General features: G+C 63.6%; 109 protein-coding genes, 2 tRNA genes and 1 pseudogene (2 of these 112 running past the window's edge). 46 read left to right on the forward strand and 66 right to left on the reverse strand.

The window, feature by feature from the left end; translation table 11 throughout:
• On the forward strand, window positions 1-482 hold the 3' portion of the coding sequence (malQ, locus tag ACLI1P_RS09895) for a 4-alpha-glucanotransferase (protein ID WP_411708753.1). The gene continues 1,612 nt to the left of window position 1, outside the view; the window shows 482 of its 2,094 coding nt (coding positions 1,613-2,094); its start codon lies beyond the left edge, outside the window; its stop codon occupies window positions 480-482.
• Here malQ and ACLI1P_RS09900 read toward each other — a convergent pair.
• Window positions 463-609, reverse strand: a complete 147-nt coding sequence (locus ACLI1P_RS09900; RefSeq protein ID WP_306507437.1) for a hypothetical protein — start codon at window positions 607-609, stop codon at window positions 463-465. The two genes, malQ and ACLI1P_RS09900, sit on opposite strands and share 20 nt — an antisense overlap.
• A gap of 11 nt (window positions 610-620) precedes the next feature.
• Complete coding sequence (locus ACLI1P_RS09905) at window positions 621-803, reverse strand: hypothetical protein (protein ID WP_411708754.1); 183 nt, start codon at window positions 801-803, stop codon at window positions 621-623.
• 23 nt (window positions 804-826) lie between these two features.
• Here ACLI1P_RS09905 and ACLI1P_RS09910 point away from each other — a divergent pair, with 23 nt between their 5' ends.
• Complete coding sequence (locus ACLI1P_RS09910; protein WP_411708755.1) at window positions 827-2,086, forward strand: carboxylesterase family protein; 1,260 nt, start codon at window positions 827-829, stop codon at window positions 2,084-2,086.
• On the opposite strand, the gene idi is transcribed toward ACLI1P_RS09910, so the two are convergent.
• Window positions 2,078-2,602 (reverse strand): isopentenyl-diphosphate Delta-isomerase, encoded by a 525-nt coding sequence (gene idi / locus ACLI1P_RS09915; RefSeq protein WP_411708756.1) that lies wholly within the window; start codon window positions 2,600-2,602, stop codon window positions 2,078-2,080. The genes ACLI1P_RS09910 and idi overlap by 9 nt on opposite strands.
• On the reverse strand, window positions 2,599-3,135 hold the full coding sequence (locus ACLI1P_RS09920) for a hypothetical protein (RefSeq protein ID WP_306507441.1): 537 nt from the start codon (window positions 3,133-3,135) through the stop codon (window positions 2,599-2,601). The genes idi and ACLI1P_RS09920 overlap by 4 nt, the downstream gene beginning before the upstream one ends.
• A gap of 112 nt (window positions 3,136-3,247) precedes the next feature.
• Here ACLI1P_RS09920 and ACLI1P_RS09925 point away from each other — a divergent pair, with 112 nt between their 5' ends.
• The 10 genes from ACLI1P_RS09925 to ACLI1P_RS09970 all read left to right on the forward strand — a co-directional run bounded on the left by ACLI1P_RS09925 (window position 3,248) and on the right by ACLI1P_RS09970 (window position 15,246).
• Window positions 3,248-5,080: an ABC transporter ATP-binding protein gene (locus ACLI1P_RS09925; RefSeq protein ID WP_411708757.1), complete on the forward strand. Its 1,833-nt coding sequence runs from the start codon at window positions 3,248-3,250 to the stop codon at window positions 5,078-5,080.
• 10 nt (window positions 5,081-5,090) lie between these two features.
• Window positions 5,091-6,188, forward strand: coding sequence for a MalY/PatB family protein (locus ACLI1P_RS09930; RefSeq protein WP_411708758.1), 1,098 nt, complete (start codon window positions 5,091-5,093; stop codon window positions 6,186-6,188).
• A 39-nt stretch (window positions 6,189-6,227) separates the two neighbouring features.
• Entirely contained in the window at window positions 6,228-7,544 is a 1,317-nt protein-coding gene (gene brnQ / locus ACLI1P_RS09935; protein ID WP_411708759.1) for a branched-chain amino acid transport system II carrier protein, read from the forward strand.
• Complete coding sequence (locus ACLI1P_RS09940; RefSeq protein WP_411708760.1) at window positions 7,545-8,525, forward strand: LLM class flavin-dependent oxidoreductase; 981 nt, start codon at window positions 7,545-7,547, stop codon at window positions 8,523-8,525.
• A gap of 86 nt (window positions 8,526-8,611) precedes the next feature.
• The gene (locus ACLI1P_RS09945; protein ID WP_411708761.1) at window positions 8,612-9,367 is read left to right on the forward strand and encodes a GntR family transcriptional regulator; all 756 of its coding nucleotides are present in this window, start codon (window positions 8,612-8,614) and stop codon (window positions 9,365-9,367) included.
• Window positions 9,364-10,785 (forward strand): ABC transporter substrate-binding protein, encoded by a 1,422-nt coding sequence (locus ACLI1P_RS09950; protein WP_411708762.1) that lies wholly within the window; start codon window positions 9,364-9,366, stop codon window positions 10,783-10,785. The genes ACLI1P_RS09945 and ACLI1P_RS09950 overlap by 4 nt, the downstream gene beginning before the upstream one ends.
• A complete protein-coding gene (locus ACLI1P_RS09955) occupies window positions 10,782-11,687 on the forward strand; it encodes an ABC transporter permease (protein WP_411708763.1) in 906 nt (301 codons plus the stop codon). The genes ACLI1P_RS09950 and ACLI1P_RS09955 overlap by 4 nt, the downstream gene beginning before the upstream one ends.
• A complete protein-coding gene (locus ACLI1P_RS09960; protein WP_411708764.1) occupies window positions 11,684-12,439 on the forward strand; it encodes an ABC transporter permease in 756 nt (251 codons plus the stop codon). The genes ACLI1P_RS09955 and ACLI1P_RS09960 overlap by 4 nt, the downstream gene beginning before the upstream one ends.
• Window positions 12,426-13,643, forward strand: a complete 1,218-nt coding sequence (locus ACLI1P_RS09965; RefSeq protein WP_411708765.1) for an ABC transporter ATP-binding protein — start codon at window positions 12,426-12,428, stop codon at window positions 13,641-13,643. Before ACLI1P_RS09960 ends, ACLI1P_RS09965 begins: the two co-directional genes overlap by 14 nt.
• A complete protein-coding gene (locus ACLI1P_RS09970) occupies window positions 13,615-15,246 on the forward strand; it encodes an FUSC family protein (RefSeq protein WP_411708766.1) in 1,632 nt (543 codons plus the stop codon). The genes ACLI1P_RS09965 and ACLI1P_RS09970 overlap by 29 nt, the downstream gene beginning before the upstream one ends.
• Here the strand turns inward: ACLI1P_RS09970 and thpR are convergent.
• On the reverse strand, window positions 15,221-15,712 hold the full coding sequence (gene thpR / locus ACLI1P_RS09975) for an RNA 2',3'-cyclic phosphodiesterase (RefSeq protein ID WP_411708767.1): 492 nt from the start codon (window positions 15,710-15,712) through the stop codon (window positions 15,221-15,223). The genes ACLI1P_RS09970 and thpR overlap by 26 nt on opposite strands.
• A gap of 184 nt (window positions 15,713-15,896) precedes the next feature.
• Here thpR and ACLI1P_RS09980 point away from each other — a divergent pair.
• Both ACLI1P_RS09980 and ACLI1P_RS09985 read left to right on the forward strand, forming a co-directional pair.
• Window positions 15,897-16,322: pseudogene (locus tag ACLI1P_RS09980) on the forward strand (BCCT family transporter); the annotation flags it as partial.
• 132 nt (window positions 16,323-16,454) lie between these two features.
• Complete coding sequence (locus tag ACLI1P_RS09985; RefSeq protein WP_296132862.1) at window positions 16,455-16,835, forward strand: hypothetical protein; 381 nt, start codon at window positions 16,455-16,457, stop codon at window positions 16,833-16,835.
• Here ACLI1P_RS09985 and ACLI1P_RS09990 read toward each other — a convergent pair.
• Together ACLI1P_RS09990 and ACLI1P_RS09995 are read right to left on the reverse strand one after the other, a co-directional pair.
• Complete coding sequence (locus tag ACLI1P_RS09990; RefSeq protein WP_296132861.1) at window positions 16,832-17,479, reverse strand: response regulator; 648 nt, start codon at window positions 17,477-17,479, stop codon at window positions 16,832-16,834. The two genes, ACLI1P_RS09985 and ACLI1P_RS09990, sit on opposite strands and share 4 nt — an antisense overlap.
• Complete coding sequence (locus tag ACLI1P_RS09995; protein WP_296132860.1) at window positions 17,479-18,648, reverse strand: sensor histidine kinase; 1,170 nt, start codon at window positions 18,646-18,648, stop codon at window positions 17,479-17,481. Before ACLI1P_RS09995 ends, ACLI1P_RS09990 begins: the two co-directional genes overlap by 1 nt.
• 88 nt (window positions 18,649-18,736) lie before the next feature.
• Between ACLI1P_RS09995 and ACLI1P_RS10000 the strand changes: the two genes are divergently transcribed.
• From ACLI1P_RS10000 to ACLI1P_RS10010, 3 genes are read left to right on the forward strand one after another with little or no spacing between them, the layout of a single operon-like run.
• Entirely contained in the window at window positions 18,737-19,525 is a 789-nt protein-coding gene (locus ACLI1P_RS10000) for a PrsW family glutamic-type intramembrane protease (RefSeq protein WP_296132859.1), read from the forward strand.
• Window positions 19,522-19,941, forward strand: coding sequence for a hypothetical protein (locus tag ACLI1P_RS10005; RefSeq protein ID WP_411708768.1), 420 nt, complete (start codon window positions 19,522-19,524; stop codon window positions 19,939-19,941). The genes ACLI1P_RS10000 and ACLI1P_RS10005 overlap by 4 nt, the downstream gene beginning before the upstream one ends.
• Window positions 19,938-20,708: a PrsW family glutamic-type intramembrane protease gene (locus ACLI1P_RS10010; RefSeq protein ID WP_411708769.1), complete on the forward strand. Its 771-nt coding sequence runs from the start codon at window positions 19,938-19,940 to the stop codon at window positions 20,706-20,708. The genes ACLI1P_RS10005 and ACLI1P_RS10010 overlap by 4 nt, the downstream gene beginning before the upstream one ends.
• Here ACLI1P_RS10010 and ACLI1P_RS10015 read toward each other — a convergent pair.
• Window positions 20,647-22,011, reverse strand: coding sequence for a M20 metallopeptidase family protein (locus ACLI1P_RS10015; RefSeq protein ID WP_411708770.1), 1,365 nt, complete (start codon window positions 22,009-22,011; stop codon window positions 20,647-20,649). The two genes, ACLI1P_RS10010 and ACLI1P_RS10015, sit on opposite strands and share 62 nt — an antisense overlap.
• A gap of 110 nt (window positions 22,012-22,121) precedes the next feature.
• Between ACLI1P_RS10015 and ACLI1P_RS10020 the strand changes: the two genes are divergently transcribed.
• Together ACLI1P_RS10020 and ACLI1P_RS10025 are read left to right on the forward strand one after the other, a co-directional pair.
• Window positions 22,122-22,331 (forward strand): hypothetical protein, encoded by a 210-nt coding sequence (locus tag ACLI1P_RS10020; protein ID WP_408932665.1) that lies wholly within the window; start codon window positions 22,122-22,124, stop codon window positions 22,329-22,331.
• Window positions 22,332-22,371: 40 nt separating this feature from the next.
• A complete protein-coding gene (locus ACLI1P_RS10025; RefSeq protein WP_411708771.1) occupies window positions 22,372-23,460 on the forward strand; it encodes an HNH endonuclease signature motif containing protein in 1,089 nt (362 codons plus the stop codon).
• Window positions 23,461-23,839: 379 nt separating this feature from the next.
• Here ACLI1P_RS10025 and efeB read toward each other — a convergent pair whose 3' ends face one another.
• From efeB to lepA, 4 genes are all read right to left on the reverse strand, one after another.
• Complete coding sequence (gene efeB / locus ACLI1P_RS10030) at window positions 23,840-25,084, reverse strand: iron uptake transporter deferrochelatase/peroxidase subunit (RefSeq protein WP_411708772.1); 1,245 nt, start codon at window positions 25,082-25,084, stop codon at window positions 23,840-23,842.
• Complete coding sequence (locus ACLI1P_RS10035; protein WP_411708773.1) at window positions 25,084-26,217, reverse strand: EfeM/EfeO family lipoprotein; 1,134 nt, start codon at window positions 26,215-26,217, stop codon at window positions 25,084-25,086. Before ACLI1P_RS10035 ends, efeB begins: the two co-directional genes overlap by 1 nt.
• Window positions 26,218-26,229: 12 nt before the next feature.
• Entirely contained in the window at window positions 26,230-28,158 is a 1,929-nt protein-coding gene (locus tag ACLI1P_RS10040) for an alkaline phosphatase family protein (protein ID WP_411708774.1), read from the reverse strand.
• A 240-nt stretch (window positions 28,159-28,398) separates the two neighbouring features.
• Window positions 28,399-30,246 carry a translation elongation factor 4 gene (lepA, locus tag ACLI1P_RS10045; protein WP_411708775.1) on the reverse strand — a complete coding sequence of 616 codons (1,848 nt, stop codon included), beginning with the start codon at window positions 30,244-30,246 and terminating at the stop codon, window positions 28,399-28,401.
• 18 nt (window positions 30,247-30,264) lie between these two features.
• Here lepA and ACLI1P_RS10050 point away from each other — a divergent pair, with 18 nt between their 5' ends.
• The 4 genes from ACLI1P_RS10050 to ACLI1P_RS10065 all read left to right on the forward strand — a co-directional run bounded on the left by ACLI1P_RS10050 (window position 30,265) and on the right by ACLI1P_RS10065 (window position 33,146).
• Window positions 30,265-30,786, forward strand: a complete 522-nt coding sequence (locus ACLI1P_RS10050) for a type II toxin-antitoxin system PemK/MazF family toxin (RefSeq protein ID WP_411708776.1) — start codon at window positions 30,265-30,267, stop codon at window positions 30,784-30,786.
• A gap of 121 nt (window positions 30,787-30,907) precedes the next feature.
• On the forward strand, window positions 30,908-31,171 hold the full coding sequence (gene rpsT, locus ACLI1P_RS10055) for a 30S ribosomal protein S20 (protein ID WP_296133907.1): 264 nt from the start codon (window positions 30,908-30,910) through the stop codon (window positions 31,169-31,171).
• Window positions 31,172-31,981, forward strand: a complete 810-nt coding sequence (locus ACLI1P_RS10060) for a DNA adenine methylase (protein WP_411708777.1) — start codon at window positions 31,172-31,174, stop codon at window positions 31,979-31,981. It begins immediately after the preceding gene.
• Complete coding sequence (locus ACLI1P_RS10065) at window positions 31,974-33,146, forward strand: type II restriction enzyme (RefSeq protein ID WP_411708778.1); 1,173 nt, start codon at window positions 31,974-31,976, stop codon at window positions 33,144-33,146. The genes ACLI1P_RS10060 and ACLI1P_RS10065 overlap by 8 nt, the downstream gene beginning before the upstream one ends.
• On the opposite strand, the gene ACLI1P_RS10070 is transcribed toward ACLI1P_RS10065, so the two are convergent.
• From ACLI1P_RS10070 to ACLI1P_RS10175, 22 genes are all read right to left on the reverse strand, one after another.
• Window positions 33,143-33,775, reverse strand: a complete 633-nt coding sequence (locus ACLI1P_RS10070; protein ID WP_411708779.1) for a LysE family translocator — start codon at window positions 33,773-33,775, stop codon at window positions 33,143-33,145. The genes ACLI1P_RS10065 and ACLI1P_RS10070 overlap by 4 nt on opposite strands.
• Window positions 33,772-34,140 carry an ankyrin repeat domain-containing protein gene (locus ACLI1P_RS10075; RefSeq protein WP_306507604.1) on the reverse strand — a complete coding sequence of 123 codons (369 nt, stop codon included), beginning with the start codon at window positions 34,138-34,140 and terminating at the stop codon, window positions 33,772-33,774. Before ACLI1P_RS10075 ends, ACLI1P_RS10070 begins: the two co-directional genes overlap by 4 nt.
• Before the next feature lie 11 nt (window positions 34,141-34,151).
• A complete protein-coding gene (gene holA, locus ACLI1P_RS10080) occupies window positions 34,152-35,099 on the reverse strand; it encodes a DNA polymerase III subunit delta (RefSeq protein ID WP_411708780.1) in 948 nt (315 codons plus the stop codon).
• A complete protein-coding gene (locus tag ACLI1P_RS10085) occupies window positions 35,096-36,355 on the reverse strand; it encodes a ComEC/Rec2 family competence protein (protein ID WP_411708781.1) in 1,260 nt (419 codons plus the stop codon). The genes holA and ACLI1P_RS10085 overlap by 4 nt, the downstream gene beginning before the upstream one ends.
• Window positions 36,352-36,957, reverse strand: a complete 606-nt coding sequence (locus ACLI1P_RS10090) for a helix-hairpin-helix domain-containing protein (protein ID WP_411708782.1) — start codon at window positions 36,955-36,957, stop codon at window positions 36,352-36,354. The genes ACLI1P_RS10085 and ACLI1P_RS10090 overlap by 4 nt, the downstream gene beginning before the upstream one ends.
• A gap of 75 nt (window positions 36,958-37,032) precedes the next feature.
• Window positions 37,033-37,821: a DegV family protein gene (locus ACLI1P_RS10095; protein WP_411708783.1), complete on the reverse strand. Its 789-nt coding sequence runs from the start codon at window positions 37,819-37,821 to the stop codon at window positions 37,033-37,035.
• Window positions 37,821-38,519, reverse strand: a complete 699-nt coding sequence (locus ACLI1P_RS10100) for a histidine phosphatase family protein (RefSeq protein WP_411708784.1) — start codon at window positions 38,517-38,519, stop codon at window positions 37,821-37,823. The genes ACLI1P_RS10095 and ACLI1P_RS10100 overlap by 1 nt, the downstream gene beginning before the upstream one ends.
• Window positions 38,516-38,983 carry a ribosome silencing factor gene (gene rsfS / locus ACLI1P_RS10105; protein WP_411708785.1) on the reverse strand — a complete coding sequence of 156 codons (468 nt, stop codon included), beginning with the start codon at window positions 38,981-38,983 and terminating at the stop codon, window positions 38,516-38,518. The genes ACLI1P_RS10100 and rsfS overlap by 4 nt, the downstream gene beginning before the upstream one ends.
• A gap of 97 nt (window positions 38,984-39,080) precedes the next feature.
• On the reverse strand, window positions 39,081-39,698 hold the full coding sequence (nadD, locus tag ACLI1P_RS10110; RefSeq protein WP_296133926.1) for a nicotinate-nucleotide adenylyltransferase: 618 nt from the start codon (window positions 39,696-39,698) through the stop codon (window positions 39,081-39,083).
• Window positions 39,699-39,718: 20 nt separating this feature from the next.
• Window positions 39,719-40,636, reverse strand: coding sequence for a cutinase family protein (locus ACLI1P_RS10115; RefSeq protein ID WP_411709717.1), 918 nt, complete (start codon window positions 40,634-40,636; stop codon window positions 39,719-39,721).
• A 90-nt stretch (window positions 40,637-40,726) separates the two neighbouring features.
• Complete coding sequence (locus tag ACLI1P_RS10120) at window positions 40,727-41,995, reverse strand: glutamate-5-semialdehyde dehydrogenase (RefSeq protein WP_411708786.1); 1,269 nt, start codon at window positions 41,993-41,995, stop codon at window positions 40,727-40,729.
• A gap of 60 nt (window positions 41,996-42,055) precedes the next feature.
• Window positions 42,056-42,553, reverse strand: a complete 498-nt coding sequence (locus ACLI1P_RS10125; RefSeq protein ID WP_306507597.1) for a DUF1707 domain-containing protein — start codon at window positions 42,551-42,553, stop codon at window positions 42,056-42,058.
• Window positions 42,553-43,458, reverse strand: coding sequence for a D-isomer specific 2-hydroxyacid dehydrogenase family protein (locus ACLI1P_RS10130; protein WP_306507596.1), 906 nt, complete (start codon window positions 43,456-43,458; stop codon window positions 42,553-42,555). Before ACLI1P_RS10130 ends, ACLI1P_RS10125 begins: the two co-directional genes overlap by 1 nt.
• 12 nt (window positions 43,459-43,470) lie before the next feature.
• Complete coding sequence (locus ACLI1P_RS10135) at window positions 43,471-44,400, reverse strand: D-isomer specific 2-hydroxyacid dehydrogenase family protein (RefSeq protein WP_306507595.1); 930 nt, start codon at window positions 44,398-44,400, stop codon at window positions 43,471-43,473.
• Window positions 44,400-45,560 (reverse strand): glutamate 5-kinase, encoded by a 1,161-nt coding sequence (gene proB / locus ACLI1P_RS10140; RefSeq protein ID WP_373692280.1) that lies wholly within the window; start codon window positions 45,558-45,560, stop codon window positions 44,400-44,402. The genes ACLI1P_RS10135 and proB overlap by 1 nt, the downstream gene beginning before the upstream one ends.
• Before the next feature lie 91 nt (window positions 45,561-45,651).
• Entirely contained in the window at window positions 45,652-47,181 is a 1,530-nt protein-coding gene (gene obgE / locus ACLI1P_RS10145) for a GTPase ObgE (protein WP_411708787.1), read from the reverse strand.
• Window positions 47,182-47,186: 5 nt separating this feature from the next.
• On the reverse strand, window positions 47,187-48,167 hold the full coding sequence (locus ACLI1P_RS10150) for a LamG-like jellyroll fold domain-containing protein (RefSeq protein ID WP_411708788.1): 981 nt from the start codon (window positions 48,165-48,167) through the stop codon (window positions 47,187-47,189).
• Window positions 48,154-48,999, reverse strand: coding sequence for a hypothetical protein (locus ACLI1P_RS10155; RefSeq protein ID WP_411708789.1), 846 nt, complete (start codon window positions 48,997-48,999; stop codon window positions 48,154-48,156). The genes ACLI1P_RS10150 and ACLI1P_RS10155 overlap by 14 nt, the downstream gene beginning before the upstream one ends.
• Window positions 49,000-49,007: 8 nt before the next feature.
• A complete protein-coding gene (locus ACLI1P_RS10160; RefSeq protein ID WP_411708790.1) occupies window positions 49,008-49,631 on the reverse strand; it encodes a hypothetical protein in 624 nt (207 codons plus the stop codon).
• 521 nt (window positions 49,632-50,152) lie between these two features.
• Window positions 50,153-50,431: a 50S ribosomal protein L27 gene (gene rpmA, locus ACLI1P_RS10165; RefSeq protein ID WP_408930901.1), complete on the reverse strand. Its 279-nt coding sequence runs from the start codon at window positions 50,429-50,431 to the stop codon at window positions 50,153-50,155.
• A gap of 44 nt (window positions 50,432-50,475) precedes the next feature.
• Window positions 50,476-50,781, reverse strand: a complete 306-nt coding sequence (gene rplU / locus ACLI1P_RS10170) for a 50S ribosomal protein L21 (RefSeq protein WP_408930902.1) — start codon at window positions 50,779-50,781, stop codon at window positions 50,476-50,478.
• A 200-nt stretch (window positions 50,782-50,981) separates the two neighbouring features.
• Window positions 50,982-54,215, reverse strand: a complete 3,234-nt coding sequence (locus ACLI1P_RS10175; protein ID WP_411708791.1) for a translation initiation factor IF-2 N-terminal domain-containing protein — start codon at window positions 54,213-54,215, stop codon at window positions 50,982-50,984.
• Between the two features lie 165 nt (window positions 54,216-54,380).
• Between ACLI1P_RS10175 and ACLI1P_RS10180 the strand changes: the two genes are divergently transcribed.
• Window positions 54,381-55,184 (forward strand): hypothetical protein, encoded by an 804-nt coding sequence (locus ACLI1P_RS10180; protein ID WP_411708792.1) that lies wholly within the window; start codon window positions 54,381-54,383, stop codon window positions 55,182-55,184.
• On the opposite strand, the gene arsB is transcribed toward ACLI1P_RS10180, so the two are convergent.
• Window positions 55,181-56,245 carry an ACR3 family arsenite efflux transporter gene (arsB, locus tag ACLI1P_RS10185; protein ID WP_411708793.1) on the reverse strand — a complete coding sequence of 355 codons (1,065 nt, stop codon included), beginning with the start codon at window positions 56,243-56,245 and terminating at the stop codon, window positions 55,181-55,183. The genes ACLI1P_RS10180 and arsB overlap by 4 nt on opposite strands.
• Before the next feature lie 111 nt (window positions 56,246-56,356).
• Here arsB and ACLI1P_RS10190 point away from each other — a divergent pair, with 111 nt between their 5' ends.
• Complete coding sequence (locus ACLI1P_RS10190; RefSeq protein WP_408930905.1) at window positions 56,357-56,707, forward strand: metalloregulator ArsR/SmtB family transcription factor; 351 nt, start codon at window positions 56,357-56,359, stop codon at window positions 56,705-56,707.
• 89 nt (window positions 56,708-56,796) lie between these two features.
• Here ACLI1P_RS10190 and ndk read toward each other — a convergent pair whose 3' ends face one another.
• From ndk to ACLI1P_RS10220, 6 genes are read right to left on the reverse strand one after another with little or no spacing between them, the layout of a single operon-like run.
• A complete protein-coding gene (gene ndk, locus ACLI1P_RS10195) occupies window positions 56,797-57,207 on the reverse strand; it encodes a nucleoside-diphosphate kinase (protein ID WP_296134871.1) in 411 nt (136 codons plus the stop codon).
• Between the two features lie 47 nt (window positions 57,208-57,254).
• Window positions 57,255-57,566, reverse strand: coding sequence for a hypothetical protein (locus ACLI1P_RS10200; protein ID WP_411708794.1), 312 nt, complete (start codon window positions 57,564-57,566; stop codon window positions 57,255-57,257).
• Between the two features lie 5 nt (window positions 57,567-57,571).
• Window positions 57,572-58,456 (reverse strand): alpha/beta hydrolase, encoded by an 885-nt coding sequence (locus ACLI1P_RS10205; RefSeq protein ID WP_411708795.1) that lies wholly within the window; start codon window positions 58,454-58,456, stop codon window positions 57,572-57,574.
• A 6-nt stretch (window positions 58,457-58,462) separates the two neighbouring features.
• Window positions 58,463-58,909 carry a DUF4233 domain-containing protein gene (locus tag ACLI1P_RS10210; RefSeq protein ID WP_411708796.1) on the reverse strand — a complete coding sequence of 149 codons (447 nt, stop codon included), beginning with the start codon at window positions 58,907-58,909 and terminating at the stop codon, window positions 58,463-58,465.
• Entirely contained in the window at window positions 58,906-60,435 is a 1,530-nt protein-coding gene (gene folC / locus ACLI1P_RS10215; RefSeq protein ID WP_411708797.1) for a bifunctional tetrahydrofolate synthase/dihydrofolate synthase, read from the reverse strand. The genes ACLI1P_RS10210 and folC overlap by 4 nt, the downstream gene beginning before the upstream one ends.
• Complete coding sequence (locus ACLI1P_RS10220; RefSeq protein ID WP_411708798.1) at window positions 60,435-63,185, reverse strand: valine--tRNA ligase; 2,751 nt, start codon at window positions 63,183-63,185, stop codon at window positions 60,435-60,437. The genes folC and ACLI1P_RS10220 overlap by 1 nt, the downstream gene beginning before the upstream one ends.
• Before the next feature lie 57 nt (window positions 63,186-63,242).
• Here ACLI1P_RS10220 and panB point away from each other — a divergent pair, with 57 nt between their 5' ends.
• Window positions 63,243-64,064 carry a 3-methyl-2-oxobutanoate hydroxymethyltransferase gene (gene panB, locus ACLI1P_RS10225; protein WP_411708799.1) on the forward strand — a complete coding sequence of 274 codons (822 nt, stop codon included), beginning with the start codon at window positions 63,243-63,245 and terminating at the stop codon, window positions 64,062-64,064.
• Between the two features lie 10 nt (window positions 64,065-64,074).
• Complete coding sequence (gene panC, locus ACLI1P_RS10230; protein ID WP_411708800.1) at window positions 64,075-64,905, forward strand: pantoate--beta-alanine ligase; 831 nt, start codon at window positions 64,075-64,077, stop codon at window positions 64,903-64,905.
• Here panC and ACLI1P_RS10235 read toward each other — a convergent pair.
• Window positions 64,902-65,864 carry a malate dehydrogenase gene (locus ACLI1P_RS10235; RefSeq protein WP_411708801.1) on the reverse strand — a complete coding sequence of 321 codons (963 nt, stop codon included), beginning with the start codon at window positions 65,862-65,864 and terminating at the stop codon, window positions 64,902-64,904. The genes panC and ACLI1P_RS10235 overlap by 4 nt on opposite strands.
• Before the next feature lie 187 nt (window positions 65,865-66,051).
• Here ACLI1P_RS10235 and ACLI1P_RS10240 point away from each other — a divergent pair, with 187 nt between their 5' ends.
• The gene (locus ACLI1P_RS10240; protein ID WP_411708802.1) at window positions 66,052-66,804 is read left to right on the forward strand and encodes a TetR/AcrR family transcriptional regulator; all 753 of its coding nucleotides are present in this window, start codon (window positions 66,052-66,054) and stop codon (window positions 66,802-66,804) included.
• 309 nt (window positions 66,805-67,113) lie between these two features.
• Here ACLI1P_RS10240 and ACLI1P_RS10245 read toward each other — a convergent pair whose 3' ends face one another.
• Genes ACLI1P_RS10245 through ACLI1P_RS10255 form a run of 3 tightly spaced genes read right to left on the reverse strand, consistent with a single transcriptional unit; the run spans window position 67,114 to window position 70,717 of the window.
• Window positions 67,114-68,745 carry a phospho-sugar mutase gene (locus tag ACLI1P_RS10245; protein WP_411708803.1) on the reverse strand — a complete coding sequence of 544 codons (1,632 nt, stop codon included), beginning with the start codon at window positions 68,743-68,745 and terminating at the stop codon, window positions 67,114-67,116.
• 1 nt (window position 68,746) lies between these two features.
• Window positions 68,747-69,403: a deoxyribose-phosphate aldolase gene (gene deoC, locus ACLI1P_RS10250; RefSeq protein ID WP_411708804.1), complete on the reverse strand. Its 657-nt coding sequence runs from the start codon at window positions 69,401-69,403 to the stop codon at window positions 68,747-68,749.
• A gap of 27 nt (window positions 69,404-69,430) precedes the next feature.
• Window positions 69,431-70,717, reverse strand: a complete 1,287-nt coding sequence (locus tag ACLI1P_RS10255) for a thymidine phosphorylase (protein ID WP_411708805.1) — start codon at window positions 70,715-70,717, stop codon at window positions 69,431-69,433.
• A 198-nt stretch (window positions 70,718-70,915) separates the two neighbouring features.
• Between ACLI1P_RS10255 and ACLI1P_RS10260 the strand changes: the two genes are divergently transcribed.
• The gene (locus ACLI1P_RS10260; protein ID WP_411708806.1) at window positions 70,916-71,356 is read left to right on the forward strand and encodes a cytidine deaminase; all 441 of its coding nucleotides are present in this window, start codon (window positions 70,916-70,918) and stop codon (window positions 71,354-71,356) included.
• Between the two features lie 18 nt (window positions 71,357-71,374).
• Window positions 71,375-72,595 (forward strand): NupC/NupG family nucleoside CNT transporter, encoded by a 1,221-nt coding sequence (locus tag ACLI1P_RS10265; protein ID WP_411708807.1) that lies wholly within the window; start codon window positions 71,375-71,377, stop codon window positions 72,593-72,595.
• Window positions 72,596-72,648: 53 nt separating this feature from the next.
• Here ACLI1P_RS10265 and ACLI1P_RS10270 read toward each other — a convergent pair whose 3' ends face one another.
• Window positions 72,649-73,584: a sugar-binding transcriptional regulator gene (locus tag ACLI1P_RS10270; protein ID WP_411708808.1), complete on the reverse strand. Its 936-nt coding sequence runs from the start codon at window positions 73,582-73,584 to the stop codon at window positions 72,649-72,651.
• Between the two features lie 93 nt (window positions 73,585-73,677).
• On the reverse strand, window positions 73,678-74,973 hold the full coding sequence (gene clpX / locus ACLI1P_RS10275; protein ID WP_411708809.1) for an ATP-dependent Clp protease ATP-binding subunit ClpX: 1,296 nt from the start codon (window positions 74,971-74,973) through the stop codon (window positions 73,678-73,680).
• Between the two features lie 207 nt (window positions 74,974-75,180).
• Between clpX and ACLI1P_RS10280 the strand changes: the two genes are divergently transcribed.
• A complete protein-coding gene (locus ACLI1P_RS10280; protein WP_411708810.1) occupies window positions 75,181-76,494 on the forward strand; it encodes an MFS transporter in 1,314 nt (437 codons plus the stop codon).
• 121 nt (window positions 76,495-76,615) lie between these two features.
• On the opposite strand, the gene ACLI1P_RS10285 is transcribed toward ACLI1P_RS10280, so the two are convergent.
• Both ACLI1P_RS10285 and ACLI1P_RS10290 read right to left on the reverse strand, forming a co-directional pair.
• Window positions 76,616-77,239, reverse strand: coding sequence for an ATP-dependent Clp protease proteolytic subunit (locus ACLI1P_RS10285; RefSeq protein WP_411708811.1), 624 nt, complete (start codon window positions 77,237-77,239; stop codon window positions 76,616-76,618).
• 21 nt (window positions 77,240-77,260) lie between these two features.
• Window positions 77,261-77,860: an ATP-dependent Clp protease proteolytic subunit gene (locus tag ACLI1P_RS10290; RefSeq protein ID WP_042531994.1), complete on the reverse strand. Its 600-nt coding sequence runs from the start codon at window positions 77,858-77,860 to the stop codon at window positions 77,261-77,263.
• Window positions 77,861-77,998: 138 nt separating this feature from the next.
• Between ACLI1P_RS10290 and ACLI1P_RS10295 the strand changes: the two genes are divergently transcribed.
• The 6 genes from ACLI1P_RS10295 to ACLI1P_RS10320 all read left to right on the forward strand — a co-directional run bounded on the left by ACLI1P_RS10295 (window position 77,999) and on the right by ACLI1P_RS10320 (window position 83,464).
• Window positions 77,999-78,679, forward strand: coding sequence for a metal-dependent transcriptional regulator (locus tag ACLI1P_RS10295; RefSeq protein ID WP_411708812.1), 681 nt, complete (start codon window positions 77,999-78,001; stop codon window positions 78,677-78,679).
• A 115-nt stretch (window positions 78,680-78,794) separates the two neighbouring features.
• The gene (nrdI, locus tag ACLI1P_RS10300; RefSeq protein WP_411708813.1) at window positions 78,795-79,262 is read left to right on the forward strand and encodes a class Ib ribonucleoside-diphosphate reductase assembly flavoprotein NrdI; all 468 of its coding nucleotides are present in this window, start codon (window positions 78,795-78,797) and stop codon (window positions 79,260-79,262) included.
• Window positions 79,263-79,313: 51 nt separating this feature from the next.
• On the forward strand, window positions 79,314-81,509 hold the full coding sequence (gene nrdE, locus ACLI1P_RS10305) for a class 1b ribonucleoside-diphosphate reductase subunit alpha (protein ID WP_411709718.1): 2,196 nt from the start codon (window positions 79,314-79,316) through the stop codon (window positions 81,507-81,509).
• A 52-nt stretch (window positions 81,510-81,561) separates the two neighbouring features.
• Window positions 81,562-82,587 carry a class 1b ribonucleoside-diphosphate reductase subunit beta gene (gene nrdF / locus ACLI1P_RS10310; protein ID WP_023020918.1) on the forward strand — a complete coding sequence of 342 codons (1,026 nt, stop codon included), beginning with the start codon at window positions 81,562-81,564 and terminating at the stop codon, window positions 82,585-82,587.
• Entirely contained in the window at window positions 82,538-82,843 is a 306-nt protein-coding gene (locus ACLI1P_RS10315) for a hypothetical protein (protein WP_023020917.1), read from the forward strand. Before nrdF ends, ACLI1P_RS10315 begins: the two co-directional genes overlap by 50 nt.
• Window positions 82,844-82,882: 39 nt before the next feature.
• Window positions 82,883-83,464, forward strand: coding sequence for an NADPH-dependent FMN reductase (locus ACLI1P_RS10320; RefSeq protein ID WP_408932630.1), 582 nt, complete (start codon window positions 82,883-82,885; stop codon window positions 83,462-83,464).
• 173 nt (window positions 83,465-83,637) lie between these two features.
• Here the strand turns inward: ACLI1P_RS10320 and tig are convergent, their stop codons facing one another.
• The 3 genes from tig to ACLI1P_RS10335 all read right to left on the reverse strand — a co-directional run bounded on the left by tig (window position 83,638) and on the right by ACLI1P_RS10335 (window position 86,100).
• Complete coding sequence (tig, locus tag ACLI1P_RS10325) at window positions 83,638-84,996, reverse strand: trigger factor (protein WP_408930919.1); 1,359 nt, start codon at window positions 84,994-84,996, stop codon at window positions 83,638-83,640.
• 70 nt (window positions 84,997-85,066) lie between these two features.
• Window positions 85,067-85,140, reverse strand: a tRNA-Pro gene (locus ACLI1P_RS10330).
• A 168-nt stretch (window positions 85,141-85,308) separates the two neighbouring features.
• Window positions 85,309-86,100: a DUF1542 domain-containing protein gene (locus tag ACLI1P_RS10335; RefSeq protein ID WP_411708814.1), complete on the reverse strand. Its 792-nt coding sequence runs from the start codon at window positions 86,098-86,100 to the stop codon at window positions 85,309-85,311.
• 145 nt (window positions 86,101-86,245) lie between these two features.
• Here ACLI1P_RS10335 and ACLI1P_RS10340 point away from each other — a divergent pair.
• A tRNA-Gly gene (locus ACLI1P_RS10340) sits at window positions 86,246-86,320 on the forward strand.
• An 836-nt stretch (window positions 86,321-87,156) separates the two neighbouring features.
• Window positions 87,157-87,987: an aldo/keto reductase gene (locus tag ACLI1P_RS10345; RefSeq protein WP_411708815.1), complete on the forward strand. Its 831-nt coding sequence runs from the start codon at window positions 87,157-87,159 to the stop codon at window positions 87,985-87,987.
• Between the two features lie 7 nt (window positions 87,988-87,994).
• Here the strand turns inward: ACLI1P_RS10345 and ACLI1P_RS10350 are convergent, their stop codons facing one another.
• Complete coding sequence (locus ACLI1P_RS10350; RefSeq protein ID WP_411708816.1) at window positions 87,995-88,468, reverse strand: ribose-5-phosphate isomerase; 474 nt, start codon at window positions 88,466-88,468, stop codon at window positions 87,995-87,997.
• Between the two features lie 109 nt (window positions 88,469-88,577).
• On the opposite strand from ACLI1P_RS10350, the gene ACLI1P_RS10355 reads away from it, so the two are divergent.
• Entirely contained in the window at window positions 88,578-88,949 is a 372-nt protein-coding gene (locus ACLI1P_RS10355) for a hypothetical protein (RefSeq protein ID WP_296134886.1), read from the forward strand.
• On the opposite strand, the gene ACLI1P_RS10360 is transcribed toward ACLI1P_RS10355, so the two are convergent.
• Complete coding sequence (locus tag ACLI1P_RS10360; RefSeq protein WP_296134884.1) at window positions 88,946-89,560, reverse strand: disulfide bond formation protein DsbA; 615 nt, start codon at window positions 89,558-89,560, stop codon at window positions 88,946-88,948. The two genes, ACLI1P_RS10355 and ACLI1P_RS10360, sit on opposite strands and share 4 nt — an antisense overlap.
• 99 nt (window positions 89,561-89,659) lie before the next feature.
• On the opposite strand from ACLI1P_RS10360, the gene pepN reads away from it, so the two are divergent.
• A complete protein-coding gene (gene pepN / locus ACLI1P_RS10365) occupies window positions 89,660-92,200 on the forward strand; it encodes an aminopeptidase N (RefSeq protein ID WP_411708817.1) in 2,541 nt (846 codons plus the stop codon).
• Window positions 92,201-92,275: 75 nt separating this feature from the next.
• Window positions 92,276-93,346, forward strand: coding sequence for an HNH endonuclease signature motif containing protein (locus ACLI1P_RS10370; protein WP_411708818.1), 1,071 nt, complete (start codon window positions 92,276-92,278; stop codon window positions 93,344-93,346).
• Between the two features lie 65 nt (window positions 93,347-93,411).
• Here ACLI1P_RS10370 and ACLI1P_RS10375 read toward each other — a convergent pair whose 3' ends face one another.
• The 7 genes from ACLI1P_RS10375 to ACLI1P_RS10405 are packed head-to-tail and all read right to left on the reverse strand — an operon-like array spanning window position 93,412 to window position 101,229.
• Window positions 93,412-94,158, reverse strand: coding sequence for a GntR family transcriptional regulator (locus ACLI1P_RS10375; protein ID WP_411708819.1), 747 nt, complete (start codon window positions 94,156-94,158; stop codon window positions 93,412-93,414).
• Between the two features lie 50 nt (window positions 94,159-94,208).
• Entirely contained in the window at window positions 94,209-94,883 is a 675-nt protein-coding gene (locus ACLI1P_RS10380; protein ID WP_411708820.1) for an SDR family oxidoreductase, read from the reverse strand.
• A 16-nt stretch (window positions 94,884-94,899) separates the two neighbouring features.
• A complete protein-coding gene (locus ACLI1P_RS10385) occupies window positions 94,900-96,084 on the reverse strand; it encodes an alkylhydroperoxidase domain protein (protein ID WP_296133534.1) in 1,185 nt (394 codons plus the stop codon).
• A gap of 30 nt (window positions 96,085-96,114) precedes the next feature.
• Window positions 96,115-97,752: a dipeptide ABC transporter ATP-binding protein gene (locus ACLI1P_RS10390; protein ID WP_411708821.1), complete on the reverse strand. Its 1,638-nt coding sequence runs from the start codon at window positions 97,750-97,752 to the stop codon at window positions 96,115-96,117.
• 1 nt (window position 97,753) lies between these two features.
• Window positions 97,754-98,611 (reverse strand): ABC transporter permease, encoded by an 858-nt coding sequence (locus ACLI1P_RS10395; RefSeq protein WP_373692299.1) that lies wholly within the window; start codon window positions 98,609-98,611, stop codon window positions 97,754-97,756.
• The gene (locus ACLI1P_RS10400) at window positions 98,608-99,588 is read right to left on the reverse strand and encodes an ABC transporter permease (protein WP_411708822.1); all 981 of its coding nucleotides are present in this window, start codon (window positions 99,586-99,588) and stop codon (window positions 98,608-98,610) included. The genes ACLI1P_RS10395 and ACLI1P_RS10400 overlap by 4 nt, the downstream gene beginning before the upstream one ends.
• Window positions 99,589-101,229, reverse strand: a complete 1,641-nt coding sequence (locus ACLI1P_RS10405; protein ID WP_411708823.1) for a TIGR04028 family ABC transporter substrate-binding protein — start codon at window positions 101,227-101,229, stop codon at window positions 99,589-99,591. It abuts the gene before it with no gap.
• Between the two features lie 114 nt (window positions 101,230-101,343).
• Here ACLI1P_RS10405 and ACLI1P_RS10410 point away from each other — a divergent pair, with 114 nt between their 5' ends.
• The gene (locus ACLI1P_RS10410; RefSeq protein WP_408930933.1) at window positions 101,344-103,218 is read left to right on the forward strand and encodes an FAD/NAD(P)-binding protein; all 1,875 of its coding nucleotides are present in this window, start codon (window positions 101,344-101,346) and stop codon (window positions 103,216-103,218) included.
• Between the two features lie 38 nt (window positions 103,219-103,256).
• Here ACLI1P_RS10410 and ACLI1P_RS10415 read toward each other — a convergent pair whose 3' ends face one another.
• Both ACLI1P_RS10415 and ACLI1P_RS10420 read right to left on the reverse strand, forming a co-directional pair.
• On the reverse strand, window positions 103,257-104,468 hold the full coding sequence (locus tag ACLI1P_RS10415; protein WP_296133524.1) for a hypothetical protein: 1,212 nt from the start codon (window positions 104,466-104,468) through the stop codon (window positions 103,257-103,259).
• A gap of 14 nt (window positions 104,469-104,482) precedes the next feature.
• Complete coding sequence (locus ACLI1P_RS10420) at window positions 104,483-105,637, reverse strand: cystathionine gamma-synthase (RefSeq protein ID WP_408930934.1); 1,155 nt, start codon at window positions 105,635-105,637, stop codon at window positions 104,483-104,485.
• 121 nt (window positions 105,638-105,758) lie between these two features.
• On the opposite strand from ACLI1P_RS10420, the gene ACLI1P_RS10425 reads away from it, so the two are divergent.
• Both ACLI1P_RS10425 and ACLI1P_RS10430 read left to right on the forward strand, forming a co-directional pair.
• Window positions 105,759-106,757 (forward strand): mechanosensitive ion channel family protein, encoded by a 999-nt coding sequence (locus ACLI1P_RS10425; RefSeq protein ID WP_411708824.1) that lies wholly within the window; start codon window positions 105,759-105,761, stop codon window positions 106,755-106,757.
• A gap of 3 nt (window positions 106,758-106,760) precedes the next feature.
• Window positions 106,761-107,150, forward strand: coding sequence for a globin (locus ACLI1P_RS10430; RefSeq protein ID WP_408930936.1), 390 nt, complete (start codon window positions 106,761-106,763; stop codon window positions 107,148-107,150).
• Here ACLI1P_RS10430 and ald read toward each other — a convergent pair.
• A complete protein-coding gene (gene ald, locus ACLI1P_RS10435; protein ID WP_408930937.1) occupies window positions 107,147-108,229 on the reverse strand; it encodes an alanine dehydrogenase in 1,083 nt (360 codons plus the stop codon). The genes ACLI1P_RS10430 and ald overlap by 4 nt on opposite strands.
• 118 nt (window positions 108,230-108,347) lie before the next feature.
• On the opposite strand from ald, the gene chrA reads away from it, so the two are divergent.
• Window positions 108,348-109,529 (forward strand): chromate efflux transporter, encoded by a 1,182-nt coding sequence (chrA, locus tag ACLI1P_RS10440; protein WP_411708825.1) that lies wholly within the window; start codon window positions 108,348-108,350, stop codon window positions 109,527-109,529.
• A 4-nt stretch (window positions 109,530-109,533) separates the two neighbouring features.
• Here chrA and ACLI1P_RS10445 read toward each other — a convergent pair whose 3' ends face one another.
• Complete coding sequence (locus tag ACLI1P_RS10445) at window positions 109,534-110,181, reverse strand: hypothetical protein (protein ID WP_408930999.1); 648 nt, start codon at window positions 110,179-110,181, stop codon at window positions 109,534-109,536.
• A protein-coding gene (locus ACLI1P_RS10450) for an acyl-CoA thioesterase (protein ID WP_408930939.1) crosses the window boundary here: on the reverse strand, window positions 110,171-110,587 show its 3' portion. It continues 45 nt past the right edge of the window; the window shows 417 of its 462 coding nt (coding positions 46-462); its start codon lies beyond the right edge, outside the window; its stop codon occupies window positions 110,171-110,173. The genes ACLI1P_RS10445 and ACLI1P_RS10450 overlap by 11 nt, the downstream gene beginning before the upstream one ends.

Raw genomic sequence — 110,587 nt, forward strand, 5'->3', positions numbered from 1 at the left:
ATAACCCGGGCCCGCGCCCGCAGGACCAGATCCGCACCATGGCGATGTCCGCCGTGGGCACCCATGATCTGCCGCCCACGCTGGCGTTCCTGCGCGGCGACCACATCGCGCTGCGCGCCCGCCTGGGGCTGCTCACCCACCCGGTGGCGGAGGAATTGGCCGAGGACCGCGAGTGGCAGGAGATTGTCAAGGACAACCTGCAGGCCTACGGCATGCTGGACAACCGCGAGGATGAGAACGACGTGCTGGTAGCTCTCCACGAGTACGTGGCCGGTACCCCGTCGGCCTTCACGGTGACCAACGTGGTGGACATGGTCGGTGACGTGCGCGCGCAGAACCAGCCGGGCACCACCAAGGACCAGTACCCCAACTGGTGCATCCCGCTGTGCAATACCGCCGGCGAGCCCGTGCTCCTGGAGGAGCTGACGCAGCAGGAGCTGTACCAGCGCCTGGCACGGGTGTCTACACGACCAGGCCGATAACGGCCACGACCACGACGAGCGCGATCATCAGCCAGAGGGTCGCGCTCACGCGAGATTTCGGGAGCGCGCGCTTGCGCTGGGGACGCTCGGGGTCCCAGAGCCCTTCACGGGGATCATTGTGAGTCATGGTCACTCATCCTAGTCTGTGGTGCGAGCGGGGCTGGTGTCCGGCGCGTCGGTGCGGCCCCGGGGCACGAGGCGTGCCGCGAGGCGGTCGATGACCCACATGAGGAGCCAGCCCAGCACCGTCGCGGCAGGCAGTGCCGTGACAGCCAGAAGCGCCATCTGTACCCATATGGGTGCTTGCACGAGCCATTCCATGCCCTCAGGGTAGCCTGTTGTCCATGAGCAGCGCACCTGTCGACGTCACCTGCCCCGCCGGCTCCCTGACCGGCCACCGCAGCGGTGGGGTGAACTACTTCCACTCCATTGAGTATTCGCACATCCCGGGCGATTTCGAGAACCCCGAGCCCGCCGCCCCGCGGGATCAGGATGTGCGCACCCCGCACCCAGAGAAGGTGGCGCTGAGCATCACCGCGCCGGCCGCGGCCGCGCAGGCCCCGGTGGTGGTCTACGTCCACGGCGGGCGCTACGAGAACGGCAGCCACGAGGATCCCCGCGCCGACGGCACCGCGCTGGCGCGCACCGGCGCGGTGGTGGTGCAGCTGGGCTACCGGCTCAAGCTGCAGGGCTTGGCCCGCTTCCGCGACGATGAGCCGGGGCGCTACCGGGCCATCGAGGACCTGCAGCTGGGTTTGGAGTGGGTGCAGCGCAACATCGAGGCCTTCGGTGGCGATCCCACGAACGTGACGCTGGTGGGCCAGTCCGCGGGCGCGAATGCGGTGCTGTGGCTGGCGCGCCGCGATCACTTCCGGGGTGCCTTCCGCCGCGCGGTGGCGCTCTCCCCCGTCTTCCCCCGGGAGGGCTTTGAACAGCGCAAGGCCGCGCTGCGCCAGGCCATGAAGACTCCGATCACGCGCTCGTCGCTGTCGCAGCTCAGCGCGGAGGAGCTCGATGCCGGGTACGCGAAGTTCCGCAGAAAGTACGGACTCGACATCGCGCTGGGCCCCACGCCACTGGACTGTGCCGAGCTTGCCGACGTCCCCCTGGTCCTCACCACCACCCGCGACGAGATGTACGCCATCCCCGCCACGCAGAAGGCCGACCGCTCCCCCTTCCGCAGCCTCATCCTGCGCTACCTGGCCCCGCGGGTCGGCTTCCCTCGCAACGGCTTCCGACCCTGGTACCAGGTGGCAAAGTTCCTCGACCCGCAGCGCCCGACGGGGCGGCTCATCGGGGATGCGCTCATCCGCCGCTGGGCGGTGGAGGCCGCGGAGAAGGCCCCCGGTACGACCTGGATGGTCGAGTTCACCCGCAGCGCCGGCCCAGCGCTGCACTGCGACGAGCTCCCCCTCATCTTCGGCGAGAGCCCGCTGTGCACGTGGCTCAGTGACTTCGCGCGCACCGGCGAGCCGGGCTTTGAGGAGTACCGCCCCGAGCACGCCATCTGGGAGTACAACCTCGACAGCGGCGAGCACCGCATCGCCCACGGCAGCCTGGACTACATTTCCGCGGCCTTCGCGCGGGACGGCGGGCTACTGTAGCAGCGCGCGGCGCAGGGGCTCTTCCGCGAGTTCTTCCACCATCCAGGGACTAAACGCGAAGGGAGTCGCCGCTGCGGCGGCGATGAGCTTGTCCGCGTCCACCCACGCTACGGAGTCGACCTCCTCCGGGTTGGGCTGCGGATCGCCCGCGCCCTCGAACAGGTAGACGGGGCAGAGCTCGTGCTCAACAATGCCGGAGGAATCCACCGCGCGGTAGGAAAAGTCCGGCTGGATGAGCCGCGGCTGGCCCTCCAGCCCCAGCTCGAAACGGGCGCGGCGCAGCACCGCCGCCGCCGTCTCCTCGCCGGGACCGGGGTGGCCGCAAAAGGAGTTGGTCCACACACCCGGCCACGTCCGCTTGGATAGCGCGCGGCGGGTGAGGAGCACCTGGCCCTCGCGCACCACCCACGCCGAGAACGCGAAGTGCAGCGGCGTGGTTGTGGTGTGCACGGTGGCCTTGGGCGCGGTGCCGATAGCCTCGCCGTCGGGCGAGGCGAGGACGACGAGCTCCGTCATAGGTTAAGGTCTCCGACGTAGGAGACGTTGCCGATGCTAAACCGCGCGTTCCACAGGTTTCCCGGCGAGACGTTGTAGAGGTACTGCAGATTGGTCGAGGCCCCCGCGCCCAGCGGGTGGTCCAGGCCCGGCGCGGGCAGGTCAACGTTAACCTCGGGGTCGTAGGCAATCGGGTCCACCTTGGCCCAGCCGCCGTTGCCGTCGGCGCGCTCCAGGGTGGGTTCCTCAAGGGCGTCGGCAGGCATGGGCACCTCGTTGAGGTTGTGGATCTTCACGGTGACCACGGTGCCTCCGGAGCCGGTGTAGAGGCCCTGCAGCTCGAATTGCACGTTGAGCCCTTCGTCCTTCACGGGCTCCGCCAGGTTTTCGGTCACCTCGTGGGTGTCCACGTCCTTGGCTTCAAACGTCGGCTGCTCCGAGCTAGAGACCACAATGTTGTCCTGCAGCCCTGAGTCCGGCGGCTGGAGGACGCTGCATGCAGACAAAACAACACCGCAGAGGGGCACGCACGCCACGGGGAGGTACTTCTTCACCGCGAATCCTTTTCCATTACTATCTTGGGCCACTACGTGGCACTGATTCGGTTCCTCCCTACCTTAGACCACGAGTTGGATATTCCCCGCAAGGGCGTATCATCGGCCGGCGATGAACTCTATTCTCCGCATCGTCCGCAGTGCCTCTGCCCTGTGGCCGTTTTATATTGGCGTCCTTGTGTCCGCGTCGGTCACCGCGATTCTGTCGCTGCTGACCCCGTTTATCATGCGAGAGGCCACCGACACCGTCGTGGAGGGCGGTCCCCTAAGGACGATCATCTGGCTCGTCGTCGCGCTCTTTGCCGCCGACGCCATCGGTAACGCCGTGAAGAACGTGGGCGGCTACATCGGCGACGTCATGGTGGCCCGGCTGCGCCAGATCCTGTCCACGCGCTACTTTGCCAAGCTGCTCTCCGTGCCGCAGGGCTATTACGACAACCAGGTCACCGGCACCATCATCGCGCGCCTGGACCGCTCCATTGCGAACGTCACGCAGTTCCTGCAGTCCTTCTCTAACAACTTCTTCGTCATGCTCATTGAGGCCGCGGCGGTACTCGTCATCACCGCGGTGTACTACTGGCCGCTGGCCGTCCTCCTGGCGGCCCTCTTCCCCATCTACATGTGGCTGACCGCGCTGACCTCGAAGCGCTGGCAGAAGTTCGAGGCCATCAAGAACGAGAACATCGACCTAGCCAACGGCCGCTTCGCCGAGGTCATTGGTCAGGTGAAGGTGACTAAGTCCTTCGTGGCGGAGGCGAGGGAGCTGCTGTCCTTTGGCAAGCGCTACCGCACGGTGGTGGATACGACGAAGCCGCAGTCGCGCTGGTGGCATTCCATGGATACCGCGCGCGGGGTGGCCATGGCGCTCATCTTCATGGGCATTTACGGCCTGATTTTCTGGCGCACGCTGGAGGGCCACTTCTCCATCGGTGACATGGTCATGCTGCTGCAGCTGGTGAACATGGCCAAGCAGCCGGTGTTCATGATGAGCTGGATCGTGGACGTGAGCCAGCGCGCCGTGGCCGGCTCCAAGGACTACTTCAAGGTCATGGAGGAAACCCCGGAGCCGACGGTCAACCCGCAGCTCGTCGCCGCCGCCACGGCGTCGGATACCCCGGAGCTCGACCTCACCCCGGTGGAGCCGCTGCGGCCTGCCGCGGGCCCCGTCTTCGCTTTCCAGGACGTGGCCTTCTCCTACGAGGCCAACAAGCCCGTGGTGCGCGACATCACCTTCGCCGCCCACGAGGGCCACAAGGTGGCCTTGGTCGGCGAATCCGGCGGCGGCAAGTCCACTCTGGTCAACCTCCTGCTGGGCCTGTATCAGCCCACCGCCGGCACGCTCACCGTACTGGGCCACGACGTCTCGGAGCTCACGGCGGCGCGCCTGCGGGCGTCGGTTGGCGTGGTGTTCCAGGAGTCCTACCTCTTCTCCGGCACGATCCGGGAGAACATCGCCTACGGCAAGCCCGGCGCCAGCCTGGAGGAGATCGTGGACGTGGCCAAGCGCGCCAACGCCCACGGCTTCATCGAGGAATTCCCGGACGGCTACGACACCGTCATTGGTGAGCGCGGCCTCAAGCTCTCCGGCGGCCAAAAGCAGCGCGTGGCGGTGGCCCGCGCCATGCTCAAGGACGCGCCCATCTTGGTCCTCGATGAGGCCACCTCGGCGCTGGATACCAAGGCGGAGCGCGCGGTGCAGCAGGGCCTGGATGAGCTGATGAAGGACCGCACCACGCTCATCATCGCCCACCGCCTGTCCACCATCGCCGACGTGGACACCATCGTCACCTTGGACCACGGACTCATCTCGGAGATCGGCGCGCCAGCGAAGCTGGCACAAAGCGATGGTATCTACGCGGAGCTGCTGCGCCTGACGCAATCCGCCTCCGCGGCGGACCGCCAGCGGCTGAAAAAATACGGATTTGTGCAGAACTCCGACGAGTAGGCTGGGACGCATGCGTTTTCCTAGCTTGAAAGAACTCGCCGCCCGCGGCACCCGCAAGTGGACCGTCTACGACGAGGACGTCATCCCCCTCTGGATTGCTGAATCGGACTTCCTCACCGCCCCCGCGGTCAAGGAGGCCATCCAGGAGGCGGTGGACGCCGAGTCCTTCGGCTACACTCCCGCGCCCAAGGCCTCGCAGCTCAACGCGGCGCTGGCGGATTTTTATGAGGCGCGCTACGGCTGGCGCCCGCAGCACGTGTTTTGGATCGGGGACGTCGTCCGCGGCCTCCTCCTAGGCGTGCAGTACTTCACCGAAGGCCCCGTCGCCGTGCCGGTGCCTTCTTACCCACCGCTGCTGCAGCTTCCGGAGACCGCCGGGCGCGAGAAGATTGAGACCTCCTTGGAACTCGGCGATATCGAGCGTGCATTTCAGGCCGGCGCCGGCTCCATCCTGCTGTCTCACCCGTACAACCCGCTGGGCATCGTCTTCGACGAGGAGTGGCTGCGCGGGCTGGTGGAGCTGGCGGATAAGTACGATGCGCGCATCCTCTCCGATGAGATTCACGCCCCGCTGGTCTACGACGGCCGCCACATTCCGCTGGCGTCGCTGTCGGACCGCGTCATCACCGTGACCGCCACGTCCAAGGCGTGGAACACCGCGGGCCTTAAGTGCGCACAAGTCATCCTGTCCAACGCGGCCGACGTGGACACGTGGAACGGCCTGACCGGCGTGGCCAAGGACGGCACCGGCACCCTCGGCGTGCTGGCCGCGGAGGCGGCGTACAGCAAGGGCGTGGACTTCCTGGATGAGGAGGTGGCCTACCTCAAGGACACCCGCGATTGGCTCCTGGAGGAGCTGCCGAAGCGCGTGCCGGGGCTCAAAACCTCCCACCCGGGCGCGACCTACCTGCTGTGGCTGGACTTTTCAGAGACCGCCATCGGGGATGACCCGAAGCCAGCCGCCTGGGTGCGCGAGCACGCCAAGGTAGCCCTCAATGAGGGCGTGACCTTCGGCACCGGCGGCGAACACCACGCGCGGCTCAACTTCGCCACCTCCCGCGAGGTGCTGGAGGAGGCGCTGGACCGCCTGGAGAAAGCTTTCGCCTAAATATTTACATCTCACGTCATGGGCACTATCCTTTGAAAAATGTCCATAAATGACGCCAAGGCTGGCACTCGCTCCCCCATAGGCATCGTTGTCGTTGCCTCCCTCATGCTCTTCTCCATGTTCTTTGGAGCGGGCAACCTTATTTTCCCGCCGGAGGTAGGTGTCTCCTCCGGTACCAACTTCTGGCCCGCGACCTTGGGCTTCCTCGCCGCCGGCGTGGCGCTGCCGGTCCTGGCCATTATCGCGGTGGCCATCTCCGGGCAGTCGGTGCGCGATATTGGCAACCACGGCGGCAAGTTCTTCGGCGTGGCGTTCTCCGTCATCGCCTACCTGGCCATCGGCGCTTTCTACGCGCTGCCGCGCACCGGCGCGGTGTCCATGGAAACGGCCGTCACCCCGCTGTTGGGCTGGGAGGGCACCTTCGCCAACGGCGCGTTCAACGTGGTCTTCTTCCTCATCGCGCTGGCCCTAGCCTGGCGCCCGAACAGCATCATCGACACCCTGGGCAAGTTCCTGACCCCGGCGCTGGTCATCCTGCTCGTCGTGCTCATCACCGTGGCGACCACCACCAATCCCCGCATGCCGGGTACTCCGACGGAGGACTACGCCTCCTCGCCGTTCGTCACCGGCCTGTTCGAGGGCTACAACACCATGGATGCCATCGCCGGCCTGGCGTTCTCCATCGTCATCGTCAGCTCCCTGCGCTCCAAGGGCTTTTCTAAGCGCGGCGAGCTCCTGCGCGGCACCATCATCGCCGCGCTCATCGCCGGCGCGCTGCTCGCCTCCATCTACCTGGGCCTAGCGTGGATTGGGCAGACCATGCCGAACGGTTCCTCGTACGATTCCGGTGCTGCCTTGCTTGCCGACGCCTCCAATCTCACCCTCGGCACCGTCGGCCAAGCCGTCTTCTCCGCCATCGTCATTTTGGCGTGCATGACCACCGCGGTGGGGCTTATCTCCTCCACCTCGGAGTTCTTCGCCATGCTGGTGCCGAAGACCACCTACCACATGTGGGCCTGCCTCTTTACCGCGCTGTCCATCGCGTTTGCGTTCCAGGGCCTGGAAACGGTGCTGTCCATCGCGGTGCCCTTCATCGTCTTCCTGTACCCGCCGGCCATCTCCCTGATCGCACTGACCTTGCTGCAGCCAGCCGTCAAGCGCTGGGTGACCTTCCATTGGGCCTTCCGCCTGGCGCTGTGGGTATCCGTCTTGTGGTCGGCCGCCACCACCCTCGGCGTTCCGCTGGACTTCTCGCCTGGTCAGAGCGTGGGCCTGGGATGGGTCGTTCCCACCCTCCTCGCCTTCGTCATCGGCGTTATCATTGATGCAGCAACATCCGGGAGAAAGGAATCTTAAATGACCTCGCGCGCTAGCCTGTCCATTCTTGACTTCTGCACCATCTACGAGGGCGAAACCGCGGCCCAATCGATGGCGCGGTCGGTGGAGCTAGCGCAGCAGGCAGAGCGGCTGGGCTTTACCCGCATGTGGTACACCGAGCACCACAACATGTCCACCATCAGCTCCTCCTCCCCGGCGGTGCTCATCGCCCACATCGGCGCCAAGACGGAGAAGATCCGCTTGGGCTCCGGCGGCGTCATGCTGCCCAACCACGCGCCCTACGTCATTGCGGAGCAATTCGGCACGCTGGCGGAGCTCTACCCCAACCGCATCGACCTGGGCCTGGGCCGCGCCCCGGGCACGGACATGCAGACCCTTGGCCGCGCCCTGCGCCGCGATGGCCACGCGGCCGAGCGCTTCCCCGAGGACATCAAGGAGCTGCAGGGCTACTTGAGCGGTAAGTCCCTCGTCCCGGGCGTACAGGCGGTTCCGGGCGCCGGCACCAACGTGCCGCTCTACATCCTGGGCTCGTCCATGTTCGGGGCCTCGCTCGCCGCCAAGTACGGCCTGCCCTACGCCTTCGCCTCCCATTTTGCCCCGCAGCACCTGGAGGCCGCGACTGCCTACTACCGTGAGAACTTCCAGCCCTCGGAGGCGTGCGCCGAGCCCTACGTCATCGCCGGCGTCAACGTCACTGCGGGCGACAACGCCGAGGAGGAGTTCGAGCGCGTGTGCTTCAACCGCGTGAAGGCCTTCGCGGGTCGGGGCAAGCAGCTGAGCGACGCCCAAGTGGAGCAGATCATCTCCTCCCCGCAGGGCCAGCAGATCCTGCAGATGCTCCAGTACTCCGCCGTCGGCGGTGCCGAGCACGTGCGCGACTACCTCGCGGACTTCCAGAGCCTGTCCGGGGCGGATGAGCTGATGATTTCCCTGCAGTCCTCAAGCCACGATACCGTGCTGCGCAACATGGAAACCCTGGCGCATGCGTGGGAGTTGTAATTTATTCGCAGATTTGCAACACTTTTTGCAGTCGATTGAATTAAAATTCACACGTATTAACGGAATCTATATAGAGGAGATCCACCGTGGCACTTCGCGGTACCCAGCAGCACAGCATTATCGCGGATTACCTGCGTAACCTCATTCGCAAAAAGGACCTCGCACCGGGTGATTTCCTCCCCAGCGAAGCCGAGCTGTGCGCCCAGTTCTCCTCCTCTCGTGGCCCGGTTCGCCAGGCGGTCGCCGCGCTGCGCTCCGAGGGCCTCATCTCCTCCGGACGCGGCCGCCGCTCCGTGGTCCTGGGGCGCTTTACCTCCGAGTCCTTCGACTCCATCTTCTCCGTCACCCACTGGCTGCGCGAGCGCGGCTTCGAGCCTGGGGCCAAGACCCTGTGGATGGCCCGCCGCCCCGCCACCCAGGAGGCTGCCAAGTTTCTCCGGATCAAAGAGGGCGACCCGGTGGTCTTTGTCCACCGCGTGCGCTCCGCCAACGGTTTCCCCATTTCCATCGAGCGCATGTACTTCCCGGTCGACGTGGGCAGCCACATCCTCAACTTCGACGCCGATAGCGGCTCCATCCACGATCACTTGAGCGCCCAGGGCGTCGAGTTCGACAACGTCAACCGCGAGCTTTCCCTGACCTACGCCAGCGACGAGGATGCCGCGGCCCTCAACATCGATCCGGGCACCCCGCTGTGGCGCCTGCACCTGGACATCTCCGACCACTCCGGCCACCCGGTCGAGTGCACCGAGATCCTCTACCTCGGTGACCGCCTCACCCTGGGCATGACCAGCGTGCGCGGCACCACCTCCCCGCTCGAGGTCAAGCTGTCCGCGGAATGAAGCGCCTCCCTGCCCTCTTCGGTGTCATTGCCGCCGCAGCAGCGTTGAGCTCCTGCTCCGCCGGTTCCACCGCTGTGGTCGACTCCGGCTCGGACACACTCACGCTTGCCACCACCACGCCGGCGACCTCCCTGGACTTCACCACCGTCGGCGGTGCTGCCATCCCGGCAGCGCTCATGAGCAACGTCTACGAGACCCTCGTGCGCATCGCCCCCGACGGCTCCATCGTCCCCGGCCTCGCCGAATCCTGGGAGGAAGACTCCACGCGCTACACCTTCCACCTGCGGGACGTCTCCTTCTCCAACGGCGAGCCCTTTACCGCGCAGACCGCCGCGTGGTCCATCAACGCCGTCAAGACCGAGTGGACCAACGGCATCAGCGCGCAGATGGACGTGGTGGATACCGCCACGGCGGTGGATGAGCACACGCTCGTCGTCACGCTCACGCGCCCCTCCGCCGGCTGGTTATGGTCCATGGGCACCGCCATCGGCGCGATGCGCACTCCCACCGAGGCCGTGGGCACCGGCCCGTTTACGATTGGTGGCTTCTCCCCCGGCGAGTACATCGCCCTACAGGCTCGGGAGGACTACTGGGGCGCCCCGGCCGCCGAGGACGTCACCATCCGCTACTTCCCGGACTCCCTGACCGCGGTCAACGCCCTGCGCACCGGCGGGGTCGACGCCGTGTGGGGCGTGCAGAACCCGGAATTGCTCGACAGCCTGGAGGACTCCATCCACACCGCCGTGGGCACCACCAACGGCGAGGTGCTGCTGTCCATGAACAACCGCACCGCGCCTTTCGACGACCCCCGGGTCCGCCGCGCCGTGGCCTACGGCGTCGACCGCGCGGCCGCCAACGACATCCTGTGGAGCGGACGCGCGCGCGATACCGGCGGCGCGCCCGTCCCGCCCACGGACCCATGGTTCAGCGGCCAGGACTACTACCCCTTCGACCCGGACCGCGCGCGGGCGCTCATGGAGGAGGCCGGTGCCGTCGGCACCCCGCTGACCGTGACCGTGCCCAGCCTTCCCTATGCGCAAACGCTCTCGGAGTTCCTCTACTCCCAGCTGCACGACATTGGCTTCGACGTCACCCTAGAAACCGCCGAGTTCCCGGCGGTGTGGCTGAGCCAAGTAATGGGTGCCAAGGACTACCAGATGTCCCTGGTCGCCCACGTCGAACCGCGCGATATCCCCACCATTTTTGGCAACCCGGACTATTACATCGGCTATGATTCCCAGCACGCCCGCACGTTGCTGCAGCAGGACGATATGCGCGGCGCCGTTGACCAGATAATGTCCGATATGCCCGCCCTGACCATGATGAACCTGCCCAATATCGTGCTCTACCGCGACGGCCTGACCGGCCTGGAGCCCAACCAGATCACCGACGCCATCGAGCTGCGGGGGCTGAAGTGAGGCTCCTGCGTTTTATCGGCACGCTCTTTGCTGCCTCCGTTCTCATCTTCTTGCTCATGCGCGCGGTCCCGGGCAACCCGGCGCGCGTGGCCTTGGGGGTCAACGCCACCGACGAGGCCGTGGAAAAGCTCACCCACTCCATGGGCCTAGACCGCCCGCTTATCGTGCAATACGCCGAGTGGATGAAGGGCCTTTGTACCGGCCACTTTGGCATTTCCTTGTCCTCGCAGCAGGACATCACCCCGCTGGTGCTCGACCGCGCCCAGGTCACCCTGCTGCTCATCGTCCTGGCCATAGCGCTCGCCCTGGCCGGGGCCATCCCCATGGGCCTGCTCCTCGCGCGCTTCCGGCTGCCCGTCCTCAACGCCGCCACCCAGCTGGGCATCGCGGTGCCAAGCTTTCTGGCCGGCATCCTGCTCGTGGCGGTGTTCTCCGTGCACTTGGGCTGGCTGCCCGCCAACGGCTGGCAACTGCCGCGCGAGGGGCTAAGCCACCTCGTCCTCCCGGTCATCTCGCTCGCGCTGGTGCAGGGAGCCATGCTCACCCGCTACGTGCGCGCCACCTTGGTGGAGGAGATGGACAAGGATTACATCCGCACCGCCCGCGCCATGGGGGAATCGCGCACGGGGGCGCTCCTGCGCCACGGCCTGCGCAACGCCGCCCTGCCCGTCCTTACGGTCACCGGCGTCCAGCTGAGCACGTTGGTGGTGGGCGCGGTGGTCATCGAGAACGTCTTCGTCCTCCCCGGTCTGGGCTCCATGCTGCTCAGCGCGGTGTCCAGCCGTGACCTCATCACCGTCCAGACCCTCATCATGGTCTTCGTGACCTTTACCCTCACGGTGAACCTGCTGACCGACGCCGCCTATCGTCTCATCGACCCCCGGCTGAAGGAGGCGCGATGAAACCCGGATACGTCCTCGTAGTACTCACCGTGGTGGCCGCGCTCGTGTCTCTGGTGTGGACGCCCTTCGATCCCAACCAGGTGAGCCCGGACCGCCTGGTCGGCCCCAGCCTGGAACACCTGATGGGCACCGACCGCTTCGGGCGCGATACCTTCTCCCGCATCCTGGCCGGCGCGCAGATCACACTGCTCGTGGGCGTGGTGGCGGTGGCCATCGCCGCCCTGATCGGGGTGCCGCTGGGCATTATCGCCGGCATGACGCGCGGCCGGGTCATCATGGCCGGCACCGACCTGCTGCTGGCGTTCCCGGCGCTGCTACTCGCCATCGTCGCCGGCGCGGTGTGGGGTTCCTCCACGCTCACGGCCACCATCGCCATCGGCATCGCCGGCATTCCCTCCTTCATCCGCGTCACGCGCTCGGGCACGCTGCAGGTCATGACGCAGGACTACATCGCCGCGGCACGCATCTCCAAGGTCCCGCCCATGGTCATCGCCTGGCGCCACGTGCTGCCCAACGTCGCCGGCATCGTGGCAGTGCAGGCCTCGGTGTACTTCGCCCTGGCCGTGCTGGCGGAGGTCGGCCTGTCCTACCTCGGGCTGGGCACCGCCCCACCCACGGCGTCGTGGGGCCGCATGCTTCACGACGCCCAACCCCTCCTCGCCACCCATCCCCTCCAGGCCCTGTGGCCCGGGCTGGCCATCGCCGGAACCGTGCTGGGCTTTAACCTTTTAGGACGCCATGCTGACCGTTAAAGACCTGCGCATCGGCCCCGTCGGCCCCATCAGCTTTGACATTGCACCGGGCGAGCGCGTCGGCCTCGTCGGGGATTCCGGCAGCGGCAAGTCGCTGACCGCCTTGGCGATTATGGGACTTCTCCCCGAGAATCTTGAGGCCACCGGCTCCATCCAATTTGAGGGCCGCGAGCTCATAGGCATGCGCGATAAGCAGCTGCGTTCACTCCCCCTGTCCATGGTCTTCCAAGAGCCCATGACCGCGCTTGACCCGCTCATGAAGGTCGCCGAGTACGGCCGCTTCCCCCACCAGCTCTCCGGGGGCCAGCGCCAGCGCGCGCTCATTCACATGGCCATGGCCCGCAATCCCAAGCTGCTCATCTGCGATGAGCCCACCACCGCCCTGGACCCCACCACACAAGCAGAAATCCTGGACGAAATCGCAGCCGCCACAACCGGCGACACCGCGCTACTCTTCATCAGCCACGACCAAGACGCCGTTGAGCGCATGTGTGACCGCGTGATCCGCATCGGCGAGCTAACCACACCGAACCTCAGCGCACCACCCACACCTGTGTTGGGCGAGCCCGTCATCACCCTCGAGAACGTCACCAAGACTTACCGCGGAGTCACCGCCCTCGATGATGTCTCGCTCACCGTGCGCGAAGGCGAACGCCTCGGCATCGTCGGCGGATCCGGTTCCGGCAAATCCACCCTCCTCAAGCTACTCACCGGTCTCACCGAGCCCACCAACGGCACCGTCACCGTGACCAAGCCCTTCCACATGGTCTTCCAAGACCCAAAGAGCTCACTCAACCCGCGCATGCCCGTATGGAAAATCGTGGCCGAAGGCGGCGGCACCCGCGAGGAGGCCGAGCAGATACTGAAGGAGGTCGGCATCGACGGCGCCGAGCGCTACCCGCGCGATTTCTCCGGTGGGCAGCGCCAACGCATCTCCCTCGCGCGTGCGGTCGTGGGCAAGCCCGAGATCCTGCTGGCCGATGAAGCCGTCTCCGCCCTCGACGCCACCTCCCGCGCGCAGGTCCTTGAGCTACTCCACCGTGTCACGAAAGGCATGACGTTGGTGTTCGTGTCACACGATATGGACGTCGTCAAGCACTTATGCCCCACCGTGGCCATGCTGCAGGACGGCCGAATCGTGGATCGCGGCGACACGAGTAAGGTGTTATCCCGTTATGGAACACCCCCTGCCGCAACGCCCTAGCGCTCTCCAGCTGTTTACTGCCTTCAACACTTCCGCCCGCCGCTGGCCCGGCGCCCTGCGCGCGGCCTTAGCCATCATCATTCCTGGCTCGGTGGCCATCCTCATCGGACACCCCGACGCCGTGCTCTTGGTCTCCGCCGGAGCCTTCTCCGTCATCTACGGCGAGGGTCACCCCTACCGCACGCGGCGCCGCATCATCCTCACCGCCGGCGCGCTGCTCACTCTCGCGGCGACGGTCGGTTCCCTCATCGACGGCTTGGTCTTAACGGCACTGTTCACCGTGGCCCTGGCCACGGTGGGCGCGTTCATGCAGAACGCGCTGCGCCTGCCGCCGCCGGGCACGTTCTTCATGGTGATGGTGGCGGGCGGTTCCACCATGCTGCGCGGGATTTCACCATGGGAGGTCGCCGGGTGGAGCCTGGCAGGTGTAGCGGCCGGCTACGTGCTGGGCCTGTCGCCGCGATTCTGGGACCCACACGGACCGGAAACGCGCGCGGTGGCCGCACTGGAGAAAGCCGCCGCGGCCTTCGTGGACTCCTCTTCGGATTTCCTGGCCAAGCACCATCAGGCGCAATCTGCCCTGTCCACCGCGTGGCAAGCGCTTGCCGACGCCGGAGTGATCCGCGGCGGCCGCATCCGCCGCCCCTCGCAGGCCTCGCTCGTGCATCGAGCCTTGTCCGCGCAGCAACGCATCGTGACCCACCACCAGCAGGTGGGCGGCAACTCAGACGACCTGTCGGATGCGCCTACTTACGTCGACCCTGACCGCACCACAATTCCGCACACGAAGCCCACGATGCGCTACCGCATTTATCGGGCGGCCGTGGGCAATTCCCATGCGGTGGTTACCGCAGAAAAGATTGCGCTGGGTGGTCTAGCCACGGCATTCATTGGCTTGGCGTTAGGGCTTAACCGCCCTGACTGGGGAGCTGTGTCCGTGCTTCTACTCTTGCAGTGGGGGCCGGACCGTGTTCCGGGCACGATCCGCGGCGTGCAGCGCATGCTCGGCTCGGTCTTGGGCGTGTGCGTTTTCGCGCTCATTGCGTCCTTGAGCCCGCATGGCTGGGCGCTGCTGCTGGCGCTGGCATTCTGCCAGTTCTGCGCGGAGATTCTCGTAGTGAAAAACTACGCGCTCTGCGTTATTTTCTCCACCCCGTTGGCGCTGCTCATGGGCAATTCCTCAGGCCACTTGGCGCAGACGATTGGCCAGCGCATGGCCGAAATTGGCCTGTCGGTGGTGGTGGCCATGCTGGTGCTATGGCTGTGGAAGCCCGACGCGCAGATGCTCAACCACCACCGCTTGCAAACGCGCTGCTTCGAGGCCATGGCCGCCCTACTCGGCGCACTGCTTATCAAGACTCCTGAGGAAGCACTGGCGCAGCGGCGCGACCTCCACTACGAGTTGCTCTCGGAGCGCCGCAGTATCCAGTCCCTGGCCACCAACCGCAGCGATATCGATCACTTTTGGCGCCGCCACACCGCCCTGCAGACAGCCGGCTATTATCTGTTGGATTTCTGCGTGGTCAACCCGCTCTCACAACCGAGCCGCGCGGAGCTAGACACACTCATTGAGCACATCACCGAAGCGGAAACTCGTCGATGACCTCGTAGCGCGGCCCGCCCCCGCGGCCTTCCCCAAGAAAGGACTGCACCAAGCTGATGGTGCTGACCTCGAATTCCGGTCCGCGGTAGACACTCAGCGCGTGGACAGCATCCGGGATAAGCCAGGGGTCGCGCGTACGACGCCCCGCGCGGGCCAGCGTAAGATGCGGACGGGATGGTTCCAGCATTAGATGCTTCACACGGCCCGTAACCCCAGCCCACAGGACGTGTTTGTCGAAGGACCCCGCCCCGCTCAGACTCAATGTCACGGGCGCTCCTTCAATTCCGCGAAGCATCTCGCGGACCTCGGCGGCGTCATTGGGCTGATCCCCGAAGAAATCCAGCGTGATGTGCCAATTAACTGGATCGACCCACCGCAGCCCGTTGTCCTTTAGCGGGCGCACCGCCCGCACGAGATGCTCGCGCGCTTCCGCCGAGGGGAAAAGCGCGCTGAAGAGGCGAATCATCTCACCGTCAACAGAAGGTTCGGGTCCAGCACGTGCTCTTCCTCGCGCTCGAAGACGGCAAAGGCCTCCTCCAGCTCGCGGACATTCTCATCAAAATTAGGCAGCGACATGGCATTCCAATCGACGCAGAAATAAGTGCCCCCATCCTAACTCACAGCGCTGTCATTTCGCTCATCTGAGACAGATGGTGGCCGTGAACTCTCAAAAAGCCACCAGCCCTGCGGTCGGTCTCTATCCTCATAACATGCATCCTGGCCTGGTCCCCGGGATTGGCGTGGAGGACCAGCGCAACACCTTTGGGCTCGACAAAGTCACCTTCTTCACCACCGCCGTCCTTGTCGTGGCCTTCATCATCTGGGGTATCAGCTCCCCCGATTCCGTCTCTGCGGCATCCTCCGCCGCGTTCTCGTGGGCCATTACCAACGCCGGTTGGCTGCTGAATGTCACCATGATGATGGCCATTGTCACCATGGCGTATATCGGCTTCTCGCGCCTTGGTCGCATCAAGCTCGGCACCGACGACGAAGAACCCGAGTTCGGCTGGTTCAGTTGGGTCGCCATGATGTTCGGCTCGCGCGATACCGACGGCCGCGGTGCCGGATCTGATTTCGATTCCTCCGCCCACCGCTATACCGACTGGTACCAGCGCACGGACGAAGAAGGTGAAAATGTAGACTACGACTTTAAGACCGATACTTGGTCCGATGGCTACGACCCAAACTCTGAGCAAAAGGAGAAATAGGTGGGCATCCCTGACGATGTCGTCCTCGACGGCTACACCCTTATCGAACAGCACGAAGTGGACCACGAATTCCTCATCCAAGGATCTCCCCTCGCCACGGCAACTCCCCTGCTTTTCGCGCTCACCCTCGCCGGCATGCTCCTCGTGGCAGCCAGCTTCTTCCTGCGCGGGCGCGGCCGCCTCCTCGCCGGGCTCCTGGGCGCGATCCTGACGCTGACCAAGCTGTGGTGGATGCCCATCGTACTGGCCCAACAGTTCAACGACAGCCAGGTCTTTGGCTACACGCTGAAGTACTACCCCCAGTACTGGCCGGCGGCCTCCATCATCCTGGTCGTCATCGCTATCATCGGCATCATTTCCGCCTTCCTCCGCCGACGCTAGCGCGATTCCAGCACCGCAATCGCAATGTGCACGCGGTTAGTACCACCCAGCTTGTCCAGGATGTGCTTGATGTGGGTCTTCACGGTCGTCACCGACACGTAAAGCTGATCGGCGATCTCCTGGTTGTCCAAGCCCTGGGCCACGAGCTGCGCCACATCATTCTCGCGCTGACTTAAGCCCTCCAGCGGGCAGGGCTCAAGCACCTCGACCTCTGCCGGCTCCGGCTCGGGCCGCTTGAGCGCCAGCAAGTTCTTGAGTGCTCGCGGGCTCAGTAGCTGCTGCCCCGTGGCCGCAGCCCGCACCGCGGAGACCAAGCCCTCCGGCTCGATGGTCTTGAGCAGGAAGCCCATCGCCCCGGCATGCAGCGCATCCACGATGAACTCATCCGTGTCGAAGGCGGTGAGCATGACCACCGGGATATCCGGAGCACTTGCACGCAGCTGCCCGGCCGCTTCAATGCCGTCCATAACGGGCATGCGGATATCCATGAGAACGACGTCCGGCCGCAGATCCGTCACGCGTGCCACGCCATCGCGTCCGTTGCTGGCCTCGGCCACCACCTCGATGTCCGAAGCACCTTCCAGGATGAAACGGATACCGCGCCGCAGAGCCTGCTCATCATCGACCAATACCACCGAAATCATTACGCGTGTGCCTCCTCCGGTAGCTCGAGGACCCAGGTGAACGTGGAGGCGTCGTCAAGCACTGTGAAGGTGCCTCCCGCCAGCCGGGCGCGCTCCTCCAGCCCCAGCAGCCCGTTGCCGCCGCCGGACTCAGGCTGGTGCGCCACCTTCTTGTTCTGCATCGTCACCTGCACCTTACCCTCCTCGTTGTCCACGCTGAGCGTCACCTTCTTCCCCGGCGCATACTTGCGCGCGTTGGTCAGCCCCTCCTGCACGGCGCGGCCCAAAGTGTGAGCCGCCATCGTGCTTAGCTTATCGACGTCCCCCTTCTCATATCGCACCTTGGTTCCCGCCGCGCGGGCGCGCCCGATGTGTTCCTCGATGCTGGCGCGCGGATCCACCCGGTCGTCCACACGGAGGGCCTTGATCACCCCGCGCAGGTCTTCCACGGCCGCCTTCGCCTCCGACTGGATGGTTTCTGACGCCTCTTGGATGCGTTCCGGATCGGCGTCCTTGCGGTAGCTCAGGCCACCCGCGTACACGGAAATAAGGCTGAGCCGGTGCGAGAGGGAATCGTGGATATCGCGCGCGATGCGGTTGCGCTCCTCCAGGCGCGCCCGCTCCTCGCGCGAGCGCAACTGGTCCTCATTGAGTTCCGCCAAACTCACCAGCGTGACCTCGCGCTGGCGGCGCTGCGCGCGCACCGAGCCTGTAATCCAGGCAACGATAAGAAAGATGATTCCGAAGAACCCGTAACCGAACGCCGACAGGTAGCTCACGTTCAGGTAAGGCACCGCAATGATGGTTACATACGAGGCCACGAACACCGCCGTACCCGCCAGGGACCACCGCAGTCGGCCGCGCGAAATGAGCGAGATCAGCACCACCAGCACTGACAGCGACAGTGGGCGAAACCCACTTAGTACTAGGACGAGCAGAGCCGCAATCAGCGCCACCGGGTGGCCGGGGTACGCCTCGTGGATGTTGCGCTCCCGCCGTGAGTGGTGCAGGGCGAAGGGCAGCAGAATCCACGTGACAAGGGTAGATAGAACCATGAACATCAAAACGTAGGCTTTCTGATCCGAGCCATCATAGCTTTCGAGTTCGGGGATCCACGCGGCCCCATCCGCCACCACGCAGAGCAGAATGAGCAGCACCGTGATCCACAGTGGTCTCGTCTTTCTCGTCATGGTTGCCACGATAGTTCTTCCCGCGTTCCGGAAAATCCTCCCTGCGGAGGATACCGGTACCCCGGGCGCAGTTCATAACCTAAGCCGCATGAGAAGAACACGAATGTTGTATCATCTGCTCACCGCCGCTGGGCTCATGAGCGTCGCTTATAAATTCTCCCAAGGCGCCTTCGTACCCACGAGCGCGCTTGCCGCGGTAGCGTACATCGGCATAGCCATCGGCCTCACGCTGCTGATACTGCGCAGATACCCAGGCATTGCGCATGGCGTGGTGTGGGGCATCGCGGTCACCGGAGTCGCGGCTTCGCTCAACGGGAACATGAATCACCTCCTCATCCGCGTGGTCCCAGACTGGCTGGTCGGTGCTGGAATCGCCCCACTCCCCGAGGAGGTCCTCAAATTCCTCGGCGTCATCTTCATTTGCACCTGCGTCATCCAGCCCCGCCACTGGGCGGACTACGTTTTCGTCGGTGTGGCCGTGGGGATGGGCTTTAGCGTGAGCGAGAACGCCGTCTACTACGTCAACATGACGCTGGAGAACCTGGACTCCGATGTCAAGGGAACGCTGATGGGACTCCTTGCCCGATTCATCGCGAACCCGCTCATGCATTCCTTCTTCACTGGTATCGCGGCTTACGGGCTCTCCCGCAGGCAACCGGTGCGGTGGTTGCTCCTCGCCATGGCGGTGCACTTCACGGCCAATTTCGGCCCGTCTACCTCTATCGCGTTTGAGGACGCCATTTGGCCCGTCTTTGCCGCCCTCATCATTCTCATCTCCCTGTGGGTGGCCACGATTGTCAGCATTGTCAAGATCCGGAAAATCCTCCCTGCGGAGGATACCACCACGAAACCACAGCTCATAGGGTCGAACGCATGAAAAACACACTGATTTATTCCTGCCTCGGCGTCCTCGCCGCAGTACCGCTTGCCGACGCCCTCCTCCCCGACCCCACTCCCGACACCACCCCCGTGCGCGGTATCCCGGGGCTTGAATGCCCGGAGGACCCGTACTCCTCCTCGCAGACGTGGAACTGTGAGGGCGCGACCATCATTGCCGAAGAAGGCAGCTCCCCCCACGAGGTGGACACGTACCTGCCGCGTCAGCACCGCTCCTTCAACGGGACCAGCGCGCTCACCGACGCCCCCATCACCACCCAAGCACCGGAACTCTACCGCGTTGCCGACGACAACGGGATCACCCTCGCGCATCCACAGGACAACACCATTTCCTTCCTCCACATCTACGGACCGAAGGAACGTGACTTCGCCGACCGAGCACAAGCGGACGCATGAGATACCTGTATTACCTGCTCACCCTCGGCGCGCTGGCCGTGTCTGCCTTCCACTACGCGGGCGAGCCCTTCCTGCCCGCAAGTGCTCTGGCCGCCGTGGTCTTCGCCGCCGTACTCGTCTCCCTCACGTTGTTCCTTCTGCGCCGCCGACCGGGGATTGCGCACGGCATGGTGTGGGGCTTCGCGGTCTCCGGGCTAGCGGTGGAGATCAATACGAACATGACCCACCTCCTTGCCCGCGCGGGCCTGGATTGGCTCGGCGCTGCGGGCTATGCGCCGCTCAACGAAGAACTGCTGAAGTTCCTCGGCGTGGTGCTCATCTGCACCTGCGTCATCCGGCCCCGCAGTTGGCTCGACTATGTCTTCGTGGGCGTGGCCGTGGGCATCGGTTTCACTGTGGGTGAGGACGCAACCGCCTTCGCGCGCATGACGGCGGATAACCTCGATTCGGATACCGCTGGCGCACTCGGTGCGGGCGTTATCCGCCTGGTTTCTAACCCGCTCTCCCACTCGCTATTTACCGGACTCAGCGCTTATGGCCTATCCCAGAAACAGCCGGTGCGCTGGCTCAGTGCCGCAATCGCGGTACACGTCACGATGAACCTTTTCCCTTCGCTCAGTACCGCGTTCGACAACGCCATCTGGCCCCTCCTCGCCGGGATGGTCGTCGTGGTCGCTGTGTGGGCGGCCACCATCTGGGGCGTTATCACGCTGCGGAAGAAGGCGGCTGCTGATCCGAGCCCTGTGACTGCACGGGCTCCCGCATAGCCTTCGTCGCTGGCGAGGGGTGCGCGTCCTCGACAGCGAGGCGCTCAAAGGCCACCGCCGCGAGCGCCGCGGCTTGATTACCCAGCACAGAATCATCGAAGCGCGCCAGCGGCGAGTGGTTCCACTCCCTCACGTGCTCCGGTGTATCCGGGTTCGCCGTGCCCAGCCACATGAAGGTGCCGGGCACCTGGGCTAAGACGGTGCCGAAATCCTCGGACGCCATCATTGGAGTCTCCATCGGCACGACGTTTTCGGCGCCGAACATCTCCGACCACAACGACACCGCAAACTGATTCTCACGCGGCGACGTCTTCGTTGCGGAGTAGAGGACCTCGAAGTCGACCTTCGCGGTACAGCGGTGGGAGGCGGCCACGGAGCTCGCGACTTCGATGATCATCTGGCGGACGGACTCCACTTTTTCGTCGCGAAGCACGCGCACCGTCGCCCCCAGCTCGGCCTTGTCCGGGATGACGTTGACCGCGCCGTCTCCCGCGCGCAGGTTGGTCACGGTGATGACGATGGGTTCGTTGGCGTCGAAGCGGCGCGTCAGAGCCACCTGCAGCGCCATCTGAATCTCCGCCAGTGCCGCCACCGGATCCACCGCGTCGTGCGGACGCGATCCATGCCCGCCCTTGCCGTAAACGGTGATCCATAGGTTGGAAGAGGACGCCATCATGGGGCCCGGCACGTGGTTAAACGTGCCCCGATCCTGCGGGCCGACGTGGAGACCGTACGCGGCGATGGGGCGCCGCCCGGCCGCGTCCAGCACGCCCTCCTCAATCATGGGTTTGGCACCGCCCGGGCCCTCCTCGCCCGGCTGGAACATAAAGGTGATATCTCCCATCAGCTCCTCGCGGTGGCGGCACAGCATCTTTACCGCGCCGATGAGCCCGGCCGTGTGGAGGTCGTGGCCACACGCATGCATGTTGTTGTTCGTGGAGGCGAACGGGCTGCCGGTCTGCTCGCGCACCGGGAGGCCGTCCATGTCGGCGCGCAACAGCACCGACACCGGGCGCTCGCCGCGCTTGCCGCCGCGCAGCACCGCCACCACCGAGCTCAAGTCGTGGCCCAGGTGAATCTCCAGCGGCAGGCCCTCGAGGGCCTCGAGCACCTTCTTCTGCGTGCGCGGCAGGTGCAGACCGATTTCCGGGTGCTGGTGCATATCGCGCCGGAATTCCTGCAGCTCCGGCAGCATATCGCGGCCCTCCTCCAGGAACACCTCACTGGCGCGGCGGTCCCCGAGCTTGGCGGAGACCATCGGGAGCGGGGGCAGTTGCTGGCGGTGGCGCGGTGCCATCTTCATGGTGAAGTCCTTTCGACGCTACGTCTCACCGAGCCTACCGACGCCCACCCCGCAGCACTAGCGTGTAGCATGCTGATGACGCCAACCCCAGTGAAGGAAATTCGATTCCCATGCCTCAGAAGGTCTCCACGCCTGTTGCGATCGCGACCATCACCGCGGTAGGCCTGTTTCTCTTGGCGCTGCTCTACCTTGGCTTAAGCCGCTACTACAACGCGCAAGAGCTCCACATGCTTATCGACGGCGCCACTGCCAAAGGCCAGGACTACACCGTCATCATCCACAGCGGTCTGACCGGCCGTTATTCTTTCAGTATCGACTAGCGGTTGCGGGGTTGGTGGACCTGTTTTAGTCTTTGTGGCCATGGGGGTATTAGAAACCTACTTCCACTACCGCAACTCGGGGATCGCGCTAGTGGAAAAAGCATCCAGCTCACCCGACGAGCTCCGCGCACTCGGCGCCGACCCAGCCGACGCCGCAGAACTCGCCCACCTCCACCGCACCTACTTCGGACCCACCCGCTTTAGCGGTAAGCAAAGAAAAGCACGCAAGGCTGCATTAGACCAGCAACACGGCCTAGCCACACTGGCACTCATCGAGACCTACACCGCAAAGGTGAAGAAAGACCTCGACGCCTGGAACCTCCGCGCACAGCTAGCCGCCACACCAGCCCACAAAATCCAGGACGTGGCCACCAAACGCCTCAAAGAACTACGCAACAAACGCGAAGCTAAACCCGGAGTCAGATTCACCTACCGCTCCACCGGCCCAAACTCCATAACGATCACCGATAACGCACAAGTTATCGCCGACATCCGCGGCACCCTCGAATCCATCAACAAAAACGACCTCCTCGATGCTGCCAAAACAGCAGTCCTCGACGGCACAGCCGGTGCTAAACCCGCCGTGCACGCCCAAGTAGTAGTCACCCTGGACGAATTCGACCGCATAATTAACGGCGACGGCGACGAAATCGAACTCCAACTAACTAACGGCGGGCGCATGACCGGGGCCGAATTCCTCACCCATAAATTCGCCTCCATCGGGTATGCCACCATCGTCCACCCCATCGAAGGCCCCATCAACTCCTACGACCTCCAACGCCACGCCAGCTGGAAACAACGCCTCACCCTCTGTGCTGAAACCCAAACCTGCTCTAGGCCAGGGTGCAACAAGCCAGCGGACTACTGCCAGGTCCACCACATCATCCCCTGGCAGGCAGGCGGGCTTACCAACATCAAGAACCTGACCTTCCTGTGCGCCTATCACAACGGCATCAACGACGACGACCCCAACAAGCCCACCGGACGCGGCTACGTCTTCAGAATCCCCGGAGGCATCACTCACATCCCACCTTGGGGCCTGCCCATTACCGCCACACCCGAATACCACCAAGCGGTGGCCAGACTCGCCGCCAAGAAAGCAGAACCACCACCACTAGGTACGGGCTAACCACCCACACCACACACCGACACCCGCCAACCACACCACGGTCAGCGGGCACGTCGGCGATCCCACACAACGATTCACGGGCTGCCCGCCGAGGTTAAGGGACCTTAAAGAGCGAAACCCGCCAACCAGAAGGAGGTTGACGGGAAATTCGGCGCGCGTGGGATAAGTGCCGAGCAGCGAGCGAAGAAAACACCACCTCGTCGCGCACGCCCGCGCCAATCTGGCTTGCGCAGTGTGAAGCGCACAGTGCTAATGAAATGGGGGTCCGCAAATGGAATGGGTGTTCTCGGTACAGGGCTATGTGCGAATCATGCTCCGGAAGTCCCGGTTTCGGACCCCAAGAATTCAAGCCCTAATGGCACGCAACGCACGGACTAGGTTAGGAGGTGAGAAGTGCGCGTCCGAAGAAATCCGACTCATCGCGCACACCTGGCAACGCATAGAAATAGCCACCGCCATAAGGACGGATGTAGTCCGCGAGCGGCTCGCCCTCAAGGCGCTTTTGCACGGTGATGAACTGGCGATCCAGATCCTGTTGGAAGCAGATAAACACCAAACCTACATCGAGGGTGCCATTATCGCGCACGCCGTTGTCGTAGTTGTACGCGCGGCGCAGCATAAGCTGATCCGCGGTCTCCGGAGTGCGCGGGTTAGCCAAACGGATATGGGCATCGGTAGGAATGACGTCTCCGTGATCGTCGAGGTAGCTTGGTTCCGCCCATTCATCGCCGCCCGAGAGCGGCCCGCCAGTGGCACGGTCACGCCCGAAAATCTGCTCCTGTTCCGCAATGGAAATACGATCCCAGAACTCAGTGTACATCGCAATAAGGCGCACCACCATGTAGCTTCCTCCCGCGGCCCACGCGGGCTCATCGGTACCGGCCCACACTAGGGTGTCGTTCTCCTCTTCTTTCGGGTTCACTATTCCATCCTTGAAACCCAAATGGTTACGTTGCGTGCCGGACGGGCGGGGCTCGTTCATGTATCCAGACTGGCGCCAGCGCACCGCGACGTCGCCGCGTGTGTGGCGCAAGATATCGCGCAGCGCGTGCAGAACGGTGTCGTGCTGGTTGGCGCAAATCTGGATGGCGAGGTCACCATGACAGAGATTTTCTTGAAGCGAGTCGTCGGCAAAAGCTTCCATCGTGGATAGGTGCGCAGGTTTGTGCGAGCTGAGGCCGAAACGGTCATCAAAAAGAGACTCGCCCACCGCCACGGTAATGGACAGGTTGTCCGTAGGCAGGTCAGTTCCCAGCTCACCGGAATCATTCGCCGGGTAAGCAATACCATCGGGCGGGGTCTGGCCGCCAGTAGTGAGGAAGCGAGCGCGATCCGTTATGGTGCGCAGAAGGGTCTCCAAACGCGACACATCTGCGAATTGGATATCAAGAGCAATAACCTCACAAAACTTCTGTGGCGCCGTCACAATGCCCTCTTGGTGCTCGCCGTGAAAGGCGGCAACTTCCTCAAGGTCCTTACTCCTGCCATTGTCCGGATTCGTCATCGGCTTGGAAGAACCGAAGAAGCTCGATTGCGCATTCGCCGTTGGTACGGCGACCGCCGCGGTACTCGCGGCGAGTCCCGAAAGAAAAGAGCGACGAGAGAAGTGAAACGGGCAGGTCATTAATCCATCCTTCGGACAACAGTCATGGTAGCTACCGGAGCGAGCAACTCGTTGGCGCTCGCAACCGCAGCTTGCAGGCGCAAACGATCCTTCTGGGACCACTCAGCAAAGGCAACGTCATACTTCGCATCGAATTCAGCGGCCAAAGCATCAAGTTCTTCAAGTTGGGCGTAAATCGGCGCCGTATCTAGCCCGCGGCCTTCCACCAGCGCACGTACTGGGTCGAGCATGAAACGAGTGGAGAGGACATTGGCGCGCAATGCCACTGGTAGCGCATGGGCGCCGTAATCACGCTCGCCGCGCATATCGAATCGCTCAAATTCTTCCATCACCTCGTGGGTGCGCAAGCCATAATCGGGAGCTGACACTGTGAAATGCGTCTTTTCAAGGGTCTCAACTTTGGCGTGAACGGCGGCCACAAGGGCGTCGGCAAGCGTAGGCGTGAGGTCGGCGTCGGAGAAGAGCTGCTTTTCGACGCCCCCATACTCAACATCCTCTCCCGGCCACAGACCCGAATAGTTGTCAAAGGTGCGAAAGAACTCGTAAAACTCGAGATAGGCAGCCTGTGCATCGGCACGATTACCGGAATGCACAGCCTTACCCAAGGCATCAGCTTTGCTAGCAAGTTCGGGAAGGCGCTTCTTTTGTTGCGTTGCCTGTTCAATGGCGACCGCGGAAATCTCGCGATCCGTAATAGGCACCATCTTCGGAGCGTTCGTAAAGGTGGAGCCAGACACTGTGAAGTTATTCGACTTAATGGCGGAGTCGTTATGAAACACGCACGTCAGGTGGTACGTACCGTTCTGAAGCTTGGGGGTCCAGGCGCGCTGAGCAGGGCTGCCAACGCGCTCGAGGACCTGGTAGGCGTTACCCGCATCATCTGCAACGTAGACGGTGAGGGCAAGGCCGGTGGTGTTGAAGACCTTCCACTCCGCCTGTCCCTGAACGTCGTCCGGAGTCGGACAGTGGTACACGTCGCGCACATTGAGCTGCGGCTTCGGTTTCTCAGCAGACACCTTAGGGGGCGCATCGGAACGCGAAGAGCTGAGCCCGAAGGAGCTTTGAGCATCGGCGGTGGGGGTGGCGATGAGCATGACGGCAAGCGCCGCAGTGGTGATATGGAAGGTCTTCATGGGTTTGTCAGATTAGAACGGCAGCTTGATGCCGAGCTTGTCTAGGTCTAGGCCGGGGTGACCGTTCATGAACCAACCAACGACACCGGCGGCAGCAACGGCAAGCACGGCGAGGATGGCGAAGACGCCACCCTTGGAAGACTCGGAAGACTTGTCCTTCTTATCTTCGTCCTTCTTGTCATCGGAAGGCTTGGTCCCAGACTGCAGCTTGGTGATTTCCGGAACGCCGTTTTCGGTCACCTTCGGATCATTCATGCCCTCGACGACCGGCTTGAGGTTGGTGCCAGCACGAGGGGTGACATCGGCGTGTTCGATCGAGGCATAGTCCTTGGCCACCGTGCCGTCGGTCTCGTTGAGGAAAAGCTTTGGAGCTTTCTCACCGTTGAAGTCAAACATGTTGTTCAGCTCGCCGGCGCGTTCATCGAAGGCGATGCCACCCAAGCGGCCCAGTCCGAAGTTGTCCTGGATGAACTTGGTGACGGAGGTCTGCTCGGTGTAGGTCGAATCAACGAAGTTGGTCTTGGCATACGGGGAAACCACGATAAGCGGCTGGCGGGTACCCGGACCGCACTGACCATGCTTGTCACCGGCAACGCCGACCTTAGCAGCAGCCGCAGTGCAAATCTCGGAGTCTTGGTGTGGGTCATTGGAGCCGTTGAGGATCTCTGGTGCCTGGTGGTCGTACCAACCATCGGAATCATCGTAGGCAATAATCACAGCGGTGGAGTCCCACTCCGGGGAGTTCTGCAGCTCGTTGATGTAGTGGGTAATAAAAGCCTGTTCATCGAGCGGGTTGGAGTAGCTTGCGTGACCATCCTGGAAGTTCGACGCCTTAAGGAAGGACACAGCCGGCAGGTTGCCCTGCTTGAGGGCGGTGTCGAAATCCTTTAGATCGTACTGGTGGTTAGCCCGGTCCGTCTTGCCGATCATGTCATCGCTCGACGGCGCAAGGTGGTGGGGATTCGCCGTCGATGCATAGTACTGGAACGGCTGGTGGTGCGGGTTGTAGTCCGTCTGAGGATTACCGGTCAGCGTGGTGTGAGACGAGCCGCAGCGAGCACGGGAGGTATCGGTGGCCTCTTCAGTAGGACGGAAACCACCCTGGAACCAGCCCCACGTGACGTCCTTTTCGTTGAGCTGGTCGCCGATGTTCTTGGAGTGCATCGCGGTGACTTGGTTGGTGCCAGCGGAGGAACTGTTGGAGCAGTCGTCGTACAGCGGGTCCGGGTCTCCCACCACGGTGGCGGTCTTTCCGTCTTCCGAAACACCGGCCAAAGCGTGGTTCTCGCCATCTTTGATGGTCTGCTGCTCACCCGTGGCCGGGTCATGCATCGTGGCACCAGCAACGGTTCCTGCAATAAGGTTCAGTGCGCCCGGCGTAGATGGACCGAAAATAGTGGAAAACGAATTATCGTTCATGGCGAAGTTCTGCGCATAGTTCCACATGCCGGTAACGGTGTTGCCATCGTAGTAGCCCATGGTCAGGCCGGTGGTGCCGTAGGACTGCGGGTCATACTTGTCATTGTCTACAGACACAGTCTCAGAGAACTTGTCCATCTTTCCGCCATTGTAGGCCTTCTGCTCATCGGCGTAGTGGTGGTTCTGATCCGCAGTCACAGCCTGCTCCGGGGTGAGACGGAAAGGCTTAGTAGAGTTCGGGTTCTTATCTCCGAGCAGGTCATTGTTCTCCAAGTTGTTGACCTTCGGGGTGCCTTCCTTGGCCTCAAATTTCGGGGCATCCTTTTCACTGCTCTGCAGCTTCTCGCCGTCTTTATTGAGGGCATTAGGGTACGTTGCGAAGTAGTGATCGAAGGAAATATTCTCCGAGTAAATGACCACGACGTGCTCGATGGGGGTCGCGGGGGCAGCTAGGGCCGGGACGGTGGACGTGGTTGCAGCAACTGCGGCGCACAGGGCCACAGCACGAGAGCGAAGTTTCATGGAAGATTCCAACCTTAGATGAGACTCTTAGGAACAATGAGGTTGAAAGTGGCTGTGGCTCGCCAAATGAGTCATCGGTCGCTTTCATTCACAGCGGATTTAACGCCTACTGTGGCGTTTCCGCAACAAAAGAAAAAGGGCATTCCCGGAAAGAGAATGCCCTGAAAGGGCTGTATAGACCACCAATTTACCGTTCAGCGGACACGACAGCAGTTCATGTACAATTCATAGTAACTTTTCCTAATCGCTATCCGTGGACAGCGCCGCCACGAAGGCCTCCTGCGGCACCGACACGGAGCCGATGGACTTCATGCGCTTCTTACCGGCCTTCTGCTTCTCCAGCAGCTTGCGCTTACGGGAGATATCGCCGCCGTAGCACTTGGCCAACACGTCCTTGCGCATGGCGCGGATGTTCTCGCGGGCGATGATCTTCGAGCCGATGGCCGCCTGCACGGGAACCTCGAACTGCTGGCGCGGGATGATCTCCTTGAGCTTCTTCGTCATCTTGTTGCCGTACCACTGGGCGGAATCGCGGTGGACGATGGCAGAGAACGCATCCACCGGGTCACCGTTGAGCAGAATGTCCACCTTCACTAGGTCCGCCAGCTGCTCGCCGGCCTCCTCGTAGTTGAGGGAGGCGTAACCCTTGGTGCGGGACTTGAGCATATCGAAGAAGTCAAAGATGATTTCACCCAGCGGCATGGTGTAGCGCAGCTCCACGCGGTCCTCGGAGAGGTAGTCCATGCCGCCCATCTGGCCACGCTTGGACTGGCACAGCTCCATCGTCGGGCCGACGAACTCCTCCGGCACGATGATGGTCATCTTCACAATTGGCTCGTGGACCTCGTTCAGCTTGCCCGCCGGCCAATCCGACGGGTTGTGCACCAAGGACTCCTCGCCGTCTTCTGCCACCACGCGGTAGGTCACCGACGGGGCGGTGGAAATCAGGTCCAGGCCGAACTCGCGCTCCAAGCGGTCGCGCGTAATTTCCATGTGCAGCAGGCCCAAGAATCCGCAGCGGAAGCCGAAGCCAAGGGCGACGGAGGTTTCGGGCTCGAAGGTGAGGGAGGCGTCGTTAAGCTGCAGCTTCTCCAGCGCGTCACGGAGATCCGGGAAATCCGCCTGGGAGATGGGGAACAAACCGGAGTAGACCATGGGGTTGGGGTCGGCGTAGCCCTTGAGGGGCTCGCTCGCGCCATTCGACGCCCACGTAATCGTGTCGCCCACCTTGGTCTCACGCACGTTCTTCACACCCGTGATGAGGTAGCCCACCTCGCCCGGGCCCAAGCCCTTGCACTTTTGCATGGTGGGGCTGACAATGCCGACCTCCAGCAGCTCGTGGTTGGTGCCCGTAGCCATCATGGTGACCTTCTGGCGCGGGGTGAGCTTGCCGTCCATCATGCGGATGTAGGTCACCACGCCGCGGTAGGTGTCGTAGACGGAGTCGAAGACCATCGCGCGGGCCGGGGCATCCTCTCCGAACTCCGAGCTCGGCGGCGGGACGAGCTCGGCCACCTTGTCCAGCAGCTCGGCCACGCCCTCGCCGGTCTTGCCGGACACGCGCAGTACCTCCTCCGGCTCGCAGCCGATGATGTTGGCGATCTCCAGGGAGTACTTCTCCGGATCCGCCGCCGGCAGGTCGATCTTGTTGAGGACCGGGATGATCTCCAGGTCGTTCTCCATGGCCAGGTAGAGGTTGGCCAGGGTCTGGGCTTCGATGCCCTGGGCGGCGTCGACAAGCAGGATGGCGCCCTCACACGCCTCCAGCGCGCGCGAGACCTCGTAGGTGAAGTCCACGTGACCGGGGGTATCGATCATCTGCATGACGATCTCCTCCCCCGCGAACTCGCCGGAGCGCGGAATCCAGGGCAAGCGCACGTTTTGCGCCTTAATGGTGATGCCGCGCTCGCGCTCGATATCCATGTTGTCCAGGTACTGGTCGCGCATATCGCGCTCCTCCACCACCTGCGACAACTGCAGGATGCGGTCAGCCAGCGTCGACTTGCCGTGGTCGATGTGGGCGATAATGCAAAAGTTTCGAATCTGGGAGGGATCCGTAAACGTAGTGGCCGCAAAGTTTGAAGACATGAGTTTAGAATAGACGACATGTTTAGCTTGGCCCGCATTCTAGGCTTCGGACGCCCGGAGCCTGTCGATGTCGGCCTGGATCACATCACCGGACGCCTGGGCATGAACCAGAACGACACCGCCACGGAACCCCGCAAAGCCGCCGATATCCGCGTCGAATCCGCCGCCGCCCACCCGCGCAGCGTCTTCTTCACCCCGGACATGGACGGCCAGGCGGATTCGGGCGAGGTGGTGTGGGTCTGGGCGCCGTCTGACGGCAAGCAGTCCCCGCCGCGCGAGCGCGCCATCCTCATCGTCTCCCGCACCCGCACCACCGTGCTGGGCCTGCTCATCTCCGCCAACCCGGGGCATGCCCACAAGGAGGAATGGCTGGACATCGGCACCGGCGAGTGGGACGAAACGGGCCGGCAGTGCTGGGTGCGCATGGACCGCGTGCTGGAAATCTCCGAAGAGCAGTGCCGCCGCCAGGGCACGTTGTTCCCGGAGCGCCGCTTCGAGCGCGTGGCTAACCGGCTGCGCTCGCGCTACCACTGGGCGTGATTTGGGAATTCGGCGTCTGGCCTGCTAGATTTTTCTGGATGCCGGGGCATGCTGGCGGTCAGGACCTTGGGTCCGCCTTCCTCGGTTACACACATTCCTACGATTGCAAGAGGTATTTCTAATGGCAAACATCAAGTCCAAGCAGAAGCGCATCCTGACCAACGAGAAGGCTCGCCAGCGCAACAAGGCTGTGCGTTCCGCAGTGCGCACCGAGATCCGTAAGTTCCGCGCCGCCGTCGCCGAGGGCGACAAGGCCGCTGCCGAGAAGCAGCTGCGCGTGGCCTCCCGTGCGCTGGACAAGTCCGTGTCCAAGGGCGTGTTCCACCGCAACAACGCGGCCAACAAGAAGTCCGGCATGGCCAACGCCTTCAACAAGATGGCCTAAATGAAACCGCTCCTGAAGTGGGTGGGCGGCAAGCGCCAGTTGCTTCCCGCTATCCACTCCATGCTGCCCGAAAGCTACGACACGTACGTCGAGCCTTTTCTGGGCGGCGGGGCGGTTCTTTTTTCTTTGGCGCCTGAGCGCGCCCGGGTCAATGACCTCAACACTGAGCTCATTACCGTCTATGAAGTAGTCCGCGATGACGTGGACGAGCTCATTGAGCTGCTTCGGGGGTATCCGAACGAGTCGGATTTTTTCTATTCCATGCGCGCACTGGACCGCTCGCCGGAATTTGCGCACCTAAGCCGCGTGGAACGCGCCGCGCGCACCATTTATCTCAACAAGACGTGCTACAACGGCCTCTACCGCGTCAACAACGCCGGCCAGTTCAACGCACCGTTCGGCCGCTACGCCAACCCCACCATCTGCGACGAGCCCAACCTGCGGGAGGTCTCCGAGTACCTAGGCTCCCACGACGTGGCTTTTAGCAACGGCGACTACGCCGCGCTGGAGGCGAACGAGGGAGACTTCGTCTACTTCGATCCGCCCTACGATCCGGTCAACCCCACCAGCAACTTCACCGGCTACCAGTCCGGCGGTTTTGGCCGCGCGGACCAGATTCGGCTCAAGGAGACTTGCGATGCGCTCGATGCGCGCGGCGTAAAGTTCCTGCTGTCGAACTCGGCGACGGATTTCATCACCGAGCTCTACGCCGACTACCGCGTGGAGACCGTTAAGGCCACGCGCGCGGTGAACTCGGTGGCGTCGAAGCGCGGCAAGGTCAACGAAGTCCTCGTGCGCAACTATGCTTAACGACGACGCTTGGGACCGCGTCCTCCCCCACCTCGAGACCGAGCTGGCCACCTTCGGGTACGCGGTGCTGGAAGCGTCCACACTCAAGCGCCTATCCGGGCGCGAGCCGCGGCTTATGGCCAAGCACGATTTTTCGGCGGCCCGCCCGCAGGCTTTTCGGCAGCGCGGGTTGTCCATGCTGCCGATTCGCCGGGACGCCTATCTCATAGGCGAGTTCGACCTCTACGAGCGCTTCCCGGACGAGGCGGGGCCGCTGAAATCGGTGCCGGTGCCGCGGCATATTTGTTCGATTGATTTTGAGCAGGTGACGTCGGAAAGCATGGCGTTGACTGTGGCGCACTTAAGCGGCATGCTCGAGGACTTTATCGGCTCCCGCCTGGTGCCCACGGTCAGCGGCCGCATGTCCACGCAGCGGCTACCCATCCGGGTCGGCGGCCGCGACGTCGTGGTGGACCGCGCGCAGATGGAAATCGACGCCGGCTACGAGTCCGCCGAGCACCTGGTGCTGGTGGAGGCCAAGAACCGCCTGAGCCCCGACTTCAACATCCGCCAGCTCTACTTCCCCTTCCGCCGTTTCTCCCTGGCGCTGGACAAGGAGGTGGTGCCGGTCTACCTGGTCTATTCGAACGGCGTGTTCCACTTCTACCGCTACGCGTTCCCGGACCCGGCGGATTTTCGCAGCATCCAGCTTGTCAACTCCGCACGCTACGTCCTGGGCAGCACCGCGCTCACCCCGGCGGCGGTGCGCGACATCCTGGCGCACACGCAGGCGGCAGCCCCGGACGTCCCCTTCCCCCAGGCCGATTCCTTCGCCCGCGTCATCAGCCTGTTGGAGAACCCGGTGGCCAAGGCGGAGATGCCGGAGGCCTTCGGCTTCACCCCGCGCCAGGCGGACTATTACACCAACGCCGCACGCTACCTGGGGCTTAATCGCCTCGACGGCACCCGCGACGAGCGCAACCTCACGCTGGTGGAAGCGCTGGCCTCCCGGCCGGTGTTCCGGGAGATGGTGAAGCTAGTCGTGGACGCTGGCCGGCCCATCACCAAGGAGGAGGCCGAGTCGCTCATGCACACGGCCGGCTTGGGTTTGGGTGAGAGCACGCTGCGGCGCCGCGCGTCCACTGTAGCGGCGTGGTCGCACTGGCTGGCCGAAAGGCTGGACTAGAGGCCCGCCCACACCAGGCCGCAGCCGGCGGCGATGAAGAAAACGCCCGAGCCGATGTCGATCCACGGGCCCGCGGCCAGCAGGCGGCGGCGCACCGCGGGGGTGGAAATCACCGTGGAGAGGAAGACGAAGAGCAGGTAGGTGGATAGGCCCATGCTGAGCACCAGGGCCACCGACAGCCACAGCGGCGGATGCGGCGGCAGCAGCGGGGCGATGAGCGCGGCCAGAAAGAGCACGATCTTCGGGTTGGACAGGTTGGTCATCAGCCCGGTGCGGAAGACCTTGCGCGTGGAGCCGAGGCGTGCCGCGGCCTCCTCGAGGTCCTCCGGCGGGTGTTTGCGCTGCTCCAGCCCGCTGCGGATGGACAGCACGCCCATAAAGACAAGGAAGCAGCCGCCCAGGACCTGGATGAGGGACATCACCTGCGGGAACGCGGTGAGCAGAGCCGCCGCGCCGAAGACGGTGAGCGAGCACCAGAACAACACGCCTACCTGAATGCCGGTGGCCGCCGCGATGGCGTGGCGGCGCGAGCGCGTGGCATAGCGGGTCACCAGGATGATGTCGGGGCCCGGCGCGGCCGCGCCCACCAGGTTCATAAGGATCAGGGCCGCGAACGCGGACACGCTCATGACAGGCGCTCGAGGAGGTCCTCTCGGCCGAACATGCGGGCCGAATCCAGCGCGTTGGGCTGGCCGGCGTGCGCGTCGGCGCCGGCGTCCAGGAGAGCGTCGACCACCGCGTCCTCCTTCTTGAAGATGGCCCCGGCCAGCGGGGACTGGCCGCGGTCATTGAGCAGGTTGACGTCGGCCCCCGCGGCGGCCAGCTGGCTAACGAGCTCGGCGTGGCCGTGGTAGGCGGCAAGCATGATAAAGGACTGGCCATCCTGGTTCACCATGTCCACGTTGACGCCCTGGGCAATGTAGTCCAGGAGCGTGGCGTCGCCGGCGCGGGCGAGGTCGAAGAGCTTCGTAGCAAAGTCGCGGATCTCATCCATGGTGGGCTATTTTAGCGCGCCAGTTCCGCCACCCGACGCACAGCAGCCTCTACCGCGAATTCCTCGTCGCCACCTTGGCCTTTGACCGCGCCGTCGAGCTCCGCCATGAGGATGACGGCCTTGGTGAGGTTGTCTCCCGACCAGCGGCGCGCCACCGGCTGGGTGAGCTTGACCGCGTACGGCGCCATGCCTGCTTGCGCGGCCAGGGAGTACTGGTCCCCGCGCGCGCTGTAGAGCCGGGCGATGTTGCCCACCTTGTTCGCCAGCGCCGAGGCGATGGCCACGGGGCTCGCGCCCAGCTGCAGGGCGCGGCGGCACGTGGAGACCGCCGCCTCCACCTTGCCGGCCACCGCCGCGTCCGCGATGTCCCAGTTGGCCACCTCCGCCACGCCCACGTAGTACTGGTGCACGGCCTCCCGGGTGACGTTGCCGCCGGTGTCGAAGACGAGCTGCGAGATGGCGGAGGCGAGTTCGCGGAGGTCGGAACCGACGCCGTCGAGAAGCGCCTGCACCACGTCCGGGGTCGGCCGCACGCCGTGGGAGGCGAACTCGCGCGTGGCCCAGGGGGCGAGCTCGTTAGAGTACAGTGAAAAGACCTCGTGGACCTGGGCGGTCTTGCGTAGCGCGGCGATGAGCTCCGGCGGCTTCTTCTTTTTCTTCAGCGTCTTCGCCGTCACGGAGTACAGCAGCACCAGGGTGATGCCGGGCATGGGGCTCACGCAGGCGTCGAGCAGAATGCGTGTGACCTCTTTGCCCGCCTTCTCCACGTCACTGATGACGATGCAGCGCTCGTCCCCGAACAGGCTGGGGCTGGTGGCCTCCAGGATTTCGCCCTCGCTGACCTCGGAGGCCTTGAGCTTGGTGACCTCGCCGTGTTGGACGGAGAGGCGGGCGCGTTCGGCCAAAAACTCGTCATCGCCGAGGATGAGGTGCACGGGGACTGAAGACATGCCAGTCATCTTAGCAACGCCGCTACGACCCACCCGCCGAACAGCAGCACGGCCACGGGCCCGGCCTCCACCGTGGTAATCGGCATGGCGGCAGCCACCGCGTGGATCCAGTCCGCCAGCGGCTCGATGAGCATCACCAGCGGGCGGCCCCACCCCACCTGTGCAAATGCCGCGGCGACAAGGCCCACCACCGTGATCACGGGGACGACGGGGGCGACGAGCACGTTGGCCACGACGGAGACGACGGAGATGCGCCCGGTCATCAGGGCAATGAGCGGCATGGTGACGATGTCCGCGGCGATGGCCACCGCCACCGCCCGCGCGAGGATGCCGGTTCCCAGCGCGCGCAGCAGCAGCGGCATGAGTGCGACGATGCCGGCGGTGGCCGCCACGGAGAGGGCGAAGCCGTAGTTGACGGCCAGGTCGCTGTCCAGGGCGAGCAGCGCCAGGGCCCCGAGGCTGAGCGCGTGGAGCGGTTCCATCCTGGAGGAGTTGAGCACCGCCAGCAGCCCCACCGCACCGGCCACGGTGGCGCGCTGCACGGAGGGCTCCCACCCCACCAGGGAGACGTACAACGCCAACGCGCTTGCCGACGCCGCCACCCGCGCCCGCGGCCCCCGCACCAGCAGCGCCGCCACGGTGCACACAATCGCCACGTTGGATCCCGACACCGCACTCAGGTGCGACAGCCCCGTATCAACGTAGAGCTGCTTGTCCTCCGGGCTTTGCAGGCTGGTATCCCCCAGCACCATGCCGGGGATGAGGCCGTTATCGCAGATGGCGCGGAACCTTTCTGCCACCCCGGCCGTCCAGCTGTGGGAGTGGGCCACGAGCTCCCCGCTGAAGACGGTATCCCCCACCCCGGGACGGTCCGCGGGCCCGGGGCGCCCGGTAACGGTGACGAGCGAGCCGGCGAAGGCGTCCGGGCGCTCGGTGAGGAAGACCGGCAGCTGCGCCGGGTATCCCGGCACGCTCAGGCGCACCATCCACCCGGAGGTGGTCTGGGTGGGGTCGGCAGTAAGGCGGCCGGTGACCTCGGCGCCGAAGTGGAAGCGCTCGGCGCGCTGGGAGCGCACCGCAGCCAGCGTGGCGAAGAGCGCTGCGCTGGCCGCACAGAGGACTGCCTGCCCGCGGTGGTCCGCGCGCAGAAAGGCCCAGCTCACCACGACGACCAGGCCCGCCACGAGCCATGGGTGCCCCAGCAGAACCGCCAGGGTGGCAGCCCACGCCACCGCCGCGGCGGGCACCAGCCGCAGCTCCCTCACGGCCGGACCGAGTCCTTGAGCTTCTCGAACTTAGCCGGGCCAATCCCGGAGACGTCCATGAGCTGCTCTACCGAGGTGAACGCGCCGGCCTCCTCGCGGTGGGCGATAATCGCCGCCGCCGTCGCCGGCCCGATGCCCGGGAGCGCGGTGAGTTCCTCGGCCGTGGCGCTGCTCAGGGAGACCGTCTCGTCGGCAGGCGCCCCGCCGGGCTCTTCAGGGGCGCCGACGGTGAGCTGTTCGCCGTCGTTAAGCTTCTGCGCCAGGTTGAGCCCGTCTGTGGGCACCTTGGGCCGCGCCTGCTCCAAGGCGTCGTTGACGCGCGCGCCGGGTGCTAGCGTGACCAACCCCGGGTTCTCCACCTCCCCCACCACCGCGACCACTATGTCCGCCGGCGCCTCGCTGCTCACGGCCTCGACCTCGTAGGGGTTGGGCGTACTCGTCCCGCCCAGCCACACCAGCAGGCCCGCGCCCGCGAGCCCCACCACCACGAGCGCGAGCCAGGGCGGGATCCGCACACGCGGGCGCGGGTAGTCGACGTTGAGCAGGTCTTCCTCACCTGTGGGGCGGGCGAGGTCACGGAGGCGGTCAGCAATGGCGTTCATGCCCGCGACGCTACGCACGGCACCCACCGACCGCGACACACACCGCGCCCGCCTGTGGATAACTTGGTGAAGGCGTCAACTAAAGACGACGGATACCCCGATAGCGCCAGGCCCGACGTGCACGGACAGCACGCTGGTCAGCTCCACGCGGAGGAAGGAAGAATCCGGCAGCGCCAGGCGCAACAAGTCCTCCAGGCGGCGTGCGGCCACCTCGTCCTGGTTGTACTGCACCACCACGAAGGCCGGTTGGCCCTGCGCCCGGGAGGCCACCAAGTCCACCAGCTTGGTAAACGCCTTGGTCTGCGTGCGGGTCTTGCCCACCAACTCCAGCTTGCCGCCCTCCACCGACATGATGGGCTTGGTGGCCAGCAGGGCCGTGGACAGCATCGCGGTGGCCGCGGAGAGGCGCCCGGAGCGGCGGAGGTCCTCCGTCGAGTTGAGGTAGACCCACGTGTGCCCGCGCTCCAGGGTATCCACGGCGGCGGCGTAGCACTCCTGCAGGTCAGCGCCCTCCTGGGCCAGCTTCGCCGCCGCCATCGCCGCCGCGCCCATGGCCATGCCGGCGGTGCCGGAGTCGATGACGCGCACGGTATCCGGGAAGACCCCGGAGGCGGTCACGGCCGCCGACCACGTGGAGGACAATTCCTTCGACAGGTGGATGGCCAGCACGCCGTCGTCACCGGAGCGCTCCATCTCCCGGCCGTACAGGGCGGCCAGCTCCAGGGAGGTCAGCCCCGAGGTGGATAGCTCCGCGCCGTCCTTGCCGTGGCTTTCCATCACGTGGAGGTCCACCACGCTGATGCCGAGCTCCTCCACGATGTCCGCCGGCAGGCCCGCCGCGGAATCGGTGACGACGCGAATCACTAGACGTCCGCCCCTGCGCCGCCGACGACGTGGCCGCCCATGTTCCAGCCGTCGAAGTACCACTGCGCGCGGTCCACGTTCTCTGGGGTAAATGCCAGCGGCGACAGGGGGCGCGCAGCGTCGAATTCGGGGCGGGCGGTCAGCTGCGACCAGTGCGTATTCTTCAGTCCGGACAGGATGCCGTACTGGTGGTGCTCCAGGCCCAGCAGGTGGCAGGTCAGCGCCGAGATGGCGCCGCCGTGGGCGACGACGAGCACCGCGCCGTTGTCCCACTCGGGGTGGTCGCGCATGAGCTCGTCGATGACGGGGCGCGCACGGTTGGCCACGTCCACGCGGCTCTCGCCGTGCGGCGGTGCCCAGGTGGGATCGTGGCGCCACAGCGCACGCGCGCCGGGGAACTGTTCGTCAACCTCGGCGGAGGTCATGCCCTGCCAGTCGCCGAGGTGGGTTTCGCGCAGGCGCTTATCGACGTCTACCGGGATCCCCAACCGCTCACCAATAATGTCCGCGGTGGTGCGAGCCCGGGTGAGGTCGGAGGCCACGATGGCGGTGATGTCCTTGTCCTCCAGCAGGTCCGCGGCGGCGCGGGCCTGGGCGTAGCCGACCTCCGACAGTTCGGTGTCGAGGTGGCCTTGCATCCGGCCGGTGGCGTTATACGTGGTTTGGCCGTGCCGGATGAGCAGGAGGCGGCGGGTCATAATTCGTCGTCTTCCGGCTCCGCCTGAGCCAGCGGGATCTCGTCGATGGACTCGACCTCGCGCAAGTTGACCTCGTTGGCCCACTCTCCCGGGCGCTCCGGGGTCTCAAGGCCCGGGATGTCCAGCAGCGGGCAGTCGTGGTAGAGGCGGTCGAGGCCGTAGAACTCGCGCTGGTCGTTGCGCTGCACGTGGACCACGATGGGGCCGTAGTCCAGCAGTACCCAGCGGTTTTCGCGGTTGCCCTCGCGGCGCTTGGGTTCGAAGCCCTGCTTGGTCAGCTCGTCCTCTACTTCATTGACGATGGACGCCACCTGGCGCTCGGTATCGGCGGAGGCCAGGACAAAGACCTCGGTGATGGCGAGCACGTCGGAGACGTCGATAGCGGCAATGTTGGTGGCCAGCTTCTCGTTGGCCGCCAGGGCGGCGGTCTCCGCCATCTGGCGTGCTTCATCAGTAATCGACATGACAATCCCTATACAACGCGTTGGATGCGGACAACTTTAAGGACTCTAGTCTTACACGTTACTGCGAGTTTTCCTATTCAGAATGGGGAAAGGGCGATCAGAGCGGCTTTTCTGGGCGCGGGCTATACAGGTGGTTCTTGGCAATGTATTGCACCACGCCGTCCGGCACGAGGTACCACACCGGTTGGCCCTGCTCCGCGCGGGCGCGGCAGTCCGTGGAGGAAATGGCCATGGCGGGGATATCGATGAGCTCGATGTCGTCCTGCGAGTCCTGCGGCAGCATATCCTTGGTGAGCTCGTAGCCGGGGCGGGTCACACCGACGAAGTGCGCCATCTCCAGCATCTCCTCCCAGTCTCGCCAGCTCATGATGGAGGCCAGCGAGTCCGCGCCGGTGATGAAGTACAGCTCCGCGTCGGGGAAGACGGCGCGCAGATCCCGCAGCGTGTCGATGGTGTAGGTCGGTCCCTCACGGTCGATGTCGACGCGGGAGACGGTAAACCGCGGGTTGGACGCGGTGGCCACCATGGTCATGAGGTAGCGGTGCTCGGCGGCGGTGACCTGCTTGTGGGCCTTCTGCCAAGGCTGACCGGTAGGCACGAACACCACCGTGTCGAGGCGGAAGCGGTGGGCGGCCTCGCTGGCTGCCACGAGGTGGCCGTTGTGGATGGGGTCAAAGGTGCCACCCATGATTCCGATGCGTTGCGGACTAGTCATGGGTGGTGAGTATAGACGGCTTAGCGGAAGCGCACCCCATCGACGAAGCGGCCGATGGCGTCATAGACCTGGTTATCCCACGGGTAGGCGCGGAAGAAGTAGTGGCTGTGGGAGCCACCGCTGGGCGCTGCGGAGTACAGGTTGTTGACGGAGAGGTCACAGACGCCGTCGGCAGGCAGGCAGTAGTTCACGCGGTTCGCCGTGGCGCGCGGGTAGGGCATGAAGCCCAACGGGCCGCCCGCGCCCTGGGTATTTCCCACGACGGACGGGTCGTTCCTGCGGGTCAGCGGGTCGCCGAAGGTCACCACGCCGGCGAGCTGGCCGCGGAGAGCCAGCTCCGCCTCGTGGTTGGCAATGACCATCGCGCCCTGGGAGAAGCCGGACAGGATGTACTGCGGGTGGCAGCCAGTGCCTGCCTCGTAGTCATTGATGGCGCTCATCACGCCCCGGCGGCCGGTCTCCACGGAGTGGGAGAACTGGTCCACGGCAGACACCGCGGTGCCAATCGCCGGCTGGGCGTACTGCAGCACCAGGCCCAAGACCTGGGCGGCGGTGGTGGGCAGCGCCACGTTCGGCACGGTGTACTCCGGGTTGGTGGCCGGGTAGTACTTGGGCTCCAGGCCCAGCACGTAGACGTCCTTCATTACCGAGTTGCCGCCGTGGGTGGCCTGGTAGCGAGCCTCGGTGTTCTGCAGCATCATGCGGATGGACTCCGCCTCCCAGCCGTTGGAGGCGCGGCCGCCCTGGTTGGAATACTGCGTGGGGTAGATCTTGTCATTCTGGCCGGAGCCGCGGGCGGCCACGAAAACCACTGCGGGGCACTGCTCGTCTGCCTGCGCGGCGGGCGCGGAGACGGTCTGGGGGATAAACACGGCGGCGGCAGCAACGACAGCTGCGGCGGCGGTGGAAGCGAGGCGGGACAGCACGGGGAGGTTCACCAATCATTCTGTTTTTATTACCGCGCTACACACTACCCAGTGCACCGCGTCTGCGCACCACAACCCCCACAACTGCCCCCGCTGCCCTGCTTAGGGGCGAGTCTGGCCGGTGCCCTGCAGGATCCACTTGGTGGATGTGAGCTCCGGCAGCGCCATCGGGCCGCGGGCATGCAGCTTCTGGGTGGAGATGCCGATTTCTGCGCCCATGCCGTAGACCTCTCCGTCCGTGAACGCGGTGGAGGCGTTGAGCATGACCGCTGCGGCATCGACCTGATTGGCAAAGGTGAGCAGCACGTCAGCATCCTGGGCCGCAATGGCCTCGGTGTGGCCGGTGGTGTACTCGGTGATGTGGGCAATGGCGCCGTCGACGCCGTCGACCACCTTGGCGCAGATATCCATGGAGAGGAATTCCTCGCGCCACTCGTCGTCGGTGGCTTCCACTGCATCCTGCACACCGAAGGCTTCGAGTTCCTTCACGGTGCCGTGGATGGTAACCCCTGCCTCCTGGAGGGAGGTGATGATGCGGAGCTTGGAAGCGTCGTCAAGCGCGGCGTCAATGAGCACACACTCGGTGGAATTACACACGGAGGTACGCCGGGTCTTGCCGTTGACGACCATGTCAATGGCCTTGTCCAGGTCGGCCGAAGCGTCCACGTAGAAGTGGCAGTTGCCGGTGCCGGTCTCGATGGCGGGAACCGTGGCGTTTTCCACCACGGCATTGATGAGGCGGGCGCCGCCGCGCGGGATCACCAGGTCCACCAGGCCGCGGGCGGTGATGAGATCCTGGACGGAGTCGTGCGTCTCACAGGGCAACAGCTGCACCCCCTCGCGCGGAAGATCAAACTCCACGAGGGTGTCCTGCAGCAGCTCGACGAGCTGGGCGTTGGAATTCTTCGCGGACTTGGAGCCGCGCAGCAGCGGCACGTTGCCGGACTTCAGCGCCAGGCCGAAGGCATCCACGGTGACGTTGGGGCGGGCCTCGTAGACCATGCCCATCACGCCGAGCGGCACGCGGACCTGCTTCATCTGGATGCCGTTGTCCATGGTGCGGCCCTGGAGAATCTCCCCCACCGGGTCCTGGAGGGAGGCCACCTGGCGCAGGCCGCCGGCAATGCCCTCGATGCGGGCGGCATCAAGTGAGAGGCGGTCAATGAGGGACTCGGACATGCCATTAGCACGGCCGGCTTCAATATCGCGCTGGTTGGCAGCAAGGATGTCCTCGGTGTGCGCGATGAGGATGTCCGCGGCACGGTTGAGGATCTCATTCTTGCGCGGGGTGGGCAGCTGCGCGAACTGCGGCGCCACCGCCTTGGCGGCGCGGGCTTTGGACAGAACTTGCTCACGTTCGGTGTTGCTCATGTCATACCAGCGTACGGAACCTGGCCCGGCTTGTCAGGGATTTTTCCAGGTATGAGCGTTTTAGGCGCCGAGTTCCCGACGGCGCGCAGCTGCGGCGCGTAGACGCTCGGCGCTCTCGTTTTCAGAGAGCTCCTCGTAGAGCTTTTCGTCCGAATCGCTGAATTTCAACACCTGCCGCACCGCCATCGACATAGCGAATCCGGTAAGTGGCGCAAGCCAGAAGTAGGTCCAGTCAAAGACGATGATTCCTAAGAAGAAAAAGGTCATCGCGACGGTCCAAATGACCGAATCAGCTACCTTGACCTTATGCCCGCGGGAGAGCATATCCTCCAGCTCTGCTTCATGCCCGGTAGCGGGCGCCTCTGCGAGCGGAGTGGAAAGCTCCGGCAGATCCTTAAAGAGCTGTGCCACATCCCCGCGGGTACGCGCCACCGCGGCCTTGCCGGTACGCTGCTCGAACTCATCAGGTGCCAGCACGCCGTTGACGAAGTGCTGGCTCAGCTGCTCCAAGGCCTCAGAACGCTCAGCATCACCAACGCGGATGTCTGGGTTCTCCATTAATACCCCGCCTTCGGGTCCACGCGCGTGGGCAGCTCCTCCCCCGCTGCAAAAGCCTGCGCGACCTTGATGGTGTGCGCACCAATCTTCTCGCGCACGGAGCGCTGCGTATTAGCAATGTGCGGGGTGATGACCACGCGCTTGTCCTGCCACAGCGGGTGGTCCTCCGGCAGCGGTTCCGGGTCGGTGACGTCGAGCGCCGCGCCAGCAATCTGCCCGGAGTTGAGCGCCTCCACCAGGTCCTCGGTGTTGATGAGCGGGCCGCGGCCGACGTTGACGACGACGGCGTGGTCCGGCATCTGCTTAAAGGCCTCCGCGTCCACCATGTGGCGGGTTTCCGGGGTTAGCGGGGCGATGAGGACGAAGTAGTCAGCCTTTGGCCACACCTTCTCCACCTCGGCAATGGGATAGGTCTCGTCCGCGCCAGCGACCGGGTTGCCGGAGCGGTTGACCGCGATGATGCGTGGTCCAAAGCCGGAGAGCATGGTGATGAGCCGCTTGCCAATGCCACCGGCGCCAATGATGGCCACCGTCTTGTCCTCGTACAGGTAAGAGGTGTGGGCCTCCATGTCGGAGTAGGACTCAAAGGTGCCGTTGACGCGGCGGTGAGCGTGCAGCTGCGCCAGGAGTAGCGCGATGGTGGATTCGGCCACCGTGTTGTCGTAGACGCCGGCCGCATTCGACCACGGGACTTCAGTCCCCTGCATGGCGTCGAGCACGTGGTCCACGCCCGCGGACGGAATCTGCACGAAGCCGATGTTCTCCGGTAGGGGATCCGGGAAGTCGGTGCCGTCGCCGGTGTAGATGAGGAAGGAGGCGTCGGCAAGCGCGGCGCGCTCGAACCCCGCAGCGTCGAGCACCGCGATGGTCTCCTCCCAGGGCTTCGGTTCAATGGCGTACTTCATGCACTTCCTCCATTAGTATCCGGCGTCCGGATCGACGCGCGTGGGCATGTCCTCGCCGCGCTCCCACGCGGCAGCGTTGGCGCTAAAGATAGCACCCATATAGTGCTGGGCCACCTGGAAGGACGCCGCCATGTGCGGCGTGAGCGTGGCGTTGGGCAAGTCATAGAGCGGGTGCCCATCCGGCAGCGGCTCCGGGTCCATGACCTCCAGGCCGGCGCCGGCGATCTGCCCCTCGCGCAGGGCCTGCACCAGGTCATCGGTGACCACCGTGCTGCCGCGGCCGACGTTGACGAAGACCGCGGAGTCTTTCATGGCGCGGAAGATCTCGGCGTCGAAGAAATGCTCCGTCGCCGCCGTCGCCGGCAGGATGCTCACCACAAAATCGGCCTCGCCCCAGACCTCGCTGGCGCGCTCAATGGGCAAGGTCACGTCCGCGCCCTCCACCGTGCGGCCGGAGCGGTTGACCGCCGTGATGTGCACACCGAAAGGCTTGAGGTAGGCCATGAGCTGCTTGCCGATGCCACCCGCGCCCACGATCACCACACGCTTCGGCCCCTGCTGGTCATAGAGCCAGGCCTGGGACTGATCCAGCTCGTGAGCTACGTCCCAGGTCTTCGCCAGCGCAAAGGCCTTGTGGTGATGCGCCTGGGACAAAAGAAGCCCCAACGCCGACTCCGCCACCGGCTTGGCAAACGCGCCGGCGGAGTTGCACCACGGCACCCCGCCTTCCCGGATGTGCCCGGCCTCGATGAGGTGGTTGACCCCGGTGAAGCAGTACTGCACCCACTGGATGTTTTCCGGCAGGTCCGGCACCGCAGCCGGATCGGAGGAGGTGTTGACGAAGACCTCTGCCTCCGCCAGGCTGTCCACACGCTCGTGGCCGGCAGCCTCAATGTCCTTGGCCGTGGGTGCCCACTCTTCAGGGCCCATGTAGTAGCGCATCAGACGCGGGAGGCGAAGTTAGACAGGTAGTCGGCGTGGACCACCGGGCGGCGCAGCTCCTCCGGGAGCTCATCGGTGTGCTTGCCCATGAGGCGACGCAGCGTGGTGGAGTCATAGCCCACCTCGCCGCGGCCAATGACCTGGCCCTTCGGGCCCATGATATCCACGATCTCGCCGGCGTTGAACTCGCCCTTGATATCGGTCAGGCCAATCGCCAGCAGCGAGTTTCCGCCGCGCACGACGGCCTCCATCGCCCCCTCGTCCAAGCGCAGCGAGCCGCCGGCGTCCGCGCAGTACAGTGCCCAGAACTTCCAGGCGGACAGGTGGCGCTCTTCGCGGGTGTGGAAGACGGTGCCCACTGAGGCGTCGTCCAGCGCCTGCCCAATGTTGTCCGTCGAGGTCAACAGCACCGGGATGCCGCCGCGGGTGGCCAGGCGGGCGGCGGACACCTTCGTGGCCATGCCACCGGTGCCTACCTTGCCGCCGTCACCGGCCACGACCGCCTTGAGGTCCTTACCGGTGCGCACCTCCTCCACGAACTTCGCGTCCGGCTCCGCCGGGTTCTTGTCGTAAAGACCGTCCACGTCGGAGAATAGGAACAGCGCATCGGCGCTCACCAGATTGGCCACCAGGGCAGAGAGGCGATCGTTGTCGCCGAAATGCATCTCTGAGGTGGCCACGGTGTCGTTCTCGTTGACGATGGGCACCGTGCGCAGCTGGCGCAGGCGGTCAATGGTGCGCTGGGCGTTGCGGGCGCGATCGCGCTGGCCAAAGTCCGAGGCAGTCAGCAGCACCTGACCGATGGTGCGGTTGTAGCGGGCAAAAGACGTGCCCCACTCGTAGGCCAGGTGGACCTGCCCCACCGCGGCGGCGGCCTGCTTGGTAGCCAGGTCGTTCGGGCGGTGGTTCAGGCCCAGCGGGCCCATGCCCGCGGCCACCGCACCGGAGGAAACGATGATGATGTCCGAAACATTCATGCGGGCGCAGACCGCGTCCACAATCTTGTCGATCTTCTCCGTCGAGGTCACGAAGTCATCCCGCGTCAGGGAGGAGGAACCGATCTTGATGACAATGCGCTTGGCCTTCGAAATCTGCTCACGCAGCGGCGAGGAGAAACCGCTGGACTTGTCAGACAGTGGCGGGGTGGCCGGGTAGTCCATGTCCGGGGTCGGCCCCTCGAAAGGTTCGAGAGGGAGAGGATAGTCGGGCTGGTTGTCGTGTTCGGATGACATACCAGCGCAGTATACCGGCCTAACCCTGCCAGCGATCCCGGTTTGCAGACTCGCGGGTGACCTCTTCGTCCGTGCCGTAGTCGAACTCATCCACCAAGCCGCGGCGCGCCTGGGAGGCGCGCTTGCGCTCAGCCGCAGAGACGCGCTCGGTGCTCATGAGGCGGCCGTCCTGGCCGCGGCCCGCGTCGGTCGCGCGACCGCCCGCCATCGGTTCGTACTCGAAAGTAATGTCCCCGATGGTGACCGGGCAGCCGATTTCGGCGCCCATGCGGTGCAGCTCGTCCTCCACACCCGCCTTGGCCAGGCGGTCCGCCAGGTAGCCCACGGCCTCGTCGTTTTCGAAGTCGGTCTGGCGGATCCAGCGGTCGATCTTGTCGCCCTCGACGATGAAGCCGCCCTCCACCTCCGGGTCACGGGTGACGGTGAAGTCCGCGAAGGACCCCTTCTTTTTCTTGCCCACGGCCTTGGGCTGGATGATGGTGTGGTTCTTGTCCGCCTTGACCTTCGGCTGGGCCTTGCGGTGTTCCTTCACCATCTCCATGAGCTTGTACTTCAGCGGGTCCAGGCCCTTGCGGGCCACCGCGGAGATGATGAAGACCGGCCAGCCGTACTTCTCCTCCAGGTCACCCTTCACGAACTCCGCGAGCTCTTCGGCCTCGGGCACGTCCGCCTTGTTGAGGATGATGACGCGCGGGCGCTCCCGCAGGTCCCCCAGGCCGGTGTCCTGATCCAGCAGGTCCTGGTACTTGGCCAGCTCGTTCTCCAGCGCCTCGACGTCCGATAGCGGGTCGCGCCCCGGCTCGATGGACGCGGTGTCCACCACGTGGGCGAGAACCGCGGTGCGCTCGATGTGGCGCAGGAAGTCCAGGCCCAGGCCCCTGCCCTCGGCCGCGCCCGGGATGAGGCCCGGCACGTCAGCCATGGTGAAGGACTCGTAGCCCATGTCCACCACGCCAAGGTTGGGCTGGAGGGTGGTAAACGGGTAGTCACCGATCTTCGGCTTGGCCGCCGATAGCACGGAAATCAGCGAGGACTTGCCTGCCGAGGGGAAGCCCACCAGGCCAACGTCTGCCATGGACTTGAGTTCTAGGACCAGCTCGCGGGCCTCGCCCGGCTCGCCCTGCAGCGCAAACCCCGGGGCCTTGCGGGCGGCCGACGCCAGCGCGGCGTTGCCCAAGCCGCCGAAGCCGCCCTCGGCGGCGACGAAGCGGGTGCCCGGCACGGTGAGATCGGCGAGCATCTCGCCGTCCTCGGTGTAGACCACGGTGCCGGCCGGGACCTCGAGAATAAGGTCTTCGCCGCGGGCGCCGTTGCGCCAATCTCCCGCGCCGTTGCCGCCGCGCCCGGACTTCAGGTGCGGGCGGTAGTGGAAGTCCATGAGGGTGTGGATCTGGGTGGAAACCTCCAGCAGGATGTCTCCACCGTGCCCGCCGTTGCCGCCATCGGGGCCGCCCAGCGGCTTAAACTTCTCACGGTGGACGGACGCGCAGCCGTGGCCGCCGTCGCCTGCCTGCAGGTGCAGAACCACTCGATCAATGAAACGTGCCATGACGGCTAGTGTACCGTCCAGCCTCTGACACCTTCGCGTGCCTCCCAGTGCCGCGCCACATCCTGTGCCGAAAGAATCGTGGGATAGACCGCCGCGAAGGACATGTACCCCAGGAAGTTATCGGGGCTTGTCGCCGGCCAGTTGTTGTTACCGCCGGTGTAGCCGTACCGGATGTAACCCTCGTTGGCGCCGGTGAAGCGGTACAGGTCAGATTTAGAGACCTTCGCCGCCTCGAAGTCACCGTCGATGGCGATGGACATCTCCTTGGTGGTGAAATCCCACGTCGTCACCACCTGGTGCCACTCGCCATCGTCAATGCGGCTGTAGCTTCGTACCTGGTCGTAGACCAAGTCCGTGCCGAGCGGGGCTTTGCGGACTTGGAAGGCCACGGTGCCGTCGCCAAGCACCTGCACACGCCACACCGGGCGGTCGTAGTTACCAAAAATCGAGTTCACCACGATGGTGCCCTGCGCTTGCGACGTGCGCACCCACGTCTCCGTGGTGAACTGCGTGGGCATGGTCACCGGTGTCTGGGTGGTGTTGATAGTCGTGCGCGTCGACGACAAACCACTCTGGATCGCTCCACCTGTCGTCGCGTTGCCGCCCTTGAGGTATGCGTGTCCCGTGACCCCTACGCAGGGCTCCGTCGGGGCCTGCTGGCTGGTGTCCACGTTCCACGTCTGGTTGGGCTTGATCGCGGTACCGTTTGTGGCCGCCCACGTCGTTTTATCCAGTGAGTCATTCGTGGCCCGCGCAAAAGGCGTATGGAAGTGGTAGAGGTAGCCGCCGTAGTCCTCAGTGGAACGCTGCATCTCGTCGTAACACGTTCTCACCAGCTCGCCTTTCGCGGTGCCGGCGGAGTTCGCGGAGTTGGTCACCTGGGCGCTCCAGCTGCCCAGGGTGGGCCGCAGGGTAAGGCCCAGCACCGCGAGGATGGCCACCAGCACCGCGGTGAAAGCCAGCGGCAGGCGCTCATTCTTGGGCATGAGAGTCCTCCCTCAAGGCTCGACGGTACTGGGCATAGAACCACGCGAAGGGTGAGGCCACCAGCGCTAACAGCGCCAGCGCCCACGGCCACGTGAGGACGGGAAGGGGGCGGAAGACGAAGTCGCCCTCCTCGTTCGGTGCGGAATCGATGGCGAAGGAATCCGTGCCGGTGGGGCTCATCACTGCGGAGTCCTCTCCCCCGCCCTCGCCGATAGGGACGACGTGCACGGGGAGCAGGCCGGTGGAGACCACGTGTGCGCGGGCATAAGCCTCCTGCCCCGAACCATTGACCTCCATCCCCAGAAGGTAGGCGCCCAAAAGCGGCCGCAGCAGGATTATCCCGCAGGCCAGCCCCAGGAATGCACCGGTGTTGCGGTAGCGGCGGCGGTGCAGCTCGTCCTCGATCCGGGAGGCGGCCAGCAGCATCACGAGCCAGCCCACGGCCATGCAGCCGGCCAGCCGGATTCCCCAGCCCAGCGCCGGGCAGGAAAAGATGACCTTGCCTACGAGGGACTCATCCGTCGCCGGCTGGGCGTCGGGGGCGCCGTTGAGCACGCCCTGGGTGATGGCGGAATTGCCCAGCTTCTCGACGACCTCATGGGTCCGCGTCCGCTCCCCGTCCCGCACGGTGACGGTGTCCCCCACCTCGACGTCCGCAATGGTAGCCGGGGCAGTGACCGCCAACGAGCCGACGGGTAGCTCAGTGCCCATCGACGGAGTGGTCAGGACGTGCGCCCGCACGCCCGCCCACCACGCCGCACCGCACGCGAGTGCGAGGACGAGGGCCACCGCTGCCGCGCCAATTGCTAGGCTTCGGCGGTGTTGGTTCATCGACGCCCTTAGGCGGACAGGGTCCACACCAGGTTCTGGGAGATCTGCTGATCCATGATCGAGGTGTCAGTAGTCCCCTCCGGCAGGGTGACGGTGATGTCGAAATCCTTCGTCGCGTCAACCGCCATGGGCTCCGCGATGTCGAAGGACTTGCCGGCCAGGGCGGTCGGGGTGGTGTTCTCCGTCAGGGTGGTGGTGCCACCGGTCTTCACGGTGACCTGCAGGACGTCGCAGAGGCTGTTCTCGCCGACGTCCTGGCCGGTGACCGTGCAGTCACCGAAGTTGAGGGTAAAGGCGGTAGCGTCGACCGAGCCGGTGTTCTTGAACTGCACGGTGGTGGTCGTGGTATCACCCGGGACCATCTTCAGGTTTCCGCCGTACTTGTTGATGTCAGAGACGGAGATGGTGTTGTTCTTACCCTCGGCGGTGTTGTGGGTGTTGGTGGGCTGGCCGTCAACGATCTGGGACTCCGACATAGTCAGGCCACCGGAGCCGGCGGTGTTGCCGCTGTTGGTGATTTGGGCGGAGTAGGCGCCCAGGGTGCCTGCTGCCAGGGAGGCAACGAGGGCAACAGAGGCGACGGAGGCCGGGACGATCCAGCCGGTGCGGGTGCGCTTGTTCTCTGCGGACATAGTGATTCTCCTTAGGACAAAGGGAAGGGTAATGGGTGCGGGGCGAGCCAGCCACTAGGCGGATGGCGCGGTGCCGAGGTCCGGCTCACGCACGGCGACTGTGGAGAGACGGTATGGAGGCTTCGTGTCGAAGCGTGCTCGCTGTTCCGAACGCAATACTACATCTGCGAAAATTTCGCCGTCAAGGCTGTGTACTGGGATTTTGCGGAAACCCGGAAGGATTATGCAGTACACCCTTTCGCACCATTTCCGCATGTTCGCTCCCCCACGCACACCCCCGCATACACCCAATCCCAACAATTCCCACACCTCTGGCAAGAGTAAAGCTGAGGACTCCCCTCGTAGCCTAAGTGGAGCCTAATAAGCCCATAGCCCCTACATGACGCACATCACAGCGCTCCTCGTATACTATAAGCCCTCCTGCACGACATGCATCGGCCTGCGCGCCGACCGACCCCCGAAAACGCCACAGTCCCGAGCGCACGAAGCACTCGGGACTGAAGACTTAAAAGGTTGTGCGCTTAGGCAGAAGCCTCAGCTGCGACCTCCTCGGCCGGCACGATGTTCACCATGCGGCGACCGCGCTTGGTACCGAACTCGACGGAGCCTGCAGCGAGAGCGAACAGGGTATCGTCGCCGCCGCGACCAACGTTCTCACCCGGGTGGAACTTGGTGCCGCGCTGACGCACGATGATCTCGCCGGCCTTAACCTGCTGACCACCGAAGCGCTTGACGCCGAGGCGCTTGGACTCGGAATCGCGACCGTTGCTGGAGCTGGAAGCACCCTTCTTGTGTGCCATGTGGTTTCCCCTCCTTCAGGGATGAATTACAGCCCGGTTAAGGCTTACTTGATACCGGTAATCTTCAGCGTGGTCACCGGCTGACGGTGGCCCAGACGCTTCTTGTAACCAGTCTTGTTCTTGTACTTGAGGATGTCGATCTTCGGGCCCTTGCCCTGCTCGACAATTTCAGCGGAGACAGAGACCTTCTCCAGGTCAGCTGCCTTCGACTTGACGGTTGCGCCATCGACGAGCAGAACCGGGGTGAGAGCCACGGAGGAACCCGGCTCACCCTCGATCTTCTCGACCTTGACGAGGTCACCTTCAGCAACCTTGTACTGCTTTCCGCCGGTCTTGACGATCGCGTACATAGAGGGCTACCCCTTATCTAAACTCGGCTCGTCAGCGGCTGGGTGACGCCACCGACGAATGGACATTGGACAATTGCGTCTAAACCGTGAGCGGCGAGGGGCGTGCGTAAACCGCGTCCGTCCCGTCCAGCGCGTTCATGGTCTAAACAGCGACTGTCAAAGACTACCCCGCGATGGGGCGAAAAGGCAAAACGCCCTATCTAGCGTGACCTGCGCCGCGCCACTCGGCGGCGTCCGCGTCCACCCTTGCGCGCGGTTCCGGAGCCCCGCGAAGAGGAGTTCTCGTGGGCGTCGCCGGAGTTGGCGTGAGCAGAGTCCCGGCGGGATTGCTCCGCGTGGGCCGCGACTGGCGACGTCGTCTTGCGCACCGCCCGGCGGCGCCCACGGCGGCGACCAGTGCGCGCGGTGGCGTCCTCCTGCTGCCCCTTCCGGTCATGCTGCGGCTTCGCCTGCTGCGGCTCGGCCTTTGTCGGCTCGGCGTCCTGCTGGAAGTCCTCCGGGCGGGGGCGCACATCAGAACGCGAGTTGCCGCGGGTGCGGCGCCGGCGGCGAGGGGACTTCTCGAACTCCTCCACTGCCTCCTCGTAGGTGCGCTCCGGGCGCTTCTTTTCAGCACCCTTCGCTGCCTTCTTCTTCGGCGGCTGCTCAGCAGGCTTCTCCGCACGCTGTTGCGGAGCCTCGTGTGCCGGCTCCTGCTCCGCGCGCTTGTCCTGCTTGCGCGACGTTCGGGCAGCCCGGCGGGGCTTGCGCCCGCGCTGAGACTTCTTCGGCGCCAGGCTCTCTGCCACGGCGTAGCCGATGGACGCGCTGTCCGGGGTGCCACCCTCGTCGTCGACGACGACGTTGGCCACGAGATCCTCCAGCGAGGTGTCCTCACTGCGGTCTGCGCTGCGCTCTGCCCGGCGATCTCCACGGTTCTCCGCGGAGTGCTCGTCGTCCTCATGCTCGTGCATGTGGACGGCGGTCGGGTGCTGCTGCGGATCACGCTGCGGCTTGCGGCGCTCCTTGCGCCCGCGGCGGTGCTGCGGCTTTCCGGTCTCCTCCTCCGGCTCCTCGTCCACCGGGTACTCGTGGATGATGATGCCGCGGCCATGGCAGGCCTCGCACTCGGTGGAGAAGGTTTCGACCAGGCCGGTTCCCACGCGCTTGCGGGTCATCTGCACCAGGCCCAAAGAGGTGACCTCGGAGACCTGGTGGCGGGTGCGGTCGCGGCCCAGGGCCTCCTTGAGGCGGCGCAGCACCAGATCCTGGTTTTCCGGCAGGACCATGTCGATGAAGTCCACGACGATCATGCCGCCCATATCGCGCAGGCGCATCTGGCGCACGATTTCCTCGGCGGCCTCCAGGTTATTGCGCGTGACGGTCTCCTCCAGGTTGCCGCCGGAACCGGTGAACTTGCCCGTGTTGACGTCGATAACGGTCATGGCCTCAGTGCGGTCGATGACCAGCGTGCCGCCGGAGGGCAGCCATACCTTGCGGCTAAGTGCCTTGTGCAGCTGCTCATCGATGCGGTAGGCGTCGAAGGCGTCCTCGCCGCCGTGCTCGCGGGCGTCGTAGCGCACCACGCGGTCCGCCAAGTCGTGCGCCATGGAGTCCACGTAGGCGCTCACCGTATTGTAGGAGCGCTTGCCGTCCACGACGAGCGTGCTGAAGTCCTCATTGAAGAGGTCACGCACGACCTTGATAAGCAGATCCGGCTCTTCGTACAGCGTTACCGGCTTGGCGCCCTTCGTGGCCTTTTCGTGCGCGGCGCGGGCGCTGATGTCCTCCCACAGGGAGTGCAGGCGGTTGACGTCGGTGGCGATGTCCTCCTCCGGCACGTTCTCCGCCGCGGTGCGGATGATGGCCCCGCCATCGCCCGGAATAACGCGCTCCAGGATTGACTTGAGGCGCTTGCGCTCCGGTACCGGCAGCTTGCGGGAAATGCCTGCGCTGCGCCCGCCCGGCACGTAGACCAGGAAGCGGCCGGCCAGCGAAATCTGGGTGGTCAGGCGCGCACCCTTGTGTCCGATGGGGTCCTTGGCCACCTGGACCAGCACCTGGTCACCGGATTTCAGGGCGTTTTCAATCTTGCGGCCGCGCCCACCGATGCCCAGCGCGCGCCAGTCGACGTCTCCCGCGTACAGCACGCCGTTGCGGCCCTGTCCGATGTCGACGAAGGCCGCCTCCATCGAGGGCAAGACGTTTTGGACGCGGCCCAAGTAGATGTTGCCGATCTGGGAAGGGTGCGACTCGGTGGTCACGAAGTGCTCGACCAGGAGGTCATCCTCGAGCACGCCAACCTGGGTGATGATGCCCGCACCATCGGTGCGCTGCTTATCGCGCACCACCATGGTGCGCTCCACGGACTCGCGGCGGGCCAGGAACTCCGCCTGGGAGACGATGTGCTGGCGCTCGCGGCCCTTCTCGCGCAACTCGGCGCGGCGGCGGCGCTGCGCCTCGATGCGGGTCGAGCCCTTGATGGCCTTCGGCTCCTGGATGACCTCCGCTCCGCGGCCGCGCGAGGTGCCGCGGCGCCCGCGGCGACGGCTGCGCGGCTCGTCCTTCGCGTTCTGTGAGTCCTGTGCCGCGTCAGCCGAATCATAGGACTCGTAGTCTTCCGCAGCCTCGACATCACGCGCGTCGTCGGCCACGGCGTCCTGCGCGTCCCGGCGCTTGCGCGACTTCGGGCTGGTGGCCTGCGGCGCCATGAAGACCGGGGCGTAGTCGTAGACCTCCGGCTCGTCCACCGGCATCGGCGTGATGACCGGGGCCACCTCGTCCTCATCGAAGTCATCGCCGGCCTCCACGAGGGCCTCGTGCAGCATCTCCGCGTCGACCTTCTCCACGATCTGGGAGATCTCATTGTCGACGTTCTTGCGCACGCGCTCGCGCAGCTTCTCCTCATCCTCGCTCAGCTGCCCCGGCTGCCCTGACTGTGCGGACTGCTCCGGCTGTGCGGGCTCGTCCTGCTGCTGCGGCTCGGCCCGCTCAGTCTGCTCAGCCTGCTTGGGGTTCTTGGCCTCGGCCGGCTTGCCGTCCTTCTTCCCCGCCTTCGCGGTGCGCTTGGTGGCGCGCTTCGCCCGCTTCTTCTTCGTGGTCTTTGCCGGCTCCGCGGACTTCTCCGTGTCGGGCTCAGCAGTATTCTCTGCGTCCGTGTCAGATTCTGTGTCAGATTCCGCCGCGGTATCCGCAGCCGTTGTGGCTGCGGGCTGGGAGGCAGGCACTGTGGCGTCGATAAGCTGGCCAATCTCCTCCGGGGTCAGCGATGACTGCGCGGACTTCTTGATGCCCATCTGTGCGAACTGCGCCACCAATTCTTTGGAGGCCACGCCCACTTGCTTGGCCAGGGCGTAGAGGCGCGTCTTGGGCGCGAGGCTAGCGCGGTCAATGCTGGCTACCGCCGCAGCCACAGTCGATTCAGTTGCTGCTTCTTCTTTTTTCTTGGATGCCATGCGTGGCTTGTCTCCTGACTTCTGCTCACCCCGGGCGCAGACTGCCGCCACACGGTGGTGAGACTTTAAAAAATTCTCTATATTTCCGTATTCATTTATTTCAGGTACCTGTGCCGTCGATCGCCGCACAACCTTTAGCTTAGGCCACTTGTTAGTATTGCCGCTATGTCCGAGGTTGAGCGCACAAACACACCTTCTACCCCAGCTCGACGCGAATCTGCGCCGCGCACCGTGGCGCAGGCGCGGGCGCGCAACGAGATTGCGATGCGGGACATCGTAACCATTGCCGTGCCCGCGGGCATCGCCTCGGGCCTGCGCGCCGTAGACTTCCCGTATCCCTACGGCGTGCCGGTCTACGGGGTGCTCATCGTGGTGATGCTCTACGGAGCGTTCCGCATCTTCCGGAGCAGGCCCGCCCTCGTGCAGGCCGCCCAAGAAGAGTTCCGGGCGGGCGACTATCCCCTGGTGGCCTACCTCCTGCCGGTGTTGGCCATCTGCTCCCCGATGATCACCGACATCATCGCCACAACCGGAATCATCGGAGACGTGTCCGTGAATCCCATTCTGGTGGCCACCGGCCACGCCGCCTTTGCTATCCCCGCGTTTATCCTGGGCGGCCGGGCATTCGCCACCAGTTCTTTCCGCGTGGGCAAGCGCCGCATCCAGGCCATCACTGACCAGGAGAGCCTGGACGGGGTAACGCGGGAGAGCCTGGACGCGGTAGAAAGGCACCCGGGGCCGCTCAGCGGGCTCGTAGCTTCCGGCGCGGTTACGGGCAATACGGTATCTATTCCGGCGCTTGGCCGACTGCTCGGGTACGAGGAGGGCCTCGAGGAAGAGTTCAAGGATCTGCAGAAGGCCGGCGTGGTGAAGCTATCGGGGCTCATCTACGGCAAGGGCAAGCGCACTTTTAACGTCACTCTCACAGAGGCCGGGGTGCGCAGCATCAACGCCGCGCGCCGGCGCTAGCACGGGAGGGTCTCATCTCCTGGGAAGAGTTTCGGCCCAATCCACAGCATGAGATAGACCAGACCAACGAGGACGGGGATCTCAACGAGGGGACCAATCGTTCCGGCAAGGGCTTGAGCAGACATCGCTCCGAAGGTGCCGATGGATACCGCAATGGCAAGCTCAAAGTTATTTCCTGCTGCGGTGAACGCCACGCTGGCAGACTGCGCATAGTTCATACCAACGGCCTTTGCCACGCCCAGCGACAGCACAAACATGCCCACGAAGTAGATAACTAGCGGCACGGCCACGCGCGCTACCGTGGCTGGCTGCTCCACAATGTGCTCGCCTTGCAGGGAAAAGAGCAGAACAATCGTGTATAACAGGCCGATCATGGCCAGGGGCGATACGGCTGGGAGGAAGCGGTTCTCAAACCATTCCCGCCCCTTTACCTTTTCGCTCCAGACGCGAGACAGCGCACCCAACAGGAACGGTATGCCCAAGAAGACGAGTACGGCCTTGACGATGGCCCAGAAGGAAAAGTCAGCGCTCGTCGTGTCCAGGCCCAGCCATCCGGGGAGGACGCGAAGGTAGAACCAGCCCAGAACACCAAACATAGCGACCTGGAAGATGGAGTTCAGGGCAACAAGCACAGCCGTTGCCTCGCGGTCAGCGCACGAGAGGTCCGACCACACAAGCACCATGGCGATACAGCGGGCAAGGCCCACAATGATGAGGCCGGTGCGCAGCTCCGGCTGGTCCGCCAAGAACAGCCACGCCAGGGTAAACATAAACGCCGGCCCCACCAGCCAGTTGAGGACGAGCGATACCGCCATGAGGCGGCCATCCGTGGCAATTTCCTTGGTCTTCTCGTAGCGGACCTTGGCCAAAGGTGGGTACATCATAACGAGGAGGCCAATGGCAATCGGGATGGAAATCCCACCCACTTCAACAGCCCCTAGGGCTTGGCCAATTCCGGGAATGAAGTGGCCAATGAGCAGTCCGGCGGCCATCGCCAGAATAATCCACACCGGTAAAAATCGGTCAAGAAAAGACAACGTCGGGCGCTGCGGAGCGGCCATGCCTTCCCTCCTTCTAACTTGAATAGAACGTGATACGAACATTCAATGTACAGAACATATTGATGTACTTCAATATGACGTAGGGGCGAAGATAGCTCCTATACTGATCACATGGCTTCCTCTTCCACGCCCGAGACCAGTGCGCCCGGCACTGAGTGCTGCTCCTTAAGCATGGGTCCACTCAGCGACGCCGAGGCGATGCATTTTTCGCAGCAATTCAAGGTCCTCGCAGACCCAGCCCGCCTTCGTCTGCTGTCCATTTTGTGCGAGGAAGGCTGCGGGCCAATGAGCGTCACGGAACTCACCAAGCTCACTGCGCTGAGCCAGCCCACGGTCTCCCACCACTTAGCACGTCTGCGGGAGGCCGGCCTGCTATCCAAGCAGCAATGCGGCCGCACCGTCACCCACCAGGTGAACAAAGACGCTTTTGCGGCCTTGCGCACGCTACTGTCATTCGATTAACCGGTACCCGATAGCAGGAATGACAAAAGCCCGAGCAGTTCATCATTCACTGCTCGGGCTTTCTTGCGCATAAGGCGCGGCGAACTTCTTTACAGGTTCGGGAACCAGATGGAGATCTCGCGCTCAGCGGACTCCGGGGAGTCGGAACCGTGAACAACGTTCTCGCCCACGGTCAGGGCGAAGTCACCGCGAATGGTGCCCGGGGTGGCCTTCTCGACCGGGTGGGTGCCGCCGGCCAGCTGACGCCATGCAGCAATAGCGGACTCGCCCTCGACAACGCCGGCAACCAGCGGCGCAGAGGTGATGAATTCGACGAGGTCACCGAAGAAAGGCTTGTCCTCGTGCTCGGCGTAGTGCTTCTTCGCGGTCTCCTCGTCGGCAACGCGCAGATCCATGGCCACCAGCTTGAGGCCCTTGCGCTCGATGCGGGAGATGATCTCGCCCACGTGTCCGTTCTTGACGCCATCCGGCTTGATGAGAATGAGTGTACGTTCAGTCATAAGACACAGCCTACCTAAGACTTCCCGCCGCGTCGCGCGAAGCCCTCCTATGTGAGGCGCTGCACAATCCGCTCCGCGCGCTCGTGGCTGGTTCCGCGGAACCACATCTGCACCTGCCGCACGGCGGTGCCGTACTGGCCGTTGTTGAGCAGGCCCTGAAGCTCCTCCTTGTGCCAGCCCTCCAAGTCCTCAAACTCCACCGGGCGCTGCTCGCTCTGATGCTTGAGCATGGCCACCACGAGGAAGATAAAGGCGGGAACGAGCAGTGCGAAGGGCAGGGCAAAGCCGCCGTAGAAGAGCTTGGCAAAGACCGCGGCGAGGCACAGGAGTGCGGAGAGACCGTAGAGGAGGTAGCGCATGCCCGCTAGTCTAGCGCGTCCAGCACGTGCGCCAGCCACATGCGGGAACTCATGAGCAGCCGCTTTGCCGCAGCACTATAGGGCGCCCACAGCTCGAAAGCATGCACGCCACCTTCGACGACCTCGCACTCGGTGGGAACCCCGGCGGACCTCAGGCGCTGGGCGTAGTCCAAGATTTCGCCGTAGAAGAGCTCGCTGTGGCCGGCATACAGCCACGCCGGCGGCAGACCGCTTAGATCCGCGCGGCGGCCGGGGACGGCGTACGGCGCGTCCGGGTTATCACGAACGTAGAAGCGCCAGGCGCGTGCGTTGGAATCCGCATCCCAGATGACGTTGCGCTCCGTGGAGGCCGCGCGGTCATCGAGCATCGGGCAAAACAGCCACTGCCCCACCGGCTGCGTCCCGCCCTCGTCATGCAGCCGCTGGCACAGGGCCGCCGCCAACCCGCCGCCGGCGCTCTGACCGCCGATGACGATTCGGTCGGCGCGCACCCCAAGCTCATCCGCATGGTTAAGGAGCCAGTGGTGGGCCCGGTGGACGTCGTCAAGCGCAGCAGGGTACGGATGCTCCGGGGCGAAACGATAGTGCGGTGCTACCACCGTCACGCCCACCTCCGCGGCGGTCTCCTTGAGGTGCTTGACGTCCTGGCGGGGATGGCCCATGACCAGACCTCCGCCGTGGATCCACAGCACCACCGCGCGGGGGTTCTCCGGCTCGTAGATGGTGGCGTGGATGTCCCTATTCTTCACGCGCCGGGTGCGCACGCCGTGGATATAGGGCGCGGGCCGCAACGCCGGCACCACGCGCCCGGCGTGGCGGATGAAGGGATGCGTGGGATCGAACAGCGACATCACCGCCGCGCCCGCGCGCAGCTCCGGTCGAATGTACACGCCTGCCTACTTCTCGTTGAGGTGCTGCGTGGTGAGGTAGCCGCGGTCCATGCGGGCCACGATGACAGAGCGCATGTACGCCGCCAGCGCCCAGAGGAGGGCGAAGATGATGAAGATGGTGGCCACGGACCAGTGGATCATAAAGCCCAGCACGATGCCAATGAGGTGCACGACGATCTCCACGCCCACAATCCACGGCTTGTTCATAAACGGGAAGGACGCCAACAAGAGCACCATGAAGCCAATGACCACGCCGTAGTTGAACGGGGTCCACAGGGCGCCGTCGTAGAGCTTGTACAACAGCGGCAGGGCCAACACGAAGGTGATGAGCTCCATCGTCAGCGAGCTGGCCACGACCATGCCGCCGAACTGCTTGAGCGGGTCCTTGACCGGGGCCTGACCTAAGCCCAGCGGGCCGATCTCCTCCTCGGGGACGGGCTTGCGAGAACTCATGCGGGCTCCTTTCCAAACAGGGCGCGGGCGTCACCGGCGGTGACCACCGAGCCGGTGATGATGATGCCGGAGCCGGACTGGACCTCGGCGTCTTCGGCCAGCTCGACGGCCTGGGCATAGGCGCCGGGCAGGTCGGGGTCGACGAAGACGCGCTCCTCACCAAAAATATCGCGGGCAAGCTCGGCCAACTCGTAGGCGTCGCGGGCACGGGGCGAGGTGTTCTGGGTGATGACCACCTCCGTGAGCACGGATTCCAGCGCCGTGAGAATGCCAGCTGCATCCTTGTCCGTGAAGATGGACACCACGCCGATGAGGCGGGCGAAGTCGAAGTCGCGGTCAAGTGCTGCGGCTAGCGCCTTCGCGCCGTGCGGGTTGTGGCAGGCATCCAGGAAGGTCGTGGGGCTGGTGCGCACGCGCTCCAAGCGGCCCGGCGACACAGCCTTGGCAAAGCCAGTGCGCACGGAGGCGATGTCGATGGGGTGGCCCGACGACGCCCCGAAGAAGGCCTCCACCGCAGCCAGCGCCACGGCCGCGTTCTTGGCCTGGTGCTCGCCGTGCAGCGGCAAGAAGATGTCCTCGTACACCCCGCCCAAGCCCTGGATGGTCAGCTGCTGGCCGCCCACGGCAATACGGGATTCCAGCGCGGCGAACTCGGAGCCGGAGCGCGCCACGCCGGCGCCGACATCTACGGTGCGCTGCAACAGCACACGCATGGCCTCCGGCTCCTGCTCGGCGATGATAGCAATGTTTTCTCCCGGGGCCAGGACATCGTCGGCGTCGTGCTCGCGGGCCTTAATGATGCCGGCCTTCTCACCGGCGATCTCCGTGATGGTGTCGCCGAGGTACTCGGTGTGGTCCAGGCCTACCGGCATCACGACAGCGACTTCGGCGTTGACCACGTTGGTGGCATCCCACGTGCCGCCGAGGCCGACCTCGACCACGGCGACGTCGATAGGCGCATCAGCGAACGCGGCGTAGGAAATACCCACGAGCACCTCGAAGGTGGACATGGGGATATCGGAGCGGGAGTCCACCATCTCCACGTAGGGCTGAATCTCGCGCCAGATGCGCACGAAGTCGCGCGGGTGGATGGGGCGGCCGTCGATGCCGATACGCTCGGTGACCAGCTGCAGGTGCGGGCTGGTGACCAGGCCCACGCGGCGGTGGAAGGAGCGCAGCAGCGAATCAATCATGCGCGCCGTCGAGGACTTGCCGTTGGTGCCGGCGACCTGGATGACGTGGAAAGAACGCTCCGGATTACCCAGAAGATCCATGAGCATCTCGATGCGCTCGAGACTCGGCGCGATGACGGTTTCTGGGGCGCGGGAGTTGAGCTCCGCGGTGACCTCGGCGAGTTGAGCCAGCTCCTCCGGCGTGGCCTGCTCGGGCGCGGCCTCCTCGTAGTCACCCTCCCCTCCCAGGTTCAAGGTCAGGCCGGAATCGGTGATTTCGACCGGCCCGCCGTCGGTGCCCTCCGCGAGGGCGTCGACGATCTCAAACTCCTCGCGGTTCTTCTCTTCCGCCACTACTTGAGCCCCTCCAGGCGAGCGGTGATGCGCTCGACCTCTTCCTGAGCTACCTGCTGGCGGGTGCGGATCTTCTCCACCACGGCCTCCGGGGCCTTGGATAGGAAGGCCTCGTTACCCAGCTTCTTGCCGGTCTGATCCAGCTCCTTCTGGGCCTTGGCCAGGTCCTTCTCCAGGCGCTTGCGCTCGGCGGCGACGTCCACGGCACCGGAGGTATCCAGCGTGACCTCGACGGTGGCCTGGGACAGGCGCACCTCGATGGAGGCAGAGGCGGTGAAGTCCTCGCCCGGCTCCGTGGTGTTGGCCAGGTTGCGGATGAGGCCTTCCTGCCCCTGCAGGTCGGCCGCGGCGAAGTCGAGGCGGCCCGGGACCTTCTGGGAGGGCTTGACTCCCTGGTCGGAACGGAAGCGGCGCAGCTCCGTGATGAGCTTGTCGGCGTCCTCGATGCGGCGCGCGGCCACCTCGTCCTTTTCTGCGCCACCGTTGGTGTGCTCCTGCGTCGGCCACTGGGCGGTGACGATGGTCTCCCCGCCGGTCAGTGCCTTCCACAGGACTTCGGTGACGAACGGCATGGTCGGGTGCAAAAGGCGCAGGACCACGTCCAGCACGCGGCCCAGGACGATCTGGGTGGTGCGTCCGGTCGCCTGCTCTTCGGCAGAAGCGGCATCAAAGTCGCGCGGGATCTGGGTCTTGGCAATCTCCAGGTACCAGTCACACAGCTCGTCCCACACGTAGTGGTAGAGCAGCTCGTTGGCCTTAGCAAACTGGTAGTCGTCCAGGTAGGCGTCCACCTTGGCGCGGACCTCTTCGGCGCGGTCCAGGATCCAGCGGTCGGCGTCGGTCAGCGCGGCGCGCTCCGGCAGCTCCGCCACGCCCGCGCCGTTCATCAGCGCGAACTTGGTGGCGTTAAACAGCTTGGTGGCAAAGTTGCGGCCGGCCGCAGCTGCGTCGACCGCCAGCGGCAGGTCCACGCCCGGGTTCGCGCCGCGGGCCAGGGTGAAGCGCAGGGCGTCCGCGCCGTAATCGCGCACCCAGTCCATCGGGTCGATGCCGTTGCCCAGGGACTTCGACATCTTGCGGCCCTGCTCATCGCGGACCAGGCCGTGGAGGTAGATGTCCTTAAACGGGACCTGGGGGCGGCCGCCCTCGCCGTTGCCCAAAAGCTCCGGGGTGGCCTGGGCGGCGTAGGTGCCGAACATCATCATGCGGGCCACCCAGAAGAAGAGAATGTCGTAGGCCGTCACCAGCACGTTCGTGGGGAAAAACTTCTCTAAGTCTGCGGTCTTCTCCGGCCAGCCCATGGTGGAGAAGGGCCACAGCGCCGAAGAGAACCAGGTGTCCAAGACGTCCGGGTCCTGCTCGTAGCCAGCCGGCGGCTCCTCGTCGGGGCCGACGCAGACGATGTCTCGTTCCACTTCGCCAGACGCACTTGTGCGCTCTGGCCCGTACCAGATGGGGATGCGGTGGCCCCACCACAGCTGGCGGGAGATGCACCAATCGTGCATGTCATCGACCCATTCGAAGTAGCGCGGCTCCAGCGCCGTCGGGTGGATGGTGGTATCGCCCTCGCGCACGGCATCGCCGGACATCTTCGCCATCTTCTTCACGTCCACGAACCACTGCAGGCTCAGGCGCGGCTCGATGGGCTCGCCGGAGCGCTCCGAGTGGCCCACGGAGTGCACGTAGGGGCGGATCTCCTTGACAATGCGGCCCTGCTCACGAAGCGCCTCGCGGATCTCTACGCGGGCTTCCTCGCGGGTGAGCCCGTCAAACTGCGTGCCGGTGTTGGCGATGTGGCCGGTGGTATCGATGACCGTCGGCATATCCAGGCCGTGGCGCTGGCCCATGGCGTAGTCATTCGGGTCATGCGCCGGAGTGATCTTCACCGCGCCGGTGCCGAAGTCCATGTCCACGTAGTCATCGGCGATGATCTTCAAGCTCAGGTCATCGCGGAAGGGGTGCGGCAGCTCCTTGCCCACCAGGTCCGCGTAGCGTTCGTCGTCCGGGTGCACGGCGATGGCAACGTCACCCAGCATGGTCTCCACACGGGTGGTGGCCACAATGAGGTGCGGCTCTGCGTCGTCCAGCGAGCCATAGCGGATGGACACGAGCTCGCCCTCGACGTCCTTGTACACCACCTCAATGTCGGAGACGGCGGTCTCCAGCACCGGGGACCAGTTGACCAGGCGGTTGGCCTGGTAGATCATGCCGTCGTCGTAGAGCTTCTTGAAGATGGTCTGCACGGCGCGGGACAGGCCGTCATCCAGCGTGAAGCGCTCACGCGACCAGTCCACGGAGTCACCGATGGCGCGCATCTGGTTCTGGATGGTGCCGCCGTACTGCTGCTTCCACTCCCAGACCTTGTTAATGAAGTCCTCGCGCTCGTAATCCCAGCGCTTCTTACCCTCTTCTTCACGCAGCTTCGCCTCCACCTTGGTCTGGGTGGCGATGCCGGCGTGGTCAGCGCCCGGCAGCCACAGGGTGGCAAAGCCCTGCATGCGCTTGCGGCGAATGATGGAATCGATCAGGGTGTGGTCCAGAGCGTGGCCCATGTGCAGCTGGCCGGTGACGTTCGGCGGTGGCAGGACGATGGAGTACGGCTCCGCCTCGGAGGAGGCGTCCGGGGTGAAGTAACCAGCGCTTACCCAGCCTTCGTAGAGGTCCTTCTCCACCGCCTGCGGCTCCCAGGACTTAGGAAGCTGGTCCGCGCGATTAGTGCCAACGAGTTGCTCTTTGTTCTGATCAGTCACCCGCCCAACTCTACCCTGTACGTCAACCAGCACCGCATGCCTGGCTAGAGTAAAGCCATGTCACACATTTCTCCGACACCGCGGCCCGCGCGGCTGCGTACCCGCCACTTCGCCCGCGCCAAAGAAGAGTCCCGTCCCATCGCCTGCCTGACAAGCTATGACTGCATGACTGCCGGGATCTTCGATGAGGCCGGCGTAGAGCTGCTGCTCGTCGGCGATTCGCTGGCCAACGTCGTCCTGGGGCGAGAAACGACGCTCTCCCTCACGCTCGATGAGATCATTCCGCTGGCCCGCGCCGTGGTGGAGGCCACCTCCCGGGCGTTCGTGGTGGTGGACCTTCCTTTCGGCTCCTACGAGGCCGGGCCGGACCAGGCGCTTAAGTCCGCGGTGCGCGTGATGAAGGAGACCGGCGCGCAGGCGGTGAAGCTGGAGGGCGGTGCGGAGCGCGCTGAGATTGTCTCGGCGCTGGTCGGCGCCGGCATCCCCGTGTGCGCCCACATTGGGTTTACCCCGCAGCAGGTGCACGCGCTGGGTGGCTTCGTGGTCCAGGGCCGCGGGGAGGGTGCGGAGCAGTTGCTTGGCGACGCCCACGCGCTCGCCCACGCCGGCGCCTTCGCCGTGGTCTTGGAGATGGTCCCCGCGGACCTGGCGCAGCAGGTCACCGAGGAGCTACCGATCCCCACCATCGGCATCGGCGCCGGCGCGCAGACCGACGGCCAGATCCTCGTCTGGACCGACGCCTTCGGCCTCGGCGGGGCCAAGGCCCCGCGCTTCGTGCGCCGCTTCGCTGACCTGCGCAGCGCGCTCACGGCCGGTGCCGAGGACTACGTCTCTGAGGTGTCAAACCGCACCTTCCCCTCCCCCGAGGAATCGTTCTAAGGAGTAGACCATGCAGATTCTCACAACCAAGCAGCAGCTGCGGGACTTTCGCGCCGAGGTAGCCGGCACTGACGCCGCAGTGGGGTTCGTGCCCACCATGGGTGCGCTTCACTCCGGGCACGCCTCCCTGGTGGAGCGGGCCCGGGCGGAGAACGATGTGGTGGTGTGCTCGGTGTTCGTCAACCCGCTGCAGTTCACCGACTTAGGTGACTGCGAAGACTACCGCGCCTACCCGCGCGACCTCGATGCCGATGCCGCCCTCCTGAAATCCCTGGGCGTCGATGCGGTCTTTGCCCCCAGCGTGGAGGAGATGTATCCGGACGGCACCCCGCGCATCTGGGCGCGCACCGAGGCGATGGGTGAGGTCCTCGAGGGTGCTTCGCGCCCCGGGCACTTCGACGGCGTAGCCACCGTGGTGGCTAAGCTCTTCAACCTGGTGCAGCCCGAGCGCGCCTACTTCGGGCAGAAGGACGCCCAGCAGGTGGCCATCATCCGCCGCCTCGTGGCGGACCTTGACCTGCCGGTCGACATTGTCAGCGCCCCCATCGTGCGCGCGGCGGACGGGGTCGCGGAATCCAGCCGCAATGCGCGCCTAAGCCCCGCCGAGCGCGCGCAGGCCACTGCTCTCTCCCGCGCGCTTTACGCGCTGCGCGACGGCGCCTCCCTGGAGCACGCCCGCGCCCAGCTCGCCGGCTCCCCCGGAGTCACGGTGGACTACCTCACCGTGGTGGACCCGGCCACCCTCGAGCCGGTTGAGACACGCCACCGGCCCGCCCTCGCGCTGGTTGCGGCGGAGGTCGGGCCGGTGCGGCTCATCGATAATTTGGTGCTAGACCACTAGTCCTTGAGCAGGTGCGCGACGGCCTCGCGCTCAGCGCGCAGCTCCGCCACGGAGGCCTCGATGCGCTCCTTCTGGAAGTCGGTGAGCTCGAGCCCCTGGACAATTTCCCACTTGCCGTCGCGCGCGACGGTGGGGAAACCGGCCACCAGGCCCTCGTCCACGCCGTAGGAACCATCGGAGACGATGGCCGCGGTGCGCCAGTCCTCGGTGCCGTGGATCCAATCGTGCATGTGGTCCACCGCGGCCGATGCCGCCGAGGCCGCCGAGGACTTGCCGCGCACGGCGATGATCTCGGCGCCGCGCTTGGCCACCTTGGGGATCATTTCCTTCTCGTACCACTCCTGGTCCACCTCCGCGTTAGAGAAGGTCAGGTCCGGGAACTGGGAGGCGGAGTGGTTGCCCCACACGGCCACCTTGTTCAGCTCCGCGGTGGGCACGCCGGTCTTCAGGGAGACCTGGCTCAGCGTGCGGTTGTGGTCCAAGCGCATCAGCGCGCTGAACTGGCTCGGGTCCAGGTCCGGGGCGCTGTTGGCGGCGATGTAGGCGTTGGTGTTGGCCGGGTTACCCACGACGAGGACGCGGACGTCGCGCGCTGCGACGTCGTTCAGCGCCTTGCCCTGCACCGTAAAGATGGCGCCGTTGGCCTCCAGCAGGTCCGCGCGCTCCATGCCCTTCGTGCGCGGGCGGGAGCCGACGAGGAAGGCAGCCTTGGTGTCCTTGAATGCCACGTTCGGGTCATCGGTGACGGTGATGCCACGCAGGAGCGGGAAGGCCGAGTCATTGAGCTCCATGGCCACGCCCTCTGCGGCGCCGATAGCGGCCGGAATCTCCAGCAGCGCCAGCTCCACCGGGGTGTCCTGGCCGTACACGTCGCCATTGGCAATGCGCCACAGTAGCGAGTAGGCGATGTTGCCGGCGGCGCCGGTGACGGTGATCTTGACGGGTTGGGAAGAAGTCATAGGAAAATCCTTTCGGCGGGGTCTTCTAGCCCCAGCCTAGTCCCGTTTCGCTCTGCAAGGGGGCGATAGTTCACCCCCAAATGAGACGGGTTTTAGCGCCTTTGCACTATCTTTAGACATTTTCGGCATAGTAGTATGCGGCGGCATATCACCGCCTGCTTTTCACGTATATAAGGACGGGACATTCATGACCACTGAGACCACTTCGGCCGACTCCGGCTCTGTGGAGCACGTGATCGATGTTGCGATCGCGGAGTTTTCGGAACACGGCTATGCCGATACGAAGCTCGAAAGCGTCTCGAAGTTGTCCGGCATGTCCAAGCGCATGATCCACTACCACTTCGGGGACAAGAAGGGGCTCTACCAGCAGGCACTGGCCACCGCGGCCCAGCGCCTCAACCCGCCGGAAGGCAGCTTGGAGGTTAACTCTGCCGTCCCAGTAGAGGGCCTGCGTACGCTCGTGGATTGGATCTTTCGGCAGCACATCAAGCACCCGGAGGCCATCCGGATGCTGACCATGGAATCCTCCCACGGGGTGCTGGAATCCTCCCAGGCCGTCATCGACGTCTCCGAGATCTCCCTCCACCTCGACAGACTCCTCATGCTGGGCCAAGATTCCGGCGCGTTCCGCCCGGGCATTTCCGCCAACGATATCTTCACCCTCATCACGGCACTGTCCATGTACCGCGTGACCAACCACGCGATGATGAGTAACCTGCTGGATATCGACATGCATACTCACAACAACACGGAGGGTCTGCACCGCATGGCCGTCGATGCCGTGCTGGCCTTCCTTACGGCGAATATCCCCGATATCGGTTTCGAGTCCTACCTCTCCCAGAATGGGACCGAACTTGAGGCCGAGTCAGCGCCCTTGGACGTCTACTCCACCCAGGATGATGACAGCCTCGACGTCTCCGCCGGGCTTTACGACGACTAACGCCTCCCACCACAAGACCAGAATTCAAAGACCCTCTGCGTCCAGCTTTTCTTGAATTCCCTCGTCACCCGCCACCCTCATGCTTAGAAGGGTCTCACTACCCTAGTCCCTGTGCTCAAGGTGGTGAATCGCTCACATGGCATCCGGCACAAGGCATTATCAAGCGTGAAAATTCCCTCTAGACAGCACAAAAGGCATCTTCAGACCTGAAGATGCCTTTTACGAAATGCCCCTATGGCGGATGCGTGCCTAGGCGGATTCCTTCCGCCTGCTCACTCCGATTGACATGCGCGTTTCGCAGGCACGGTGTCACATACCCAGTCTCTGCGTGAGCTCCGCAGATATCTGTTCCAAGCGTTCGTCCGCACTTTCCCAATCGACGCCGCCCTCACGCACCACCTCGAGGTAACACTTAAGCTTGGGTTCGGTTCCGGACGGGCGAATGATAACGCGGTCATTGGCTTCAGTCTCCAGCACCAAGCCCGGTGTGGAACCAAGACCCTGGTAGCCCTTCGACATGTCACTGGCGCTCGTCACGGGAGAACCCGCGAGGTATGCCGGCGGTGTCTGCAAGACCTCTTGTAACACTGGAGCAATCCGCGTGATGTCATCGAACCGGAACGTTAACGGCTTGGTCTTGTACGTTCCCAGTTCGTTAGCGAGTTCGTCAAGTCTATCCTGCAGATTCTTGCCCGCAGACTTCAGCTCAGCGGCCGCGCAAGCAACAGTGACAGCCGCTGAAATCCCATCCTTGTCTGCCACAGCTTCCGGGTCACAGCAGTACCCGATTGCTTCCTCGTAGCCGAAGCTTAGACCAGGTGTGCGAGCAATCCACTTGAATCCTGTGAGAGTCGTCTTCCACTGTGCGCCGCGCGCCTCAGCAATTCGGCCGAGGAAGCGACTCGACACCACCGAGTTAGCTAGAACTCCACCCTCGCGTGCCAGATAGTCACCCAAGAGGGCTCCGGTTTCGTCCCCGGTGAGCTGTCGCCAGCCATTTTCCGCAGGAATAGCAACAGCACACCGGTCAGCATCGGGGTCCAAGGCTAGGATAATGTCACTTTGTGCTTCGCCTGCCGCAGCGAACGCAAGATCCAGCGCTCCTGGTTCCTCTGGGTTAGGAAAGGCCACCGTGGGGAAATCCGGGTCTGGTTGGGCTTGTTCGGCAACGAGTTTAACGTCAGTAAATCCTGCCGCCTGAAGCGCTTTCACAGCAAGGTCACTACCCACGCCATGCATCGGTGTGAGGGTGATGGCAAGCTCGCGTGGGCCGGACGCGGCCCGTTTCTTGATACGGGCGAGGTACTGCTCTCGGGTATCAACCCGCTCCACTACCCCTGTTGCACTTGCTGTATCACGCGGAATTTCATCAGCTGCAGGTGCTGCAGCGATGGCAGCAGCGATATCTGCGTCGAAAGGCGGCACGATCTGTACACCTTCACCGTCACCAGTCACCACTCGGCCGCCGAGATAAACCTTGTAACCGTTGTCCTGCGGTGGGTTGTGGGAAGCAGTCACCATGACTCCAGCATCCGCCCCCAACTCACGAACGGTGAACGCGGTGAGCGGTGTCGGGTTCTGCGGCGGCAGCACCAGAGCATGACCGCCCGCGGCAGCCACCACATCAGCGACATCGTTGTGAAAATCAGCCGAACCGTAGCGGGCATCGCAGCCGATGACAACCTTGGGCACATCAACGTACTTCTTCAGCACATTCACAAGTCCTGCCGTAGTGCGGATGACCACAGCACGGTTCATCTGGGACTCACCTGGGCCGATCCTTCCGCGCAGACCTGCGGTACCGAATTCCAGAGGTCCTGCAAACAGAGGCTTAAGCGCTTCTTCGTCCCGCGCAGCCACCAGAGTCTCCACCTCAGCGCGGGTAGAGGGATCTGGATCGTGTTCTGCCCACTGCCGCGCAGTCTCCAACAGCGATGCCATTTTAGGCCTCAAATCCCTCGAGCACAGCAGCGGAGGACGAAAGTCCCAGCCTCGTGGCGCCCGCGTCAATCATGGCCTGCGCCGCTTCAGCGTCGCGAATTCCACCGGACGCCTTCACGCCAAGTCGGCCGTCCACGGTGTCTGCCATGAGCTTCACCGCATGGATGGAGGCACCACCCGCAGGGTGGAATCCAGTCGAGGTTTTCACGAAGTCAGCACCAGCACGCTCGGCGGCTTGGCACGTGGCGATAATTTCTTCGTCATCGAGTGCTGCCGATTCAATGATGACCTTCACGATGACTGGAGCGGGCGCCGCGTCACGCACCGCCTTGATGTCAGCCTCCACTGCCTCGTAGTCATGGGTCTTCACCTGTGAAAGGTTGACCACCATGTCGATTTCCTCGGCGCCATCCTCCACCGCGCGGTCGGTCTCAGCCGCCTTCACTTCAGACTTCACAGCTCCGGAAGGAAAGCCCACCACGGTAGCCACGTGAACGCCAGCAGGCACCTCGACCGGCAATTGGTTCGGGGAGACACAAATGGAATACGTGCCCAGCTCCCCAGCTTCCTTCGCCAATGCGGCTACCTGGTCCGGAGTAGCTTCCGGCTTCAGCAGGGTGTGGTCAATCATCTGGGCAACGTCAGTACGGGAAGTCATATTTTCTCCTTGAAATAGAAAGTTCAGCTAGCTGATTCGGTCGAGGATGATCTTGCGCTCTTCAGACAGCGGCTGCTCGGTGATGGTAAAGCCGCTGTTAAGGACCTCCAGAGAGCGTTCAAAACGATCCGGGGTTTCGGTGTGCAGCGTGAACAGCTTCTGACCCTTGGCCACCTTTTCACCCTTGGTGGCGTGCAGTTCGATACCAGCGGTGGCCTGAACCGGATCCTCCTTACGGGCGCGGCCTGCGCCGAGACGCCACGAGCTTACGCCAACTGCGAGGGCATCGAGTTCGGTGAGGTAGCCGTCAGAGTCCGCGATGACATCATGCGTGTGTGTAGCCACGGGAAGCGCAGCATCTGGATCCCCACCCTGGGCCTTGATCATTTGCTTCCATTTATCCATGGCGCGTCCATCTTTAAGTGCTGCCTCTACATCGGCATCGTGAACTCCAGCCGCCTCAAGCATCTCACGGGCCAGGGCAACGGTGAGCTCCACAACGTCAGCCGGACCGCCACCGGCCAGAACCTCCACGGATTCCTCCACTTCAAGGGCATTTCCTACCTTGCGGCCCAGCGGTGTGGACATGTCAGTCAGCAGCGCAGTCGTCTTCGTTCCAGCGTCCTTACCCAAATCAACCATGGTCTGGGCCAGCTCACGTGCCTGCTCTTCGCTCTTCATGAAAGCACCGGAGCCCACCTTGACGTCCAGCACGAGGGAGGACGTGCCTTCAGCAATCTTCTTAGACATGATGGAGGAGGCAATCAGCGGAATGGCCTCCACCGTGGAGGTAGTATCGCGCAAGGCGTAAATTTTCTTGTCTGCTGGGGCCAGCCCGGAACCCGCGGCGCAGATGATGCAGCCGGGATCCTCAAGGATTTCCATCATGCGCTCGTTAGAGATATCCGCCTGCCAGCCCGGGATAGCTTCGAGCTTGTCCAGGGTGCCGCCCGTGTGGCCAAGTCCGCGACCAGAAAGCTGCGGAACGGCAACGCCAAACGCTGCTACTAGCGGAGCAAGTGGCAGCGTGATCTTGTCCCCCACGCCGCCCGTGGAGTGCTTATCTGCGGTCTTCTTCGAGAGGGAATCGAAGCTCATCGTCTCGCCAGAGGCAATCATGGCCTTGGTCCAGCGGGAGATCTCCTCACGGTTCATGCCATTGAGAAAGATGGCCATGTTGAGGGCAGCCATCTGCTCATCCACCACCACGCCGCGCGTGTATGCGTCGATGATCCAGTCGATCTCGTCAGAGCTCAGCACCCCCTTGTCACGCTTGACTCGGATAACGTCGACTGCATCGAACTTCTCTGCCATGACAACTCCTTAATTAATGGCTCAACGTGCGGAGTGCGAAAACCGCTCATGTGCTGTGCGACACATTAAAATCGGCCTTGTGTATCGCAACACGTACCATTATCATCGTTGTTAGAACAGATGTCAATGGGGAGTTTTCATTTTGTTCTCACAGTGTAGAAACGCCCCTCCCCGACCGCGAGAAAGGACTGCGTTGTCATGGACACCACAGAAAACACAACGCCAACGGACGTTGAGCTTTTGGAAAAAGCGAGGGAAGCCGCTCACCACGCATGGGCTCCCTACTCGTCGTTCCCGGTCGGAGCGGCCATACTTCTCGATGATGGCCGGGTCATCACCGGTTCCAACGTCGAAAACGCCTCTAGCCCGTTGGGCATCTGCGCCGAACGCAATGCCGCCGCCCACATGATCACCTCTGGTGAAGTCACCGCCGATGACGGACACCTGCCACATCTGCCGACGATCCTCGCGGTGGCCATCGTGGGCCTGAAGGCCGAGCCGTGCTACCCCTGCGGTGCATGTCGCCAGGTCTTGCGCGAATTCAACTGCCAACGAGTCATCGTGTCCGTTGATGGAGCTCCCCGAAGCCTCGCTTTCAGCGAAATTCTTCCTAACTCTTTTGGCCCTGAGGCCCTCTAACAGAATGGTCTGATATTCATGGAACGCCTTCAAGGCCTCTTGGGAATCCTCGCGATTCTCGCGGTCATCTACGTACTTTCCAATTCCCGCAAAAACATCAAATGGCGCACGATCGGAGTCGGTCTCGCCCTCCAGATCGTTTTCTGCTACCTAGTGCTGGCATGGGAGCCAGGCTTTAAAGCCCTAGAAGCCGTCTCTCACGGCTTGACCAAGCTCACGGATTTCACCAATGAGGGAACGTCTTTCGTCTTCGGAGGCCTGTTGGGCGAAGATTTCATCTTCGCCCTCAATGTCCTCCCCGTCGTCATCTTCTTGGGCGCCATTATCGCGGCGCTCTACTACCTCCGCGTCATCCAATACCTTGTCGAGTACATCGGCTCCGGCATCAAATGGATCATGGGCACCTCCAAAGTGGAGTCCGTGTGGGCCACGACAGTTATCTTCCTCGGCCAATCTGAGGCACCTCTCGTTATTAAGCCTTATCTGCCTAAGCTCACACGTTCAGAGCTGTACACCTGCATGGTCGGTGGTTTTGCGTCAGTGGCAGGCTCCACGCTCATCGGCTACTCTCTGTTGGGCGCACCACTTGAGTACCTGCTTGCAGCTTCTCTGATGAATGCGCCAGGCTCCCTCCTTGTTGCCAAGGGTCTTATGCCGGAGACTGAGGAGTCCAACCTCGACGCCACGGTTAAAGACGTTCGGGACACCGAGTCCAAAAACATCATTGATGCCATCAGTAGCGGCGCTATGGCCGGCGGCAAGATCGCCATTTCCGTGGCCTGTCTGCTCATCGCCTTCATCGCCATGATCGCCATGCTCTCTGCGATCCTCGGCGGCGTGGGGTCCATCTTCGGCCAAGACAATTGGTCTCTGGAAGGCCTATTTGGACTTCTCTTCGCGCCAGTCGCTTGGCTTATCGGTGTCCCCTGGGACGACGTCATGCAGGTCGGTAACTTCATCGGACAGAAAACCATCCTTAACGAGTTCGTCGGCTACACCGCCTTCGGAGAGAGCATCGACCAACTCAGCGATAAGGCCATCATGCTGTCCTCCTTCGCTCTCGCAGGCTTTGCCAACATCTCATCCATAGGCATCCAGATCGGTGCCATCGGCGGCCTCGTGCCCGAGCGCCGAGGCGAAATTGCCAAGCTGGGCCCCAAGGCCTTACTTGGTGGCTTCTTGACCAACATGCTCAACGCCGCGATCGTGGGTGTGATCGTCGCCCCGATGGTCCTCTAAAGTCTCACTGACTACACAGCCCCTTCCTTTTACCGGAGGGGGCCTTAACCATGTCACAGTTCCAGCAGACGGTTCGCAGTCTCTTTGTCAATCACCATGTGCGTAGCTAACTGCATCCGCAATGCCGTATCGATGGCCCTCGTTTTTTGCAGACCGCCAGCCACCATGAAGCGCTGAGGTATCCGCTTCAAGTCCTCGAGAGAAATGCCCACAGTACGCGCATCCACCGACGGCTCCGCAATGGCCCCATCGGGCGTGTAAAAGCGCGAACACGCATCTCCAACGGCTTTCTCCTCCAGCGCAGTGATGTCCTCTTCATTGAGGTACCCAAGGTTAAGGAGCAAGCTGTCACGCGATACCGCCCCCACGGTAAATACCGCCAAGTCTGCCTGTCGGCCTGCATTCAAGATGGAGGAGATATGCCGGTCTTCTTCGACTATCTTTTTGGCTTCGGCAGAGTCAAAAATCACCGGCAATGGAAGGCTCAACGCTTCTGCGCCAAATGCTGAGCTGATGCGCTTGAGCGTATCCATGTCATTCGTCACTCGGCTGGAGTGCGAGTGTCCGCCTTTGAGCTGAACGATTTCAACTCCAGCAACGCTTTTAGGCTGTAGGTGGCGCGCGACCGAATACATGGTATTTCCCCACGAAATGCCCACACTCATGCCGTCGTGCACGAGCTCGTGAAGCATTTTTGCACCTACTCGCCCTAAACCCTCTGTGAGGGTATCTTCGTCACCTCGCGGACTGAACACGAGGCGGACGTCCTCGAGTCCGTAGCGTTGTATCAAACGCTGCCCAAATTCATCGCCGTCTTCGCGCGGATCATGGATCTCCACCGTGACAAATCCACGAGCCTTCGCGTGCTGGAGCAGTTTAGCCACAGTCGGGCGAGAAAGGCCCATCTCAACTGCCACTTCCCCTTGGCTCATGCCACCGCGATGGTAGAGCTTGGCCACCTGCAATGATTGCTCGTCACGCTGGTCCATAAGGCGCGCCTCCTATCCGCTTCTATCCTAAACCTCAAAAATGGCCGACCGATGCCTCCCCCAGCACCAATCGGCCACAATCTTTCACCGAGTTCAGGCGGATTCCTTCGCCTCGTCCGAGTAGACGAACTCCGGCTCGCCCTCCCCATTCACACAGGCCTCGGTGATGTGCACGCTGGCGATGTCCTCGCGGTCCGGCAAGTCATACATGACCGGCACGAGCAGCTCCTCCATGATGGCGCGCAGGCCGCGGGCGCCGGTCTTGCGCTCGAGGGCCAGCTCCGCAATGGCTTCGAGCGCAGCGTCATCGAACACCAGCTCCGAACCGTCCATACTGAACAGGCGCTGGTACTGCTTTACCAAGGAGTTCTTCGGCTCCATGAGGACCTTGACCAGGGACTCGCGGTCCAAATTATCCACCGTGGCCACGACGGGAAGGCGGCCAATGAACTCCGGGATCAGGCCGAACTTCACCAAGTCCTCGGGGCGGACTTGGGAGAAGAGGTCCGCGGCTTCCATCTCCTGCTTGGTCTCCAGCTCCGCGCCGAAGCCCACGCCTTTCTTGCCCACACGCTCCGAAATCACCTTGTCCAGACCCGCAAAGGCGCCGGCCACGATGAAGAGAATGTTGGACGTATCCAGCTGGATGAATTCCTGGTTCGGGTGTTTGCGCCCGCCCTGCGGCGGGATGGCCGCCACGGTGCCCTCGAGAATCTTCAGTAGGGCCTGCTGCACGCCTTCACCAGAGACGTCACGGGTAATGGAGGGGTTCTCCGATTTACGGGAGATCTTATCCACCTCGTCGACGTAAATGATGCCGTGCTGCGCGCGCTCCACGTCGAAATCCGCCGCCTGCAGCAGTTTGAGCAGGATGTTCTCCACGTCCTCGCCCACATAGCCGGCCTCGGTGAGGCTGGTGGCATCGGCGATGGCAAAGGGAACGTCGAGCAACCGGGCCAAGGTCTGCGCCAAGTAGGTCTTTCCGGAACCCGTGGGGCCCAGCATGAGGATGTTGGACTTGGCAATCTCCACGTCCTCCTCCTGCGCCTTCTTGCGGCGGCTTTCCAGGCCCGCGGCCTCCTCGGCCTTGATGCGCTTGTAGTGGTTGTACACCGCCACGGACAGCACGCGCTTGGCTTTGTCCTGGCCAATAACGTACTTATCCAGGAACGCCGAAATCTCCGAGGGCCGCGGGAGGCGGGTTTCCTTCTCCTCCTCGGACGCAGCCCGGGCGGCACCGAGCTCTTCCTCAATGATCTCGTTGCAGAGCTCAATGCACTCATCGCAAATGTAGACGCCGCCGCCGGCGATAAGCTTCTTCACCTGCTTTTGGCTCTTTCCACAGAAGGAACACTTGAGCAGGTCAGCGCTTTCTTGCATACGTGCCATGAAGCCCTTTCAACTCTCTTTTGGGTGCATGGTGGGGCACTTCTTGTTTTCGTCCCCACCGGTCTCATTCACACTCTAGTCAACGACTCCGACGCGAGTCTCATTCCCACAGAGTGGCGCGCCATTGAATTTAAAACCCCAGTTAATAGACATAGACAGAGCGGTTCATTAACTTACTGTCTAACCTTCCCCGTAAGAAAGAATTTCATGGATATCCGCGAACTCATTGACCGCTCCCCTATGGGCGCACGCCAGTGGCTCATCATCGCCATCGCCCTCTACCTCAACGCCCTCGATGGCTACGACATGGTGGCGATGGCCTTTGGTGCGGGCTCAGTGAGCGAAGAGTTTGCGCTGTCTGATTCCGCCCTCGGCTGGTTGCTCTCCGCCGCCCTCATCGGCATTGGGCTCGGCTCGCTCTTTCTCGCCCCGCTGGCGGACCGTTGGGGCCGCACCAAGCTCATTACTGTATCGCTGCTCATTGACTTAGCAGGCCTGGTTCTCACTGCCCTGGCGCCGACGTTTAGCCTGCTGCTTTTCTTCCGCGTCATCACCGGTATCGGCGTCGGTGGCGTGCTCGTGTGCGTCACCGTGCTCGTCAGCGAGTACTCCAACCTTCGCTTCCGCGGGCTCGCCGTCGCCATTTACGCCTCCGGCTATGGTCTCGGTGCATCCCTGTGCGGTGTCATCGCCTCCTCCTTCGACACGTGGCAGCCCATCTTTTGGACCGGCGCCGCTCTCACCGTCGTGGCTCTCGCGCTTACCGTCGCCTTTGTTCCGGAATCTGCCGACTTCCTCGCCGCCCGTGGCCGGATGGATACAGTGCGCAGCATCGCCGCCACGCTGAAGCTGACTGGCGACGTCAGCGTCCGCCCCCGCACCGAGCACAAAACCTCCTACAAGGAACTCATCTCCCCGCAGTTCCTCCGGACCTCCATTAAGCTCTGGCTGGCGTTTAGCTTCATCATGTTTGCCTACAACTTCACCTCCCAATGGACCCCGAAGCTGCTCACCGCCGAGGGCCTTACCGCACAGCAGGGAATCCTGGGCGGAATCGTGCTCTCCTTCGGCGGCGCCATCGGCGCCATCCTCTTTGGTCTTCTCACCACCCGTATCGACGCCCGTCCCCTCCTCATCGTCTTCAGCCTCATCTCCGCAGCGGTGCTCGTCGGTTTCATCACCTCCACCGCCGTAACAGGGTTGATGTTCGCACTCGGCGTCGGCGTAGGCCTGACCCTGAACGCGTGCATTTCCGGCCTCTATACGGTGACCCCGGAGGCCTACCCCTCGGCCCTGCGCACGACGGGAACCGGCGCGGCCATTGGCATCGCGCGCGTTGGAGCAACTCTCGCCCCCATCGCCGCCGGCTACCTCCTCGAGAACGGGTGGACCCCGACTGGCCTCTACACCCTCGCTGGATCGACCGCAGTGTTGGCCGCGGTATCCCTCGTTGGCGTGCGCGCCTACACCTCCACTACAACGGCAGCACCCCAGCCGGTGTCGGTCGGAGCCCGCGCCTAACGCCTCTCCGTTCTCGTTGCCGGTGAGCCCAGATACGCGGCCCACCTGGAAAACATGTGAAAAGCCCCGCCCCCGGAATCATCCGGGAAGGCGGGGCAACGCGCTTTCTGGCGCGGCTGAATTAGGCGTTCAGCTTGCGGTAGTCAAAGACGGTATCGATGAGGCCGTACTCCACTGCCTCCTGGGCGGTGAGGATCTTGTCACGGTCGGTATCGATGCGGACCTGCTCCGCGGTATTGCCGGTGTGCTCCGCCAGGGTCTCCTCCATGAGGCGGCGCATACGCTCGATCTCGTTGGCCTCGATCTCCAGGTCGGAGACCTGGCCCTGCGTGCCCTGCGTGCGCGGCTGGTGAATCAGCACGCGGGAGTTCGGCAGCGCGGCACGCTTGCCCGGAGCGCCGGCTGCGAGCAACACGGCGGCGGCGGAGGCAGCCTGGCCCAGGCACACGGTCTGCACGTCCGGGCGGACGTAGCGCATGGTGTCGTAGATAGCCATCAGCGCGGTGAACGAGCCACCCGGGGAGTTGATATACATCGTGATATCGCGGTCTGGGTCCTGAGACTCCAGCACCAGCAGCTGCGCCATGATGTCGTTGGCGGAGGTGTCATCGACCTGGGTGCCCAGGAAGATGATGCGCTCCTCAAACAGCTTGGAGTAGGGGTTGGTGGTCTTGGATCCCTGCGCGTTCTGCTCAATAAACTCTGGCAGAACGTAGCGGGAAGAAGGCATCTGAAGGTTAGACATTGTATTAAGGCTCCTTGTTCCCTAGTTGCTGATAGGACCGTTGACGGACTCGATGACGTGGTCGACAATTCCGTACTCCTTGGCCTGCTGGGCGGTGAACCAGCGGTCACGGTCAGAGTCCTTGGTGATCTGCTCGAAGGTCTGGCCGGTGTGCTCAGCGATGAGCTCAGCCATCTCACGCTTGGTCTGCGCGAACTGCTCAGCCTGGATGGCGATGTCAGCTGCGGTACCACCGACACCAGCGGAAGGCTGGTGCATCATGATGCGCGCGTGCGGCAGAGCGTAGCGCTTGCCCTTGGTGCCGCCGGAGAGAAGGAACTGCCCCATGGAGGCAGCCAGGCCCATGCCATACGTAGCCACATCGCACGGCGAGTACTTCATCGTGTCGTAGATGGCCATGCCCGCGGTGACAGAGCCACCCGGGGAGTTGATGTAAAGCGAAATGTCGCGAGTGGGGTCCTCGGCAGACAGCAGGAGGATCTGGGCGCAAAGCTTGTTCGCAATCTCATCATCGACCTGGGTTCCCAGGAAGATAATGCGCTCGCGCAACAGGCGCTCGTACACGCTATCGCTCAGATTCATACCCGTAGACGACGAGTTCATTGAAATCTTCTCAGACATTAGTGGTTCTCCTTCAAGTGAAGAATGCTTTAACTGGCCCCACCTTACCGGCATTCCTCTCAAACTTGGCCTCTGTTCGCTATGAGCGTTGGGACACAGCGCCAAAGGCACATACGGAAGCTGGGTTAACATTTACTCATGTCTGTTTCTGAGCTGTCCACCAGTACCCAGAACTATTTGAAAGCTATCTGGGGGCTAAAGGAATGGTCATCCGAGCCCGTAACCGCCACCCTTATTGCGGCACAACTAGGGCTCAAGCTCTCCTCGGTTTCCGACGCAGTGCGCAAAATGACGAAGCAAGGGCTTGTGTCACACACGCCCTATGGCTCTGTGGAATTAACCAAACTTGGCAGGCAGTACGCATTGGTCATGGTGCGCCGCCACCGATTGCTGGAGTCTTTTTTGGTTCAAGCATTGGACTATACGTGGGACGAGGTCCATGATGAAGCCGAAAATCTTGAACACGCGGTATCTGACATGCTCATAGAGCGCGTGGATGAGTTCCTCAATTACCCCACTAGGGATCCACACGGCGACCCTATCCCTACGGTTGATGGACAGATCACAATCCCCAGTGCGCATCGCCTCACCGACAGCGGTGCACAATCGCAGGTGACCGTGGAACGCATTTCTGATTCCGACCCACAACTGCTGAAGTTCCTTGAAGAGCGCGGCATTGTCACTGGGGCTGTTCTTAGCACGCGCGAGGGAGCGCCCTTTTCAGATTCTCTCGAAATACAGGTGGCCGGCAGCACTCAGTGGGTAGTACTTGGACGCCCAGCTACCGACGCAGTGTTTGTAGCACACAACAACCTTTAGACCTTCCCCTTTGCATTAATCCTGCTCTCACCTGCCCTTTTCAAAATTACGTTAGACCGTAGTTGCAACTACGGCATTGCGTAGTTAGTCTTTTCGAATATCACCTATCCCACTTATGGCTAAGGCCAGGATGAGCAGGATTGCCATGTCAGACTCACCAGATTTGGTGTACTTTTCCAGCGTTTCAGAAAACACGAAAAGATTCGTCGAACGCTTAGATAGACCCGCGGTGCGCATTCCACTGCGCCCCAAGAAAACCGGGATGATCCAGGTTTCACACCCGTACGTACTCACCGTTCCCACCTACGGCGGCGGCTCGCTCAAACGCGCAGTCCCCAAACAGGTCATCGACTTCCTCAATGACCCAATCAACCGCTCCTTTATCCGGGGCGTTATTACCTCAGGGAATACCAACTTCGGAAGTGCTTACTGCGTCGCCGGACGCATCATTTCCGCCAAGTGCCACGTACCGGAGCTGTATCACTTCGAGCTTCTCGGCACCCAGAGAGACATTGCCGCCGTAAAACAGGGCCTTCACAAGTTTTGGGAGCAGCAAAAGCAGCTAACGATGACACCCCATTAATCCCCCCACAAGATGAAGAACACATCCGCATCACACAGATTGGAAAACACAATGTGGCCTCTTGATGCCACCCCCACACAGACTATTGGCGCTACGCCCCGCACCGCTTCAGCAGACAATGCCGGCGGTGTCGGCAAGCGCAAGAGCTACCACGCACTCAACGCGCAGCTGAACTTGTTCGACGCTTCTGGAAAAATCCAGTTTGACAAGGACATTCAGGCAGCACAAGACTATGTCACGCACCATGTCGCTCCCCGCATGCATCAGTTCGATTCCACCAAGCAACGCTTGGAATGGTTGGTTGATAACGAGTACTACGAGCGGGATTTCCTTGAGCTTTATGATGACGCCTTTCTGTGCGCCATGTACGACAGAGCTCATCGAGCTAAGCACCAGTTCCGCACCTTCCTCGGCGCGTTTAAGTTCTTTACTTCATATGCACTGAAAACCTTTGATGGCTCCCGATTCCTAGAAGGCTACGAAGAACGTGTCGCCACCACAGCTTTATACCTTGCACAGGGCGACGAAGAGCTCGCAGAAAAGCTGGTGGATGACATCATGACCGGACGCTTCCAGCCCGCCACCCCTACTTTTCTCAACGCAGGCAAAGCCCAGCGCGGCGAAATGGTCTCCTGCTTCCTCCTGCGAATCGAAGACAATTTGGAGAGCATTGGCCGCAGCGTGAACTCTGCACTGCAACTTTCAAAGCGCGGTGGTGGAGTGGCCTTGTTGCTGAGCAATCTGCGCGAATCCGGAGCCCCGATCAAAAAGATTGAGAACCAGGCTTCCGGCGTAGTCCCAGTCATGAAGATTCTCGAAGATAGCTTCAGCTATGCCAACCAATTGGGCGCCCGGCAGGGCGCTGGAGCCGTCTACCTGCATGCGCACCATCCAGATATTCTTCGCTTCCTAGATACCAAGCGGGAAAACGCCGATGAGAAAGTCCGCATCAAGACTCTTTCGCTGGGGGTTGTTATTCCAGATATAACCTTCCAGCTGGCCAAAGAGAACAAAGATATGCATCTGTTTAGCCCGTATGACATCGCTCGCGAGTACGGCGTAGCCATGTCTGACATGTCCATCACCGAGTACTACGACGAGTTGGTTGCCAATCCGCGAATTTCTCACACGACCATTAAGGCCCGCGAGTTTTTCACCACGCTGGCTGAGCTTCAGTTTGAATCCGGATACCCCTACATCCTCTTTGAGGATACGGTCAACCGCGCTAATCCCCTCAAAGGACATATCAATATGTCCAACCTGTGTAGTGAAATCCTCCAGGTCAACACGCCATCCACCTACGGAGCTTCGGGTGACTACACCACCGTTGGCCAGGATATTTCCTGCAATCTAGGTTCGCTCAACATTGCGAAGGCTTTTGAATCGCCGAACTTCGGGGAGACCGTCGAAACCGCAGTGCGTGCCCTCACGAAGGTTTCAGACCTGACGAATATCGAAGCTGTTCCTTCCATCGCTCACGGAAATGCTTCCATGCATGCCATTGGTCTGGGCCAAATGAATCTCCACGGCTTCCTTGCTTCACAGCGTATTCCTTATGGCTGCGCCGAGGCACTGGACTTTACAAATATCTATTTCCTCACGGTGACCTACCATGCGCTCCGCGCATCCCATGCACTCGCGGTTGAAAAAGGTCAACGATTCACAGGCTTTGAAGAATCCACCTATGCCACTGGCGCCTACTTTGACAAATACATCGACCAAGACTGGGCGCCAGCCACTGAACACGTAAAACAGCTCTTCCATGAAGCAGGCGTGCAGATTCCTCAACGCGAGGATTGGCTACGGCTCAAGAATCAAGTGATGCGCGACGGCATCTACAACGCCTACTTGCAGGCAGTTCCACCCACTGGATCAATTTCCTACATCAATGACTCCACCGCGTCCATCCACCCAATTGCCTCCAAAATTGAAATACGCAAGGAGGGCCGCTTGGGGCGCGTGTACTACCCCGCGCCGGAAATGACCAACGACAACCTGGAGTATTTCGATGACTCCTACGCCGTGGGATACGAAAAAATCATCGACACCTACGCCGTGGCCACCCAACACGTGGACCAAGGGCTTTCCCTGACCTTGTTCTTTACCGCTGATACCACCACGCGGGACATCAACAAGGCACAAATCTATGCCTGGAAAGCCGGAATCAAGACCCTCTACTACATCCGTTTACGCCAATCCGCGCTCCAAGGAACCGAGGTCGAAGGCTGCGTCTCCTGTGCTTTGTAGGAGCACGGTCCTCCCCCTTGTCCACAACCATTCACTCAGAAAGAAAGAAGCTATGTCTTCAACATCGAATAGTGCTGAACTAACCAGCATTTCAGTTACTCCGCCGAGCTACCGGCATGATCCTTCAGCCCGCATCCGCGCCATCAATTGGAACCGGGTGAGCGATGACAAGGATCTTGAAGTGTGGAACCGTCTCACCGCCAACTTTTGGTTGCCAGAGAAGGTCCCGCTTTCTAATGATCTCCCGGCGTGGCAGAAGATGACACCCGAGGAACGCAACCTCACCATGCGGGTGTTCACGGGACTCACCACCCTGGATACTGTCCAGGCCACCGTGGGTGAAATCTGTCAGATTCAAGATGCCCGCACCGAACACGAGGAGGCCGTGTATACCAACATCGCCTTCATGCAGTCAGTCCATGCCCGTTCATACTCTTCAGTGTTTTCTACCCTGAGCAGTACAAAGGAAATTGATGAAGCATACCGCTGGGCGGTGAATAACGACCTTCTCCAGGCACGCGCCAAGAAAGTGCTCGCGCACTATTTTGGGCCGGATCCACTCAAACGCAAGGTGTCATCGACGCTGCTTTCCTCGCTGCTTCTCTACGCGGGTTTCTATCTTCCCTTGCACTTTTCTGTCCACGCCACTCTGACAAATACGGCAGACATGATTCGCCTCATTCTGCGTGACAAGGCAGTGCACGGCTACTACTCGGGTTACAAATATCAGCGCGGTCTGGAATCCACGACCCCGCTACGGCAGAAGGAGATGCATGATTTCACCATTTCTTTGCTCGAAGAGCTTTATGCACTAGAGCTGGACTATTCCGGCGAGCTATATGAGCCTTTGGGACTCATGGATGATGTAGCCGTGTTCGTTCGCTATAACGCCAATAAGGCACTCATGAATTTGGGCTACCCAGATTATTTCCCGCCCGAAGAAACGGAAGTGAACCCAGAAATCCTCGCGGCCCTAGCCCCCGGAGCAGATGAGAACCATGACTTCTTCTCCGGATCTGGTTCCTCCTATGTCATTGGTACTGCTGAAGAAACGAGTGATGATGACTGGGATTTCTAAGCCTTTTCCGCGACCAGACCAAGGAAGCTGGCTTGAGACCATCGCGCTGTTTGAAGCCATCCGCGAAGGAAACCAACCCGCAGCCATGCGGCTTTTGAATACATCCGCCGCACGAGAGGCCGTCCTCGGGGGGCTTCTAGGACTCATCGAACTGTACTTCCGCCATGAAGAAGGAGACAAAGTAGATGGCTTCCTCACCGCCGCCCACGCTGCCGGCCCACCACCGGCCTTTGGCTGCAAGCCTTTTCTCCCTTGACCACGTCTCCCTACACCCAACTAAGAAAGAAGGTTTACCATGACCACCCCACGTATCAGCGTTATCGTCGGCAGCCTGCGGCGAGGGTCATTTGCACGCAAGATTGCACACGAGGTGCTCACGATGATCCCTGAAGACTATGAGGCAAACATCGTGGAAATCCGTGACTTGCCGCTCTATGACTTCGACTACGATGACCCCGCCGTCACGGACAAGCCCACTCCGGCTGAGTACACCACCTTTCGCGAGACCATCAAGAACTCGAGCGGGATCCTCTTCATTACGCCAGAGAACAACCGCACTATCCCCGCCTGCCTCAAAAACGCAGTGGACATCGGCTCTAAACCCAACTCAGATGTGGCGTGGAAGAACCTTCCCGCAGGTATCATTAGCCACTCTGTAGGCCGCATGGGCGGCTACAGTTCACAGAAGAACCTTCGCCTCGCCCTGTCCTACTTCGATATGCCGCTCCCTGGTCAGCCCGAAGTATTTCTGGGCCAATCCCCCACCCTTTTCGAAGAGTCCGGACATCTCAATCAACGTACCGCAGACTTTGTCAAGGATTACGTTATGCGCTTCCTGCAGCTGACCGACGAGGCCTTTAGAGCCAAGAACGGCTAGCGGTATCCCCAGCCAACACCCATCACGCCCTCTACGAAGTACGCAAGGACTCCTAGAGGGCGTTCACAATGACACAAACCCCGGATTCAGGCTCATCCTTGAGTTACCTGAATCCGGGGTTTCATGCGCGCTCGCCACCACACATGTGGCAGCAGCGCGTTACAAGCGGGAGATTACTTCTCCTCGGAAGCTTCTGCAGCGTCCTCTTCTTCGATTTCACCGAAGTACTGGTCAACATCCACCTTGTTGCCTGCCTCGTCCTTGACGTCGACACGGCAGATGGCGATAGCCAGGGCCTTGCCGCGGCGGACGTCGGAGAACAGGTTCCCCAGCTGGTTGTTGGACTGCAGCTGCTGGATGAACTGGTTCGGGTCCATGCCATAGGACTGGGCGGTGAACAGGATGTGATCCGTCAGCTCCTGCTGGGACACCTCCGGCTCCTCGCGCTCTGCCAAGGCATCGAGGAAGAGCTGGGTGCGCACGGACTCCTCGGCAGACTTGCGTGCCTCAGCGTCGAACTCCTCACGGGTGGTGCCCTGCGCCTCGAGCAGCTGTGCCAGTGCCTTCTCATCGTGGGCCAGCTGGCCCATGACCTGGTGCAGCTGAGCGTGAACCTGCTCGTCCACTACGGAGGTGGGGAGCTCAAAGTCAACGTCGGCAAGCGCGGCCTTGAGGACCTCGTCACGGATGGCGGCTGCCTGCTCGGACTTCTTAGTCTCCTCCACGCGGGACTTGGTGTCCTCGCGCAGCTCCTCGATGGTGTCGAACTCGGAGGCCATCATGGCGAACTCATCATCCAGCTCCGGCAGCTTGCGCTCCTTGGTCTGCTGCACGTGAACCTTGACGGTGGCCTCATCGCCCTCGTGCTCACCGGACTGGATGGTGGTGGTGAACTCGTTGTCCTCGCCGGTCTTCATGCCGCGCAGGGCAGTATCGAGTCCCTTCATCAGGCTGTCGTCGCCGATGCGGTAGGACAGGCCCTCGTGGGAAGCCTCATCCAGGGCGGTGCCGTCAACCTCAGTGGTGATGTCGATGACGGCGAAGTCACCGGTCTTCATCTTGCGCTTGGTGTCCTTGAGCTCACCGAAGCGGGAAGCCAGGTCCTCGAGGGCCTTGTCCACGTCCTCGTCGGAGACGGACAGCTCCGGAACGGTCACGGAGAGGGTGGAGAAGTCCGGCACCTCGAACTCGGGGCGCACGTCAACCTCAGCGGTGAACTCGACGAAGTCGTTGTCCTCCAGCTTGGCAATGTCGATCTCCGGCTGGCCAATGACCTTGAGGTCATTTTCCGCCACAGCCTGCTCGTAGCGGGACGGCAGCATGTCGTTGACAACCTGCTCGAGGATCGGGCCGCGGCCAAAGCGAGCGTCGATAAGCTGGCGCGGTGCCTTACCCTTACGGAAGCCGGGGATGGAAACCTGCTGCGCGATCGCCGCGTAGGCCTGAGCGATTTCCTTGTCCAGCTCAGCGAACGGAACGTTGACGGTGAGCTTGACGCGGGTATCGCTCAGCTTGTCTACGGTGGTCTTCACGAGAAACTCTCCTGATTGTGATCGTTTAAAAAAATGAAAGGGGCCTGGATGCATTCCAGGCCCCCATACGTCGGGGCGACAGGATTTGAACCTGCGACCCCCTGCTCCCAAAGCAGGTGCGCTACCAAGCTGCGCCACGCCCCGTATGGATGGCCTCCACGCGTGGCCGCTACCCTCCGACGATGCGGAGTATCACGTGCCGCGCGCAGCTGCGCTTCATACTGGAGGCTAGTGTACCGATAGGCGCGTAAACACCCCAACACCGGCCCCCAGCTAGAGCCTGTTACCCCAGCTCATCGGGGGAATTGGCGGTTAGAAGTCGAAGTCGAAGTCAAACATTCCACCGTCGCCGCCGTCTCCCCCAAAGAGACCGTCAAACAACCCGCCGCCGTCGTCACCACCGGCATCCGCGCCGCCCATGTCGCCGCCGTCCATGCCCTCGGCACCGCCCATGTCGCCGCCCCAGTCACCGTTTTCTGCCGCGGCCGCGGAGTAACCCACGCCCGCCATGCCAGTAAACATGGCGTTAAACATCATGGAGTAGCCCATCATCCACACGCCGGTGGTCAACGCGTCTGCCCACCACGGGCGGGAGTACCAGCCGGCCGGCACCGGGCGGCCCGCAACCACACCACCCGGGTAGTAGTTCGGGGTTTGTGCAGATGCGCTTGGCGACGCCGTCAGGGTCTCACCATTAGCTTCCACCGTGCGGGTCTCCGTCACCTTGCCCGCCTGGCGCTGGCCCTCCAGCGGCGGCAGCTCCGGGCCGGGGTTCATGCCCATAATGTCGCGGGCGGCGGCCACGTAGTAGAGACCCTCCAGCGCGGACTCGCGGGCCAGCTGCGCCTGCTTGACCGTGCTGGCCTGGGAAATCGCGGAGTTGGCGGCGGTAAAACGCTCCGAGGCATCCGCCATGGCCTGCTGGGAGGCAGTGTCCGTGCCGCTGAGGTTCATCACCTGGCCACCCAGGCGCTCGATCCATCGCTTCGCGTCCGCATACGCATCGTCGAAGCGCTGGGATTCACGCACTTCCTTCTGCTTCTTCCCACTCCGGGAGGACAGGACTGCGGCGGCGCCACCGACAACAACAAGAATGAGCAACATGGGGCCCACGAAAGCATCACATCCAATAGAGATTTTGAGTACGGCTAATCTATCGATCTCAACGCACAACCGCAGCTTAAAGTTCCCATTTTCGCTTCGGCACGTCCTTGCGCTAAGGTAGTGAGCACGCTGATTTTCAGCGCGTGGGAATGTCGTATAGTGGCTAATACCTCAGCCTTCCAAGCTGAAGACGCGGGTTCGATTCCCGTCATTCCCTCCACAAAAGCCGCACTGAGCACCTAGTTTAGGTAGCTAGTGCGGCTTTAGAATTTTTAGATTCAAGTGTGCCGTCTCTACCCGTTTCCCATTCCTGACCGAACCACCGCCCAGTAAGTCAGCGGGAGTAGCGCTAAATCGAAGAAACTCTCCAACGCTTCTAGTCCTTGTCCTTTTTATTACGCCGAGAGATTAAGAACACGATTCCTACTATTGCCAATAGAATAACTAGTGGAATTAGCTCAATTACGCCGAAGCTCACTTTTAGTCTCCCTATGGTTTCATCGTGATGCACGCCCACGGAGAAGTTTCCCCGTTTTGGTGTACCTACCACAAACATCGGTGTTTGCCTTGATGGTGTCAGTGTTCAAATTTAACGAAATGTAGCGGCCCGGGAAATAGATTGTGGAGAAATGGTGCAGCTTGACGAATTTCCATGGAGTTTTTAGATTAAAGACGCCGCGCCACCTTACCTGCGCGTGATTTGCATATAATCCGGCTCCATTGACATAGATAAACGCACGGGATCCGGCAATGGACCCCGAGCCAGACGTCTCTCCTAACGCGCTGCAATTTACAAAACTGTCACCGGAAGGCACCTCCGCATACCGCCCACCAGTGTCGCTTTGCACCCCCTTGGCGCGTGGAGATAGCTTTCAGAAGTTACGGAAGCTACATCACCAGCCGACGCTAAGGCAGGGCATTCGACAGCACAGATAGCACTTACAGAAAACCCCCACCGCTCCTCCAGTATTCATCTGTACTATCTCGGAGCGCTAGACACACTTTCTAGCGCTCCCCTTCTGCACGGATGTCCATGCCCTGCGTAGAGTGGGCCGCATGACAGTACCTACTATCGAACTGCACGACGGAAACTCCATCCCTCAGCTCGGCTTCGGCGTCTTCAAGATTGACGCGGACAAGACCGAAGAGCTGGTTGCTGAGGCCCTGAAGGTGGGCTACCGCCACATCGACACCGCTGCCATCTACGGCAACGAGGAGGGCGTGGGCCGCGCGATTGCCAAGTCCGGCATTCCGCGCGAGGAGCTATTTATTGCCACCAAACTGTGGAACGACCGCCAGACGGATGCGGCCGCAGCACTCGATGAGTCCTTGGAGAAGCTCGGACTCGACTACGTGGATCTGTACCTTATCCACTGGCCGTGCCCGGAGAAGGACACCTATGTCGAGGCGTGGAAGCAGCTCATTAAGCTCAAGAAGGCCGGCAAGGTGAAGTCCATCGGCGTGTCCAACTTCCAGCTGGAGCACCTGGACAAGCTGGAGACCCAGACTGATGAGACCCCCGTGATTAACCAGGTGGAGCTGCACCCCTACCTGCAGCGCTGGCGCGAGCTCGATGCCTTCCGCTCCCACAAGGTGCAGATTGAGGCGTGGGGCCCGCTGGGCCAGGGCAAGACTGACCTGTTTGAGCTCCCGGAAATCACCGAGCCCGCCGAGAAGTACGGCGTCTCCCCCGCCCAGGTCATCATCCGCTGGCACCTGCAGAACGGAGTCATCGTGTTCCCGAAGTCGGAGAACCCGAAGCGCATCGCACAGAACTTCGACGTGTTTGGCTTCGCGCTTGACGACGCAGAGATGGCCGCCATCACCGACCTCGACCTCGGGGAAGAGGGCCGCGGCGGCCCCCACCCGAACGAGATGAACGACTAGCGCGAGCTTAAGCCTCCGGAGTCTCCGGAGGAATGTTCGTGCGCTCGTATTCGGCGAGAATGTCGATGCGGCGCTGGTGGCGCTCGGCGCGGGACCATTCCTGATCCAGGAAAGCATCCACGATGGCCAGCGCCTCCTCTTCTGAGTGCATGCGGCCGCCGATGCCGATGAGCTGGGCGTTGTTGTGCTCACGCGCCAGGCGCGCGGTTTCGGGGGACCACGCCAGGGCGCAACGCGCGCCCTTGACCTTGTTGGCGGCAATCTGCTCGCCGTTGCCGGAGCCGCCGAGCACGATACCCAGCGAGCCCGGATCGTTGACGGTTCGCAGCGCGGCCTCGATGCAAAATGCCGGGTAGTCATCCTCGGCGTCGTACTCGTGGGCTCCGCAGTCAATGACGTCGTGGCCCTGCTTCTTCAAGTGTTCGGCAATGACGTTCTTCGTCTCGAACCCTGCGTGGTCTGCTCCTAAATAAACGCGCATGGCCCACATCCTACCGGTCAGCGAACACGCCCGCCGACCCGTTTTAGCAATAACTCAAAATTGATATGGTGGGGCACGTCTACTCCCAAGGAAGGACCCCGCTATGTCCATGAACACTCGTGTTTGTGCCCTTTACGTCGGCGCAATCCTTGTCGGCGCAGGTTTATTCGCCGCCGGTTTCTTCACCGACAACGTCTTTATCCTGCCACTTCTCTTGACCGCAGTGATGACGCTGGCCCACCTCGGCGTGGGCCTGTGGTGGCTCCTGCATAAGCCACGAACCGCCGGCGGAATCACCGCCGGCGTCCTCGCGCTACTTGCGGGTGCGTCGTGGGCCACGTGGCTAGCCGCAGCCTGGGAGGAATACCAGGCGCAGAGCTATCTGCCCATCATCAACATCGCGGGACTTCCTGCTTTCGTGCTCACGCCAATCGTCCTAGTCTGCGTCATCGCGGCGGCAATGCGCAACCGCACGCACTAAACCTGCGGGTCCTCCGTGCGGGAGCGCTTGAGCTCGAAGAAGTACGGGAACTGGGCCAGGCGCACGGAGGCGTCGAACAGCTCGCCCGCCTCCTCGCCGGTGGGCACGCGGGTAATCACCGGGCCGAAGAAGGCGGTATCGCCGAACTTCACCACCGGGGTGCCGACCTCATCGCCCACCTCGGAGATGCCGCGGTTGTGGAACTTCTTCAACGTGTCGTCCATCTCGTCGGTGTTGGCGACGGTGGCGAAGTCGGCGGGCAGGGAGACGTCGTCAAGCGCCTGCTCAATGATGGCGTCGTACGCGCCGAAGCCCTTCTTGCCGCCCTGGCCCTCGGTGTGGATGCGGGTGCCCATGGCGGTGTAAAACTCATCGACCTTCTCCGGGGCCTCCACGGCAATCTTGGCGGCCACGCGGGCGGGACCCCAGTTGGCCTCCATCATCTCCATGTAGCCCGCGTCCAGGTCACGGCCCTCGTTGAGCACGGACAAGGACATCGGCTCAAAGGTGACCTCAATATCGCGGACCTTTTCCACTTCCTTAATCCAACGCGAGGTCAGCCACGCGAAAGGGCAGGTGCAGTCGAACCAGAACGTTACGGATTGAGCCACATTGATCTCCTTTGGTTGTGCAGTCTGTGGCACCCCACCCTAGGCGCGCGACTACGCTAGTGCAGAGACCAAGCCACCGAATAGGAGGAGATGCACCCTATGACCTCGATCAACCTCACCCGCGAGGAGGCCCAGCAGCGCTCGGCCATGCTGGAGGTAGAGCACTACGACGTCGCTCTCGACCTCACCGGCCAGGAGTTCTTCACCTCCACCACCGTGGTGAACTTCCGTGCCACTGAAGCCGGCTCGACGTTTATTGACCTGCGCGGCGACGAACTCCTCGAGGTCCGCCTCAATGGCGCGCCCCTGCCTGTCGACGCCTACGACCCCACCTACGGCATCCCCCTGTCGGGCCTGCAGGTAGCCTCCTACGAGCTCAAGGTGGTGGCGAAGATTCGCTACTCCCGCACCGGCGAAGGCCTGCACCGCTTTGTGGACCCCGTCGACGGCGAAGCCTACCTCTACACCCAGTTCGAGACCGCCGACGCCAAGCGCGTCTTCGCCTGCTTTGACCAGCCGGATTTGAAGGCCACGTACTCGCTGAGCTTTGAGGTTCCGGAGCACTGGACGGTGATTACGAACTCCCCCATTACGCGTTCAGGCAACACCGTACGCGCTACGGTGGACTACCCTCTGTCGACCTACCTGGTGGCACTGTGCGCGGGCCCGTACGTGGGTGTTACGGATACGTGGACCGGCACGCTGGCGGAGCACCCGGAGGGCTCGCCCGCGAAGACCGTGGAGGTGCCGCTGGGGATTTACTGCCGCCCGTCGCTTATGGAGTCCCTCGACGCCGAGCGCCTGTTTACGGAGACCAAGCAGGGATTCGACTTCTACCACCGCAACTTCGGCTTTGCCTACCCCTTTGGCAAATACGACCAGATTTTCGTGCCAGAGTTCAATGCGGGCGCGATGGAGAACGCCGGCTGCGTGACCATTCGTGATGAATACGTGTTTACCTCGAAGGCCTCGCACTACAAGTACGAGCGCCGCGCGGACACCATCCTCCACGAGCTAGCCCACATGTGGTTCGGTGACTTGGTCACCATGCAGTGGTGGGACGACCTGTGGCTCAACGAGTCCTTCGCCACGTGGTCCGCGGCCATTTCTCAGGCGGAAGAAACCCAGTACGACACCGCGTGGGTGACCTTTGCCAACGTGGAGAAGGCCTGGGCCTACCAGCAAGACCAGCTGCCCACCACGCACCCGATTTCCACGGATGCCACCGACATCGAAACCGTGGAGCAGAACTTCGACGGCATCACCTACGCCAAGGGCGCGTCGGTGCTTAAACAGCTGCAGGCCTATGTGGGCCGCGAGAACTTCCTGGCCGGCGTGCGCCGCCACTTCCAGGAGCACCAGTGGTCCAACGCCACCTTCGGGGATCTGCTGCGCCACCTGGAGGAGGCCTCGGGGCGCGACCTGTCCTTCTGGGCGCAGCAGTGGCTGAAGACCGCAGGCGTGAACACGCTGGGCGTGGCGTTGGAGACGGACGAGTCCGGCACCATCACGCAGGCTCACCTCACCCAATCCGGCGACACCCTGCGCACGCACCGCGTGGCAGTCGGCGTCTACGCCCTGCAGGGCGATAAGGTGGCGCGCACCGAGCGCATCGAGATGGATGTCGAGGGCGCAGCCACCGAGATCCCGGAGCTCATCGGCCGCCCGCTGGCGGACATCGACTTCGTGCTGCCGAACGACGATGACCTGACCTACTGCCTCATCGAGTTGGACGCGGATTCCCTCCAGTTCCTGTTGGAGAACATTGAGAAGTTCACCGACCCCATGGCCCGCACCCTGTGCTGGTCCACCGCGTGGGAGATGACCCGTGCCGGGTCCATGCGCGCCCGCGATTTCGTGGCGCTCGTGGCCCGGGGTGCTGCGGCGGAGACCGAGCTCGCCGTGCTGGAGCGCATCCTCTCCCAGGCCGCCACCGCCCAATCCACCTACGCGGACCCGGAGTGGGCCAAGGAAGACAGGCAGCTTGCCCAGGCCCTCCTTGAAGGCGCGCGTACTGACGACACCGAGCGCTCCATCGTCTTCACCCAGGCGCTGGCGGGCATTGCGCTTGACGACGCCTCCCGTGCCTTCCTCCAGGACCTCCTGAAGACCTCCGCGGATGCGGGGCTGCGCTGGAAGGCGCTAACCACGCTCATTGCTGATGGCTCGCTTGCCGACGTCACCGGTCCCGAAGCCGCCGGCGCCGCCATGACGGCGGTGGCCGAGGAACTCAAGCGCGATAACACCGCGCTGGGCCACCAGGCCTCTCTCAAGGCCCTGGCTGCCGTGAACACCGAGGACAACAAGCGCGCGGTGTGGGACGAGATTGTCGCCGGCGAGCTGGGCAACCGCGACCTGACGTCCAAGCTGGCGGGCCTCACCTTCGTCGGCTCCGACGAGCTTCTGCCGAGCGCGGAGTTCTTCGACGTGGCGGAGAAGATCTGGTCGGCACAGTCCAACGAGATTGCCCTGACCACGGTGACAGGGCTCTTCCCGCGCTGGGATGTCAGCCAGGAGACCCTCGACCGCGCCGATGAGTTCCTGTCCCGCGACCTGCCCGGCGGCCTGCGCCGCGCGGTGACCGAGCAGCGCGACCGCACCGCCCGCGCCCTGCGCAACCGCGCCGTCGACCGCGGTTAAGCATTTCCACCCCGCAACCGGTGCTTTTGTTCCTCCGGTTGCGGGGTCCCTCGGGGTGCTTTAACCTCAGTGCCCATGGGGGTATTAGAAACCTACTTCCACTACCGCAACTCGGGGATCGCGCTAGTGGAACACGCATCCAGCTCACCCGATAAACTCCGCGCGCTCGGCGCCGACGCAGCCGACGCCGCAGAACTCGCCCGCCTGCACCGCATCTACTTCGGCCCCACCCGCTTCACCGGCAAACAACGCAAAGCCCGCACCGCCGCCGAAAACAACGCCCACGGCCTGAGCATCCTCACACTTATTGAGTCCTACGCCTCCCGGGTCAAGAAAGAACTCGACGCCTGGAACCTCCGCGCACGGCTTGCCGCCACACCAGCCCACAAAATCCGCGAAGTCGCCGTAAAAAGACTTAAAGAACTTAAGGAGAAACGCGAACACAAGCCAGGTGTGCGGTTTACCTACCGCAAGCAAGGCCCCAACTCCGTCACCATCACCGACACCCCAACAGTCATTGCTGATATCCGCGGCACCCTCGAATCCGTCAACCCCACCAACCTGCTCGACGCCGCCACAACCGTCATCCTGGGCGGTAACACCGGCACCAGGCCCGCGGTGCACGCCCAAGTCGTCGTCACCCTCGACGAATTCGACCGCATCATCAACGGCGACGGCGACGAAATCGAACTCCAACTCACCAACGGGGCCCGCATGACCGGGGCGGAATTCCTCACCCACAAATTTGCAGAGATTGGCTACGTCACCATTACCCACCCAGTAGAAGGACCCATCAACTCCTACCGAGTTGAACGCCACGCAAACTGGAAACAACGCCTCACCCTGTGCGCCGAAACCCAAACCTGCTCACGCCCAGGGTGTAACAAGCCGGCCGACTACTGCCAGGTCCACCACATCATCCCCTGGCAGGCAGGCGGTTTCACCAACATCAAGAACCTGACCTTCCTGTGCGCCTATCACAACGGCATCAACGACGACGACCCCAACAAACCCACCGGAAGAGGCTACGTCTTCAGAATGAAAGACGGAATCGGCTACATCCCACCCTGGGGAGCACCAATCACCGCCACACCCGAATACCAACAAGCCCTCACCAGACTCAACGCAGAACAACCCCCAGGCTAAGCGCCTGGGCAGAGCCGCAACGAAACCCGCCAACCACACCAGGTTGACGGGCTACTCGGCGTGCCTTAGTCGAGGGACGGCGAGGGATCCTGTCCAAGCTCGACCTCCACGGAGACGGCGTCGGGGCGCAGCGTTTCCTCCAGCTGTGCCGCCACCGCGCCATCCGCGGTCTTGATGGTGCGGGTAATGCGCAGCACCGGCTGGGTGCGCCCCACGCCGAGCACCTTCTGCTCCTCCGTCCGCGCGGTCGCGGCCATGAGGGAATCACGCTTAAACACCGGTTTTAGCCCCAGCTCCGGCAGGAGCGTGGACAGCGGGGTCTCCAGCTGCTTCTCCGTGAGGCTCGGGACAAGGCTCTGCGGCATCAGCAGAGTTGAGGCCATGACCGGCGAGCCCTCGGACATGTGCACCGCCCGGGCCTCCCACACGCTGCTGCCCTCGTCGATGCCCAGCGCCGTGGCCAGGTGCCCCGGGGCCTCGATGAGGTCCAGCGAGAGCACCTGCACCGAGACGTCCAGCCCGCGCTCGCGCAACTGCTCAAGCGCGCTGCGCCCACTGGTCAGGCTCAGCGTCGGCGGCGTAGCCCGCACAAAGGTGCCGCCGGTGCGGCCGCGCTTGCGGTCGATGAGTCCTTCGATCTGCACGATGTCCAGTGCATGGCGCACCGTCATGCGCGCTACGTTGTACTTCTGAACCAGCTCCCTCTCCGTGGGGAAGCGGTCGCCCGGCTGCAGCTCTCCGGATTCAATCTTGCTCCGCAGCGAGTCCGCGATCACCAGGTAGGCGGGGCGTCGGCGTTGAGAGTTTGACACGTCTCACAACTTAACCGCGCCCCATGAGTTTCGCATCTTGAGCGAACAACTTACTTCCGCTGATTCAGCTCGATGCGCGGGCGCACGCGAATCTCCGTCAGCTGCGTCGTCGGCCCAGCATCGACGGTGGCGCGAATGGCCTTGGCCACCTCCACCGGGGCGATGACGTGCTCCGGGTTGTAGTCCTGCAGGCCCTGCAACATCGGGGTATCCGTCGGGCCCGGCGCGACGGTGGAGACGCGGATGCCGAGCTCGCCGAGGCGGAGGCCGTCGGCAAGCGCGTAGAGCGCGTGTTTGGTGGCGGCGTAAATGACGTTGTCTCCGTAGGAGTGGATACCGGCACCAGAGTTGATGAACACCGCAAGGCCCTCGGCCGCGCGCAGCGCGGGCAAAAGCCGGCGGGTCAGCTCGGCCGGAACGTGCACGTTAAGCTCCATCTGCGCGCGCCAATCTGCAGGCCGGGCGCTGTCCACGGACTTCTTCTCAGCACGCGCGGCTGCGTGCACCAGCACGTCCACGCGCTCGAGTGACGCGAGCTCGGTGGGAAGCGGTGCGTCGTCGAGAAGCGCCAGCAAGTCGATGGCTACCGGCACGATGTTTTCGGCCTCCGGCAGGTCGGCGGCGCTGCGCCCCAGTGCGTACACGCGGTGGTCGCGCGCCAAGTCCTTGATGATCTCCGCACCCATGCCACCGGTAGCGCCGGTGACGACAGCAGTCTTCAACATGATTTTTCTCCTTCAGTTAGCGGAAGCGCTTCGGCACGTCCGGCTCCCCCAGCGTCAGCATCAGGCGGTTGGCCCAGTTGAAGAACGCGGAGGAGTTGATGACGTCGATGATGGCTAGGGTATCGAATCCGGCCTCACTCAGGCGCTCCACGTGGGAGGAGGTGAACCCAAAGGGCGAGGCGGTCAGCGCCAGCGCCGCGTCACGGATGGCGGTCCACTGCTCCGAGCCCAGGTCAGCGGAAACGCCCTCATCGAGCAGGCGATCAATCGCCGCGGGATCACCGCCCTCTTCCTTGGAGCGCTGCTGGTGCACCGACGCGCAGTACTCACAACCGTTGAAGCGGGAGACCACCGTCGCAGCCAGCTCACGCTCGGCGCGGCCCAGGCCACCATCGGTGTTGTAGAAGATGTCCAGGTCCGTCTTCGTGCGCGCCTTAAGCGCGGCCGGGTCGCGGGCCAGCAGGCGGAAGTACTCCATGTCGATGCGCTCGGGCTTAATCAGGGCGTCGCGCTGCGCGTCCGTGAACTCCTCCTTGGGCTGCGGCGGTACCCACGGCTTCCAGCCCAGGGAGTGGGCGACGAAACGCCCAGGCTTGACGACGTCCGGCACCAGCGTCCCCTCGCCCGGCTCCCACTCCGGGGTCTGCTCGGGTCGCGGGTTGGTCGTCTCCAGCGCGGACGGTGCGGAGCTCGCCAGCACGGACAGACCGTGCGCCACGCGCAGCTGGAAAGCCAGGAAGCTGACCAGCTGCCCCAAGGTCACAATGTCATCGTCGGACCAACCGGCCGCCTGCAGGTGACCGATGGCCGCCGGGGAGGCGTCCTTGGGGTGGAAGGTAAGCAGGTGGGCAAAGTCGAGGGCAGCCGCAAGGCGCGGGGAGCCGTCGAAGAGCGTGAAGCCGCCGCCGGAGTACGGGCCGGTGGTTTTGCCGCGCTCGACCGCGCGGGCGATTTCTGCGGCGAGCTCCTCCGATTCCTCCGCCAGCAGGTCGGAGTAGAATTCCACCGCCCGAGGAGCCTGGAAGATGCCGGCCACAAAGGTCGCGATGGCGTAGCGCTCCGCATAGCTGAACGTGCCGGGTTCGTCCGGCTCGAGCAGCGCGGAGAAGGAGGCCTGCGCGTTCTCCTTGGCTTCGGGGCGGCGGTCACGCAGCTGGGCTACGTCGCCGGCTTCTGCCAAGAGGTCAATGATGTCTGCCATGAGTTAATCCTTTCTTCTTCTGGCCCCAGGCTACAGACCCAGGTTGAGGTCGCCGGCGCGGTAGCGGGAGCCCGGGATGGCGTCGAGAAGCTGGCGGGTGAACTCCGATTGGGGGTTGCTAAAGACCTGCTCTGTCGGCCCGGATTCCACCTGCTTGCCGTGCGAGAGCACGGAGACGGTGTCCGAAATCTGGTTGACCACGGCCAGGTCGTGCGAGATGAAGATGTAGGTCAGGCCGAGGTCCTTCTGCAGGCTGGCTAGCAGCCGCAGGATCTGGGCCTGGACGGTGACGTCGAGCGCGGAGACGGCCTCATCGAGGATGACCAGCTCCGGTTCCACGATCATGGCGCGGGCAATGGCCACGCGCTGGCGCTGGCCGCCGGAGAGCTCGCGCGGGCGGCGGTCGTAGTAGTCCGGGTTGAGCGCCACCAGGTCCAGGAACTCCTTGGCCTTGGCTTTCGCCGTGCTTGCCGACGCCCCCTTCAAGTTCCGCAGCGGCTCCGCCACCGTCTGGCCGATGGACTGCTTGGGGTCCAGGGAGCCGTAGGGGTTCTGGTAGACCAGCTGGATGTTGTTGCGCTCTTCGCGCAGGGCCTTGCCGCGCAGGCCCACGATGTCGCGCCCGCCCACGGTGATGGACCCGGCCGTCGGGGTGTTGAACATGGCGATACTGCGGCCGGTCGTGGTCTTGCCGGAGCCGGACTTGCCCACCAAAGCGTGCGTGGAGCCCTTGGCCACGGTGAAGGAGATGTCGTCGACGGCGGTGAAGTCGCCGAAGCGCTGGGTCAGGCCCTCCACGCGCACCAATGGTTCACCGGTGGCGCGTGGGGTGGTTGCGCCGGTGCGAGCAACGTCGGCGACGGTGAGCGAGGGGGCGTCGGCAAGCAGGCGCTTGGTGTAGTCGTGGCGCGGATTCGTCAGCACCGTGGCGGCCAGGCCCTCCTCGCGCAGCTGGCCGGATTCCATGACCACCACGCGGTCGGCGCGGTCGCCCGCCACCGCCAGGTCGTGGGTAATGAAGAGGATGCCCATGCCCAGCTCAGCGCGCATATCATCGAGAAGATCAAGGATGATCTTCTGCACGGTGACGTCTAGGGCGGAGGTTGGCTCGTCGGCGATGATGAGCTCCGGCTCCAGCGCCACGGCGGCGGCGATGAGCACGCGCTGCTTCATGCCGCCCGATAGCTCGTGCGGATACTGCTGGTAGCGGCGCTCCGGATCGTCGATGCCGACGCGCTCGAGCAGCTCCAGCGCGCGGGCTTTGCGCTCGGCGGCGCTGCCGATGCCGTGGATGGACATCCCCTCCTCCACCGAGGCACCGATGGTTTTCAGCGGGTTGAGGGAATTGTTCGGGTCCTGCGGGATGAGCCCGATGCGGCGCCCGCGCAGCTCGCGCCACTCGCGGCGGCCCAGCGAGGTGATATCACGGCCGGCGAAGGTGATGGTGCCGGCGCCGATAGTGGCGTTGGAGGGCAGCAGGCCGATGGTGGCCATGGCGGAGGTGGTCTTGCCGGAGCCGGACTCGCCCACGATGGCGGTCATCTGGCCTGGGTGGACCGCAAGGTTAACGCCTTGCACCGCCATCACGTCGCCGCGGCCGGTGGCATAGGAAACGTTGAGGTCCCGCACGGCAAGCAGCGGCTGCGCTGCGTTCTTAGGTTCAGACATGTTAGGCCTCCACGGGGAAGTTTTGGGACAGGCGGTTGGCGGACATCACCACGGCCACGAGCGCGATGCCGGGCAGGATGATGAGCCACCAGGCGGTGGCCATGAAGTCGCGGCCCTCGGCGATGATGAGGCCCCACTCCGGGGTGGGCGGCGGGGCGCCGTAGCCCAGGAAGCCGAGGATGGACAGCTGCAGGATGGCGGTGCCGAACTGCAGCGTGGCCAGCGCGATGACCGGGGTCAGCGAGTTGGGCAGGATGTGGCGCAGCAGCACCGTGGCGCGGGTAGCACCAGCACCGTAGGCGGCCTCGATGTACTCGGCGTTGGCCACGGTGATGACCTGGGAGCGCGCCAGGCGCGCGAAGGTGGCCACGGACGTCGCACCAACGGCGACGGCCGCCTGCACGGAGCCGAAGCCCAGCACGATGATGATGGACAGCGACAGCAGGATGCCCGGGATGGACAAGAGTACGTCGACGACGCGCATGAGGATGGTGTCGACGACGCCGCGCAGCGAGCCTGCGATAAGGCCGATGAGCGTGCCGACGACGAGTCCGACGGCCACCGCGATGAGCGCGCCCAGCAGCGACTGCCGCGCGCCGTAGACCACGCGGGCGTAGAGGTCGCGGCCCACCGCGTCGGTGCCCATGAGGTGGCCGTTCTGGCCTGGGGACAGCAGGGCGACGTCCGTGCCGGCGTACGGGTCGGCCGAGGTAAACAGCCCCGGCACCAGCGCGGCGAGGAAAGCCACGGCGAGGATGACGATGGCGATAATTGAGCCCGGCGCGAGCCAGGGATTGCCCTGTCCCGCCGCGCGGTGATGGCGGCGTCCTGCCAGGGGACGAGTCTTCGTGTGCATCATGCGCGCACCGTCCTTTCTGCAGTGCTGGCGGCCGTGCGCTCCGCGGAACCCTTGCGCAGGCGCGGGTCCAGCACCGGGTAGAGCAGGTCCACGACCAGGTTGATGATGATGTAAGAGGTCGCGGCGATGAGCACCACGGACAAGAGCACCGGCGTATCGCGGTTGGCCACCGCCTGCGCGGTCATTTGCCCCAGGCCGGTGCGGCCGAAGACGGTCTCGGTGACCACGGCGCCGCCGACGAGCTCGCCGAAGAGCAGACCTGCCATGGTCAGGGTCGGCAGCAGGGAGTTGCGCAGCGTCGTGCGCCAGAAGATCCACGACTCCGAGGCGCCGCGGGAGCGCACCGCCTGGACGAAGGGGCGCGACTGCGTTTCATCCAGCGAGCGGATGAGCACCTGGATAAGCGGCGCGGCCATGGGCACGGCCAGCGTCAGCGTGGGCAGGATAAGCCCCTCGACGCTGCCGGGCTCAATGACACGGATCCAGCCCAGCTGGAAGGAGAAGACCTGGATGAGCAGGATGCCGATCCAGAAGCCGGGCAGCGAAACCATGAAGGAGGGCAGGCCGCGGAAGAAGGCGGCCACCGCGCCCATGCCGGGCAGGGTGGCAATGAAGGCCACGGCCACGGCCACGATGAGCCCCAAGCCAATGGCGCAGGCGGCGAGGACGAGGGTATGCGGGAGGGCGTCAGCAAGCAGCGTTGCTACCGGGGCACCCGACTGCGTGGAGTTGCCAAAGTGGCCGGTGAGGAAGCCGCCCAAGGAGGAGAAATACTGCGCAATGAGCGGCTTATCCGCGCCCATCTCCTCCCGGATGGCGTCGATCTCCGCCTGGGACAGGCCCAGAGCGGGGTCACCGAAGCGAGACTGCACGGCATCCGACGGCAGCGCCGAGAGCAGCACGAAGGCCACCGTGTACGTAATGAGCAGCACGAGCAGCGCCTGCCCGATGCGGCTGAGAATCTGGCGGGTCGTCATCTATTTCTCCCCCTTATCCGAACGATCGATAGAGACCTCGTAGAACCACGGGCGCGCCACCGACTCCGGGCTAAAGCCGGATACCTCTGGGCGCACGGCGTAGACCACGGGTTCCTCGAAGAGCGGGAGCGCATAGGCCTGCTCCGTGATGTAGTCCTGCACCTTCTCCACGGCCTTCTTGCGGCCTTCGGTGTCGGGGGTGTCCAGGACGGCATCGAGAAGCTCCTGCAGGTGTGCGTCAATGGGCTCGCCCTGCTCGTCCTGGTTGAGGAAAGCATCGCGGTTGTTGATGCCGTAGAGCGAGGTGATGACGTCGTAGTCGGCGCGGCCCACCATCGAGTGGTAAATCTGCACCTTCTCAATGTCCTTGGAGTCCGCGTTCTGCGTGGACTGGTCACCGGCGTTGACCACGATCTCAATGCCCAGCCCGCGCAGCTGGTCCTGCACCATGGTCATGACCTCCTTGGAGCGCGGCTGCGGCAGCGCGGTGTTCGTGCGTAGGCTCAAACGCTTGCCGTCCTTGACGCGGATGCCGTCGGGCCCGGGGGTCCAACCGGCTTCGTCGAGAAGCTGCTTCGACTCCTCCGGGTCAAAGGTGTAGGCCCCGGCCTGCTCCTTGTAGCCCAGGCCGGTGGCCGCCATGGTGGACGAGGCCAGCGGATAGGAATCGGAGAAGAGCACGCGCAGGATCTCCTCGCGATTCACGCCGTGAATGATGGCCTCGCGCACGCGCTTGTCCTGCAGCAACGGGTGGTTGAAACGGAAGGCGAACTGGTTGTCCATGGAGTTCGTGCCGCGGGCGATGATGTTGATGCCCCGATCCTTGAGCAGGGGCTCCTGCGGGGCGGAGACCTGGCGGGCAATGTCGGCCTGGCCGGAAGTAACGGCGCCGGTGCGCACGGATTCCTCGGCGGCCAGAATGTAGTGAATGCCGTCGATGGCCGCGCGGCCCTGGTGCTTGACCGCGGGCGGGGCCCAGTCGTAGTCCTCGCGGGTCTTGAGGGTGAGGTCGGTGCCGATGGACTCCGACTCCACCACGAAAGGACCCGAACCGATGACGTTGACCGCGTTACCCTGGCCAAAGCCCTCGTTGTCCAGGGCCAGGGTCGAATCAGACAGCAGGCCCGAGTTATAGGAAGAGGTGACCTGGAGGAAGCCCGGGGAAGGCTGAGTGAAGTAGAACTTTACCGTGTCCTTGTCCACCACTTCGCCGTGGTCGTAATTGGCAATCTGCTCCGAGGTCGTCAGCGTGCGGGCCTTATCGCCGCGGCCGAAGAGGTCGAAGTTGGCCACCACGTTCTCCGCGGTAAGCGGGGAGCCGTCCGAGTAGGTGACGTCCGTGCGGATGTCGAAGGTGTACTCGGTGGCGTCCGCGTTGACCTTCGGCATGTCCGTGGCGATCCACGGGGATAGTTCGAGGGTCTCCGGGTCCTGGTACAGCAGGCGGTCGGTGAGCTGGTTGACCACGCCGCCGTTGGGGTAGAACCCAGCCGCCGGCGGGTAGAGCGTGCGGAAGAATTGCGGCTCGAGGTAGGTCAGGACGTTGTCCTCCCCCTCCGGCCGGTCTGCGGCGCTGCAGCTGGCCAGCGTGGCGGCCAGCGCCGCCGCAAGGACCGCAGCGAGTGAGCGTAGAGTTTTCACAGTAAATGCTTTCACAAGATAGTTCGTTTACGTGTGCCTGGATTTAACACAACACATACCGAACGGTATTATTCCACTAGACAGAATAGTCTGAAAGATAGAGGTTGATTCTTTATGCCCTCCATCGCCATCGTCGGCGCCGGCCCGCGCGGCATTTCGCTGGTCGAACGCCTAGCGGCGCACCTTAAGGCAGCGCCTTTGGCTTCTGCCCTCACGCTCCACATCATCGACGACGCCCCGCTCGGCGCCGGCCGCATCTGGGATACTGAACAGACCCGTACGCTGTGTATGAACACGCTGGCCGGCGCGGTCACTCTGTTTACGGAGCCGGACTCCACCACCACCGCCCCGGTGCTGGAAGGCCCCATCCTCTACGAGTGGATTCAGCTGCTGCGCGGCGAGCGCCCTGCCCTGTCCCCGGCAAAGCTCGCGCTGTACGACGCCCACCCGCCCCGCGCGGGCCTCGCCTCCTCCTTCGCCGACGAGCTCGCGGCCACCCGCCCCGAGTCCAACCCCTCCCGCGCCCTGTACGGCGCCTACCTGGAGTGGGTCTACGAGGTGGCGTTGGCGCAGCTGCCCGCCGACGTGGAGGTGGTCCAGCACCGCGCCCGCGCGCTGTCCATCGAGTCCGCGGAAGGCCAGGACACCATCGCGCTTTCCGACGACTCCACGGTCACCGCCGACGCCACCGTGCTGGCCTACGGCTGGCAGGTACCCGCCCTCAACTCCGCGGAGCGCGTCCTAGCGGACGCCGCACAGTCGGACCTGCACTGGGTGCGCCCGGATAACCCGGTGGAGCAGCCCGTGGGTGCCGTGCCCGCGGGCGAAAAGGTCCTGGTCCGCGGCCTGGGCATGGGCTTCTTCGACATCATGGCGCTGCTCACCATCGACCAGGGCGGTCAGTTCGTCGAGGACCCCTCCACGCGCTCCGGCCTGCGCTACGAGCCCAGCGGCGAGGAGCCGCACTTCATCGTGAGCTCCGGGCGCGGCTACCCGTACATCCCGAAGTCGGAGTACCACGCGCTGCCGCCAAAGGCAGCGCTGGTGCGCTTCCGGAAGGCCGTGCAGGAGCAGGGCTCCGAGCTGGACTTTTCCACCCAGCTGCTGCCGCACATCCTGCGCGATGCCTACGCCGAGTACTACGAGAACCAGGCGCGCGTTGCCCCTGAGGCACTGCAGCGCCCGCTCGAGGACATCATCGCGGCCATCGACGCCACCGCGGTGGACGCCGCGGACCTGGCCGGCATGGCGGACCAGCTCACCGCGGCCCTCGAGGGCTTTTCCGCGCTGCCGCTGGACCTGGCACACTGGGCGGACCCGCTGGCTGATTTCACCGGCGGCGACCTGACCGAGTACATCGCCGACAGCTTGGCGCGCGACATCCTCGAGGCCGTCGCCGCCGCCGATTCCCCGCTCAAGTCCGCGCTGTGGGCGATTTCTGCCGCACGCAAGCCGGCGTCCATCGCCGGTTCTGAGGGCCGGATGACGTGGGAATCCCGGACCAGCACGTACAAGGAGTTCATGGCGTTTGGCCAGATGGTGGGCTCCGGCCCGCCGCTGTTCCGCACGCGGCAGCTGCTGGCGCTTGTCGACGCCGGCCTGGTCACCTTCCTAGGCCAGCACCCCTCCCTGACCGCCGGCGAGCAGTTCACGCTGCGCACCGAGCACGGCGAGGCCTCCTCCGCCTGGCTTATCGACGCCTGGATGCACTCCCCCGACGTCCGCCTCGCCGGCGACCCGCTCGCGCTCTCCCTGGAGGGCCGCGTGCGCGCCTTCGTCGATCACGGCCACCCCACCGGTTCCCCGGAGACCACCTGGAACCGCCGCGCGGTCAACCCCGACGGTTCCGAAGATCCGCGCCTGCACATCGTGGGCATTCCCACCTACGCGCAGTGGCCGGATACCACCATCTCCCCCATGCCGGGCACGGACCCGCTCATGCTGCAGGAGACCGACCGCACGGCCGGCTCCCTCCTCGGCACGCTCTAGCCGCCGCGTGGCCCCGAGTCATTCCTCGGGACCACGTGCTATTTGCGTGCGAAGACCTGTTGCAGCGCCGCAACGCGGCTATCTAGTGGTGGAACGAGATTTTTCACGGTGAGGTGTGCGTTCTGCCCCTTGAACTCCCACACGTGGTGCGTAAACGCCGCAAGGATGGAATCCTTGTCGACGTCCAAAGATTCGTTAGCGTCGATATACGCCCCGATTACCTTTCTCCACAGCTGCGGGTCACGGGCGCAAATAATGTAGCCGTGCTTAGCCTCGTTAAGGAAGGCGATGAGGCATCTGAACACGAGCTCCTGAGACGGGAGAACCTGCCCCTTCTTGTTTTGGTTTTCAATGATCTTGGGGATGTCACCGGACGCTTTGGTCCTGTAGGGGAACATCTCCATGCGCACGATGTCGCCCGCTCGCTCACCCGATTCCGGGCGCTGGGGAATGACCTCATTCCAGGAAACTGGCTCCTTCTCTTCGCACTCATCGAAGAGGTAAAAGCGTGCGCGATCGAAATACCAGCCCTTGGTATCGGCAATATCCCAGGGCAAGCGCGCTTTTTCGAGGTCATCCGAGAACAGCGCCGCGACGTTGCCTTGGTCCCTGATGAAGGGAGTAAAGGCCTCTCCCCCATCTTTTGTATTTGCTACGCCTTCCATACCGTCTCGCGCCAGCCTGATGACGTCATTTCCGCCATATGCCGGATTCTTCAGCAGCCACAGGATGCGAATGCGCTCGATGCCGCCATCTAGCTTGACCGACAAAGATTCCGGAACGGTTCGCGTAAGACGCGCGGCCCCCTTGGAAGACCCCGCGCTAAACGCCGCTTTAGTTTCCTCGGTGCTCTCCGTGATGCGGTCATCCTCGAATTCAGCGCTAATGCGCTTCTTAAAGGCATCAGAAGGAGCAAAGACCGCGCCGCAGAGATACTCCTTGAACGTCGGCTCTTCGCGGTTAAGACTGTCGCCGTTGAGGCCATCTGCATCCCACTCAGCAATGGTGGCAAAGTCCTGCTCGTGCACGCAGGATTTCAGGAATGCTTCCACGTCTGCGCCGTGCGACGCGACGGTGGCCTGCGGGTATTTAGAGTGGGTTCCTTTGAGGAACTGGATAAATCCCTTGGTGGGCTCGTCGGAACCGCTCTCAAATGGAGCTGGAATCGCGTCGAAATATGACTTCCAGAATTCTCGCGCAGCCTCCACCTCGTCGTGGAAAGACCGCAGCTTTTGTGCTGTGTGTTCCATGGTGGGAATCCTAGCTAGTGGAGGGCGTCGAGGGCCTGCTTTAAGTCCGCGAGGAGGTCGCCGATGGACTCGATGCCCACCGAGATGCGCACTAGGTCTGCCGGCGGAACCAACTCGGAGCCCTCGGCGGAAATGTGCGTCATGTTCTGCGGGTGCTCGATGAGGGACTCCACGCCGCCGAGGGATTCGGCCAGCGAGATGAGCTTGGTGTTGAGGCACACCTGGCGGGCATGCTCCTCGCTGTGGAAGCGCACGGACATCATCCCGCCGAAGCCGCGCATCTGCTTCTTGGCCAGCTCGTGGCCCGGGTGCGAGGGCAGGCCCGGGTAGAGAACCTGCTTGACCTCGGGGCGGGACTCGAGGAACTCGGCCACGGCCTGCGCGTTGGTGCAGTGGCGGTCCATGCGCACCGCGAGGGTCTTGATGCCGCGGGCGGTGAGGTAGGCGTCGAAAGGCGAGGACACCGCGCCGACGTTGCCCTGGAAGTACAGCAGGCGCTCATCCACCTCCGCAGAGTTGGTCACCACGGCCCCACCCAAAACGTCGGAGTGTCCGCCCAGGTACTTGGTGGTCGAATGCAGCACGTGGTCCGCACCGAGCTCGAGAGGGTTCTGGAGGTAGGGCGTGGCAAAGGTGTTGTCGACGACAATCTGGGCGTCCGACGCAGCCTTCACGGCCGTGGCCACCGCGGCGATATCCGTGATGGTGGTCGCCGGGTTGGTGGGGGTCTCGAGCCAGATGAGCTTGGTGTTCTCCTTGATTGCTGCGGTCACGGCCGCGGTGTCGGAGGTGTTGACGATGGACAACTCCACGCCCCACTCCCCGTAGTCGTGGTGCAGCAGGCGGTACATGCCGCCGTAGGCGTCGTTGCCCAGAATGACGTGGTCCCCGGGGCGGACAAGAATGCGGATGAGCGTATCCACGGCCGCCATGCCCGTGGAGAAACAACGGGCATACTGCGCGTTTTCCAGCGCGGCGAGGGTCTTCTCCAGCGCGTGGACCGTAGGGTTCGCCACGCGGCCGTACTCGTAGCCGCCGCGCAGCTGCGCCAGACCGTCCTGCTGGAACGTCGTGGAGGCATAGATGGGAACGTTGATGGACCCCATGTGGGAATCGGGCTGGTAACCGGCGTGAATGGAGCGCGAAGAAAAGCCTAGGTTGTCAGTCATAAGGCACAATTCTAGACCAAGCGGTTCATTTCGGGTTTGATACGAAGGTTTAAATTCATCAGCCGTGTCTTTAGTATCGGGAGCCACACACTCCCCCCGCTTGAAAGGACGCTCTTCTACTGTGACTTTCCTACCCCTCTACGCTGCGGCCGACACCACCACGGCCGCCGACAGCATCTCCCGGTGGTGGCAGGACGACACTGTGCGGTCGTGGGTCGTCGCCAAGCCGCTGGGCATCCTCCTCATCCTGTTCATCGCCGTCATCGGCAGCTGGCTGCTGCGCCGGCTCATCACGAAACTGGCAGACAACAGCATCAAGCAGGGCCGCCTCACCTCCCCGCTTACCCCGCGCAAGCAGCACAAGGAAACGGACAAGGCCCTGGCCCGCACCCAGGAGGCGCGGCGCACCTCCCGCATCCAGACCCTGGCCGGGGTGGGCCGATCTGCCGTAGCCATCTTCGTGTGGGTATGGGCGGCGCTGGCCATCCTGGATAAGCTCGGCGTCAACGTGGCGCCGCTGGTGGCGTCGGCAGGCGTTGTCGGCGTCGCCTTGGGCTTCGGCGCCCAGGCCCTGGTCAAGGACTTCCTCTCCGGCATCTTCATGCTCATGGAGGACCAGTACGGCATCGGCGACACCATCGACTTGGGCAACGGCGTCTTCGGCGACGTCGAATCCATCTCCCTGCGCATCACCACCGTCCGCGACATCGACGGCGCCCTGTGGTACGTCCGCAACGGCGAAATCATGCAGGTAGCCAACCACTCCGACCGCTACTCCGTAGCCCGCGTCCAGGTGCCCATCGCGCTGAGCAACGACCCGACCCGCGCGCTTAACGTCATCACCGCCGCCGCCGACGACGCCGCCCGCGACGCCAACATCCGCGACTTCATCCTGGCCAAGCCCACGGTCAACGGCATGTCCGGCCTCGAGGTGGACCACATGTCCTACCGCGTCTCCGTCAAGACCCTCCCCGGCAAGCAGTGGGACGTCCAGCGCGCACTGCAGGCCGCCATCCTCACCGCCATGCAGGCGGAGGGGGTCAGCACTCCCTACCCGCGCGGCATGGCTATCTTTGATCTGGACGAGTCCGGCACCGGACTAACCAGGAAGGAAGAGTAAAAAATGCAGCCCACCAGCGTGTACGAAGCTATCGGCGGAATGGAGACCTTTGAGAAGCTCGTCGGCGGCTTCTACGCCCAGGTGCGCACTGACGACGTCATTGGCCCCATGTATCCAGACCAGGACTGGGAGGGCGCCGAACAGCGCCTGACCTGGTTCCTGGTGCAGTACTGGGGCGGCCCGCAGCTCTTCTCTGAGAACCGCGGACACCCGCGCCTGCGCATGAGGCACGCCCCCTACCCCATCGACGTCGCCGCGCACGATCGCTGGCTGGGGCTCATGGGAAACTCGCTGGCGCAGATCGATGAGGAGACCATCCCGCCGGCCTACCGCGCAATGATCTGGGATCACATGGAGCGGGTGGCGGCGATGCTCATCAACCGCGCACCTTAGAGGCCGAAGGCGTCCTTGACCGGCTGGGAGACCAGCTGCCCGTCACGAGTCATCAGGCCCGTGGTCAGGCCCGGGAAGCGGGCCGCCGCACCGTCGAAACCGCCGGCGGCCAGCGCCCGCATGTACGGCAGGGTGGCCGAGCCGAGTGCGCGCGCGGAGGTGTTAGCCACCGCGCCCGGCATGTTGGCCACGCAGTAGAAGAGGGTGTCGTGGACCTGGAAGGTCGGCTCGTCGTGCGAGGTCTTGTGGGAGTTCTCGAAGCAGCCGCCTTGGTCAATGGCGACGTCGACCAGCACGGCGCCCTTCTTCATGCGCTTGACCACGTCCTCGCGCACTAGCTTCGGGGCCGCCGCACCCGGCACGAGGACGGCGCCGATGACCAGGTCGGCGTCGAGAAGCTCGGCCTCCAGCGTGGCCGGGTCGGAGACCAGGGTGCGCACGCCGCCCTGGTACTGGTCGTCGAAGCGCTGCAGGACGTGCGGGTCAAGGTCGAGCACCGTGACCTCCGCGCGCAGGCCGTGCGCCATGGCCACCGCAGACGCACCAACCTGGCCGCCGCCGATGACCACCACGCGCGCCGGCTGGGTGCCCGGCACGCCGGAAACCAACAGGCCACGCCCGCCCTGGGTGGACAGCAGGTGGTGGGTGCCCTCAATCACGGCGAGGCGGCCGGCCACCTGGGACATCGGGGTCAGAAGCGGCAGGGTGCCGCGGGCATCGGTGACGGTCTCATAGGCCACAGCCGTGGTGCCGGCTTCCACGAGAGCGTCCGTCAGCGGGCGGTCCGCCGCCAGGTGCAGGTAGGTAAACAGCAACAGGTCCTCGCGCAGATAGCCATACTCGGCCTCCAGCGGCTCCTTGACCTTGACCACCATGTCCGCCGCCCAGGCCTCCTTGGCGGTGGCAACGATGGTGGCGCCAGCGGCCTCATACTCGGAGTCCGGGAACGAAGCGCCTGCGCCGGCGCCGGTTTCGATGAGGACCTCGTGGCCGTCGTTGATAAGCGTGCGAACCGCCGCCGGGGTGAGAGCTACGCGGTTCTCGTTGTTCATGATTTCTTTGGGTGCCGCAATGCGCATGTGCAGACTCCTTTGGGGGAAGAAAATTCAGTGCTACGAGGTTAGGGTAACGCACCCACCATTGTGGTTTTCTGGATTCAGATCGCGGGGGTAGCCAGCACTCACTACGATGAGGACAATGACCAGCTCAGTGAATTCTCTGCGCGATGTCCGCCGCTCCTTCCTCCCCCTGGGGTGGACAGCGTTCGGGGGTCCTGCCGCCCACCTGGGGTATTTCCGGACGGAGTTTGTGGGCCGCCGCGGCTGGCTGAGTGACACCACCTACGCGGACCTGGTGGCGATGTCGCAGTTCCTACCCGGCCCGGCCAGCTCCAAGGTGGGCATGGCGCTGGGCTATGGGCGCGCAGGCCTTGCCGGGATGGCCTATTCCTGGTTCCTGTTCACCTTCCCCTCGGCGCTTATCCTCACGGTGTGCGGCCTCGCGCTGCCGGGCAGTGGCGTGAGCTGGCTCGAGGGGGCGCTCACGGGGCTACTCGCCGCGGCGGCGGGCGTGGTGGTGCACGCGATTATGGGCATGGGCCGCAAGCTCCTGACCACAATTACCGCGTGGGCCTTAGCCCTCATCAGTTCTGTGGTGCTCATCGTGGCTGGGTCGGCGTGGCAGCTGGCTGTGCTGGCAGTGGCGGGCGTGCTGGGGGCGACGGTGTTGCGCCGATGCTTGCCGACGTCCTCCCAGCCCACCACCTCCGAGAAACTCCGCCCGGTACCCGCGGGCCTGGCGTGGGGCTGCGTGCGGGCGTTCTTCCTCCTGCTCGGCGGGCTGGCGGCGGCTGCCCCGCTCAGCGGCGGGTACCTGCTCACCCGGGCGAACGCCTTCTACCAGTCGGGGGCCTTGATCTTTGGCGGCGGGCACGTGGTGCTACCGCTGCTCGAGGATCAGTTCGTGGGCTCCGGCTGGCTCACACAGGAGGAATTCCTGGCCGGCTATTCGGTGGCGCAGGGCGTGCCGGGGCCGCTGTTTACCTTCGCCTCCTATCTCGGGGCGGTCGATGGCGGCCTTGGCGGCGCCGTCCTCGGCACCGTCCTCATCTTCCTGCCTGGCGCCCTGCTGACGCTGGCCGCGCTGCACTTTTGGGCGCGGTGGAGGCACCTGGAGTGGCTGCGCGGGGCGCTGTCCGCGGTGAGCGCGGCAGTCATCGGGCTGCTCGTGGCAGCGCTGTGGGACCCCATCCTCACCCACGGCGTCACCGGCTGGGCCACCGGGCTCATTGCGGTGGCGGCCGGTGCCGCCCTCTTTGCGAAGGCCCCGCCGTGGTCCGTTGCGGTGGGCGCCGCGCTCGCGGGCGCGGTACTGCTATAGCCGGCTAGAACAGCGACAGGCGCGTGGAGTGATAAACGCTGCCGAAGGGGGCGTCCACGCGCACCCAGCGGCCCTTGCCGGCCACGCGCAGGTGGCGGGGCACGTCCATGGGGGCGGAAAAGCCCGGGATGAGCCCCAGGTTGGTGCAGGCGAAGATCATCCGCATGGGGATTTCCACCTGTACGCCCGCAGCGTTGTCCACCGTGATGACGGTCTGGTTGAGCAGGCTGGACGGTGGGCCCATCGGGCCGGAGAACTCACGGGCCAGGCGCTGGCCCTGATCAGATAGCTCGCGCACGACAGCAACCGGCAGGGTGTCGATTTCCTGAAACCCCTCCGCCGGCGGCAGCGCGCCCGGCCACGAGGCATCGCGGGCAGGGCCTAAGTCGAGGTCCGCGGTGTTCTCGGTGTGGGGGGCCGAGAGGGCGTCGCCAAGCGCCTGCGCGGAGACCACCGCGCCGTCGCGCCCTACCGTTCCGGTGATGCGGCGGGCGGCCACAACCTCGAAGGGAGTGGTGACAAAGACGTCGACGTGCTGGTCATCAAGCTGACGCAGGCGTACCGACGCCGCGGCATCCAGCCCCACGGCGCGGGCAATCAGGGCCTTGAGCCCTACCCCTCCGCCGGTGAGGGTGAGCGACTCACTCTCCATCATCGAGCTCGACCACTGCGTGCTCGAGGATGATCTGCCGCTCGTCCTCGCTGACCGGGCGCGGCATCTGCGTGTCCGGGTCGATGGTGACCTGGACACAGTCGATGACGCAGGCGACCTCGCCGTGGGCGTCCTTCACCTGCTGGCGGGTGGTAAAGGAGGTCTTACCCAGGCGCACAACGGTAGTCTCCACCGTCACCGTGCCGTGGCGGCCGTCCCACTTGATGGGGCGGAGGTAGTCGGCCTCGATGTGGCGGACAAAGGCCACCATGTTCAGCCCGCGGGAGTAGAAGTTGTGCATGGCAAAGGCCAAGCGCGCTTCCTGCGCCAGCTCGATGAAGTTGGCGTTCATCATGTGGCCGTACATGTCGAAGTCCGACCAGCGCACGTTCACCGTCAGCGCGTG

This window comes from Corynebacterium tardum, assembly GCF_046717785.1.
Taxonomy (GTDB): Bacteria; Actinomycetota; Actinomycetes; order Mycobacteriales; family Mycobacteriaceae; genus Corynebacterium.

What these genes read in the sequence shown, in the direction of transcription:
- ACLI1P_RS10285 (WP_411708811.1), bottom strand. Translation starts at nt 77,239, where the DNA reads ATGTCTAACCTTCAGATGCCTTCTTCCCGCTACGTTCTGCCAGAGTTT.
- ACLI1P_RS10090 (WP_411708782.1), bottom strand. Translation starts at nt 36,957, where the DNA reads ATGAACGCCATTGCTGACCGCCTCCGTGACCTCGCCCGCCCCACAGGT.
- ACLI1P_RS10400 (WP_411708822.1), bottom strand. Translation starts at nt 99,588, where the DNA reads ATGACGACCCGCCAGATTCTCAGCCGCATCGGGCAGGCGCTGCTCGTG.
- rpmA (WP_408930901.1), bottom strand. Translation starts at nt 50,431, where the DNA reads ATGGCACACAAGAAGGGTGCTTCCAGCTCCAGCAACGGTCGCGATTCC.
- ACLI1P_RS10255 (WP_411708805.1), bottom strand. Translation starts at nt 70,717, where the DNA reads ATGGCAGAGAAGTTCGATGCAGTCGACGTTATCCGAGTCAAGCGTGAC.
- ACLI1P_RS10200 (WP_411708794.1), bottom strand. Translation starts at nt 57,566, where the DNA reads ATGCGCTACCTCCTCTACGGTCTCTCCGCACTCCTGTGCCTCGCCGCG.
- ACLI1P_RS10245 (WP_411708803.1), bottom strand. Translation starts at nt 68,745, where the DNA reads ATGGCATCGCTGTTGGAGACTGCGCGGCAGTGGGCAGAACACGATCCA.
- ndk (WP_296134871.1), bottom strand. Translation starts at nt 57,207, where the DNA reads ATGACTGAACGTACACTCATTCTCATCAAGCCGGATGGCGTCAAGAAC.
- ACLI1P_RS10270 (WP_411708808.1), bottom strand. Translation starts at nt 73,584, where the DNA reads ATGGACCAGCGTGACGAGCAATCATTGCAGGTGGCCAAGCTCTACCAT.
- ACLI1P_RS10445 (WP_408930999.1), bottom strand. Translation starts at nt 110,181, where the DNA reads ATGGAGAGTGAGTCGCTCACCCTCACCGGCGGAGGGGTAGGGCTCAAG.
- ACLI1P_RS09950 (WP_411708762.1), top strand. Translation starts at nt 9,364, where the DNA reads ATGAAGCGCCTCCCTGCCCTCTTCGGTGTCATTGCCGCCGCAGCAGCG.
- ACLI1P_RS10050 (WP_411708776.1), top strand. Translation starts at nt 30,265, where the DNA reads ATGTTTAGCTTGGCCCGCATTCTAGGCTTCGGACGCCCGGAGCCTGTC.
- ACLI1P_RS10355 (WP_296134886.1), top strand. Translation starts at nt 88,578, where the DNA reads ATGAACACTCGTGTTTGTGCCCTTTACGTCGGCGCAATCCTTGTCGGC.
- rsfS (WP_411708785.1), bottom strand. Translation starts at nt 38,983, where the DNA reads ATGTCGATTACTGATGAAGCACGCCAGATGGCGGAGACCGCCGCCCTG.
- ACLI1P_RS10000 (WP_296132859.1), top strand. Translation starts at nt 18,737, where the DNA reads ATGAGAAGAACACGAATGTTGTATCATCTGCTCACCGCCGCTGGGCTC.
- ACLI1P_RS10075 (WP_306507604.1), bottom strand. Translation starts at nt 34,140, where the DNA reads ATGGATGAGATCCGCGACTTTGCTACGAAGCTCTTCGACCTCGCCCGC.
- ACLI1P_RS09990 (WP_296132861.1), bottom strand. Translation starts at nt 17,479, where the DNA reads ATGATTTCGGTGGTATTGGTCGATGATGAGCAGGCTCTGCGGCGCGGT.
- brnQ (WP_411708759.1), top strand. Translation starts at nt 6,228, where the DNA reads ATGTCCATAAATGACGCCAAGGCTGGCACTCGCTCCCCCATAGGCATC.
- nrdI (WP_411708813.1), top strand. Translation starts at nt 78,795, where the DNA reads ATGGCTAAGGCCAGGATGAGCAGGATTGCCATGTCAGACTCACCAGAT.
- clpX (WP_411708809.1), bottom strand. Translation starts at nt 74,973, where the DNA reads ATGGCACGTATGCAAGAAAGCGCTGACCTGCTCAAGTGTTCCTTCTGT.
- ACLI1P_RS10065 (WP_411708778.1), top strand. Translation starts at nt 31,974, where the DNA reads ATGCTTAACGACGACGCTTGGGACCGCGTCCTCCCCCACCTCGAGACC.
- deoC (WP_411708804.1), bottom strand. Translation starts at nt 69,403, where the DNA reads ATGACTTCCCGTACTGACGTTGCCCAGATGATTGACCACACCCTGCTG.
- ACLI1P_RS10060 (WP_411708777.1), top strand. Translation starts at nt 31,172, where the DNA reads ATGAAACCGCTCCTGAAGTGGGTGGGCGGCAAGCGCCAGTTGCTTCCC.
- idi (WP_411708756.1), bottom strand. Translation starts at nt 2,602, where the DNA reads ATGACGGAGCTCGTCGTCCTCGCCTCGCCCGACGGCGAGGCTATCGGC.
- ACLI1P_RS10280 (WP_411708810.1), top strand. Translation starts at nt 75,181, where the DNA reads ATGGATATCCGCGAACTCATTGACCGCTCCCCTATGGGCGCACGCCAG.
- ACLI1P_RS10070 (WP_411708779.1), bottom strand. Translation starts at nt 33,775, where the DNA reads ATGAGCGTGTCCGCGTTCGCGGCCCTGATCCTTATGAACCTGGTGGGC.
- ACLI1P_RS10415 (WP_296133524.1), bottom strand. Translation starts at nt 104,468, where the DNA reads ATGGAACACACAGCACAAAAGCTGCGGTCTTTCCACGACGAGGTGGAG.
- chrA (WP_411708825.1), top strand. Translation starts at nt 108,348, where the DNA reads ATGACCAGCTCAGTGAATTCTCTGCGCGATGTCCGCCGCTCCTTCCTC.
- ACLI1P_RS09925 (WP_411708757.1), top strand. Translation starts at nt 3,248, where the DNA reads ATGAACTCTATTCTCCGCATCGTCCGCAGTGCCTCTGCCCTGTGGCCG.
- ACLI1P_RS10410 (WP_408930933.1), top strand. Translation starts at nt 101,344, where the DNA reads ATGCCCTCCATCGCCATCGTCGGCGCCGGCCCGCGCGGCATTTCGCTG.
- lepA (WP_411708775.1), bottom strand. Translation starts at nt 30,246, where the DNA reads ATGTCTTCAAACTTTGCGGCCACTACGTTTACGGATCCCTCCCAGATT.
- nrdE (WP_411709718.1), top strand. Translation starts at nt 79,314, where the DNA reads ATGTGGCCTCTTGATGCCACCCCCACACAGACTATTGGCGCTACGCCC.
- ACLI1P_RS09965 (WP_411708765.1), top strand. Translation starts at nt 12,426, where the DNA reads ATGCTGACCGTTAAAGACCTGCGCATCGGCCCCGTCGGCCCCATCAGC.
- ACLI1P_RS10380 (WP_411708820.1), bottom strand. Translation starts at nt 94,883, where the DNA reads ATGTTGAAGACTGCTGTCGTCACCGGCGCTACCGGTGGCATGGGTGCG.
- ACLI1P_RS09905 (WP_411708754.1), bottom strand. Translation starts at nt 803, where the DNA reads ATGGAATGGCTCGTGCAAGCACCCATATGGGTACAGATGGCGCTTCTG.
- proB (WP_373692280.1), bottom strand. Translation starts at nt 45,560, where the DNA reads ATGGACTACCCGGCCACCCCGCCACTGTCTGACAAGTCCAGCGGTTTC.
- ACLI1P_RS10020 (WP_408932665.1), top strand. Translation starts at nt 22,122, where the DNA reads ATGCCTCAGAAGGTCTCCACGCCTGTTGCGATCGCGACCATCACCGCG.
- thpR (WP_411708767.1), bottom strand. Translation starts at nt 15,712, where the DNA reads ATGATTCGCCTCTTCAGCGCGCTTTTCCCCTCGGCGGAAGCGCGCGAG.
- ald (WP_408930937.1), bottom strand. Translation starts at nt 108,229, where the DNA reads ATGCGCATTGCGGCACCCAAAGAAATCATGAACAACGAGAACCGCGTA.
- ACLI1P_RS09940 (WP_411708760.1), top strand. Translation starts at nt 7,545, where the DNA reads ATGACCTCGCGCGCTAGCCTGTCCATTCTTGACTTCTGCACCATCTAC.
- ACLI1P_RS10315 (WP_023020917.1), top strand. Translation starts at nt 82,538, where the DNA reads ATGTCATTGGTACTGCTGAAGAAACGAGTGATGATGACTGGGATTTCT.
- ACLI1P_RS10260 (WP_411708806.1), top strand. Translation starts at nt 70,916, where the DNA reads ATGGACACCACAGAAAACACAACGCCAACGGACGTTGAGCTTTTGGAA.
- pepN (WP_411708817.1), top strand. Translation starts at nt 89,660, where the DNA reads ATGACCTCGATCAACCTCACCCGCGAGGAGGCCCAGCAGCGCTCGGCC.
- ACLI1P_RS10265 (WP_411708807.1), top strand. Translation starts at nt 71,375, where the DNA reads ATGGAACGCCTTCAAGGCCTCTTGGGAATCCTCGCGATTCTCGCGGTC.
- ACLI1P_RS10155 (WP_411708789.1), bottom strand. Translation starts at nt 48,999, where the DNA reads ATGAACCAACACCGCCGAAGCCTAGCAATTGGCGCGGCAGCGGTGGCC.
- ACLI1P_RS10370 (WP_411708818.1), top strand. Translation starts at nt 92,276, where the DNA reads ATGGGGGTATTAGAAACCTACTTCCACTACCGCAACTCGGGGATCGCG.
- ACLI1P_RS09970 (WP_411708766.1), top strand. Translation starts at nt 13,615, where the DNA reads ATGGAACACCCCCTGCCGCAACGCCCTAGCGCTCTCCAGCTGTTTACT.
- ACLI1P_RS10335 (WP_411708814.1), bottom strand. Translation starts at nt 86,100, where the DNA reads ATGTTGCTCATTCTTGTTGTTGTCGGTGGCGCCGCCGCAGTCCTGTCC.
- ACLI1P_RS10395 (WP_373692299.1), bottom strand. Translation starts at nt 98,611, where the DNA reads ATGATGCACACGAAGACTCGTCCCCTGGCAGGACGCCGCCATCACCGC.
- ACLI1P_RS09930 (WP_411708758.1), top strand. Translation starts at nt 5,091, where the DNA reads ATGCGTTTTCCTAGCTTGAAAGAACTCGCCGCCCGCGGCACCCGCAAG.
- ACLI1P_RS10420 (WP_408930934.1), bottom strand. Translation starts at nt 105,637, where the DNA reads ATGACTGACAACCTAGGCTTTTCTTCGCGCTCCATTCACGCCGGTTAC.
- ACLI1P_RS10345 (WP_411708815.1), top strand. Translation starts at nt 87,157, where the DNA reads ATGACAGTACCTACTATCGAACTGCACGACGGAAACTCCATCCCTCAG.
- ACLI1P_RS10135 (WP_306507595.1), bottom strand. Translation starts at nt 44,400, where the DNA reads ATGCGCTACTACATGGGCCCTGAAGAGTGGGCACCCACGGCCAAGGAC.
- ACLI1P_RS10350 (WP_411708816.1), bottom strand. Translation starts at nt 88,468, where the DNA reads ATGCGCGTTTATTTAGGAGCAGACCACGCAGGGTTCGAGACGAAGAAC.
- ACLI1P_RS10385 (WP_296133534.1), bottom strand. Translation starts at nt 96,084, where the DNA reads ATGGCAGACATCATTGACCTCTTGGCAGAAGCCGGCGACGTAGCCCAG.
- ACLI1P_RS10160 (WP_411708790.1), bottom strand. Translation starts at nt 49,631, where the DNA reads ATGTCCGCAGAGAACAAGCGCACCCGCACCGGCTGGATCGTCCCGGCC.
- ACLI1P_RS10240 (WP_411708802.1), top strand. Translation starts at nt 66,052, where the DNA reads ATGACCACTGAGACCACTTCGGCCGACTCCGGCTCTGTGGAGCACGTG.
- ACLI1P_RS09995 (WP_296132860.1), bottom strand. Translation starts at nt 18,648, where the DNA reads ATGACGAGAAAGACGAGACCACTGTGGATCACGGTGCTGCTCATTCTG.
- ACLI1P_RS09960 (WP_411708764.1), top strand. Translation starts at nt 11,684, where the DNA reads ATGAAACCCGGATACGTCCTCGTAGTACTCACCGTGGTGGCCGCGCTC.
- ACLI1P_RS10125 (WP_306507597.1), bottom strand. Translation starts at nt 42,553, where the DNA reads ATGGAGAACCCAGACATCCGCGTTGGTGATGCTGAGCGTTCTGAGGCC.
- panB (WP_411708799.1), top strand. Translation starts at nt 63,243, where the DNA reads ATGTCACACATTTCTCCGACACCGCGGCCCGCGCGGCTGCGTACCCGC.
- ACLI1P_RS10025 (WP_411708771.1), top strand. Translation starts at nt 22,372, where the DNA reads ATGGGGGTATTAGAAACCTACTTCCACTACCGCAACTCGGGGATCGCG.
- ACLI1P_RS10290 (WP_042531994.1), bottom strand. Translation starts at nt 77,860, where the DNA reads ATGTCTGAGAAGATTTCAATGAACTCGTCGTCTACGGGTATGAATCTG.
- nrdF (WP_023020918.1), top strand. Translation starts at nt 81,562, where the DNA reads ATGTCTTCAACATCGAATAGTGCTGAACTAACCAGCATTTCAGTTACT.
- ACLI1P_RS10190 (WP_408930905.1), top strand. Translation starts at nt 56,357, where the DNA reads ATGGCTTCCTCTTCCACGCCCGAGACCAGTGCGCCCGGCACTGAGTGC.
- ACLI1P_RS10295 (WP_411708812.1), top strand. Translation starts at nt 77,999, where the DNA reads ATGTCTGTTTCTGAGCTGTCCACCAGTACCCAGAACTATTTGAAAGCT.
- panC (WP_411708800.1), top strand. Translation starts at nt 64,075, where the DNA reads ATGCAGATTCTCACAACCAAGCAGCAGCTGCGGGACTTTCGCGCCGAG.
- rplU (WP_408930902.1), bottom strand. Translation starts at nt 50,781, where the DNA reads ATGTACGCGATCGTCAAGACCGGCGGAAAGCAGTACAAGGTTGCTGAA.
- ACLI1P_RS10180 (WP_411708792.1), top strand. Translation starts at nt 54,381, where the DNA reads ATGTCCGAGGTTGAGCGCACAAACACACCTTCTACCCCAGCTCGACGC.
- nadD (WP_296133926.1), bottom strand. Translation starts at nt 39,698, where the DNA reads ATGACTAGTCCGCAACGCATCGGAATCATGGGTGGCACCTTTGACCCC.
- ACLI1P_RS10015 (WP_411708770.1), bottom strand. Translation starts at nt 22,011, where the DNA reads ATGAAGATGGCACCGCGCCACCGCCAGCAACTGCCCCCGCTCCCGATG.
- ACLI1P_RS10040 (WP_411708774.1), bottom strand. Translation starts at nt 28,158, where the DNA reads ATGAAACTTCGCTCTCGTGCTGTGGCCCTGTGCGCCGCAGTTGCTGCA.
- ACLI1P_RS10120 (WP_411708786.1), bottom strand. Translation starts at nt 41,995, where the DNA reads ATGAGCAACACCGAACGTGAGCAAGTTCTGTCCAAAGCCCGCGCCGCC.
- rpsT (WP_296133907.1), top strand. Translation starts at nt 30,908, where the DNA reads ATGGCAAACATCAAGTCCAAGCAGAAGCGCATCCTGACCAACGAGAAG.
- efeB (WP_411708772.1), bottom strand. Translation starts at nt 25,084, where the DNA reads ATGACCTGCCCGTTTCACTTCTCTCGTCGCTCTTTTCTTTCGGGACTC.
- arsB (WP_411708793.1), bottom strand. Translation starts at nt 56,245, where the DNA reads ATGGCCGCTCCGCAGCGCCCGACGTTGTCTTTTCTTGACCGATTTTTA.
- ACLI1P_RS10005 (WP_411708768.1), top strand. Translation starts at nt 19,522, where the DNA reads ATGAAAAACACACTGATTTATTCCTGCCTCGGCGTCCTCGCCGCAGTA.
- ACLI1P_RS09900 (WP_306507437.1), bottom strand. Translation starts at nt 609, where the DNA reads ATGACTCACAATGATCCCCGTGAAGGGCTCTGGGACCCCGAGCGTCCC.
- ACLI1P_RS10210 (WP_411708796.1), bottom strand. Translation starts at nt 58,909, where the DNA reads ATGAGTTCTCGCAAGCCCGTCCCCGAGGAGGAGATCGGCCCGCTGGGC.
- ACLI1P_RS10035 (WP_411708773.1), bottom strand. Translation starts at nt 26,217, where the DNA reads ATGAAGACCTTCCATATCACCACTGCGGCGCTTGCCGTCATGCTCATC.
- holA (WP_411708780.1), bottom strand. Translation starts at nt 35,099, where the DNA reads ATGACTGGCATGTCTTCAGTCCCCGTGCACCTCATCCTCGGCGATGAC.
- ACLI1P_RS10130 (WP_306507596.1), bottom strand. Translation starts at nt 43,458, where the DNA reads ATGAAGTACGCCATTGAACCGAAGCCCTGGGAGGAGACCATCGCGGTG.
- ACLI1P_RS10175 (WP_411708791.1), bottom strand. Translation starts at nt 54,215, where the DNA reads ATGGCATCCAAGAAAAAAGAAGAAGCAGCAACTGAATCGACTGTGGCT.
- ACLI1P_RS10390 (WP_411708821.1), bottom strand. Translation starts at nt 97,752, where the DNA reads ATGTCTGAACCTAAGAACGCAGCGCAGCCGCTGCTTGCCGTGCGGGAC.
- ACLI1P_RS10235 (WP_411708801.1), bottom strand. Translation starts at nt 65,864, where the DNA reads ATGACTTCTTCCCAACCCGTCAAGATCACCGTCACCGGCGCCGCCGGC.
- ACLI1P_RS10010 (WP_411708769.1), top strand. Translation starts at nt 19,938, where the DNA reads ATGAGATACCTGTATTACCTGCTCACCCTCGGCGCGCTGGCCGTGTCT.
- ACLI1P_RS09910 (WP_411708755.1), top strand. Translation starts at nt 827, where the DNA reads ATGAGCAGCGCACCTGTCGACGTCACCTGCCCCGCCGGCTCCCTGACC.
- ACLI1P_RS10100 (WP_411708784.1), bottom strand. Translation starts at nt 38,519, where the DNA reads ATGACCCGCCGCCTCCTGCTCATCCGGCACGGCCAAACCACGTATAAC.
- ACLI1P_RS10150 (WP_411708788.1), bottom strand. Translation starts at nt 48,167, where the DNA reads ATGCCCAAGAATGAGCGCCTGCCGCTGGCTTTCACCGCGGTGCTGGTG.
- ACLI1P_RS10320 (WP_408932630.1), top strand. Translation starts at nt 82,883, where the DNA reads ATGACCACCCCACGTATCAGCGTTATCGTCGGCAGCCTGCGGCGAGGG.
- ACLI1P_RS10430 (WP_408930936.1), top strand. Translation starts at nt 106,761, where the DNA reads ATGCAGCCCACCAGCGTGTACGAAGCTATCGGCGGAATGGAGACCTTT.
- obgE (WP_411708787.1), bottom strand. Translation starts at nt 47,181, where the DNA reads ATGGCACGTTTCATTGATCGAGTGGTTCTGCACCTGCAGGCAGGCGAC.